Here is an 84,035-nt window from a genome sequence, read left to right as displayed (position 1 = left end):
CAGAGCGGCCGCCCAGTCTCTTTCTCTGTCTGCTCGCAAGTGGGGCCTCAAGCCGCGCGCGAGCGCCGCCTGCTCCGCCTGCTCCAAGTAGCGGAACACTGCAAGCTACCCGTCCCCGCCTCATTCGGCGTTTGGTGCTAGCGCGCCTCCTGCTTCGCGGAGAACGGTTTCGCCCGCCCGGGGCGGAAGCGTTGGATTCGCTGCGGTAGACTCCCGGCCATGTCGCTTGGATTCTGGGCCCGGAGTGGTGTGGTGGTGCTGTGGTGCATGGGGGTGCAGGGGTGCGCCCGTGTTCCCGTCGCGCAGGAGGAGGAGGACGTGGACGGACTCGCCGATTGGCCCGAGCCCGCTCCCGAGCACGAGAAGGACATCGAGTCCTCCGAGCACGGGGCGTCCCTGGTGCCACTCTCCGCGCCTCCCCGCGCCTCCAACCTCCTGGTGCTGGGTGGCGGGGGCGAGCCCTCCAGCAATGAGATCGCCCTGGAGAAGAATGTCCGCTACTTCCAGCGGACGCTCGAGGCGCATGGGCTCGAGCCCGCTTCCGCCTCCGTCTATTTCGCCAACGGGAACGATGGGCAGGCCACGGTGCGCTACCTCGAGGAAAAGGCCGGGAAGAAGGCGCGCGAGCAGTTCAAGGTCCCGGAGATTCCCCACCTGAAGGGCCCGGCCACGCTGGAGCGCTTCCTGGAGTGGGTGGACCAGAGCGCCCGCGAGACGCCCCATCAGCCGGCCTTCATCTACTTCACGGGGCACGGAGGCTTGAACAGCCGGCATCGCAACAACAACCACCTGGCGCTCTGGGAGGGGGACACGCTGACGGTGCGCGCTTTCGGCCTCTTCCTCAACCGGCTCCCGAGCACCACGCCCGTGGTCACGGTGATGTCCCAGTGCTACGCTGGCTCGTTCGCCAACTTCATCTACCAGGACGCCAATCCCAAACGGCCCGTGGTGGCCCAGCCCCGCTGTGGCTTCTTCGCCACCGTGGACTTCCTGCCTTCGGTGGGCTGCACGCCGGAGGTGGATGAGGCGGACTACAAGGATTACAGCTCCAGCTTCTTCGCGGGCCTCAGCGGGCTGGGCCGGACGGGGAAGGCGGTGGCCTCGGCCGACTACGACGGGGATGGCCGGGTGAGCTACGCGGAGGCCCACGCGTTCGCCAAGGTGGATGGCGAGACCACGGACCTGCCCATCTCCACCTCGGAGGCCTGGTTGCAGCGGCGCGCCACCCGGAAGGACCGGCGCCGCTTCCTGTCCTCGCCCATCATGGAGGTGCTGCGCGGCGGGCGCCCGGATCAGCGGCATGTCGTGGAGTCGCTCGTGGGGAAGTTGGGGTTCCTCCCCGAGCTGTCCGTGCGCGACAACCTCAAGAGCTCGATGCCGCGCACGGAGGAGGCCGTGGCCTATGTCGAGCGCCTCTACATGGAGCTGATCAACATCGGCATGCAGGAGAAGCTCCGCGCTTCGGGTTCTCCTCAGGCGCTCGCCATCTTCGATCGCCTGCTCCAGTGCGAGAACGGCTCCTGGGACAGGCCGGCGGGTGCGGCTCCGGTACCGGTTCAGGTGCGGGCTCCCGAGGCGGACGCGACGGCTCCGTGAGCGTGGCCCGGAGTTGTGACAGGCTCGGGGGCTGCACGGGGTGCTCCGTATTCCCTCACCCCAGCCCTCTCCCAGAGGGAGAGGGAGCATTCACGGACGGGAACCCGGGGGACTCGATACCCTCACCCCGTCCCTCTCCCGGAGGGCGAGGGGATATTGGGGACTACGGGCTCACCCCGCCTCGCCACCGTCGATGTTGTAGGCCGCTCCCGTGATCGTCGCCGCCGCGTCCGAGCTGAGGAACAGGCACAGCGCCGCTACCTCCTCCGGTTGGATCACCCGCCCCATCGCGTTCATGTTCGCCAACGCCGCGTGCGCCTCCTGCTCGGAGCGGCCCGTGCTCTTCGAGATCGCCGCCTTCGCGTTCGTCAGCATGTCCGTCTCCACCCAGCCCGGATTCACGATGTTCACCGTCACGTTCTTACGCGCCCACTCCACCGCCAGCGACTTCGTCAGCCCCAGCAGCGCGTGCTTCGACGCACAGTACGCCGACGTGTATTTCACCCCCCTCGTCGCCGCCATGCTCCCGATGTTGATCACCCGGCCCCCTCCCGCCGCCGCCATCGCCGGAATCAACTCCCGGCAGAACAGGAACGGCGCCTCCACGTTCACCGTCATCACCCGCCGGTAATCCTGCGTCGTCGTCTTGTGCAGCGGCGCCGATACCGAAATCCCCGCGTTGTTCACCAACACCCGCGGCGTTCCCGCCTCCAGGATCTTCTTGCTCGCCGCCAGCACCGCTCCCTCGTCCGCCACGTCCACCGCCAGCGGCTTCACCGCCCCTCCCGACTCGCGCGCCAGCTCCTCCAACGCCTCCGCCGCTCGCGCCAGCGCCCACACCTGGTAGCCCTCCTTCACGTACGCCTGCACCAGCGCCTTGCCGATTCCCCGGCTCGCGCCCGTCACCACTGCCGTCTTCTGGGTCGTCGTCATGGTCCCCCACCTTACCCGGACCTCGTTCCCCGGGTCCCCTCGGTGATACAAGCCCCCAGCCCCCGCCCACTCCTGGAGGACACTCCCCATGCCTCGCGCGGACATCACCGACCTCTTCCGCATCGATGACCTCCTCTCCCCCGACGAGAAGGCCGCCCGCGACACCGTCGCCCGCTTCGTCGACTCCGAGGTCCTCCCCATCATCGGCAAGCACTTCCGCGAGGGCTCCTTCCCCTCCCACCTCGTGCCCCGCCTCGGCGAGATGGGCGTGTTCGGCGCCAACCTCCAGGGCTACGGCTGCGCCGGCCTCAACACCGTCAGCTACGGCCTCATCCTCCAGGAGCTCGAGCGCGGGGACTCGGGGCTGCGCTCCTTCGCCTCCGTGCAGGGCTCGCTCTGCATGTTCCCCATCCACTCCTATGGCAGTGAGGCGCAGAAGCAGCGCTTCCTCCCCGCCATGGCCCGCGGCGAGCTCATCGGCTGCTTCGGGCTCACCGAGGCAGACTTCGGCTCCAACCCCGGTGGCATGCGCACCCGCGCCCGCCGCGATGGCGACTCCTGGATCCTCAACGGCTCCAAGACGTGGATTACGAATGGCTCCATCGCCGACGTCGCCGTCGTCTGGGCCAAGACGGACGAGGGCGGCCCCGAGTCCATCCGCGGCTTCCTCGTCGAGAAGGGCATGCCCGGCTTCTCCGCCCGCGAGATTCCCGGCAAGTTCTCCATGCGCGCCTCCACCACCAGTGAGCTGTCCTTCCAGGACGTGCGTGTGCCCGACGCCAACGTGCTCCCCGGTGTCACCGGCCTGCGCGGTCCCCTGTCCTGTCTCAACTCCGCGCGGATGACCATCGCCTTCGCCGTCACCGGCGCCGCCATCGCCTGCTTCGAGGGTGCTCGCGAGTACTCCCTCACCCGCGGCCAGTTCGACAAGCCCATCGCCGCCTACCAGCTCACCCAGGAGAAGCTGGCGGACATGCTGCAAGAGATCGTGAAGGCGCAGCTCCTCTCCCTCCGGCTGGCGCGTCTCAAGGACGAGGGCAAGGCCACCCCCGCCATGGTGAGCCTCGCCAAGCGCAACAACGTGAAGGCCGCGTTGGAGATCGCCCGCGTGGCCCGGAGCATCTACGGCGCCAATGGCGTCACCGATTCCTACCCGCCCATCCGCCACATGCTCAACCTGGAGAGCGTCTTCACCTACGAGGGCACCCACGAGGTGCACACGCTCGTGCTCGGCAAGGCCATCACCGGCTACGACGCCTTCAGTTGAGCTTCTTCCGCGGCAGCGTTCACGATCGGACGAGCCATCGCATCCGGATCGGTGAGGGAGGCATGCGGCTGGGTGGCATGTCCGAGATCGCGCCCCCACCTTGTCCCAGCAGCCCCAAGAAGGGGCCGGGTCCCAAACGTGGACACCGTCAGGAGGTCGTGCCGTGGAGGAAGGCAGCCCAAGGAATGCCGGGCCGGGTCCGTCCCAGCTCTTCCGTGAACGCGAGCATGCCTGGCGTCACCTCGACTACCTGTATGAGATCAGCAAGCGGCTCGCGGCCTTCGAGGGGGAGGAGCGCACCTTCCCGGAGGTGATGGCGCTCGCCTCCCAGGCGCACCGGTTGTGCACGGCGCTGCTGTGGGTGGGGTTGGATGCGGGGGGCGAGGCCGTGCCGGAGCGTCCGGTGCTGAGGGTCTGGCGCGCGGAGGAGGTGCCGGCCGCGCGGCTCACCGAGGCCGTCGAGCAGGCCGCTTCCACGTATGCCTGGCGGGTGGGCGCGACGGGGGTGGAGCCCCAGCACGAGCTGGGGGAGGCGCTGGAGGGCGTGGGCTCCTGGGCCGTCCCGGCGCCTCCCGGGCGGGCCGAGCCGGCGTTCATCACCCTGCCACTCGTGGCCAAGGGACACACCTTCGGCATGCTCCAGGTGGAGCCGTCCGGGGTGCTCGCCGAGGAGGGGCTCGCCTTCCTCGACGCGGTGGCCAACCAGCTCGCGCTGGCCCTGGACCGGCACTACGCCCTGCGGCGCGAGGTGCGCCTGCGCGAGCGCGCGGAGTTGTTCGAGCGCGTCCAACGCGACCTGTTGCAGCGCGAGCGCCTGGCGCATCAGGCGGCGGAGGAGGCCCACCGGCGCCAGGCCTTCATGGCCGAGGCGAGCGCCCTGCTGGCCGGCTCCCTGGATTACCGCATCTCGCTTCCCCAGCTCGCGCGCCTGCTGGTCCCCACGTGGGCCGACTGCTGCGCCATGGATCTGCTGGGTCCCAGTGGCGCCGAGCGCATCGCGATGATGGCCGTGGAGCCCGCGGGCCACCCGCTCGGCAGTGCGTCCTTCGTGGGCCAGGTGCTCGCTTCTCATCCCTGGGTGGCGATGCCGGCCAGCCCCGAGCACCTGCCGGAGGGGCTGGCGCCGGTGGAGCGGGCGGAGTGGACCGGTTTTCCCTCCAACCTCCGTCTGCTCATCCGGGTGCGGGGCCGTACGCTCGGGGTGCTGAGCCTCATCTCCGCGCGGCCGGAGCGCTATGGCCCCGCGGACGTCACCCTCTTCGAGTCGCTGGCCCAGCGCATCGCGGCGGCGGTGGACGCCGCACTGCTCTTCCAGCAGGCGCAGGAGGCGGTGCGCTGGCGCGAGGAGCTGCTCGCCGTCGTTTCCCACGACATCAAGACGCCCCTGCTCGTGGTGCGCATGAACGCGGAGATGCTGCTGAATGCCGCGCGTCCGCCGGGGGACGAGCGCCGGCGTCAGGGCCGCCGCCATCTGGAGAACATCCTGCTGGCGGCGGGGCAGATGAGGGAGCTCATCGGCGGCATCCTCGACCGGGCGCGCATGCAGGGCATGCCCATGCCGCTGGCGCTCCAGCCCTGGCCGGTGGACGAGCTCTTCCGGCAGGCGGCGCAGGTGCTCCGGCCGCTCGCCCTGGAGAAGTCCCAGGACCTGGTGATGGAGGTGAGCCCGGGGCTGCCCTCCGTGCGCGCGGACCGGGAGCGCGTGCTGCAGGTGCTCGGCAACCTGGTGGGCAACGCCATCAAGTTCACCCCTTCGGGTGGCACCGTCTCCCTGCGGGCCCGGAAGATCGATGGGATGGTGCGCCTCTCGGTGAAGGACAACGGGCCGGGCATCGCGCCCGAGGACGTGCCGCACCTCTTCGAGCGCTTCTGGCGGGCCTCCGGCGTGAGCGAGCGGGGAACGGGGCTCGGGTTGAGCATCGTGAAGAGCATCGTGGAGGCGCACGGGGGCAGCCTCTGGGTGGAGACCCAGGTGGGGGCGGGCAGCACCTTCTTCTTCACCCTGCCGGCCGCCGCGCCGTGAGCTCCAGACGGGCCCGTCCCGGGGTGGGAACAGGATTTCCAGGGTTGGGAAGTGAGCGACCTACCCAGCGTGCCGCCTTGCGTCATGGACAGGCCCGCCCATTGCGGCGCCGGGTGGTGTACATGGAGGAGCCTTCCGTCTGAACCCGGAGCCATTTCCCATGAGCACCAGCCCCCGGCTGAACACCGCGACCGCCGCCCACTCGTCCGAGCGCATCTGGGAGGAGGAGATCCTCCCGAAGCTGCACGACTACATCCGCATCCCCAACAAGTCCCCGGCCTTCGAGCCGGACTGGGCGAAGAAGGGGCACATGGACAAGGCGGTGAAGCTCATCGCCGGCTGGTGCGAGTCCCAGGCGAAGCACATCCCCGGGCTGAAGGTGGAGGTGGTGACGCTCAAGAACGAGAAGGGCGAGGAGCGCACCCCCGTCATCTACATGGACATCCCCGGCTCCGGGGAGGACACCGTGGTGCTCTACGGCCACCTGGACAAGCAGCCGGAGATGACCGGCTGGCGCGCGGGCCTCTCCCCCTGGGAGCCGGTGCGCGAGGGCGACAAGCTCTTCGGCCGCGGTGGCGCGGATGATGGCTACTCGGCGTTCGGCTCGCTCGCCGCCATCCGCCTGCTCAAGGAGCAGGGGATTGCGCACGCGCGCTGCGTGGTGATCATCGAGGCCTGCGAGGAGAGCGGCAGCTATGACCTGCCCGCGTACATCGAGCACCTGGCGCCGCGCATCGGCAAGGCGTCGCTCGTGGTGTGCCTGGACTCCGGCTGCGCCAACTACGAGCAGCTGTGGATGACCACCTCGCTGCGCGGGCTGCTCGCCGGCAACCTGCGCGTGGACATCCTCGAGGAGGGCGTGCACTCGGGCGACGCGAGCGGCATCGTCCCCTCGTCGTTCCGGATTCTGCGCCAGGTGCTTTCGCGCGTGGAGGACGAGCAGACGGGTCGCATCCGCGTGGACGCCCTCCAGGTCCACATCCCCCAGGCGCGCCGCGAGCAGGCCGCCGCCGTGGCCGAGGTGCTGGGCGAGGAGGTGTACTCGAAGTTCCCCTGGGTGCCCGGCTCCCGGCCGATGACGGTGGACCGCGCCGAGCAGATCCTCAACCGCACGTGGCGCCCGGCGCTCTCCGTCACGGGCGTGGACGGCATGCCGGCCCTGGGCAGCGCGGGCAACGTGCTGCGCCCCTACACCGCGGTGAAGCTGTCCGTGCGCATCCCTCCGCGGGTGGACCCGAAGGTGGCCATCCAGGCCCTCAAGCAGACGCTGGAGGCGGATCCGCCCTACGGCGCGAAGGTGACGTTCGAGGGTGAGAAGACCAGCGCCGGCTGGGACGCGCCGCCGCTCGAGAAGTGGCTGGAGCAGGCCACGCACGAGGCCTCGCGCGCCTTCTTCGGCAAGCCCTTCATGGCCATGGGCGAGGGCGGCACCATCCCGTTCATGGAGATGCTCGGCAAGCGCTTCCCCGAGGCCCAGTTCCTCATCACCGGCGTGCTCGGTCCCAACAGCAACGCCCACGGGCCCAACGAGTACCTGCACATCCCCACCGGCAAGAAGCTCACCTGCTGCGTGGCGAGCGTCATCGCCTCGCACTTCAACCGGTAGCAGGCTGTAGGGCGGGGGAGCGGCCTCGATTCGCGAGCGGGTGGCGGAGTCTTCTCCGCGCCCATGCTCCTCCGCTCCACCGTCCTCCTGCTCGTCGTCCTTGTCTCCGCGTGTACCGGGCCCGCTGGGACCGCAAGGCCAGCCCGGTGAGCCGGGTCCCCAGGGCCCCGTGGCCACGCACTGCCTCCGAAGTCGCCGGGGACTCAGCCGGACTGACAGCGTGGTTCACGTGGATTGAGCCACCCAGGACGCATGGGCGTGCGGCACGTTCAGTGCCATGAACTGCGCCGAGCCCCTGGCCGAGTGCCCAGCGCGAGCCCAATGGCGACACGCGCACCGAGGTCATCCGGGGCGCTCGTAGATCGACGCCAGCAACGGAGACCGAAGAACACAGGGACCCATTGACCGCCTTCTTCGCGCGGGGCTACGGGTGCCAGGAACGCATCCACCCGGGAACCATCATCGCCCAGGGCTACGGCACCGTGTACCGGGCACGGGACAAGCTGAGTGGCACCCTGTTGGCCCTCAAGTTCGTCCCGCTCCACCGGGCCAGGCAGTGGGCCGAGCGCGAGGGCACCCTCGCCATGTACTTCCAGCACAAGAACCTCGTGCGGCAGGTGGGCTTCAGCTACTGGCCGCCCGTGCTGCCCGAGTTCTTCTGCTTGAAGATGCTGTACGTCGAGGGCCGCCCGCTCGATGTGTGGGCCTGGGAAGAGAACCCCGACACGCTGGCCGTGATGGGCAAGAGGGTGGGTGTGGCGCGGGGGCTGGCCGTGGTGCATGACGAGAACGTCGTCCACCGGGACGTGAAGGAGGCCAACATCATCGTGCGCGACAGCGACGGGGAGCCGGTGCTGTTGGACTTCGGGGCCGCCAAGCGTGAGGGGCAGACCACCATCACCGAGGGTATGTTCCCCCGGGGACGCCCCACTACCGCAGCCCGGAGGCGTGGCGCTTCGGCCTGGAGCACTGGAACGAGCGGAAAGTCACCTACCGGCCCGGGAAGGCGGACGACCAATACGCGCTGGGCGTGGTGCTCTACCGGCTGCTCACCCGTCGTTTCCCCTTCGAGGTGGCGTGGGATGACGCGGCCTCGGTGAATGCCGTCATCAACAAGGAGCCGCTGCCGCCGCACATCGTCAACCCCAACGTGCCGCAGGTGGTGAGTGACCTGTGCATGAAGCTGTTGGAGAAGAGGCCGGAGAAGCGTTACCCGAGCGTCCTGGAGCTGGGGAAGGAGCTGATGCACCTGCTGGCTCGTGCGGATGCTTCCTGGCGGGTGCCCCTGCATGACGGTCCCCGTCTACCGAGGAGAGGCCGGCGGGGGGCCGCAGCACGGAAGGAGAAGCCCGAGGCTGCCGCGCCACCCGTGGAGCCCATCCCGGCGACACCGACTCCGGCCACGGTGGCGGACGTGCCCGTGCAGGCCATGGCGCTCCAGGCGCTTCGGCGCGCGGTGGTGTGGATGGCCGTGCTGGTGAGCGTGGCCCTGGTGGGGTGGTGGCTCTCGGAGCGGAGGAAGCCAGAGCCCCAGCCCACACCCGTGGCGTCGTCCTCGCCTTCCCCGACGTTGAGGTCGCTTCTCGGTCAGGAAGTGGCGCCCTCGTGGCCGCCGCCGGAAATTGAGCAGGCCGCAGCTCCGCTCCCGGTGGAGAAAACCCCTGCGGTCGTCGCCTCGCTGGTGACGCGCTCCAAGGACGACGCCTTGAAGAAGCCGTAGGCCCCCAGCCCCCAGGGGGACAAGACGCAGAAGGGGATCCTCTCACCCGTGGCGAAGTGGTGTGTCGGCGCCGCCGCTGCCGCCAACATGGCCTGTCCCGGTGCCCAGGTGCGTCCCGCCCCCGAAGCCGAGCCGTGCCCGGCCGGTGCCGTCGAGACCATGACCGAAACTCTCGGCATCGGCATCGGGAGCACGGGCCTCGTCTCCTTCACCCGCGAAGACCCCAAATTCATCACCGTGCGCGAGGGCGTCACGTCCGCGAGGTTGGTTTATGGGGGCGTCCCCGGTGGAGTGCCGGGCGATCGGTGGAAGCTGCCAACGGGGACCATCCTCTCCGGCCGGCTCCTTTTCGGAGACGGTCGCGTCTATGCCCGTTTCACCGAGGCCCGAACCCCCACGGGGGACACGTTCAAGGTCTGCCTGGAGGCAGGGGACGAGGGTAAACGGGGCGTCCCAGCGGAGCCCGATGGAGGGCCGGAAACCGCCAAGGTCTTCGCCTCCATGGCCGTGCAGGCGGTGCGCCGGTTCGAGTAGAGCTGTCCGAGCGGTTCGCGAGCAGGGGCTTGGCATCCCTCGTGCCCTACCGGGAGGGAAGGTGTGGTAGAGGCCCACTTCTCCGGTCTCTACCCCATCTGTTGGATGTCCCCGCTCCGTGCTCACCTCGTCCCCCGCCGTGCTCTTGCTCCTGGCGCTCCTCGCGGATGCCAGCGCCACCGCGCAGCCATCTCTTCCGAGCTGTGAGGCGTCGCCACACCGGATCGAGCTGTTGGCGGCTCCCACCGACAAGGCGCCAGAGGTGTGCATCAGCCCCGACCTTCCCACCACCTTCCGGTTCGACTCGCCGTTGCCTCCGGGTGCGGTGGAGTTGCAGGAGCGCGAGCGTTTCGAGGACGTGTCCACGGGGACGCGCAGCATCACCGTCATCCCCCCGAAAGACCTCCGGCCCGGGGAACGGCTCGAGCTGGTGGTGCGCTTCACGGATGGTGCCGCCCCAACGAGCGCCACCTTCGAGCTGGTGGGCCACCCGGCACGGGCCGCGCGGCAGGTGGAGGTCTTCCGCAACCGGCGCACCGTTGAGGACTACCAGCAAGAGGTCAAGGAGAAGGAGGCCCGAATCCGGCAGCTCCAATCGGAGTTGGTACGGACGCAGGCGGAAGGAAGCGGGCTGGGCATCACGGGGCTGATCGCCAGCGGGCTGTTGAACGTGTACGCGTTGAACGTGCAAGGCGTCCTGGCCAAGAACCTCACGAGCACCATCACCAAACCCTCGGCCAACGCGCTCCTCACGCCAACCGTCATCAGCTACCGCTCCACCACCACGCGCCGGGAAAAAGGCGAAGACGTGATGCGGGTGGCCGTGGCGATGGTCATGGACAACCCCGGCACGGCCCCCTGGACGGCCAGGGATGCGGCACTGCTGGTGGGAAAGGGCCAGGACGTGAAGGAAGCGAAGGCGTGGCAGCTCGCGCCCATTCCGCCGGGAGGGTCGGGCCTCGTGATGGTGGAGACGGAGTTGCTGGCTCACGAGGCGCGGGGCACCTTCACCCTCAAGTTGTGGGACGAGAACGGAGGTCGGCTTGTCACCCTCGGCGGAGTGACCTTCCCGTGACCCCCGCTCCAGGGGTTGCCGTACCCATTGGGTATTCTTCCAGACTGGCTACCCATAGAGGGGTGGCCAGGAGGAATCCCCATGAAGCTGTGCTGCACGGTTGTGATGCTGGCTCTCCTCGTCGGGTGTGGCACGGCGTCCCGGGTCGTGCGCCTGGACACAGGCCAGACCGACACCCTCGTCTTCACACCTCGTTCCGGCGCCAGGCCGGTGGCGCTGGGCAGCGGCGAGTTCGAGGAGGCCGTGTCGGAACTGGCTCGGGATGTTCGGCCCTCCACTCGGCCCCAGGAAGCCGCCCGGCGGCTGTTCGAGGTGGAGGCGCGGAGCGGTTCGTACACGTACGAGCCCCCCAGCCGCCGCCTTACTCCGCTCAAGCCGGGCGAGCACCTGGAGGGGCAGTCCACAACACCGGAGGCGGAGTTGACGCGCGACTACCTACGCTGGTGCGAGCGCACCGGCAGGCCCGGGGACTGTCTGCGCCTGCTGACGGAAAGCCCCACCGTCAACGGGGATGGCCGTTTCGCCTTGGCCCTGGCTCTGGCCAAGGGCGCCGTCCTGGACGAGATGCTGGAGGCGTTCAAGGACATGGCCGACCCCCACGCCATGGTGGCGGCGGTCCTCTGGACCTGGACTACGTACATGATTCTCGTTTCCATTCCCGATGTGACGATCTCGAAGGGCCTCGCGGCGGTGATGACCGCAACACTCATCTCCTACGTGGGCGTCGATACCTTCTGGGGCCTCGTCGTGGGCTTCAAGCGGCTGATGGGCGAGGCGGACCGGGCCACCACGTTCAACGAGCTGCGCGCAGCAGGCGAGCGGTACGGCAAGCTCATGGGCCGGAACGCGGCACGAGCATTCGCCATGCTGGCCATGGCGGCCATTGGCAACACGGCGCCAGGGCTGGCCGCGAAGGTGCCGAAGCTGCCCGGCTCGATGCAGGCGGCCGTACAAGCGGAGACGCAGGTGGGTATCCGTCTCGCGGCGGTGGGGGAGGTGACGACGGTCGCCGTGAGTGCCGAGACCGTCACCATCGCCCTGGCGCCGGGCGCGGTGGCGATGACGGCTCGGGGCAGCATTGGCGGCAGTTCGCGGGCCAAAGGGAGCTTGACAGGACACCCAACCCGTCCTGGAGCCAACGACAAGAGGCCAGAAAACATCAAAGCGATCGAGCGGGAGAACGAGTCGGCGCAAACTCTCGCAGACAACGGCTACCATGTGGAGCAGAATCCTCCGCCCAAGTCCAACGGCACGAAGCCCGACTACAGAATAAACGGAGAGTATTACGACTGCTATGCCCCCAACAGTCCAAGCGCACGCAATATCGCGACCAACCTCAAGAACCAGAAGGTGAACAGAGATCAGGCAGATAGAATCATCCTGAACCTCGACGACACGAGCGTCACGATCGAAGTCATGAAGAAGCAACTCTCGGATTGGCCGATTCCTGGACTCAAGCAAGTCATTGCCATCAAGAGTGGCAATATTTCTATCCTTTTCCATAGTCAGAATGCCACGAACCCGGTCTACCAAAGCGGGGAGCACATGGGATTGGACAACAGTCTTGAGCTATCAACTGACTTGAAACCTGCGCAGGTATTGCGACTCATGGCAGAGAGATTCGGGCTTGAGTGGGGCGATGATGCCCATCTACTCGGGCCGGCAGTATGGGTCAGCGCGATTGAACCAGATCAAGATTTCAAGCTCATGATTGAGGAGGCATTTCATTTCAGGCCAGACCTGTCCGTGGGATTTCGACTCAATCCCAATAGCGGCGAATACGAGGAGGGAAATCGCATCATGCTGCGCGCGACGATGTTCCTGCTGGAGCATGGACGAGATGGGGTCCTGCTCTTCAACGGGGAGCACATCGTTTTGCAGAGACTCAGCGGGCACCTGGTGCTCAACGAAGACTCCAAGAACTGGACGGACGGGCTCCGGCTGGAAAACGAGATTCGCCTGCCCCACGAAAAGCGGCCCTTGCCATCGCCCCTATTGTAGCGGACCAGAAGGGAGAAATCAGATGGATTGGAGGGCAACCAATCTGCATGGTGCCGCGAGCATTTCGCGGGTAGTCAACGTCTTCGAGATTCGCGACATGCGCGGCATTTGTGAGTGTAAAAAATGCCAATGGCATCCCCGATGGGGAGGCAGGACTCGGACGGACAGAAATAGAGGCTCTCCAGGATCTCATCACGAGACTGGGTGAAAGATTGAACTCTCGCAAGGACTGGCGAGATGAAGACTTTGAATGGACCGACCCACAGGACTTCTGAAGAAGCAATCGCCGCATTCGATGCCGAGTTCGGAAACTGATGTCGAGGCATCGCATGGATGACAAGATCACGATCAAGGAAGCATACACGGCGATGTACGCCTACCTTGAAAGGCTCTATGAACTGACAGGCTCGGACGACCTGGGCGGTTTTTTGGGCAGCATGTCGCTGCTCGAAGACGGTACGCCTGCGGATCCCGGTGTCTGGGACGATTGGATGCGCGCCGTACAGCAGGCAAGGCACGGTCAAGTAGATCTGACCTTGGGACGCCCTGATGAGTGAGCACCACCTGCCTGATGGTTCCGGTTCTCAGGAAATCTTGTGGCTCCGTGCAAAGGGAGGGGATGAAGTGCAGCGACTCGTCCGCGATCGCGGATGTCGAAGCCGAACTCCTGAAGGCCCTGACGGATCTCGCTCCAGCCGGTCTTGCTGGCGAGAAGTGGCTGGTGAGGGCCCCGTGAAGATCCTGGATGCCAATCAGTACGAGGCTGTTTCCGTGGCGCCTTGAGCGTCGGCGCGCTCAGAAGAGGCTCACGGGAGCCGGGGGCGCGGCGGCCTGGAACTGGCTGATGCCGGCCAGCTCCGGCGGGGCGCCCGCGAGCATGGACTGCAGCGCCTGGGGGTTCTGCGCCAGCTGCTGGAGCAGCTCCGGGTTCTGCGCCAGCTGCTGGAGCAGCTCGGGATTCTGGAGCAGCTGCCTGGCCAGCTCCGGGTTCTGCTGCAGCAGCTTCTTCAGCAGCTCGAGCAGGCCGCCGCCCTCGGCGCCACCGGCGGCGGGCGCACCGCCACCGGCCCCACAAGCGCCCTCGGCACCACCCGCGCCCTCGCCACCCCCGGCACCTTCGGCGCCCTTGGCGCCCTCGGCGCCACCCTTGCCACCAGCGGCCCCGTCCAGGCCCAGCGCGCCGAGCAGGTGCTTGGAGTCCACGCCCAGCGTGTCACACAGCTTCTTGATGCCCTCCACCGCGCCCTTGAGGTCGCCCGAGGCCAGCTTCTGGGTGATGTCGGAGACGATGCCCTCCAGCTTCGCCGAGGGGGTCTGCTGCGGACCGCCTACTCCGGAGGAACGGGACACGTTGGAGAAGGAACCGACCGCGCTGCCCTTGATGGAGGAGATGCTCATGGCGTTGACCCCGATGGGTGGTGAGGGAGTCGCCCACTTGTGGGCGGCGTACTCACCCCAGAGCATCAGGTGTGCCAATCAGCTCCATGGGCCCCGGGCCTCGCCAAACGCCCGGAATTGCTCGGGAAGGGCCCGAGCGCCCCGGCGCTCCTGGTGACTCCAGCCACCACCGGAGGGCCCGGGCGCCTGATGACGCCAGTCACCGGGTGGTGACAGCCGTCACCACCCGGGGGTCCGGACGCGAGGTCAGGACGGCGTGGGCTCGGAGCTGCCCTCGGGGCTCGGAGTGCCCTCGGCGGCGGCCTCGGCGGGAGCGGACTCGCCCTCGGCGGCCTCGTCATCGCCGCCCTCGTCCACGGGCTCGTCGCCGCGGGCCTCGGCGGCCTGCTGCTCCTTCACCTGGTCATCGCTCATGAAGCCGATGGGCAGGTCCTTGCGGTTGAGGAAGCGCACCGACTTCTTCGAGATGGCGTACATCTGCTCGGCCACCGCGGCGGGCACCAGCGAGTGCTCGATCTGCGCGGGCTCCGGACGCTCCACCACGCCGAGCGTGCCGTCCTCGAGCTGCTTGGCCTGCGTCTCGGTCAGCTCCAGGCGGCGCAGCTTCCCCTTGCGCGTCATGAAGTAGAAGACGGTGGCGCCCACGTCCACGGGCACCTGGCCGCCGAGCACCAGCTCGCGCAGCTTGCGGTCCAGCTCCACCTGCTTCTTGGACTCCATCCGCTGAGCGGCCTTGGAGCCCGGCAGCGGGGGCAGCTTGGGGACGATGCCGCCCGACGGCTCACCGCCCGGCCGCCCGCCCTGGGGACGTCCACCCTGCGGGCGCCCACCCCCGGGGCCACGGGGAGGGCCACCCTGGGGGCGGCCACCCTGTCCCTGCGGACGGCCACCTCCCTGGGGAGGACGTCCACCGTCACGGCCCTCGCGGCGCGGCGGCCGCTCGTCGCGCCCCCGGGCTTCACGGGGCTCACGGGGCTCCCTATCCTGGCGGCCAGGAGGGCCCTCGTGCCGGGCCTCCTGCGACGGAGCCGGACGGCGAGCGGTCGGGGCGGAACTCTCCGCCTTCTTGGCCTGGTCCTCGGAGACCAGGCCAGCCTTCAAGAGCTTGTCACGCAGGTTCTGCATAGGTGGCGTTCTATCCCGTACATTGGCGCGCGCAAGCCGTCCCTTGCCGCTCCAGCACCCACCCCGTAATTTGGGCAACCCCGCATGGAGCCGGAGGAGTCGTGACCCGTTTCCCCAAGTTCGCCCTCGCCGCCACCCTGGCGCTCGCCACCGTGGCCTGCCAGGACCCCGTCGACAAGGCGGCCAAGGCTCGCATCTTCTCGCCCGAGGATCCGCCCAAGGTGGTGGCCTCGGCCGCCGAGAAGCTTCCGCCCGAGGACGTGGCGGACAACCCCCGCGTGGCCCGCCGGATCCTCTCCATGGACGCCGCCGAGGTGACCGAGCGTCTGGGACCTCACACTTTCAAGGCCACCGTCAGCTACGAGTGGTCGGGCGCCCAGGGCACCGTCCCCACCAAACTCACCGAGACGCGCACCTTCCGCGCCGGCCCGGGTGGTGTGAGCGGAGATTTCCACGGCGTGCTGGAGAACAGCCGGGACCAGGGCCTGGAGGTGATGCGCGTGGGGGGCAAGGTGTACGCCCGCAACCGCTACGGCACCTTCCGCCAGCGTCTGCGCGACCGCGGCATCGCCGAGCGCACCCGCACCGAGCTCACCGGCGCCATCCGCGACGTGGACGCGCTCTTCCGGGGCCGGCTGCTGCTGTCTCCGCAGGGCACCGTCACCCACGAGGGCCGCACCGCGTGGCGCTACAACGTGACGCTCGGTCCAGAAGGCAACACGGGCACCGCGCCCACCGTGCTGCCCGCGATGGCCGAGCCCAAGGGCGGCCGGGACGACACCACCCGGCGCCGCCTGGCCTTCTTCGAGAACCGCACGCCCAAGTCTCTGACGGGCGAGGTGCTGGTGGACCAGGAGACGTCCGTCGTCCTCAAGACGCGCCTGGATGGCCGCATCACCGTGCCCGCCAACGACGCCGGGGGCGCCGCCGAGCTGCGCATGGTGCTCGAGTCCGCGCTGAGTGAAATCGGCCAGGACCCCCAGTTGCAGCCGCCGGAGAACTTCCTGCCGGACGCGGACAAGCCGCAGGGCATCGCGGACGCGCTGGACCGCTTCGGGATTCCCCGGAACAAGCCCGAGGGCGCCACGGGGCCGGGGGCGGCGCAGCCGTCGGACGAGCCCGCGGACGAAGAGGGCAACTGAACCTGCCAGGTGTCGCGCGGGTGTCAGGCCGCTACAGGGAGGCAGCGGCCTGTTGGAAGAAAATTTGACCCTCCTCTTGCGATCTCTAGAATCCTCGACGGTTGCGGACCGGACGCATCCGACATGAGCGGATGTTCAGGTACCCACTGCAAGGGAGCGGAGATGGAGCGCAAGGTCGGTAGCAGCACGACGGTGACGTCCAAGGAGGTCAAGGCCGCGTTGGAGAAGACGCAGACCCTGACGTCCGAGGAGGAGAAGGTGCTGCGGCTGCGGCATGGTGCCGGCGCCGGCAGCAAGAGCGCGCCGCTTCCCCGTGCCGCGGGCAACAACGAGCAGCTGGGTGACGAGCTGCTGCTCATCGAGATGCAGCTGATGAAGGCGATGCGCGAGCGCACGGGCCAGACGCGCTCGGCCAGCAAGCCCAAGGCGGCGGCCACCGGCACCAACGCGACGAAGGACAAGATCGTCCGCGCGCTGCGCAAGAAGAAGTAGTCCCCCGGGCCCTCCCAGGGGACGGCGCTCATCGGTCGAGCAGAGCCACGAGGCGGGCACCCGCCTCGGGGAGCGTCAGGGCTTTTGCCGAAATCTCCTGGGCGAGCGCCTCGGCGTCGTCGGTCCCGCCCCGTGCGAAGAGGCCCTGGAGCCAGCGGCCGGCGGTGGGGTTGCGCCACCAGTCCTCGTTGAAGCGCCCGGTGAGGTGCGCGGTGAACCGCGTTTCCAGGGCCCAGGCGCGCAGGTAGCGCGTCACGTAGAGCTGGGGGTCCACGTCGAAGAGGAAGAAGCCCGGATGCGCCTCGACGAAGAGCGCGCGGCGCTGGGCATCCGCGTACTCCTCGGCCCGCTCGGGCGAGGGGCCGCGCTCGTACAGGGACAGCTCGTAGGGCAGCTTGGCGCAGTGCCGGCGCAGCACCGTGAGGGCCTGGAAGGCGGCCATGCGCGAGGCGTCGCGCGCCGTGGCCGAGGGCTGGCGCAGGTAGCGCTTGAGCCACTCCTCGTCGGTGAGGAGCCGCTCGAAGAGGGTGGCGAAGGCCTCCGTCACCGAGGCGTCCTGCAGCCGGCGCAGCTCCAGCGGCAACTGGTCGGACACATGGGCGTGGTGGAGCGCGTGGCCGTACTCGTGGAGGAGGCTGCCCAGGGCATCCAGGCCCGCGCGGCGCTGGAGGACGAGGCGCACTTCACCGGGCACGCGCACCGAGACGGTGAAGGGGCGGGAGGCCTTGCCGGGACGCTCCTCGTCGTCGATGCGGATGCGGCCCTCGGCGGACGGGTGGAAGCCCCACTCGCCGAGCCAGCGGACGACGGCGGGCATGGAGTCCTCGCGCCGGAAGAAGCCGCTGAGCCAGGACACCTGGGTGGCGGCCTGGAGGTCATGCCGGCGCGCGTGGCCCGAGGGGAGGGGACGCAGCGTGGGCTCCACCTTCTTGAGGACGTAGGCGAGCACGTCGCGGTAGGCGTCCTCGGTGAGGCGCAGCGTCTGCTCGGCGGCCTCGACGAGGGGCTCGAGCTCGATGCCGGAGACGTCCTCGCGCAGGGCGGTGTAGCGGGGGGCGCGGAGCTGCTCGGTGACGCGGAAGGAGGCCTCGCGGCGATCGCCGTAGCGGCCCCGGTTGTCCCAGAGGAAGCCGCCGGTGGCGCTCTCGAGGAGGGCGCGCCGGCCGCGCTCGGGCTCCTGGGGGAGCTGGCCGAGCGCCTCGCCGAAGGAGAGGGTCTGGTCGTCCACGGAGAGGCGGGCGCGGGCCTCGAGTTGGGCGAGGGCCTCGGCGGCGGGGGCGGCGAGGGCCTCTTCGAGCTGGGTGGCGATGAAGTCGCGCAGCAGCCGGAGGCGGCGCACGCCGAGCGAGTCACCCTTGGCCTGGGCCTTGGGGATGGCTTCGGTGACGGCGGCGAAGGCCTCGGGGGAGGCGATTTCGGGCGAGTCCTCGTAGAGCGCGCGGAGGGGGAGGTCCGGGGCGAGGCCGGCGGCGTGGCGGTACTGGAGGGAGGCCAGCTCGGCGAGGAAGTCGTCCAGGCTCGCGCGCAGGGCAGGGATGGGGCGGTCCATGGCGTGGCGGAAGGTAGACACTTCGGCCACGGGGGAAAAGAGCCGAGTCGGCGGAGCGTGCCGCGCTGGACCCTGTCCCTACAGGGAAAGGGCGGGTGGGCAGGGCTTCATGAGGCGGACGGTCTGGGAATGGCGCCCAGCTCGAGAAACATTGGTTTCGGCTCGGGCCTGTCGCCGAGATGGCCGGCCCTGGCCCCGAGGTCGATGAACCCGAGCTTCTCGTAGAACGGGACGGCTTCTGGCTTCGCGTCGACGACGACGCCGAGGCAACCGAAGTCGTCCGCGAGGCGGTGGGCGAGCACGAAGACGGCACGCAGCAGCGTACTGCCGATACCTCGCCCTCGTGCCCGTTCATCCACGGCGAGCCGCGCCAGACGGAGCACGGGAAGTGGGTATTGCGGCAACTTCCTGCGCCGCGGCACGGGGAGCTCCGCCACGGTGATTTCAGAGGGCGTGACGGTCACGAAGCCGGCGATCGTCCCATCCTCGACCGCGACATACGTCGTGCCGATGTGATGGCGGAACTGATTCTGTCCGGCGTAGCGCTGGAAGAACCGGTCGAGGTCGACGTTGCCCGAGCGGAAATCCGAGCGGTCGTCTTCCTGGAGCAGCCTGCGGATTTCGAGAGCCACGGGACGCTATCGCGGCTTCTTGCCATCCATCAGCGCGCGGAGTGCCTTCGTCGGTTTGCGTGGACGTCGGGTCAAGGCCGCCACGCGCTCGAAGGTCTTCTGCTCCACCACGATTCGAGGCGGGATGATCAGGTCCGCCGGCAGCTCACGGAGGGCCTGGAGGTGGTGCAGGAGCGCCTCCTCGATGAGGCGGCCCTTCTTCATCCCATGCGCTTCCACGTAGCGCTCGACGAGCTCCTTGGTGGTCTCGGAGACATACGCGGAAATCTGGGTCTCGGCCATGGCGGTACCTCTCTACGAAAACGTAGAACGGAGTGGGGCCTGCCACAAGCCCGGGCGGGAGGTCTCCTTCCGCCAGGGTTTCCAGGTCAGCAGGCGAGCGACGGACCCGGGCTGTGCAAGGCGCTGGCCAGGAGCGCTTCCCGTGGGGAGCGAAGCCCCGACCGTCTCCCGTGGGCGACGGCCGTCCACGGCTCGTCCGGTGGTTGCTAGGCGTTCTCCCCCTTCACGGGCAGCTCGAGCGTGAAGGTGGCGCCCTGGCCGAGGCCCGGGCTGGTGCAGGACAGCTTCCCCTTCATCTCCTCGGCCGCCAGGGCGCTGATGTGCAGGCCGAAGCCGTGCCCCGTCTTCTTCGTGGTGAAACCCTGGGTGAACAGCCTCGCCAGGTTCTCCGCCGAGATGCCCACCCCGTTGTCCGTCACGTCGATGCGCAGCTGCTCTCCCCCGCCCGCGCGCTCGACGTGGATGCGCAGGCACTTGTCCTCCTGCGCGCTGTCCACCAGCGCGTGCCGCGCGTTGCTCAGCAGGTTGATGAGGATCTGCAGCAGCTTGTGCCGGTCCACGAAGATGTGCGGCACGTCCGCGTAGTCCCGCACGATGCGGATGGCCAGCCGCTCGAAGGACACGGCGTGCAGGCGCAGCGCCTCGTCGATGAGCTGCGGCACGTCCACCTGCTCCACCGCTCCCGCCGAGCGCGCGTGCTTCTGCTGCATGCTGACGATGGACTTGATGTGCTCGACACTCTGGGCGAGCGACTGCATCTCCTTGAGCATCGCCTCCCGCTCCTCCATCAGCTCGTCGGACACCGCGATGAGATAGGGCGGGAGCTTCTGGCCCCGCGCGTCGCGGGTGAGGAAGGAGGAGAGATCCGCGAGGTGCTCGCGCAGCAGGCCGGTGGCCTTGACCAGGCCCGTGACGCGGGAGCGGCGCAGCCGGTCGGTGACGAGCGTGGTGGAGATGTTGACGCTGTTGAGCGTGTTGCCCACGTTGTGGAGCACGCCGGTGGCCACCTCGGCCATGCCCGTCTGGCGCGACACATCCACCAGGGTGCGGTGCATCTCTCCCAGCCGCGTCTCGGCCTCCTTGCGCTGGGTGATGTCGCGGCCGAAGAGCGTCACCCCCACGGCCAGGCCATTCTCCGCCAGGATGGGGTGGAGGCTGACGTCCAGCACGATCCGGACGTCTCCCACCTCATACGCCTCCTCGTAGCGCAGGCGCTGGCCCTCAAGCACCAGGGCGAGCCGGTCCATCCAGAGCTGGATGCGCTCCGGCTTCGAGTAGCGGAAGGGCGTCTGTCCCATCTCCAGCTCCCTGCCGGTCAGCCGCCGGAAGAAGCGCTCCATGGCCGAGTTGGCCACGAGCAGGCGGCCCTCGGGGTCCATCGCGACCACGATGTCGTCGGTGCTCTCGATGATGCTGCTCAGCTTGAGCTCGCTGGCCCGCAGCTTCCGCAAGGCCCGCTCGAGCGAGTGGTGGGCCGCGTCCCGCGCGGTGCTGTGCAACGCGCTGATGCCCCAGATGCCGATGAAGGCCATGCCCGCCATGCCGTGACGGACCCAGAACCGCGCCAGGGAGAAGGACGCGTCGGGGGGGACGGCGTGCCGCAGGACGTAGAGGGGGTAGAGCCCATCCATGACCACGGCGAGCAGGAGGACGAAGGGCAGCGCCCGGCGGGGCCCCAGCAGGTACACGGCGAAGGCGGGGAGCAGCAGGTTGGTGGCGTGCACGCCTCCACTGAGGTCCGCCTCGTTGGCGAAGAGGCTCCCCACGAAGCCCACCGTGAGGGTGGCCAGCATGATGATCGCGGGAGCCACGAGCGTCCGGGCCCTGCGCGCGGCCACCAGGATGGACACGTACAGCACGCCCGCGACGCCGGGGAGGGGGGAGTAGTGCGTGAACAGCGTGCTCACCAGGTACAGCATGGCGAGCATGAGCATGAAACACGCGGCGCCTACGAGCACCCGGTGACGGACGAGCTCCCCGGGGGGCGCGTTGCGCAGCGGCTCCGAGAGGAAGAAGTCCAGCCAGCGCAGGATGCGCGGCGTTCTCTCCGTGCCCGAGAAGCCACTGGCCCGAAGCTCTGGGGGGATGATGACTTCCTGGCTTGTCTCGGGAGTGGAAAGGAGCGCCATGTCAGGGACGACATTCTAACGGCCCCGCCGTCCTCCGCCGCCACGGCCTCTCGGGGAGGGAGCCGGCCCACGCCGCGCTCCGCCCTGACGGCCTCCCGCCTTGCCTCCCGCCTTGCCTCCAGGCCGCCCGGCGCCACGCGGGCCGCTCCTGCCCGGGCCGGCAGCCTTCCCCCGTCCTTCCTTCGTCTTCCGGGCCATCTCCCGCCCGAAAGCGCCCTCCACGCGGCGCGCGGGTTTCGCTCGACGGGCGCCCTCCTCCTCCCTCCCCTGGCGAGGCGCCGGGCTCCGTCCCGGGGCCGCCCGGCGGGTGTCTCCCCCCCGGCGCTCCGGACCCTCCCGCCGCGGGCTGGCTCCCCTCGCCACGCGGGCCTTCTCCGGCGCGCGGGCCTTCTCCGGCGCCCGGGGACGGGGACGGTCCTCGAGCTTCTCCAGGTCATCCATGTCCCCCTGCTCGGCCCGGAACGTCTCCAGCTCCTCGCGGAAGGCGGCGTCCGTGCGCGGCACCTCGGCGCGCGGCACCGGCATGCGGATGATGCGCTCGATGGCGCGCACCGTCTCCTCGTCCCGCTCGGTGACGAAGGTGGAGGCCCGCCCGCTGGCCCCGGCCCGCGCCGTGCGGCCGATGCGGTGCACGTAGTCCTCGGGCGCGTGGGGCAGGTCGAAGTTGATGACGTGGCCCACGTCCTCCACGTCCAGCCCTCGCGAGGCGATGTCCGTGGCCACCAGGCAGCGGTACTGCCCCCGCCGGAAGCCCTCGAGCGCCTGGCGCCGCTGCCCCTGCGTGCGGTCCGAGTGGATGAGGGAGGCCTTGTGGCCCGCGCCCTTGAGGACCTCCAGCACCTTCTCGGCGCGCTCCCGGGTGCGGGTGAAGACGAGCGCGCTGAGCTGATCCCTCTCCAACAGGGAGAGCAGCAGCGGGTACTTCTCGTCCGCCTCCACCTCGTACATGCGCTGCACGGCGCGCGCGGCGGGCGTGCCGCTGGGGGTGACTTCCACCCGGACGGGCCGGCGCAGCAGCTCCTGGGCGAAGAGCGTCACGTTGTGGCCGAGCGTGGCCGAGAAGAGCAGCGTCTGCCGCTCGCGGGGCAGGGCGGCCAGGATGCGCTGGAGCTCGGGCAGGAAGCCCATCTCCAGCATCCGGTCCGCCTCGTCCAGCACGAGCATGCGCACCGCGGAGAGGTTGGCCGCGCCCGACTGGAGGAGGTCCGCCAGCCGGCCCGGGGTGGCGAGCAGCAGGGTGGGCCGCTGGCGCAGCGCCTCCACCTGGGCGCTCATGTCCGTGCCGCCGATGACCACCGCCTGGGTGACACCGCGCGGCTCGCCGAAGAAGGCCGCCTCCTGGGCGATCTGCTGCACCAGCTCGCGCGTGGGGGCGAGCACCAGGGCCACGGGGCCCGATTCACCGGCCGAGCGCTCGATGAGGGGCAGCAGGTAGGCGGCCGTCTTGCCGGTGCCGGTGGCGGCGCAGCCGATGACGTCGCGCCCGGCGAGCGCCGGGGGGATGGCCTGGGCCTGGATGGGGGTGGGGGCGGCGAAACGGGCGCGCCGCACCGCACCGAGTGTCTCAGGAGAGAGGCCGAGGGTCTTGAAGGAGTTGCTCACACACCAGGGGCTATCACGCCCGGGCGCGCGGGGCTACCAGCGTACATCGAAGGTCATGTCCTCGGGGCCCAGCTGCTCCCAGGTGCTCTGGGGCGAGCTCACGCCCGTGGCGCGCAGGGCGGCATGGAGGATGCCGTTGTAGTAGTCGCCGGGCAGGGGCACGCCCCGGAAGTCCACCCGGTAGTGGTTGGGGCCGAGCTTCTCCACCGTGCGCATGCCGAAGTTGCTGCTGCGGCCCACGAACTCGGGCACCTTGCGCATCAACCGGTCCGGCCCGAGCAGGTGCAGCGCGGCCAGTTGGATCTGCCCCAACAGCGTCTTGCGGTAGCCCTCGAAGAGACACGCGCCCACGCGGAAGAGCCCCTCGGCGGTGGGCAGGGACGCGAAGCGGGTGCGCGCCAGGTAGTGGAGCACCTCGGCGAAGTTCTCCACGGCGATTTCAGAAGGGACGTAGTCCGTTCCCCCGCTCAGCCGGACGAGCTCCTCCATCTCGGCGGAGCGCTCGTGGATCTCCAGGCTGCGCAGCAGGCCTTCCAGGGGGGCGTAACGCATCCGCCGGGGGGCGGGTTGCTGTGAAGCGGCGACGGCGGTGGTGGGCATGCATCACCTCGGGGGAGCGGCTTTCACACGGCCCCTGAGACTGGCACAGGCGCGGGCTCGAAAACCACCGGGGGCCCGCCGCGTCCGCACGCGCTGTCGCTGACGCAGTGCGGTGTGGCCCCGGGCCCCGGGCGTGTACTCTCCCCGCCCCATGAACGAGCAGCGCATCGACACGCTCCTGAACGCCATGACCCTCGAGGAGCAGGTCTCCCTGCTGGCCGGAGCCACCTTCTGGACGACCGTTCCCGTGGAGCGGCTCGGCATTCCCTCCCTCAAGGTGAGTGACGGCCCCAACGGCGCACGCGGCGGCGGCAGCCTCGTGGGGGGCGTGAAGGCCGCGTCCTTCCCCGTGGCCATCTCGCTCGCGTCCACCTGGAACACCGCGCTCGTCACGCAGGTGGGCCAGGCCATCGCCCAGGAGGCGCAGTCCAAGGGCGCCCACGTGCTGCTCGCCCCCACCGTCAACCTGCACCGCTCCACCCAGAACGGCCGCAACTTCGAGTGCTACTCCGAGGACCCGTTCCTCTCCGCCCGCGTGTGCGTCGCGTACATCCAGGGCGTGCAGAGCCAGGGCGTGGGCGCCACCGTCAAGCACTTCGTGGGCAACGAGTCGGAGTTCGAGCGCATGTCCATCAGCTCCGACATCGACGAGCGCGCGCTCCGGGAGCTGTACCTCCTGCCCTTCGAGGCGGCCGTGAAGGAGGCGCGCACCTGGGCCGTCATGTGCGCCTACAACAAGCTCAATGGCACGTTCGCCAGCGAGAACCGTCGCCTGCTGACGGACATCCTCAAGCGCGAGTGGGGCTTCGACGGCGTGCTCATGTCCGACTGGTTCGCCACGCACACCACCGTGGAGTCCATGAACGCGGGCCTCGACCTGGAGATGCCCGGCCCGGCGAAGTACCGCGGCCAGAAGCTGCTCGAGGCCGTCCGCGCGGGACAGGTGAGCGCGGAGGCCATCCAGGACAGCGCCCGGCGCGTGCTGCGCCTCCTCGGCCGCGTCGGCGCCTTCGAGCATCCCGCGCCCGTGGAGGAGCAGGCCATCGACCGGCCCGAGCACCGCGCCCTCATCCGCCGGGCCGGCGCGGAAGGCACGGTGCTGCTGAAGAACGAAGGGGTGCTGCCGCTCGACCCGAAGCGGCTGAAGAAGATCGCCCTCATCGGCCCGAACGCCAGGACCGCGCAGATCATGGGCGGTGGCAGCGCGCAGCTCAACGCGCATTACCGCGTCACCCCCTCCGAGGGACTCCAGGCCCGGCTCGGCGGGAGCGTCGAGCTCGGGTACGCGGCCGGCTGCGCCAATGACAAGCTGCTGCCCCTGCTCGAGAAGCCGTTCACCGCCGAGTACTTCGACAACCGCGGCCTGTCGGGCAAGGGGGTACCGGGCACCGGCCTGTCCCAGGGGGAGGTGATGTGGTTCGACGAGCCCGCGCCGGGCATCCCCCTCGACACCTTCTCCGCGCGCCTGTCCACGCGCTTCACGCCGGATGAGGACGGCGTGCACCACTTCGGCCTGGTGAGCGCGGGTCTCGGCCGCCTGTTCGTGGACGGGCGGCTCGTCGTGGACAACTGGAGCGCGTGGAAGCTGGGCGACACCTACTTCGGCAACGGCAGCGATGAAGTCATCGGGACGCTCGAGCTCCAGGCCGGCCGTGCGTATGACGTGACCATCGAGTACGCCAGCCCCGCGGAGGGCATCCGGGCCGTGCGCGTGGGCGTCACCCGGCCCCTGGGTGACGAGCACATCGAGCACGCCGTGCGGCTCGCCGCGGACTCGGACGTGGCCCTGGTGTTCGTCGGCCACAACGGCGAGTGGGACACGGAAGCGGTGGATCGTCCCCACATGGACCTGGTGGGCCGCCAGAACGAGCTCGTCTCCCGGGTGGCGAAGGCCAACCCGAACACCGTGGTGGTGCTGCAGACGGGGGCGCCCGTCACCCTGCCGTGGTTGGACTCGGTCGCCGGCCTGCTGCAGGCCTGGTACCCCGGACAGGAGGCGGGCAACGCCATCGCCGACGTGCTCTTCGGCGCCGCCGAGCCCTCCGGCCGGCTCCCGCAGTCCTTCCCCGTGCGGCTCGAGGACAACGCGGCCCATGGCCACTACCCCGGTGCCAATGGCCGGGTGCGCTACGGCGAGGGCATCTTCATGGGCTACCGCCACCACGACACGAAGAACATCGCCCCGCTCTTCCCGTTCGGCTTCGGCCTCGCGTACACGACGTTCGCGTACGGGAACCTCCGCCTGAGCACCGGAGCCCTCGAGCCGGGCGGCACGCTGACGGTGACGCTCGACGTGACGAACACCGGGCAGCGCGCGGGGCAGGAGGTCGTGCAGCTCTACGTGCGCGACGAGAAGGCGAGCCTGCCGCGCCCCGAGAAGGAGCTGAAGGGCTTCCTCAAGGTCGCCCTGGAGCCCGGCGAGACGAAGAGCGTCACCCTGACGCTCGGGATGCGGGCGCTCGCGTACTTCGATGACGCGAGGGCCGCCTGGGTCGCCGAGGCGGGCCGCTTCGAGGTGCTCGTGGGGAGCTCCTCGCGAGACATCCACGCCCGCGCCGGCTTCACCCTCCAGCGCGATTGGATCGGGTCCCTGGAGACGGCTCAGGCCGCCTTCTGACGCGCGCCTCCCCGGCGGGCGGCGGCGAACTTCTGGAGCGCATCCGCCGCGCGCCGGTGGCCTCCCGCTTCCCGGAGTTCCTTCTGGAACTCCGCGAGGCGCGTGCGGTAGCCCGGGTCCGTGTCCAGGCGCTCGATGGTCTCCCGCAGGGCCTTCGGGTCCAGGGCGTCCTGGGCCGAGAGCGTGGTTCCCAGCCCGAGCCCGGTCACACGCGAGGCGTTGAGCGGCTGATCCGCGAACTGCGGGAAGACGGCCAGCGGCACGCCGTGCCAGAGGCCCTCCATGGTGGAGTTCATGCCGCCGTGGGTGAGGAAGACGCGGGCGCGCTCGAGCACCTCGAGCTGGGGCACGTGCTGGCGCACGAGGACGTTGGACGGCGCTGGTCCGAGCGTGGCCGGGTCCAGGCCCTTGCCGCAGGCCATCACCACCTGCCAGCGCGTGTCGCGGAAGGCCTCGAAGCAGGTCTTGTAGAAGTCGGGCCGCATGTTCATGGGCGTGGTGCCCAGCGAGATGAGCAGCACGGGCTTGCCCTCGAGCCGCTCCAGCGGGAAGTCTCCCCGGTCGTTGCGCGGCAGCACCGAGGGGCCCACGAAGAGGAAGCGATCGTCGAAGTTCCCGGCATCCGGCTGGTACGCCCGGGGGACGGGGATGATGTTCAGGTCCTCGACGCTCGTGAACGCCGACTGGGGATTCATGCGCGGCATTCCGTGGCGCCAGTGCATCACCTCGGACGTCAGCAGCAGCCGGCCGATGGCCAGCAGGGCGCTCGGGGGCGGAGGGCCCTTCATGTTCGCGCGCATCGCGTTCTGGATGGTGGGGGAGTGGCTCAGCCCGAAGCTCGTCTGGAAGATGGCCGCGGGCAGCCCCAGCATCTTGCCGGCGGAGCGGCCCCAGACGGCCATCGGGTCATAGACGACGCAGTCGGCCTGCTCGGCCCGGGCCTGCTCCACCAGCCGAGGGGTCGCGTGCAGGCTCCGGCGCATGAGGCCCATGAGCAGCGGCATGGCCTTCTTCATCGCCTGTCCGCTCCCTCCCGCCAGGCCGGGCATCCCCGCGAAGCTGGGGGGAATGCCGAGCGAGTCATCGAGCAACCGGAGCGAGGCACCGGTGTGGCGGATGGCCGCTTCGAACTCGCGCGTCACGTAGACGACGACCTCGTCCCCCCGGGAGACCAGCTCCTGGATGAGCGGGAGCATCGGGTTGACGTGGCCGTGGGCCGGCATGGGAAAGAAGAGGAATTTCATGGGCCCTGTCTACTGACGTGGGCCCGGGCGCGCAGTGATTTTCGAGCCACGGTGAGTAGGGGCGAGGAAGGCGGGGGAACGGGCAGGCCCTGTGCCCTCCGCCCGTACTCGGCGTGTGCACCGCGCCAGGTCCCCGTTGGCTACACTCCTCCGCTGTCTTGTCCGTCTCCACTCTCCAGACTCCTGGCGCCCGCTTCCGGGCGGGCTCCCGCGCGTGGATGCTCGGGGTGGCGTTGTTCCTCGGAGGCTGCCAGCGGCCGGCCGGGGGCGGCGCGCCCCTCGTCTACGCGGGCTCCGGCAGCATCAGCGACACCGTCCTGTCCCCGCTCAGCGAGGGCTTCGTGCGCCGGGGCGGGCCTCCCGTCGAGGCGAAGCACTACGTCGGCTCCGGCGAGGGCTTCAAGCTCCTGATGGAGGGGCGCGCGGACCTGGGCGGCATGGCGCGCTCGCTGAAGAGCACGGAGAAGGCCCGGAACCCCTATTACGTCATCTTCGGCTACGCCGCGCTCGCGGTGTACGTCCACCCGGACAACCCGGTCCCCACCCTCAGCCGGGCCCAGCTCAAGGCCTTCTTCACCGGGCAGGTGAAGAACTGGAAGGAGGTGGGCGGCCCGGATGCGCCCGTGGAGCTGGTGACGGTGCATCTGTCCACCGGCTCGGGCACGACGGACTTCTTCCGGGAGGCCGTGCTGGAGGGCGCCTCGTTCGCGCCCACGCATGGCTTCACGCACCCGCGGGAGGTCCTGTCCTACGTGGCCTCGCATCCGCACGCGCTGTCGTGGGGCACGCTGGCGTCCGACGTTCACGGAGTCCGGGTGGTGCCGGTGGAGGGCGTGGCGCCCGAGCCCGAGGCGATCCGCACGGCGGACTATCCGCTGTCCCGGCCCCTGGTGCTGGCCACCCGCGGCGTGCCCGAGGGGCCGCTCAAGGACTTCCTCGACTATGTGATGTCGCCCGAGGGCCAGGCCATCGTCGGCCAGTCCTTCATTCCCGTCCGGGAGGCGCGCTGAGCGTCATGTCCCCGCTGCGCCGCCTGAAGGTCCGCCACAAGCTCTCGCTGCTGCTCGTCAGCATCCTCCTGGTGTTCCTGGCGAGCCACTCGCTCCAGGTGTCCACGCTGGACCGGTTCCAGGTGGGCGGCCCCGTGCACCGGCAGCTGAAGCTGCAGGCGGAGACGTACGACACGGTCCAGGCCCTGCTGGGAGAGCTGCACGCCGCTCGCGCGGTGCTGCACCTCATGCTCGTGCCCTCCAGCGAGGACGGGGCGCGGCAGCTGGTCCGGCAGTGGGAGGAGATCGCCGCGGGCGTGGAGGTGCGCTTCGAGCGGGCGCTGTCGGTGACGGATGCGCCGGACGCGCGCCTGTACGTGGAGGACGCGCGCGACGCCTGGGAGGGCTACGCGCGGGCGGTGCGTGCGAGCGTCTTCGCGGCTCCCGGGGCCGAGCGGAGCCGGGTGCTCGCGGACTTCCTGGAGGGGGCCCACACGCGCCGGTACGCGCGGCTGGCCGAGCTGCTCGAGGCGGCGGCCAACAGCCTGCGCCTGCGCTCCAGCGAGATGGAGCTGGAGGCGGCGCGCACGCTGGCGCGGGAGCGGTGGTGGCTCGCGGCGGTGGATGTGGGGCTCGGGCTCTTCCTGCTGCTGTTCCTCACGGCGGTGGGGCGCTCCATCACCCGGCCCCTGCGGGCCCTGGTGGCGGCGGCGCGGCAGGTGGAGAAGGGGGACCTGTCCCTGCAGCTCGCCACTCCCGAGGAGGACGAGATCGGCCAGCTCTCGCGCATCCTCGGGCAGATGGTGTCGCAGCTGCGCGAGCTGATGCGGGCGGTGCGCCAGGCGGGCCAGGAGATGGCCGAGGCGGTGGAGCGGCTGGCGCACGCGGCGGACGAGCAGGGGCGCAGCATCGAGCGGCAGGCGGCGGCGGTGATGCAGACGAACGCGGTGGCCGAGGAGATCAGCCAGACGTCGGAGGTGGCGGAGCGGCAGGCGGAGGGGGTGCTGGGCGCGGCCGAGCGGGCCGACGAGGTGGGCCGCTCCGGCATGGAGGTGCTGGCCGAGAGCCTGCGGGGCATCCAGGAGCTGCGCGGCCAGTTCGACGCCATCGCCCAGCACGTGGTGGAGCTGGCCGAGCACAGCGTGAAGGTGTCCACCCTGACGGAGACGGTGAGGGACCTGGCCGAGCAGAGTCACGTGCTCGCGTTGTCGGCGGGCATCGAGGCGGCGAGGGCGGGGCAGGAGGGGCAGGGCTTCCGGGTGGTGGCGGTGGAGATCCGCTCGCTGGCGGACCGCTCGGTGAAGGAGACGGTGGCGGTGCGTGAGCAGTTGAGGCGCTCGAGTGGGGCCATGCGCAACACGGTGGCCATCACCGCACGGGGCCGCGCGCGGATGGAGGAGGAACTGGAGCAGGTGCGCACGGGAGGCGAGCGCCTGGAGGAGCTCACCCGGATGTTGCAGGAGTCGAGCAGCAGCCTGCGGCGCATCGTGAAGGTGGTGAAGCAACAGCACGAGGGCGTGGGGCAGATCTTCTCCGCGGTGAGCGAGCTGTCGCGCACGACGGACAAGGCGGTGGCCTCGGTGGATGCCATGCGCCAGTCCGCCGAGCAGCTGCGCAGCACGACGGCCCGGCTGACCGAGGCCCTCTCCGGCTTCCGGCTCTGAGCGTGCCGCTCAGTTCACGCCCACCGCGGTCCAGCTCTCCTGGACCTTCTTCACCTCGGCCGAGTTGGCGCCGTACAGGTCCGTGGCGGCCTGCACCGTGGCCTGGCGGGCCTGGGCGAAGGTGGTCTTCGGCGTCATGTAGTGCTCCAGGGCGCGAGCGAAGACCTTGAGGCCCTTCTCCATCCCGATGCCGTCCTTCACCTCGAGGCCGGAGGTGCGGTTCTTCCCGCCGTTGGCCAGCAGGTAGAAGGCGTTGTTGGCGATGCCGCTGGAGCCGTGGACCTCGGTCTGCTTCGGGTAGTTCTTGTAGTGGTCCACGGAGTAGCCGTCCTTCGTCGGGTCGTCCATGTAGCGCAGCGCGTCCCCGGTGCCGTTGGCCGGCGTCCACGCGTCCTCGCCCACCTTCCAGTCGAACTCCACCGCCTTGTTCTTCTGCGAGGCGTACCACTCCACGCCCGAGCCGATGATGTCGCTCATCGCCTCGTTGAGGCCGCCGGACTCGCCCTCGTAGAGGAGGCCCGCGGTGCGCTCGGTGAGGCCGTGGGCGATCTCATGCCCCGCGATGTCCAGCGTGGTGAGCGGGCCGGCCGTCTTCCCGTCGCCATCGCCGTAGTTCATCTGCGTGCCGTCCCAGTACGCGTTCACGAAGTGGGTGCTGATGTGCACGTTGGACACCAGCTTCTCGCCCTTGCCGTCCAGCGAGTCGCGGCCCAGCACGTCCTTCATGAAGTCGTACGTCATCTGCGCGCCGTAGTGCGCGTCCACCGCCGCGCGGTTGCGCGTGGGGTCCGCCGCCTCGCCCCACACGTCGTTCTTGTCGGTGATCTTCACCGGCCGGGTGGCCTGCTCCTTGTTCTGCGCGTCCAGCGTCACCACGCCCTTGCCGCGGCTCGCGTCCTCCAGGCTGAACGTGCCATCCGCGTTCTTCGTCGTGGAGAGCTCCACCTTGCCGCTGTAGAGGCTGGTGTCATCCGCCTTGCCCGTCGCGGGCGGGGTGGGCTTGCCGGGCGCCGGAGCCGGAGCTGTGGGCGTGGCGCCACCCGTGGAGCCGCCCGCGCGGGCCTGGGGCAGCTCGATGCCGCCCATCTGGTTGAAGCTCGTGAGCATCCCGCCGCTGTTGGCGTCCACCAGGTAGTTCATCCGCCGGGGGCGCTCGTCGCCCTCGAGGCCCTGGGTGTGCGTGAGCTCCACGTGGAAGGCCGAGTGGTAGTTGCCGTCCTTGCCCTGGTAGATGACGCGCTCGGCGGTGGGCGCGCGGTCCGTCCGGCCGGCGAAGTCCTTCTGCGCGATGGCCAGGGCGTCGTTGGCCGTCAGCTTCACCGGCTGCGAGCCCAGCCCCGCGGGGATGGTGGAGACGTTGCCCGTGAGGCCCGCCACCTTGCCCTGTTGATCCAGGTGGCTGATGAGCTGCTCGCCGAACACCTTCACGCCCTCGTGCGTGCGGTCCAGGCGCACGTGCGTCATGCCCAGCGCGTCGCGCTCGACGGAGCGGGGCGTGACGGCCTGGGAGATGCCGGCGCCGGGCGCCACGCCGCGGGCCAGCGAGCCCGTCTGCTGCTGCAGGAACTCGAGCGACTTCTGGATGGCGGTTTGCGCCTGCGGGCTGTTCAGCGCCAGGGGGCCCGTGGTGGGCGAGGCGGCCTGCTGCGCGGTGAGCGCCACCTGGGTGCCCTTGCGGGTGGGCGCGAAGCTCGACGCCGCCTCGAAGCCCGTGGCGGTACGGGAGGCCTGGCTCTTCGGCGAGCCCACCGGGAGCTCGCGGGGCGTGACGGGCGTGGAGGTGGAGGCGACGGACGGCTTCTGGGGGCGGTGGGAGATCTGCATGGCTCGAGTTCTTTCCGTGAGTAGTTCTCGTGCGCAGTGAGGAGTAGGTTGTGTGCCAACGCATCGCGTCATGGCGCCCGAACCCGAAGCCCTTGAATTCACACGAGCTGCCCGCCGAACTCCGCCCGGGGCTGGTGACAGCCGTCACCACGCCGCACCGGTCTCCCCCCTGATGACACCTGTCACGGCCTGGTGACAGCCGTCACCACCCCACCTCAGGCGCCGCCGTCGCGGTCCTCGAGCCCGTGCTTGCGCAGCAGCTTGCGCAGGTAGACGCGGTCGATGCCGGCCTCGCGCGAGGCCCGGGAGATGTTGCCCTCGCAGCGCTCGATGAGGCTCTCGAGGTAGTCGCGCTCGAAGCCCTCGATGAGGCGCTCCTTGGCCTCCTTGAAGGGCAGCTCCAACTCGGCCGTGCTGGTGCGCGGCCCGCCGTCCGGGCCTCCCTCGAGCGCGGGCATCTCCGGGAGTGCCTCCTCGCCCAGGTTCACCACCTGCTCCACCACGTTGCGCAGCTCGCGCACGTTGCCGGGCCACGGGTACTGGGCGAGCAGGGCGCGCGTCTGCGCCGACAGCGTGCTGGGCGGCTTGCCCATCCGTCCGAGCACGGTGTCGATGAGCAGGGGGATGTCCTCGGGCCGCTCGCGCAGGGGGGGCAGGGTGACGCGCAGCACGGCGAGCCGGTGGAACAAGTCCCGGCGGAACTTGCCCGCCTTCACCGCGCCCTCCAGGTCCACGTGCGTCGCCGCCACCACGCGCATGTCCACCGTGCGGTAGTCGTTGGCGCCCACCCGCTTCACCTGCCGGCGCTCCAGCACGCGCAGCAGTCTGGGCTGCAGATCCAAGGGCAGCTCGCCCACCTCGTCCAGGAAGACGGTGCCGCCGCTGGCCCGCTCGAAGGCTCCGGCGCGGTCGGACTGCGCGCCGGTGAAGGCGCCCTTCACGTGGCCGAAGAGCTCCGACTCGATGAGCGAGGGAGCGATGCCCGCCAGGTCCACGATGATGAAGGGCCCCTTGCGGCGTGGGCTCTCCTGGTGGAGCGCCTCGGCGCACAGCTCCTTGCCCGTGCCCGTCTCGCCCTGGATGAGGACGTCCGAGCCGCCGGGCGCCATGCGCTCCAGCAGGGTGAAGACCTCGCGCATCTTCCGGCTGCTGCCCACCAGGGCGCCGAAGCTCTCGCGCGACGAGAGCAGCAGCGAGCGCTCCCGCGTGTCCTCCGGCACCACCTTGAGCTCGGTGGTGCCCAGGGTGATGACGCTGCCCGCGCGCAGCTCCAGCTGGGAGAAGCGCAGCCCCTCGCAGAAGGAGCCGTTGCGCGAGTCCAGGTCCACCGCGAGCACGTGCTCCTCGTGCACCTGCAGCTTCAGGTGCTGCCGCGAGATGGTCTTGTCACTCAGGACGATGTCGCACGTGGGGGCCTTGCCCACCGTGTACTCGCCGTGCTCGAGCGGATGACTGCGTCCCGCTTCCGGGCCGGAGAGCACCAGCAGCTTCAACCGCAGCTGTGCTGGACCGGCACGGTGGAGGGGCACTGTCGCGCCCAGGGTCTCTTCATCTTCGTGCGCCGCCACGCAGTGGACGCTACCACGCTCCACGTCCTCGGGACACCGCTTCTACAAGCGCGTCGGGCGGCGGGTGGGCTTCGCCTGGCGGCGCCTGGACTTCTCCTTCTTGGGCGCCTCCTCCTTCGGCAGCGACTCCAGCCAGGTGTCCACCTCGGACACCTTCGGCGCCAGTCCGGCCTGCGTGAAGCGCTCGCGGGCCCTGGCCGCCTCGGCACGAGCCTCTGGCTGCTGGCCGGACACCCAGAGCGCCCGGGCCAGCGCGAAGCCCGACACCGCCAGCAGGTCGGGCGGGACCTCGGTGAAGGTGACGGCCTGCTTCAGCGGTTCGATCGCCTCCCGCTCCCGCTTCAGGCCCAGCAGCGCCTGGCCCACGCCGTCATACGAGGGCTGGAGCAGCATGTCCTCGGGGGGCAGCGCCTTGCGCTTGGCCGCGAGCGCCGCCTCGTAGATGGGCAGCGCCTCGTCGTAGCGCTCGAGCTCCAGCAGGCACATGCCCAGCTCGTCCAGCGCCTCCGCCGTGGGCATGCTGTCCTTGCCGAACGTGGCCTCGCGGATGCGGGCCGCCTCGCGCGCATGCTCCAGTGCCTTCTCGTGCTGGCCCATGTCCCGCAGCGTCCAGGACAGCATCACGTGGCGCCGCGCCATGTCCGGGTGCATCGCGCCCACCGAGGCCTCCGTCTGCTTCAGCGCCTCCTCCAGCAGCGGCAACGCCTTCGCGTACTCGCCCATGTCCCGCATCACGCGCCCGAGCAGGAACGTGGTGCGCGCCCGCTTCGGATGGCCCGAGGGCAGCACCTTCGCGTGGATCTGCCTCGCCTGCTCCAGCAGCGCCTTCGCTTCCGGGAGCTTCGACTGGGAGATGGCCAGGTTGGCCCGGTTCACCCGCACGTCGCTCTCCAGCAACGGATCTCCCCCCAGGCGTTGCAGCGTGGCCTCCGCCAGCCCGCCCCAGCCCTCCGCCTGTCCGAAGTGCCGCTGCCCGTCCTCCACGAAGAGCAGCTTGTTGAGGATGGACACCTTCAGCCGGTCCGCCCGTCCCGCCTCGGCGTCGTAGACGGCCCGCGACAGCAGCTTGGACGCCTCGGCCGATTCCCCCAGCTGCTCCTGAATCCAACCCACGTGGAAGCGCAGCTCGGCCACCAGCGGCAGGTGCCCGGTGGCCAGCACCGGCGCCTCCCACTGGCGCGCCTTCTCCAGCGCCAACGGGTAGCGGCCCGCGTCCACCATCGCCTTCACCTCGGCGAGCCGCTCCTCCAGCCGGGCGATCTCCGCGCGCTTCGCCGGATCCGACGGCAACCGCTGCTGCTCGGAGAGCGACTCCACGTCCGCGCACTCCTGCAACGCGGGCAGCGCGTGCGCCGCGTCCAGCGCCTTCTCCACCAGGGGCCCATCCGCCTCGGACAGCAGCGTCACCAGCGCCCCCAGGTCCTTGCGCCGCCGCTCCAGGCACACCACGCGCCGCGACAGCAGCTCCTCGGGCTGCGTCCCGTGCACGCGCGTGGCCTCGCACGCCTCGGTGCGCTGCCGGGTCCACGCGGCCGCGTACTCCTCCAGCACCCCCGACACGCGCGCCGCCGTCTCCTTCGCGAAGGGCCGCTTCGTGGCGAGGAAGGCCGCCTCCAGCCTGCCCTTCGCCGCCGGCTCCCACACTCCGGCCATCAGCTCGCCCGCGCCCGTGCACAGCCGGGTCTGCCGGTACGCCGTGCCCGCCACCACCGCCAGCCCCACCGCCGCCGTGCACGCCGCCGCCACCCACCGCTGCCGCTTCACCCGCCGCTGCTCCTGCGACAGCGCCTCCAGCAGCGCCTTCATCGACGGGAAGCGCGCCGAGGGCTCCAGCGCCAGCCCGCGCATCAGCGCCTGCTTCACCCACGCCGGCACCTTCTTGTCGCGCGGCGGCTCCTGGATGAGATCCGTGGGGATCGGCTCCGGCTCCATGGGCTCGGTGCGCGCCGACGCATCCGGCTGCGAGCGCGACGTGGCGAACGCCCGCATGCGCGAGGTCTCGAAGGCGCGCTTGCGGTAGAGGCCCCAGTACAGCGCCGCGCAGAAGCTGAATTGATCCGAGCGCGCGTCCACCTCGCGCCCCTGGTACTGCTCCGGGGACATGTAGTTGGGCGTGCCCAGCACCACGCCCGTCTGGGTGAGGTTGGCCTCCAGCATCCGGCGCTCGGGCGCCATCAGCTCCCGGGCCTCCTCGGACAGGGCGTCGTCCTCCTGGGGAGGCGCCCCCACCTGGAGCGCCAGGCCGAAGTCCGTGACGTACACGCGGCCCGCCCGGCTCACCAGCACGTTGGCCGGCTTGAAGTCGCGGTGCACCAGCCCCGCCTCGTGGGCCGCCTGCAACCCCCGGCCCGCCGCCAGGAAGCGCTCCAGCACCTCGCGCCAGGAGTGCTCCTCCTCCAACCAGCCGCTCAGCGTGCCCCCGTCCGCCAACTCCATGGCGAGGAACACCTGCTCCCCCCACACCCCCACGTCGAAGATGGGGATGACGTTGGGATGGGACACCCGGGCCATGGCCTGGGCCTCGCGCAGCAGCCGGGCCCGTGCCGTCTCCGACGCCGACTGCCCGTCCGACGGCTGCAACAGCTTGAGGGCCACCTTCCGGTCCAGATCCGGATCGAACGCCGCGTACACCACCCCCATGCCGCCCTGGCCGAGCCGCTCCAACAGGAGGTAGCGCCCCACCTGGGAGACGGGAGGCACGTCCTCCGGCGCCCGGCCCCGCTGGGACCGGGACCTGCCCGTGTTCGGCGCGGACTCGCGCGTGCCCTTCCCCTTGCTCCGGCTCTTCGGGTCTCTCATGGGATGCAGGACATTCTAACTGGACGGTTTCTGTGGAAAAAGACTACATTGTGCGCTGTCCGAAGAAACTTCGGACGGCGCGCGCCGATAAATACGCAAGATTCGCGATTTTCCAAATCAGGTGGGATGCGAGATGAGCGTGAAACTGTCCTCGATGCTGGGTAACGCCCTGAGCCGGGCGCTGGAGCTTCCCTCGCAGAGCCGTGTCCAGGCTCCCACGTCGCCCACGACTCCGACCGCGCCGGCCAACACCCCCGCCCCGTTCGTGCCGGGGAGCCGCGATCTCTTCGAGCAGGTGTGCAAGGTGCAGAAGGAGTGGGAGGCGAAGTTCGCCGAGGTGGTGCAGGCGATCGCCCCCGAGCTGGAGCAGCTGGCGCCGGTGGAGACGAAGTCCCTGAAGGAGCTGGCCAACTCGGTCAACGAGTCGCGCAACGTGGTGGCCGGGGACCAGTTCGAGAAGGGCAAGTGGTCCAGCGCCACGCCGGTGCTCCAGCAGACCGAGGACGACAACTGCGGCGCGGCGGCGGCGGCCATGCTGACCAAGGCCAAGGGCGGCAAGGAGGCGGTGTCCGGCGAGCAGCTGATGGACGAGCTGGGCTCGCGCTACGGCACCAAGGATGGCACCACGCCCAAGGAGATGGCCAACATGCTGGCCAACGAGGGCATCAAGGTGAAGGGCGGCAACACCCGCGTCGACAAGAACGCGCTGGAGGGCACCCTGAAGAGCGGTGGCAAGGCCGTGGCCATGGTGGACTCCAATGAGATCTCCACCAAGGGGAGCGCGCAGGCGCCCGGCAAGGCGCACTGGGTCGTCATCGACGGCATGGACGACCAGGGCCGCTTCATGGTGAAGGACCCGGGCAGCGCCTCCAGCTACTTCGTGAAGGGCGAGGAGCTGAACAAGGCCATCGACACCGGGCGCAACGCCCACCAGTCCGGCGGCGTGCTCCTCCTGGAGAACGCGCAGACCCCGGAGCCCGCGCCCGTGCTGGCCCAGGAGTCCGTGAAGAACGCGGAGGCGCTCGGCAATACGCCGGGCGGTGGCTCCATGTCCTGGCGCTTCGGCCGCGAGTCCTCCTGAGCCGGACTGAAATCCATTTCACATTCCTGAAAAACCGGTTTCACGGTTTCGTCTGGATGTCGTATGGATTTCGGAACGAGGGAGGGCGCAGGGTACGCCGCCATGAGTCGCAGGGACCGCACCAGGGTCGGAGAGTCTGGCCAGGCGACGGTCGAGGCGGCGCTCACCCTGCCGTTGACGATCTTCCTGCTGCTGGGGACGTTGCAGCTCTTCCTGCTGCTGCAGGCGCGGACGCTGACGGAGTACGCGGCGTTCCGCGCCGTGCGCACGGGCAGCGTCAAGCACGGGGACTGCGAGGCGATGACGCACGCGGCCATCGGGGTGCTGCTGCCCACGTTCGCCCGGACGGACTCGCCGGCGGCGCTCGGGGGGGCCTTCCGCAACCACCGGGACAACCGCTACCACCCCGGACGTGACTCGGGGCACTCGGGCGCCATCGTGTGGATTGCCCGTGAGCGGCCGTTGCGCGGCTCCATCCCCGGCAACGAGGAGGAGTCCTTCGACGACGTCAACCGCTACGGCGGCGTGGAGGACGTGGTGCGGCTGGAGGCGCGGCTCGTCTTCTGGTTCCCCATGCGCATCCCCTTCGCCAATTGGGTGCTGGGGCGGATGTTCCTGGCCCAGCTCGGGCTGCGGGAGTACTCGTCCACGGATCCGCTCATCCCGGTCCGCACCGCGCGGTGGGGTGGCCGGGCGCCTCCCTCGCTCGACGTGGCCATCCGCGAGGAGATGCTCGAGCGCGCCACGCGCCAGGACTACGTCTTTCCGCTCCAGGCCAGCTACGCCATGCGGATGATGACGCCCGCGCGCCCGCGCTACTTCGCGACGCAGAACTGCCCCCTGACTCCGGAGGGCCTATGAGCTTCCCCCGCGCTCGAGGCCAGGCGTTGGTGCTCTTCAGCCTGACGATGCTGCTGGTCACCGTCATGGTGTGTCTCACGCTCTCGTTCTCCATGAAGGTGCGCGAGAAGATGGAGACGCAGAGCGTGGCGGACCTGGCCGCCTACAGCAGCGCGGTGGCCACCGCGCGCACCTTCAACAGCATCGCCCTCATGCGCCGCGCCCAGACGGGCCACCTGGTGGCCATGTCCGGAGTGCTGAGCCTCACCAGCTGGACCAGCATGATGCGCGCCAACCTCAACGCCGCCCGCATGGCCGCGCAGGGGTGTCCCGCCGCCGCCGAGGCCCTGGTGGCCCTGGACGAGCAGAACGCGGCCATTGAGCAGAAGTGGCACGAGCTGGATGCCCGGGCCGGCGTGCAGGCCTACAACATCCAGCTGATCGGCGGACACCTGGGGCGCATGCAGGGGGAGATGTTCGGCCGGCTGCAGCAGGCGGTCGCCGGAGGGGATGCCTCGTTCGTCGCGCAGCTGGCGTCGCTGGCGAGCAAGGGCAGCCCGTACAGCCAGGAGCTGCGCGCGGGACCGACGCAGGTGTCCGTGAACGAGCTGATCCACGCCACCTCCGGGGGCAGCGGCCACGCCCTGGACATGGCCATGGCCACCCGCGGCTACATCTTCACCACCCGCCGCCAGGGCGTGCCGGCCTTCACGGGGGACCGGGGCATCCTGGGGGCGCTGGGCGCGGCGGGAGGCCGGGCGCGCATCGTCAATGGTGGCGGCAGCGCCTATTGGGGCTCGGCGCTCGGGCACGGCGGGCGCGCGGACAAGGCCTGGTTCACCTGGGCCGAGGACCATGCCCTGGTGGAGGTCACCTTCCCCGGCTGCGCTCCCTTCCGCGTGAGGGCCACGGCCGGCGTGAAGGCCACCGACCTCGAGGATGGCACCGACAACCACTGGTGGACGCCCACCTCGCCCGTGCTCGGATCGGAGGATCCGGGGATGGAGAAGCAGTACCGGCACACGCTCCTGTCGTGCTGGCCCCGCATCTACTGCCCGAGCACCTTCATCGGAGGCATGACGTACAACACGGCCGACGACTCGAACGGCAACCTCTGGGCCCAGCCGAAGCTCTTCGCGCTCGCCCAGCGGGACTACAAGGTGCGGGGTTTGCGGAGCGATCCATGGAACCTCCTCTTCCGCTTCCACTTCACCCCCGAGGGCGTCCGCACGTTCGACAGCCACGGCATCGTCCTGGGGGATGGCACGGACATCAGCGTGCAGAACGCGCTCGCCACCGGGCTGGCCTACTACCACCGGCGCGGACGCTGGAACGAGCCGCCCAACCTCTGGAATCCCTTCTGGCGCGCCACGCTCGTGGCCGCGGACATCGACAGCGGGGGAGACCTGCGGCGCGGTGGCACCGACATCCCGGACACCGTGGGAGGCCCCGCGGCCGAGGCCTACCGTCAGCTCATCTCGGCGGGCTACAAGGGAGTGCACTGATGCGGGCCTTCCGGCATGACGCGCGAGGGCAGTCCACGCTGGAGCTGGCGCTGGGCCTGCTCGTCTTCGTCACCGTGGTGATGTTCGGCATCCACTTCGCCGAGGTGGGCTACCTGTCGCTCAAGGTGCACGAGGCGGCCGTCTCCCCGCTCTGGGACAGCACCGCGTTCCGGGTGCACCGGATGCTGGAGCAGCGCGATCACGTGAGCGACTTCGGGGCCTTCTCCTCCATCGCCCCGCGGGTGATGGCCAATGCCCAGGAGCGCTACCGCGACTTCGACGGACGCAGCTCCTTCGCGAGCCCCCGTACGCACATCACCCAGGTCTTCACCCGGGTAGAGGACATGCGGGTGCGGTGCGCCCGGGACGAGGACGTGGAGTTCGATCTTCCCCGGAGCCGGCGCCCCGCGCTGCGGGAGCCGCGGCCCGGCAACTGGGGCACCTACCCGCCCGGACAGGACGTGGGAGAGCCCACGGACAGCGTGCTCGATGGCATCTACGAGAACGTGGGCGGCATCAGCTGCTCCGCCGAGGCCCACCTGGAGGGGCTGCCCTCGTTGCCCAGGTCCTTCCTGGAAGGGGAGGGCGGCTTCTTCCGGGAGAAGCACTCCACGTTGCTGAAGATGAAGGCGTGTGCCACGGGCCGCGCCGTGGGAGGCCGCTGCCAGGGGCGTTACGGCATCCTCCTGGGAGACTTCGGCTTCTCGGATCCCGAGGTGAGCGGGCACTGCCCCCTCCAGCCCGAGCAGCCGAACGTCCCCTGCGCGGAGAACCGGGCCTTCTATTACGCGGCCATGAAGGTGTTCGACGCCAACGGGCGCTCCGCCGGCCGCGATGCCACGAAGTTCGCCGAGTTCTTCGTCGGCGAGAGCCCCATCGACGAGAGCGGCTTCTTCATGAGCTACCGCGGCGAGGAGGACGACTACGTCGAGCTGGATACCCCGCGCGGCGAGTCCCAGGACGAGGTGGATCGGCCGAGGAACACCGGTGGCGTGGACCACGAGCCATCGCCCAAGCGCCGCCCGTCCAACACGTGCTTCCTGGGGTTGCCGGAATGCTGAGCTGCCTGCTGGTGCTGAAGCTGATGCTGGCGGCGGCGCCCGCGCAGGCGTCCCGCGAGCCCTTCCAGTGGACGGTGCCCGGGCTGGTGTCCGTGGTGGACGTGCCGGACACGATGAACGTGGGCGGCATCCCCGTCCGCATCCAGGTCTACACCTCCAAGGAGAAGCTGGAGCGGCTCCTCCAGTACTTCGCCACCGCCTTCGACGACGCGGGCTTCTACGTCCAGCGCCAGCAGCCCCGGCTCGCCGCCGAGCCCCACCTCACCGCGCTGGATACGCGGACCTTCACCTCGTACACCGTCATCCTCACGCCCGAGCCCGGAGGGCTGACCACGGTGGTGCTCGGCCAGGCGCGGCTGGGGGAGGCGAAGCCCGCCGCTCCTCCGCGGTTCCCGCCCGTGTACGCCGGGGCCATGAATGTCCTCTCCGCGGATCTCGAGGGCGCACGGACGCTCACCTACCGGGCCCCCGGCAAGGAGGCCGACGTGCGAGGCTGGTACCGGGAGCAGCTCACGCGCTCCGGATTCAAGGAGGAGTCCCCCCAGGTCTTCCAGCGCCAGGCGCAGGAGCTCCGGTTGTCGCTCTCGCAGGAGGGGGGCTGGGTCCAGGTCGTCCTCTTCCTCAAGACGGCTGGAGCGCTGCCTCCGCTGGAGCCCGAGCCGGAAACGCGGTAGGGACTCGCGCCCATGAAGCGCCGCACCTTCCGAGTCGAAGCCGCCCACACGGGCCGTCCCCTGGGTGAGGCGCTGGCGGAGGAGCTGGGCGTGCCTCGCGAGGAGGCGGAGCGCCTGGTGGGCGTGGGAGCGGTGTACGTGGCCGGGCGCCGGAGCCGGGACGCGGGGACGCGGCTGACGGCGGGGCAGGTGGTGACGGTGGTGCTGGAGGAGGGCGGACAGAGCCCGCTCGCGGCGCCGCCGGCCTCCGCGCCCACGTTGCGGATACTCCACGAGGACGCGGACATCATCGCGGTGGACAAGCCGGCGGGCATGACGGCGCAGCCCACGGAGGGGCGGGTGGGGGACAGCCTGGTGGACCGGGTGGGCGAGTACCTGAAGCGGCCCGCGGGCCTGGTGCACCGGTTGGACAGGGAGACGTCCGGGGTGACGGTGTTCGGGAAGACGCCCCAGGCGACCACGGCGCTGGCGGAGGAGTTCCGCGAGGGCCGGGCACGCAAGCGCTACCTGGCGGCGGTGGGGCCGGTGCCGCTGCCGGCCCAGGGCACGATTGATCTGCCGCTGTCGAAGGATCCGTCGCGGCCGGGACGCTGGCGGGCCACCCGCGCGGCGAATGGGATTCCCGCGCTCACCGAGTACCGGGTGCTGCACGCGGGGCCGGACTTCTGCCTGGTGGAGCTGCTGCCGCGGACGGGGCGGACCCATCAGCTGCGCGCGCACCTGACGGCGCTGGGGGCACCCATCCTCGGGGACAAGCGTTACGGCGGCGCCTCGCGGGCGGGAGGAATCGAGGCCCCGCGCTGCCTGCTGCATGCCCAGGCGCTGGAGCTGGGACACCCGCGCACGGGCGCCCCCGTGCGGTTCGAGGCGCCCATTCCCGAGGATCTCGCTCGCTTCTTCGCGGCGGCGGGTATCACCGGGCGATGAAGGCCCGGGGGGGCCAGGCCCTCCTGGGGGTGAGCTTCCTCCGTCCGGCCCGCTACGGTGTGGTGCGCTGACGCAGGCGCGGCGGGAGGTGGGGGGCGAACTCATCGAACTGGGGCTCCACCCGGGCCGGGAGCGTGCTCTTCAGCCCGACGGTGGGGAGCCCCGCCCAGCGGCGCACCGTCCCGACGGCCTCGGAGAACTGGAGCTCGGGAAGCCTGCTGATGTTGCTGCCATGGTTTCCGCCCGGCACCGTGTACAGGTAGGAGTCCCTGGCGCCGCCCAGCGAGACGGCCGCCGCGCTCCAGGGATCGAGCTCGCCGTAGATGAACATCAACCGCTCGCCCTGCGTGGACACCCAGTCCTGGATGTCCTGCATGGCGGAATCGCGGAAGACGAGCGGCAGGCCGGGCGGTGCATAGACCGGCGCGATGTCCGTGTCCGGGAAGTGGATGAGGTCGCCGAGGAAGTCGTCGTACGCCCCGGGCCAGCCCAGCTCCACCGACGCCTGGTAGTAATAGGCCGCGTAGTAGCCGAGGCCGCTGGAACCGTTATCGGCGAACGTGGCCAGACCCACCATGGAGTTCATCACGTCCAGCAGCTCCGCGCCCGTCGCCTCGCTCCCCGGGAAGAGGTCGCAGTTGGCCGGGGAGTTGTACTGCCAGAAGCCGAAGTAGGTCTCGAGGACGGCATGCTCCAGCGCCCGCTCGAAGCCGAGCTGTGTGAACGTCAGCCCGTTGTTCTGCGCGTAGGTGCGCAACAGCCCGAGCATCTCCTCGCGGCGCCCCAGCACCGTGCGCTGGAAGGTGTGGATGCGCTCGCGGCAGGAGGCCTGGGCGTCGCCACCCACGGCATGCATGAAGGCGGGGAAGCGCGCGTCATCCTTGCGCGCGAAGGGCGCCACGTAGGCCACCGTCGCGTCCACGTCGTTCGGGTAGAAGCGCCGGAAGAACACCATCGTCTCACCGCCCTTGCTGGCCCCCGTGGACAGCCAGCGGCCACCATAGAGGGGCTTGAAGGCCTGGACGATGCGGTGGAAGTCCGCGGCGGACTGCTCGAGGGTCAGCAGGCTCCAGTCCGCGGGCTCGGGGCGGCTCGGCGGGAAGAAGCGGTGCTCGACGGAGAGCTGGTTGGCGCTCAGCAGCGAGGTCAGCTCGCGCCGGACCGTGCCCGTGGAGACGTAGTAGCCACCGGTGTAGAGCACCATGGGCGCCGTGTCCGACGTGTGCAGCAACGTCAGGCGCTGCTGGAAGCGCTGGCACTCCGGGTGGGAATGATCGGCCGGCTGGTCGTACTGCATGATGAAGAAGCGGTAGCCGGCGGGGACGCGCGCTCCGTTGGGGTTCTCCTGAACGGTGAGCCCGGGGATGGCGCGCAGCCGCTCCAGGATGTCCACCGACGTGTCCTGCAGGAAGGCCTTGTCCGCCACCGCCTCCACGAACGGCAGGAGGCCAGTGCCACATTGATTCGTGCCGCCGTCGGATTGCCCCGTGCCAGCGTCCGGCAGCTCCGTGCCGGAGTCTGGTTGCTCCGTGCCGGCGTCACCGACGCCCGCATCCGGGGTGGGCTTGGGGTTGTCGCCGCAGGCTCCCAGGGTGAGCAGGAGCAGGAGGGAGGGCACAAGGAAAAGGGACCGGGTGACACGGTCGGTGTAGCGCATGGACTCCTCTGGGGATGGGAGCAGGCCCCGTGCGTGGGGTTGCCTGCGCGATGGTACCGCATGGCTCGGACATCACCGGTGACACGGGAGTCGTCTAGGATCGTCTCATGTCTCGAAACACGGTAATCGCGGCGGCCTTCAACAACGCGCGATGGTGCGATGCGGTGTGCCGTACTCATGGGCACCCAGGCGAGCTCACCGATGCGCTGTGGCTCAACCGCGCCCAGGTGCCACCGTTCTATCCCAACGTCGTCACGCTCACGCCGGAGGGACAGACCCGGCAACTGGAGGCGATCTCCGCGCTCGAGCTGCCGGGGCGCTGGGGCGTCAAGGACAGCTTCGCGGCGCTCGACCTCGCACCGCTGGGCTTCGAGGAGCTGTTCTCCGCGCAGTGGCTCCACTATTCCCCGGAGAGAATGGCTCCCACCCGCACTGGCGGTGCGCGCTGGGTTGAGATCCGCGACATGGCCGCACTGACCGCGTGGGAGGCGGCCTGGAGGGGTCAGCCGAGTCCCTCGCACGCCGTGTTCCGTCCCGGCCTGCTCGAGGACTTGGACGTGAAGATCCTCGCCGCGTACCACGAGGACACCCTCGTCGCCGGAGCCATCGCCTATCGCGCCGACGGGGTCGTGAGCCTGTCGAACACGTTCTTCGCGGAGTCACGGGCCGAAGTGCTGCGCGCGGAGCTGCTCGGGCAACTCCTGGCCGCGTTCCCGGGCCTGCCCCTCGTGGGGTACGAGCACGGTGACGAGCTGGCCGCGTGGTGTGCGCTGGGCTTCGAGCCCATCGGTCCCCTGCGGGTCTGGCTGAAGAAGACATAGGCCGCTTCACGCGGCGCAGGTGAAGTGCACGCCCTCCACCCAGCCGAGCGCGGTGAGGGCCGCTCGAATCTCATCGCGGATGCCGCGCACGCCCACCGCCGCGATGAGGTGCGTGTCCTCGGGCGGCGCTCCCAGCGACTCCGGTGCGTCCACCGGAATCCCGTGGATGCGCGTGCCCACCTTGCGCGGGTGCACGTCGATGAAGCGCTCCACCCGCGCTCCCTCCGCCAGCAGGAAGCGCGTGAGCGTGAGCCCTCCCGGTCCCGTTCCCCACACCGTCAGCGGCCTGCTCCCCACCTCCCGGCTTCGTGCCAGGTAGCGCGCCTTCACCCAGATGAATCGTTTGTGCGCATACCTCGGGTCCGTGCGCGTCAGCCGCTCCGTGCCGTCCCTCCAGCGCAGCAGCACCTCGGGCAGGTTGTGCATCCCGTGGCCCCGGTGCATCAGCTTCAGCCACAGGTCATAGTCCTCCGGGAAGTCGCCGTGCTCCCATCCTCCCGCCGCCACCACCGCCTCCCGCCGCAGGCACACCGAGGGGTGGCAGATGGGGCTCTCCACGAAGCGCTCGCGGTACAGCCGCTCGGGCGTGGTGAGCCCGTTGAGCCACGCCGCGTAGTCCCTCATCGACGGGCTCACCGGCTGATCCTCCCGGAACATCTCCACGCCCGTGCCCACGCCTCCCAGGCCCGGGTCCGCTTCCAGGGCCGCGACGCTCGCCTCCAGGCGCCGGGGCAGCGCCTCGTCGTCCGCGTCCATCCGCGCCACGTAGGGCGAGGTGGCATGGGAGAGGGCGAGGTTGAGCGCGGCCACCAGCCCCCGGCCGCCCCCCTCCAGCACCTCCACCCGGGCGTCCCGCTCCGCCAGCCCGTCCAGCACCGCGCGCGTCCCGTCCGTCGAGCCGTCGTCCACCGCGAGCACCCGGATTTCACGCAGAGTCCCTTCGAGCAGGCTCTCCACGGCGCGGGCCACGGTGCGCTCGGCGTTGCGGGCGGGCAGGAGGACGGTGACGACCGGAGGCGGCATCCTGTGTAGACTGCCCCACCCATGGGTGGCGTGAGAAACGGCAATGCCCCGTCCGGGCCGGGCACCGGCGTGTCCGAGCTCGTGGAACGGCACCGCCAGAGCGCCGCGCGTCTGCTGAAGGAGGGCCATGCCGCCCGGGCCTTTGGCGAGCTGGTGCGCGCCAGCCGGACCCTGCCCATGACGTCGCGCCTGGCCTCGGTGCTCGTCACCTTCTCGCTGCACGCGGGGACCGAGCCCGCCGTCATCGCGCTGCTCTCGTCCGCGCTCGGCAACACCCGCGGGGAGACGCGCCGCGCCGTGCGGCTCCAGCTCGCCCGCGTGCTGCGCCGGGTGGACCAGCTCCCCCGCGCCGTCGAGGCGCTCCAGGCGCTCGTCGACGAGTCCCCCGAGGACCGCCGCGCCCGCCGGTTGCTCGACGTCCTCTTCCGCCGCCTCTCGCGCCCCGGGGACGCGGAGACCGAGGCGCTCGCGGTTCCCATCGTGCAGGGCGAGGCCCTCGTGGAAGAAGTGGAGGAGCCGGTGCCTGGAGATCGGAGCGAGACCGTCGAGTTCTCCTCGCCCTGGCTGGAGGACGAGCACACGGTGGAGGCCTCGGGCCCGCTGGATTCGCGCTTCGTCCCGCGTGCCCCTGCCGCCCCGGCGCCCACGCCTCCGGCGCCCGTCGATGATCGGCACCGCACCATCCTCGAGCTGGCGTTGCCCGAGGTCTGGGCGCAGATCGAGGAGGAGGCCACCGTCGAGGCCTCGGGTCTGCCCTTCGGGGTCGCCGGGTCTCCTGCGTCCGCGCCCCGGGATGACTCCGTGGGGGACGCCTCCAGCCACCGGCGCACGACCCTCGAGATCTCCGAGCGTTTTCCGGAGGACGAGGAGACCTCTACCGACGCGCCCGTCACCCGGCTCGAGTCCCCGCTCGTTCCTCCACCCGCTGGAGCGGCCAGGACGCCCTCGCCCATTCCCTGGAGCGGCGACGAGGACACCGAGCCCTCCCGGGCCTTCGTGCCCCGGCAGGAGAACCCCGAGGAGACGCGTCAGGAGGCCCAGCTCATCGCGCGCCGGGCGTGGCGCGAGCTGGCGCAGTTCTACCTGGACCGTGCCGATGCCACGAAGGACCTGGCCGTCCGCGCGGAGACCCTCACCCGGCTCGCCGAGCTGCTGGAGAACGAGCTGCAGGACCTGGCGGGCGCCGCCCGGGTGTACGGGCAGATCGTCGCGCTCACCGGAGACCATGCCGCGCTCGCCGAGCAGGTGCGGCTCGTGTCCCAGCGCACCGATGGCGATGACTGGGTGGTGTGGCGCGTGCTCGACGAGGCGGTGCAGCGCGCGAGCAACCCCCGGGCCCGTGCCTCCGCCTTCCTGGCTCGCGGCGAGCGGCTGCTGTCCACCGGAGAGACCGCCCGCGCCCGCGCGGACTTCGAGGCCGCGGTGGCCATCTCTCCCCACTCGCTGCCGGGGTTGATGGGGCTCGCCCGGTGTGTCCCGGAGGCGGACCGTGCCGGGGCCGCCGAGCGTCTGCGCGCCGCGCTCGCCGCCTTGCACCGCCGCACGCCCCACCGCGCCGAGGGACTGCGGTGCCTCGCGGAGCTGGCCGGAGGGCCGCTGGCCGATGCGCGGCTCGCCCACTGGGCCTGGTCGGAGGTGCTCGCGGAGGAGCCCGAGGACATCGACGCGCAGGACCACCTCCTGGAGGTGACGCGGCGGCTCGGCGACAAGGCCGGGTTGAGCCGCCTGCTGCGCGCCCGCCTCGCCCGCGAGCCGAGGGGACTGGCCGCGCGCAAGGTACGGCTGGAGCTGGTGGCCACGCTGGAGGCCGGAGGCGAGCGCGACGCCGCGCTCACCGAGCTGCGCCAGGCGGTGCGCTTCGAGCCCGGTCACAAGGAGGCGTGGCTGCTGCTGGTGGACCGGCTCATCGCGCTCGGGCAGAACGGCGAGGCCGCGTGGGGGATGGAGCACGCCGCCACCGCCACCGAGGATGATGAGCAGCGGCTCGGCGCCTGGGAGCGGCTGGCACGCTTCTGCCGGGAGGTGCTCGGAGACGCGGCGCGCGCGCAGGTGTACGCCAACCGGGCGGAGAACCTGCGCAAGGCCATCTCCGAGCGCGCGGCGCCCGTGCCGCACCCCGAGCCCCCACGCAGCGCCGTCCCCAAGCGGGAGTCGAGTGGCGGCACGCGCACCCATGTCCTCATCCCGCCGCCGGGGGCGGTGGAGCTCACGCCCACTCCGGCCGCGGCGTTCCTCGCGCCTCCCGAGTCCGCGCCCACGGTGCTCGAGATGCCCGCGGTGACGGTGCCCGTGGCGCCGGGCCGTCCGCCTCCGCCGGCCCGGGAGGCCGCGCCCCCGAGCCCGCCTCCGCCCGAGCCCGAGGAGCCGCCCGACGCGCCGATGCCCGTGGAGAGCACGCGCTTCATCGCCTGGGAGGCCCCGCCGGGGAAGATGGGCCCCGTGCGCCGCCGGGCCCGAGGCCCTGGCTCCGTCTCCTCGCCCGAGCCGCTCACGCCCTCCACGTCCACCCGGCAGGCGCTGGCTCCGGCCATGGCACCTGCGTCACCCCAGCCCCCGGCTCCGGCTCCGGCTCCCGCCCCCGTGGAGGGGACGCGGCCGGCGGCCATCGAGCGCGTGCGCGAGCGGCCCCTGGACGCGGCGGCCTACCGGGAGCTGTCGGCCTTCTTCGTGAACCGGGGTGACTCCGCGCGCGGCTCGCTGATGGCGGAGGTGGCCGCGGCGCTCATGGGGGAGAAGGACGGCGTCCCCCGGTTCCCCCGCCGCACGCTCACGCCCGAGGAGCGCGCGGGCCTGCGCCACCCCGGCCTGCGCAACCCGGCGGGCGAGCTGCTCGCCTCCGTGGGCCAGGCGCTCGTCCGGCTCTTCCCCTCCTTCGGACGGGCCTCGGGCTCCTCCGAGCCGCTCCGGCCGGACTCGGGCCCTGGCGCCCGGGCCGCCCTGGAGGTGCTGCAGTCCGTGGCCCGCCTCCTCGACGTGCGGCTCCCGGAGGTCTTCCTGTCCGAGGACGACGGGCCGCCGTTCTCGCTCGTGCACCCGGGCGCCCCGCGCGTGCTGGTGGGGCGGCTCGCGGTGCGCCAGGGGTTGCCGGAGCCGGAGCTGCGCTTCTTCGCCGGACGGGCGCTGTCCTGCCTGGGGCCGGATCTGCTCGCGCTGCGCTGCCTGAAGAAGGATCAACTGTTGCGCGCGGTGGCCATTCTCGCCTCGGTGCTGCGGGGCGGGACGGAGTTCGGCCCCGAGTCCCGGGTGGTGCGCGAGGCATTGCACCCCAACGCGCGGGCCCGGGCGCTGACGCTGCTGGAGTCGGCCCAGCGGGAGTTCGACGCGGCGGCGCTCGCGGAGGCGGCGAGGCACTCGGCCAACCGCGCGGGGCTCGTCGCGTGTGGCGGCCCGGGGACGGCGGTGGCGGCGCTGCGGGCGCTCAAGTCCAGCGAGCAGGAGCTGGTGGAGCTGGTGCGCTTCTCCGCCTCCGAGCGCTACCTCCCGCTGCGCAGCTGACGGCTCACTGCACCTGCATCTTGAGGGTGAGGGCGACGAGCCGTCCGTTCTCTCCGCCGAAGTCATGGCGGTACGCGATGTCGATGCCACCACCGGGCGTCAGCACGCCGATGCCCACGCCGAGCTGGGAGGAGCGGGTGAAGCCATCCCAGGTGTAGCCGGCGCGCAGGGGGAAGCTCTGCCCGAGCAGGTACTCGAGGCCGCCGCTGTAGGTGAGCGTGGTGCGGCTGTGGGTTTCGAAGTCGGCGCGCACGTCGGCGGCGAGGGTGAGCAGGCCGGCGAACACTCCGGCGTGGGCCGAGTAGTAGCGGGTGAGCTCGGCGTTGCCGGTGCCGATGAGGTTATGGGCGGAGATGCCGATGGAGATGACGGGGGCGGGGCGGAAGAGGATGCCGGCGTCCCCGGTGATGGCATTGGCGAGCCGGGCGCCGCGCAGCAGGAGGTAGCGCGAGGAGACGCCGACCATGAGGCTGTCACTGAAGGGGATGGCGAGGCCCACGGTGTTGAGGTGGCCGGTGGCGCGCTCGACGCCCTTGCCGAGGGAGACGAGCTGGTAGCTGACCCCGGCGGCGAGTGCGCTGGTGGACGAATCGGCGAGGGCGACCATGCCGAAGGCGTCCTTGCCCACCCAGTCCCAGGCGCCGGTGAGCTCGACGCGGTAGGTGCGGAAGGCGGCGAGGGCGGCGGGGTTGCCGGTGCCGGACTCGGCGCCGACGCCCAGGGCGCGCCAGGCTCCGCCCATGCCGTAGGCGCGAGCGCTCAGGATTTCACGCAGGTCCTCGGCGCGGGGCTGTCGCGAGGTATCGGATCCGGAGTCCTCCTGGGAGTGGGCCAGGGGGGCGAGCAGGAGGACGAACAGGAGCGTCAGACGGTGCGACATCCGCATGGAAGCGCATCCTAACTGCCTTGATGGAGGGGAGGGCCATCACTAGATTCGCCGCCCCATGAAAGAGCCATTGAACCGCAAGAGCGTGAAGCGCGCCGCGGCCGTGTTGGGAGTGCTGGCGGCGATGAGCGCGGGAGCGTACGTGCTGCCTGGCGGCTCCATCCTGCGCCGGATGGTGGCGGCGCGCGAGGAGTTGCCGTCGACGACGCTGAAGGCGGACGGCTCGCTGCACTTCTACGGGCCGGTGGTGAACGAGGCGGGAGGAGCGCTGGGGTTGCCGACGGACCGGCCGGAGCTGGAGGCGGACGGGACGGTGTACATGCGGCTGCCGGGCCGATGCCGTTTCGAGGCGAAGGCGCGGGAGGGCAACACGGTGGCGGCGGTGTCCACGGAGGGCCGCAAGCGGGTGGAGGGCACGGAGATTCCGGCGCTGTCCGAGGCGGTGCGGCAGCTGTGCGCGGTGCTGGGAGTGCGAGCGGAGTCGGCGGTGGAGGGGCGGGAGGTGGTGGAGACGCACCTGCGCTCGCTGGGAATCGAGCCGCGCACGACATCGCTGGCGCGGTTTGGCGGCGACGTGGTGTACGTGCTGGGGCAGCAGGGCGAGGGGAAGCCGCAATTCTGGGTGTACAAGGAGGGCTTCCGGCCGGCGCGGCTGAAGTACAAGGACGCGAAGGGAACGGCGTGGGACGTGCGTTTCCTGGACTACAACTCGCCGGTGACGGGCGAGATGTTGCCGCGGAGCATCGAGGTGTGGCGCGGAACGGACCGGGTGATGCGCTTCACGGTGCTGGCGGGAGACACGAGGGCGAAGCTCGCGGACACGCTGTTCTGAGCAAGAACCCCCAAGAACCCCACCAAGAACCTCACCCCACCAAGAACACCACCCCACCAAGAACACCAGGTCCCCCAAGAACCCCTCTCCCTTCGGGAGAGGGACGGGGTGAGGGTACCCGGGCCCCAGGTTGAGCCCGAGTCCCCGAGAAGCGGTGCTCAGCCGACGACCAGGTTGATGATGCGGCCTGGGACGTAGACGAACTTCTTCTCCGTCTTGCCCTGGGTATGCGCGAGGACGTTGGGATCGTTGGCGATGGCGGCGCGGACATCGGCCTCGGTGGCATCGCGGCGCAGCTTGACCTTGCTGCGCAGCTTGCCGTTCACCTGCACACCCATCTCGACGACATCGTCCACGGTGAGTGCGGGGTCGTAGGAGGGCCAGGGCTCATAAGCCAGACTCTTGGTACCCCCGAGCCGCTCCCACAGCTCCTCGGCGAGATGGGGAGCGAAGGGAGACAGCAGGAGCGCGAACGTGCGGGCGGCCTCGAGCGGCACGCGAGGAATCTCCGCGAACCGGTTGGAGAGGATCATCAGCGCGCTGACGGCGGTGTTGAGCCGCAGCGCCTCGATGTCCTCGCCGACCTTCTTCACGGTCTTGTGCAGCAGCCGGAGCGACTCCTCATCCAGCGTGGCCTCGGCGGCCCCTGGCTCGTCGCGGACGAAGGCGAGGGTATTCCAGGCGCGGTCGAGGAAGCGGCGGACGCCGGTGACGCCCTGGGTCTGCCAGGGCTTCACGGCCTCGAGGGGGCCCATGAACATCTCGTAGACGCGGAGCGAGTCGGCGCCGTGGCGTTGGACGACCTCGTCGGGGTTGACGACGTTGCCGCGGGACTTGGACATCTTCTCGTTGTTCTCGCCGAGAATCATTCCCTGGTGGACGAGCTTGCCGAAGGGCTCGGGGTGCGAGACGACGCCGCAGTCGAAGAGGACCTTGTGCCAGAAGCGGGCGTAGAGCAGGTGGAGCACGGCGTGCTCGGAGCCGCCGACGTACAGGTCCACGGGCATCCAGGCGTCATAGGCTTCCTTCGAGAAGGCGGCCTGGGTGTTGTGCGGATCGATGAAGCGCAGGTAGTACCAGCACGAGCCGGCCCACTGGGGCATGGTGTTCGTCTCGCGGGCGAACCACTTGCCGTCCTTTTGGAAGAAGCGCCAGTCGAGCGCGCGGGACAGGGGCCCAGCGGGGTCATCCGAGGGCTTGAAGTCCTCGAGCTCGGGCAGGCGCACGGGCAGCTCGCTCTCGGCCACGGCGATGGGCTGGTCGTAGCGGACCGTATGTGGATGCTTGCGCGGATCCGTGGAGCCGGCGGGCAGGTCCACGGGGAAGTAGACGGGGATGGGCTCGCCCCAGTAGCGCTGGCGGGAGAAGACCCAGTCGCGCAGGCGGTACTGCACGCGGCGAGTGCCCAGGCCCTTCTGCTCCAGGTGGGAGATCATCGCCGCCTTGGCCTCGGGCGTGCGCTGGCCGTCGAGGAACCCCGAGCGGACGGCGACGCCTTCGGCGGTGAAGGCCTCGGTCCAGGAGGCGGTGTCGTGGAGCTGGCCGTCGGGCGAGACGACCTCGGCCACGGGCAGCCCGAAGGCGCGGGCGAACTCGAAGTCGCGCTCGTCGTGCGCGGGCACGCTCATGATGGCGCCGGTGCCGTAGGAGCCCAGCACGAAGTCCGCCACCCAGATGGGAAGCCGCGCGCCGGTGAGGGGGTGGAGCGCGTAGGCGCCGGTGAACTCGCCCGTCTTCGTCTTGGTGAGCGCCGTGCGATCCATGTCGCTCTTGCTGATGACCGAGTCGCGGTAGGCGAGCACCTTCTGCCGCTGCTCCGGGGTGACGAGCGACTCGAGCAGCGGGTGCTCGGGGGCGATGACCATGTACGTGGCGCCGAAGAGGGTGTCCGGGCGCGTGGTGAAGATGCGGAGCTTCTCGGAGCGGCCCTCGAGGGCGAAGTCCACCTCGGCGCCCTCGCTGCGGCCGATCCAATGGACCTGCTTCTCCTTGGTCTCGGGCCAGTCGAGCCCCTGGAGCTCCTGGGCGAGGCGGTCCGCGTAGGCGGTGATGCGCAGCGTCCACTGGCGCAGGGGGAGGCGGACCACGGGGTGGCCACCGCGCTCGCTCTTTCCGTCGATGACCTCCTCGTTGGCGAGCACGGTGCCGAGGGCGGGGCACCAGTTCACGGGCAGCTCGGCCTGGTAGGCGAGCCCGCGCTCGAAGAGCTTGAGGAAGATCCACTGCGTCCAGCGGACGTAGGCCTCGTCGGTGGTGGCGAGCTCGCGCGACCAGTCATACGAGAAGCCGAGCGACTTGAGCTGCCGCTTGAACGTGGCGATGTTCTTGGCGGTGGTCTGGGCGGGGTGGGTGCCGGTCTCGATGGCGTGCTGCTCGGCGGGGAGGCCGAAGGAGTCCCAGCCCATGGGGTGGAGGACGTCCACGCCGCGCATGCGCTGGTAGCGGGCCACGATGTCGGTGGCGGTGTAGCCCTCCGGGTGGCCCACGTGCAGGCCCGAGCCGGACGGGTAGGGGAACATGTCGAGGATGTAGGCCTTGGGACGGCCCGGATGACGGCGGGCCTCGAAGGTCTTCTCCTGCTCCCAGCGAGCCTGCCACTTGGGCTCGATGGACGAGGGATCGTACTTGGGACGCTCTGTGGACATGGCGGCCGTATGTAGCACGACGCTCGGGGAGACGCCGTCCTCCGTGGTAGGGGTTGTCCAAGCGCTCGCGCGGGAGGGGTCATGTCCGAGGAAGACAGGCAGCGGTGGAACACGCGCTACCGCGAGCAGCAGGGGACCCGGGAGCCCTCCGCGTTTCTCCGCTCCCTGGCGGAGCAGTTGCCGAGTACGGGCCGGGCGCTCGAGGTGGCGGGAGGGGCCGGGCATGACGCCGTGTGGCTGGCGAGGCGCGGACTGGAGGTCACCCTGACGGACGTCTCGGATGTGGCGCTCGAGCGGGCCGCGGAGAACGCGCGCGCGGCGGGCGTGTCCCTGGGGGTCCAGCGGCTGGACGTGGAGACGGAGCCGCTGCCACCCGGGCCCTTCGCGCTCGTGCTCTGCGTGAACTTCCTGTGGCGGCCGTTGTTCGCGGAGGTCTCGAAGGTGCTCGCGCCGGACGGGCTGTTCGTCTTCGCCCAACCGACGCGGAGCAACCTGCAGCGGCACGCGCACCCCTCGGCCCGTTTCCTGTTGGAGGACGGCGAGCTGCCCGGACTGCTCCAGGGGTTGGAGATCGTCTCGTACACCGAGGGCTGGACCGGGGAAGGGCGGCATGAAGCCCGCCTGGTGGCGAGGCGGGCGGGGGGGTGAGTCGAGGCCCGGGCGCCATGGTATGAGGCGGCGATAGGAGACCTCATGGATTTGCTCTGGAGTCCGGTTGGAATCGGCGTGCTGTGGCTCGTGCTGCACTGCGCCGACTACCTGCTCACCATCGCCACGGCGAGGCTGAAGGCGCGGGGAGAGATCGGGAAGCGGGTGGAGATGGGGGGCAGCTACGAGCTCAATCCCCTCTTCGTGCAGGCGGTGGAGAAGGGGCAATGGGTGTCCAGGCGGTTCGTCCTGACGCTGGTGTTCGGGGCGCTCGTGTTGCCCCTGGCGGTGGCGTACTTCGACTGGGTGGCGGAGATGGGGGCGGAGGGTATTGGTGGCCTGTCGGAGGCCGTGTGTGGCGCGCTGGTCGTGACGCGCTTCGCGGTCATCTCGGTGCACCTGCAGAACCTCATGCTCTTCCGGCGGATGCTGCACGTGCCCGAGGCGGCGATCGTCAGCGTGCGCTACGACCGGGGCACGGTGATGATGATGACCCGCGCCCGGAAGGTGGAGCTGGCGGCCTTCTGCGCGATCACCGCCCTCGTGAGCGGCCGGCCCTTCTTCGTGGGGGGCTTCGTGGCGACGCTCGGCCTCGTCGGCATGCTGTTCCTCTGGGGCCGTCGTCAGGTGTCCACCCCGCGGGCCTCCAGCTCCTCCGCGCCGAGCGCCTAGTGGAGTGTCCTGGCTGGCCAACCACAACCTGGAACTGGCCAGCGCACAGGTGGGTGGCGCTGCTGGGTGCCGTACTGCTCTCCACCGGCTGCGTCACGCTGGCGCCGCGACAGGGCAGCTGCACCACGGAGGCTGGCGACACGCCCGCGGACGAGGTGGCCAGTGCGGGGCCTCTTCTTCCCCAGGGCCCGCCCTCGTGCGGGGGGCAGGCCGTGCCCCCGGGCTGGCCGGACTTCTCCTCCAGTGACAGCGAAGCACTGCTCGCCCCCTTCCTCACGTGCACCTCACCCGCCGAATACGTCGCGCTGCAGGAGCGCGTGGACATGCCCCGGCTGGTGGAGTCGCTGACGGACTGGGATGCCGTGCGGCTCGGCTCGCTGGGGCCCGTGCGAGAGGACGCCGCCGGCCTGCTCAACCGCAAGCGCCTCGCGTTCATCCTCCACGCCACCGGCACGTATGGAGTCGCCCATGCCGAGGTGTTCGTCCGCTACCTCCTCGACTCGGCCCATGACGATGAGCTGCGGGAGCTTCTCTTCTGGCTGGCCCGGGACAAGCAGCTGGAGACCACGCTGGGGCGGATGCCCAGGGCCCGTGCGGAGCTGGAGGCGCGAGGCCTGAAGCTCTCGGCCCGTCCGGACAGGGACTTCCAACCTGGGGACCTGATGCGAGGGGCAGGCCGTGCCGCATCGGACCTGCTCACCCACGAGCAGGAGAAGAATGCCTGGTACACCCACTACGCCCGGCAACGAGGACAGCTCCCACTGTCCTACCAGGAGGACCTCGACGAGGTGGAGCGGGAGGCGGCGCAGCAGCACTACTCTGCGGGCAACGTGCTGCTGGGCAGCGTGGACCAGGTCACCTTCGGCGTGCCGCTGGGCTTCTACTACCTCGCGGCGGGGACGGGTCACGGGCTGTCCTCGCTCTCGCGGGGCGAGTACGAGCAGGCCGTGCGCGAGCTGACGCCCCTCGCACTGCTGGCAACCCTGTACGCGGGTGGCAAGGGCGTGCGCACCGTCTACGAGTCCCGGGGAGCGGCAGCTGGACTCCAGGGGGGACTCGCGACGGTACGGGCACGAGTGGGTCTGCTCGCGGAGAAGACGCGGCAACTGCAAGCGCAGCTGGGCACGGGCATGGAGGGACTGCGGGAGCTGGCCCGGTACATCCAAGCCAGACGCGAGGCGGGCCGCTTCGTGGCCGTGGGAGGAATGGACGCCGCGCTGGCGCTCTACGAAGCGCGGGGGAACGTAGCCAGGGCCCGGCCGCTCATGTCCAGGGCCAGGCCCGGAGCCACGGGAGCCCCACCCGTGCGCCAGGGCACCCTGGCCTCGCTGGTGGACGAGGGGGTGGGCCACACGCGGGAGGTGGTGGAGGCGAAGCTGGCGGCGGTGGAGTGGGAAGCCACGGGCCCGCGCCTGCCCACGGACACGCGGGTGCTGAAGCAGCACCGCCCGGCCCTCGATGCCCCGCCACCCGAGGTCCAAGGCAATCCACGCTGGCGCGAGTACGTGGACTACTACGAGCGGCGCCTGAGCGAGGTGGAGCAGGGCAAGGCCAGCAAGGGCCCGCTGAGATGGGAGGGTTATGAGCAGTTGCGCGGGTGGTTTGCCCGGGGGCTGGCCTTCGAGCGTGACATGGTGAAGCTGCTGCGAGAGGACGCGGCGAAGCCTCGGGCCGAGCGCCGCTTCCTCGGGGACTTCAACAAGCCCCGCATTGAAACACAGGTGGGCGTGAGAAAGCCGGGCACTGGTCTGCGCTTCGCGGATGTGCTCGTCATCGAGGAAGGCGCGCTCGGCGGAGGGCCACGGCGCGTGGAGACGTTCAGCTTCAAGAGCCGAAATCTCGCGCTCCCAGAAGAAGTATTGCAGGCGCAGATGAAGGCGGACGCGAGAGAAGCTCTGCGGAACTACGGCGAGACGCTGGATGTCCGCCGAGACTCTCTCCAGCCCCTCTTGCCAGGGGGCAGTGAGGTTCAAGTCCCCAGAGTACGACTCATCTACGAGGGGGGCGAACTCATGCCCAAGGATGCCAACATGTTGCAGCGCGCCGTGGACGCAACCGAGGGCGCGGTTCCAGGAGTCGAGGTGGTGTTTCAATGAAGCCGCTGAGCACGCACGAGCTGAAACCGGAGGATCGCCTCCGACTCGAGTTCGACAGTGCCTTCGACCAGAAGGCTGCGCTGGAAGGACAGCTGGAGCCCTTTCTCCAGGCACTCGAGGAGCACGCCGACGGGTGGATGCCAGACGTTGTCAACGGCAAGCGGCAACGAAAATACTCTCGCCCTTCGTTTTGGAAGGCCCTGGAGGAGCGGCGCGACGAGAACACGACAGGCCTCGGGCTCTATCGCACGAAGTGGCCCGCGTTGGACATGTCGCTCAGTCTCTGGTTCCCGCCGCTGCCTCCCAATCTGGGAATCTTCATCAACGTGAAGCCCCTCTCCTTCTTCGCGGAGGCGGAGCGCTGCCACCGCTTCGTGGAAATGGTACGAGCCTGGGCTTCCCATCATCCCGTCACGCATGCCGTGGCTCACAGCGCCGATGACATGATACTGGCGGGCTTCCCCAGCTTTGGCCGCGACAACAAGACTCGACGCAGAGACGGGTTCGACAAAATCTATGAGGTGTGTTGGCTCAACGTCTTCGGCCCCGAGCTGGTGGAGACTGTTGGCCGCGAGCGCATGCTGTCCACGCCGGCTCACCGGGTGGAGGAACTCCCTAACGGCTCCGTCCTCCTGGTGACGTGGCCCACCGTGGCGGACTTCGCCAGCAAGGAGGCTCGGCTCGCGCAGGCCCGTGCCCACGCCCACCTGCGGCCGGACCTCGACTTCGACACCGTGCTGCGCAGCTTGCATGAGCGCAGTGCCAGACTGGCCCCCGTGGAGCCCCGCTTCCACCCGGACCTGGCCCCGCTCCTCTCTCTCGTGGTGGACCGCGCCGCCAGCCACGAGCGCCAGCGCAGGATCGCCGAGCTCAACGCATGGCAACCCCCCGAGCCCGAGGAATGGCGCCCCGCCAGCTCCGCCCTGCCTCCGGACGTGGACGACCCGGAGCGCGCGCTCGAGCATTACAGCACCCTGGCCGAGCACCTCGTGGCGCTGCTGCACTCGGAGGTGCCCTCCGTCTTCGATGCCACGCCCGAGTCGCTCACGGACGTTGACTTCTACTTCTGGCGCGAGGAATTCCCGAGCAGCCGTCCGCGGGAAGCCATCGACGAGCACGCGGTGCCCGCCATTGGCGCGTACCTGGGTGAGGTGCTGGTACGTCACCTCGGTGGCCGGTGGATTCCGCGCCAGAAGCTCGAGGAGGCGCAGGTGCTCGTGGGCAACCGCGTCTGGCTTCCCTTCGTCCGGGCCCGCAACTCCATGCGCTCGCGACAGTCGCTGCTGGACTGCTCCCTCACCCGGCTCTACCGCGTGGCGGAGCGACACCGGGGCTGAAGGGCGGAACGGCCCTCACCGCACGTGCTGGTAGACGCGCAGCAGCGTGGCGGGTGACACGCCCAGCCGGTACAGCAGCGGAAAGCCATTCACGGCGAGGAAGTAGAACACCGGCCGGGCGAGGAATCGCCGGCCGGACACGGTGACGCGCGCATCCACCGTGCGGATGCGGCCCTCGCGCCACAGCCTCCTGGACAGCTCCAGGTCCTCCATCAACGGTTGCGCGGGGAAACCTCCCACGCGGTGGAACACGTCGGCGCGGATGAACATCGCCTGGTCCCCGTAGGGCAGCCGCGTGTAGCGCGAGCGCAGGTCCGCCAGGTGCAGCAGCGGGCCGAGCCACGCGCGCCGGCCGGTGTCATTCACGGTCCATGTCTTGAACGCTCCGGCCACGACGCGCGGATCCTCCAGCGCATTGCGCACGAGCCGGGCCGCATCGGGGGGCAGGGCGACGTCCGCGTGGAGGAACCACAGCACGTCCCCTCGGGCCGCCGCGGCGCCCGCGTTCATCTGCGAGGCCCGTCCCCGAGGCGCGCAGAGCACGGTGACACCCGGGTACTCGCGAGCCCGAGCCACCGTGGCATCCGTGCTCCCTCCATCCACCACGAGCACCTCGCCGATGTCCGGCCCAAGGGCCGCCAGCTCCGCGAGCCGCTGCTCGATGCGCTGCTCCTCGTTGAGCACGGGGAGGATGAGGGAGATCACCGGCGCAGCTCCCGGAGCGCGGCCTCGGTGGCCGGAGCCCGCAGCCGCCCCGAGGCCAGCTCCGACTCCAGGCGCGCGAGATCCTCGGGGACATCCACGTCGAAGAACGGCGCCACACGCGCCACGGTGAGCCCGAGCGACACCAGCCGCTCCTCGGTGCGAGCGAGCGTCTCGGGCTGGCTCCAGGGCAGGTCCACGAAGGCGCCCACGGGCAGGCGTCGCAGGGCGAGCAGGTAGAAACCCCCATCCTCGCTCGGTCCGAACACCGCGTCCGCGTGAGCGAGCCCTGCCCGGGCCGCCTCCAGGTGCTCGGCGGACAGGCCCGGGCTGTCGGCGCCGAGGGCAATGGCCACCGGATAGTGCTCCAGGGCTCGCAGCAGGACACGCTCCATCCGAGCCCCCAGGTCTCCATCTCCCTGGGGCCACACCTCCACCGGGCCGGGCAGCAGACCCTCGGGCCAGGGGGACGGCGAGGCCAGGACCGGCACGGCCCACGGCACCCTCGTCACCAGGGCCCACGTGTCCTGGATGAAGGCCCGGGCGAGCCGGGCGGCCCCCTCCGCTCCGAGCGCGGGCGCCAGGCGTGTCTTGGCCTCGCCGGCACGAGGCGGCTTGGCGAAGACACAGAGGGCTGCCTCGGGAGTCATCGGGCCCATGCGCGCATCATCGCCGCCAGGCGAGCAACCGGGAGAGGAAACCCTTCGCCCGGGGAGTGAGCCGCCGCCGGTTCCACGCATCCCCGAGCCGTTTCAGCACCTCGCCCCGGGTGGGGTAGGGGAGCACGGTGTTGGCCAGTGTCCCCACGGTGAGGCCCGCCGTCATGGCCAGCGCGAGCTCGCCGATGTTCTCCCCGGCATGCGCGCCCACGAGGGTGCCGCCGAGCAACCGGCCCGACTTCGCGTCCACGTGGATGCGCCCGAAGCCCTCGGTATCGCCCTCGACGATGGCGCGGTCCATGGAGGACATGGGCACGGTGAGGGTGACGGCGCCGAGGGCCTCGGCCTCGTGGGAGGTGAGGCCCACGTGGGCCACCTCGGGGTCCGTGTACGTGCACCAGGGAATCACCAGCGCACTGGCCTTCTTGCGGCCGAAGAAGAGGGCGTTCTGCAGCGCCACCCGGGCGAGCGCATCCGCGGCATGGGTGAATTTGAAGCGGGAGCAGATGTCCCCCGCCGCGTAGACGCGCGGATTGGAGGTGCGCAGCTGATCATCCACCTCGACACCGTGGGGCCCATGGCGGACTCCCGCGGCCTCGAGGCCCAGGCCACCTGGCTCCGGCACGCGGCCCGTGGCCACCAGCAGCGCCTCGCCCTCCACCGAGCCCTGCATGCCCTCGCGCTCGAAGCTCAGCCGTTTCACCGGGCCGAGCGACTCCACCCGGGTGGCCCGGACGCCCAGGTGCAGGGCCATGCCCTCGGCCTCGAAGCGCCGGGCCAGACACGCGCTGACGTCCGGGTCTTCCCTGGGGAGCAGGCGGGCCTCACGGCTGACGAGCGCCACCCGGGCCCCGAGCCGCTGGAAGGCCTGGGCCAGCTCGCAGCCGATGGGGCCGCCTCCGAGCACCACCAGCCTCGGCGGCAGCGTGGTGAGGGTGAAGACGCTCTCGTTCGTGAGGTACCCCGCCTCGGCGAGCCCGGGAAGCTCCGGCACGGCGGGGCGGCCCCCGGTGGCGATGAGGGCGCGCGAGAAGGTGAGACGCTGGCCGGCCACCTCCACCGCATCGGGCGCGACGAAGCGGCCCTCGCCGAGGAATACGTCCACGCCCAGGCCGCGGAAGCGCTCGGCCGAGTCATGGGGCGCGATGCCCGCGCGCAGCGAGCGCACGCGCTCCATCACCCGGGCGAAGTCCACCCGGGGCTCGCCCGCGTCCACGCCCCAGGCGCCCGAGCCGCGCACGGTGGCGGCCACCCGCGCCGAGGCGAGCAGGGCCTTGGAGGGCACACAGCCGAAGTGGAGACAATCTCCGCCGAGGAGGCGCCGCTCGACGAGGGCCACCTTTCCACCGAGCCCGGCCGCGCCCGCGGCGGCCACGAGTCCGGCGGTGCCGGCGCCGATGACGACGAGGTTGTAGCGGCCCGAGGGCGTGGGGTTCTTCCAGTCCGCCGGGTGGGTGAGGGCGGTGAGGGCGGCGTCGTGGGCGTCACCTTCGAGCAGGTGCGGGACGTTCACGTCGAGGGCTCCTTCAGCGTGGCGTCGAGGGCGCGGCGGGCCAGCCGGGTGACGTACACGGTGACGAGGACGGTGGCACCCAGCCCGCCCCAGAAGAGGAGCTGCCCGGAGAGGCCGGCCTCGGGACGCTCGCCCTGGGAGAGCTGGACGACGCTGGTCACCAGCGAGCCCAGGTACACGTAGAGGACGGTGGCGGGCAGCATGCCGAGGGTGGTGGCGGGCGCGTAGTCGCGCAGCCGCACGCGGGTGAGGGACAGGGAGTAGTTGAGCAGGCTGAAGGGGAAGACGGGCGAGAGGCGCAGCAGCAACACCACCTTGAAGCCCTGGGCGGCCACGGCGCTGTCCACGGCGGTGAACCTCGGCTGGCCCGCGATGCGGTGGCCCACCCGCTCGCGCAGGACGGTGCGCCCGAGCAGGAAGGAGGCGAGGGCCGAGAGGTTGCTCGCCACCACCACCAGGAGCGAGCCGTACACCGGCCCGTAGGCGAAGCCGGCCCCGAGCGTCAGCACGGTGGCGGGCATCATCAGCAGGGTCGCCACGCAGTACACGGCGACGTAGAGCACCGCGCCCGCGAGGCCCATGCCGCGGATGCGCTCGACGAGCCCCAGCAGCCACGTGTCCACGGGCAGCAGCGTGAGGGCGAGCACCAGCGCCACCACCGCCGTCACCGCCACTGCCCATCGTCCGATGCGGCGAGCCATGCCCGTCTCCTAACGGCCGTTGAGGCTCCAGTCGTAACCCAGGAAGCCCGCCGGGCGGCCCTTCTTTCGCCCGGGAACCCCGCTCGGTGGAGATTGGAGGTCCCAGTGGTGTCCCGGCAGGCCCCGCCGTAGAAGGGGGGCTCCATGTCCCCCCAGAAGATTCCAGTCCCCCGCGAGGCCGCCGGTGAGCGGCTCGACAAGTTCCTCTCGGCGCACGTGCCCGGGCTCTCGCTGGAGCGGGCGCGCGCGCTCATCGAGAAGGGCCATGTGCTCATCCGCGGGAAGAAGTGCCAGATGTCGCGCAAGCTGTGGGGCGGAGAGGAGATCGAGCTCAGCCGTCCCGCGCCGCGAGCCCCCACGCGCGCCGCGATGAGCCGCTCGGCCGAGGGGCCCGAGCTGCCGGTGCTCCACGATGACGCCTCGATGGTCATCGTGAACAAGCCGGCGGACCTGGTGGTGGAGCCGGCGGGGGGGAGCGTGCCCTCGGTGGTGGAGTTGCTGGCGGCGAGGCTGCCACCGTTCGACGTGGAGGGCGTCGCACAGCCCGGCGTGGTGCACCGGTTGGACAGGGAGACGAGCGGGTGCCTCGTGCTGGCACGCACGGACGAGGCCGTGGCGGCGCTGGACCGGGCGTTCCAGGAGAAGCGGGTGGACAAGCGCTACTGGGCGCTCGTGCTGGGCGAGACGCCCGAGCGAGACAGGCTCGAGGGGCCGTATGGAAGGGATCCGAGGAACCCGAGGCTCTACACGACGAAGGTGCGCTCGGCGAGGCGCGCGGCGCTCACGTACGAGGTGCGCGAGCGGTTGAAGGGGGCGACGCTGGTGGAGGTGAAGCTGGAGACGGGGCGCACGCACCAGATTCGCGTGCAGATGGCCGAGGCGGGCTACCCGGTGCTCGCGGACACGCTGTACGGGCCGGAGGAGACGCGGACGCACCCGGCGGCGAAGGCGATCGGGCGGCATGCCCTGCACGCGGTGCGGCTGTCCCTGCCGAGCCTGGCCACGGGGGGCGTGGTGAGCGTCGAGGCGCCGCTGCCCGAGGACTTCCAGCGCGCGCTCGCGATGCTCCGGGCACCGTCGAACAACCAACGATGACATGACCGCGGGAGTGGGCCGGTGTGAACCCGCCCTCTCGGGAGTGGCCCGTAAGTGCCTGAAAACACAGGGTGTGGGAGAGGTGTCCGGCCCTGGGACGCAGGGGCTCCACCGCCCTGGATGCCGGAGGGTATGTCAGACCCAGCGAGTAGTTTGCGTCCTTGCCGCTGAACCGGAACCGACGCGCCCCTGGGCGTGAAGGAGGGTGTCAGCCGGCAAGGGGGTTCCATGCGAACGAAGCTGTGCGTGCTGGGGGCGGTGTTGGGGACGGCATCGGTGCTGCCGATGGTGTGCATGCCGGAGGTTGCGACGCAGCAGACGAACGAGGAGCAGCCGCGAGGAGGAGTGTCGAGGCAGGCGAGCCAGCCCTTCAAGGGCCACGGAGCCGAGCCGCTTTCGCCGGTGGAAGTGCCGGCGAGCCCGGTGAGCGACGAGCCGAAGCACCCGTGTGAGCTCATCACGGTGATGCGGGTGCCGTGCGATTCCTCGACGGACACGTGCGAGTACACCTACTGGCAGTGCTCGCGGAGTCTGAGGCCGCTGAGGGCATGACGGAGTGAAAGCGCGGCCCGTGCGCGGGCCGTCAGGGGCGCGGCGGGTCGGGTTCTTCGGAGCCTGGCCCGCCGCGCCGGCGTTTTCGGGCTTGGGGACAACCCATGAGGACGCAGCAGGTCTCACGTGGAGTTGCGGCACTGGTGGGTCGGGATAAGGTCATGCCTGATTTCCTCCAGGAACATGGCCAGGGACGAGTTCTACAGACCGGGACACCGCTACCGGGACAAAGGCGCTCCGAACGACCCTGAGGACCAGTTCATGGGTTGGATCAACGTGAGCGGCAGGGGGGATGGCGAACTCCCCGGGTATTCGTCCGGGCCGAGCGGACGCTCCAGGCCGTGGCGCATGTGGGGACGTGGGCCGAGCAGCGGGCGGCGTTGGCGGCCGAGGCGCTCGCGAGTGTCGCGAGGCATCTCTGACGAGCGGGCGGACTGGCGTGATGGCCGCATTGTAGTCATGCCACCTGCATTCGCTGTCCCAGACCACAACGATCCCCGTGTCTTGAAGGGTGATGATCGCCCTCGATGCGCTCGTACCGCAGGTCTCGTCCTCCGGGCTCGTCACCCAGCCTAGCGCGGAGGTCAACGAGACATCTTCGCCCCGCCTCAATCCCACGATACCCGATGAAACCGGACGAGATCCCATGAAGTCCGTTGGTTTCAGGGGCCTAAAGGCTGTATCCTCCGGCTGCGCTGCGGTCGGCTTGATGGCCGAGGGGCCCGAGAGGGAGACCCAAGATGGACGATCGATGGCTCTCAGTCGGCGAGATTGCCGAGTACCTCGGGATCAGCAAGGACTCTGTCTACGCATGGATCGAGAAAAAGGGACTGCCAGGACATCGCATCGGACGCCTCTGGAAGTTCAAACGATCCGAGGTCGACGACTGGGTTCACCAGGGAAAGGCCGCTGACGCGCAGCGAGACGACGAGTGAGGTAACCGAGGGCATGGCGAAGAAGGCACCCACGACGACGAGAGGACGGACCGAGCGGCCCGAAGACGATGTCGTGTGCGTCGACCTCTTTTGCGGTGCGGGCGGGCTCACTCACGGTCTCCTCAGCGCGGGTGTGAAGGTCCGCGCGGGCGTCGACTTCGATGAGGCGTGCAGGCATCCCTACGAGGCCAACCACGACGGAATCGAGTTTCACCGGGCCGACGTCGCCGAACTCCAGGCGTCGAAGGTCGCCGAGTGGTTCGGCAACGCCAAGGTACGTGTTCTCGCTGGCTGCGCGCCATGCCAGCCTTTCTCGACGTACGCCCTCCGCTACCATAAGGAGGACAAGGTAGAGGACGATCAGCGCTGGAGCCTCCTCAACCACTTCGGCCGGTTGGCCAGGGAACTGCTCCCCGACATCGTCACGATGGAGAACGTTCCCACCGTGACGAAGCACTCTGTATTCAAGAGCTTCAGGAGCACGCTGGAGAGCCTCGGCTACAAGGTCTGGGTCGACGTCATCGACTGCTCGCAGTACGGCCTCCCGCAGCGCCGCAACCGCACCGTGCTCCTCGCGTCGCTCCATGGCGAAATCAAGCTGCGTGAGCACGTCGCCTCGGAGACTCGAACGGTCGAAGACGTCATCAAGGATCTGCCGGTCCTCCGGCATGGCGGTACGGACAAGGACGACCGATTGCACACCTCGTCCCGTCTCTCCGATTTGAACTACGAGCGCATTCAGCACTCGAAGCCGGGGGGCACGTGGCGCGATTGGCCGAAGCACCTCGTCGCCAAGTGCCACACGAAAAGCACGGGCAAGACGTACCCCGCCGTCTACGGCCGCATGAAGTACGACGAGCCAGCGCCGACTTTGACCACGCAGTTCTACGGCTTCGGCAACGGGCGCTTCGGACACCCCACGCAGGCGCGAGCTCTCTCGCTGCGCGAGGGCGCCCTGCTCCAGGGATTCCCGAAGGACTACTCCTTCATCCCCGACGACCAGCCGATCCAGTTCAAGGCGCTCGGCCGCATGATCGGCAACGCGGTGCCCGTCGACCTCGGCTACGTGATCGGGCAGAGCATCATTGAGCACGTCAAGCAGCACGGTGAAAGCTTCATCGCGCGCGCCAACCAGCAACACGTCGGCCAGCCCTTGTCGTCGACGCACCACCGCAGGGGGCGGAATGGCCGCGAGCGCACGGGTAGAAGCGTCCACGCCTGAAGCGCGCCGTCGCATGCAGCGCGTTCGGCAGAAGAACACGTCTGCCGAATCGGCGCTGCGTCGCGAGTTGCACGCACGCGGACTTCGCTACCGCATCCATGTTCCCGTTCTGGCGAAGCCGCGCAGGGTCGCCGATGTCGCGTTCAGCGGCCTCCGCGTTGCCGTCTTCGTCGACGGTTGCTTCTGGCACGGCTGCCCGCTGCACGCGACCTGGCCGAAGGAGAACGCAGAGTTCTGGCGCGCGAAGATCCTCGCGAACCAGGAGCGAGACCGCGACACCGACGAGCGCCTGCGCGCGGAGGGGTGGACGGTCGTGCGCGTGTGGGCGCACGAGCCGCCCGAGCAGGCCGCAAGGCGGATCGCGATGATCATTGAGAAGCGCAAAGCGCGGAGCCGACCATGACGACACACCTCGCGACGGAAACCTCCGTGCGCTCCTCGACCGCGCCCGAGCCGGGCCAGCTCGTCGAAGTGCGCCGTCGCCAATGGATTGTCTCTGACGTCGATGCGTCGGCGGTCTCTCCCGAACTGCCGAAGCGCAACCTCGTGAAGCTCGCGTCGATCGACGAGGACGCGCTCGGCGAGGAGATCGAGGTTCTTTGGGAGCTCGAGCCCGGCGCCCATGTCATTGAGCGCGCGGGCCTGCCGACGCTCTCTGCTCTGGACGACCCCTCGAAGCTCGAAGCCTTCCTGGACGCCGTCCGCTGGGGCGCGGCGACGAACGCCGATCGGGGCTACCTCCAAGCGCCCTTCCGCAGCGGCGTGAGCATTGAGGACTACCAGCTCGACCCGCTCGTGCGCGCCATCGACATGGCACGCACCAACTTGCTGATCGCCGACGACGTCGGTCTCGGCAAGACGATCGAGGCGGGGCTCGTCATCCAGGAGATGCTCCTGCGCCACCGCGCGCGGACCATCCTCGTGCTGTGCCCGTCGTCGCTGCAGGAGAAGTGGCGTGCCGAGATGGCCGAGAAGTTCGGCCTCGAGTTCCGAATCGTCGACACCGACTCAGTGAAGCGATCGCGACGGGAGCGTGGTCTCCACGCCAACCCGTGGACCTCGTTCCCGAGGCTCATCGCCTCCATCGACTGGGCGAAGCAAGGCGAAGGTATCCGCCTGCTGCGCGACGTGCTCCCACCGCAGCCCACGTTCCCGCGCCGATTCGACATGCTCGTTGTCGACGAGGCCCACAACGTGGCGCCGACCGTCGGCAAGTACGCCGTCGAGAGCCTGCGCACGCGCCTCGTCCGGCTCCTCGCGCCCCACTTCCAGCACAAGCTTTTCCTCACCGCGACACCGCACGACGGCTACACCGAGTCGTTCACCGCTCTCCTTGAGCTGCTCGACGACCAGCGCTTCTCCCGCAACATCCTCCCGCCGGAGGATCAGCTCGCACGCGTGATGGTGCGCCGCCTCAAGAGCGATCTCGTCGACGCCAAGGGCAAGAGGCTCTACCCCGTGCGGCGCCTCGAAGCGCTGAACGTCGAGTACACGGCCGAAGAGCGCGAGGCCCGCCAGATCCTTGAGCAATACATCGCCAGCCGTGAGAAGCAGGACGACCGCGAGGGTGCCGCGTCGCACTTCGTCCATCAGCTCCTGCGCAAGCGCCTCGCGTCGTCGCCCGCCGCGTTCTCATCGACGCTCGCGCGGCACACCGCGACCATCGAGGGCAAAGGCGAGGCGCGCCGCACGTCGGGGCTCGACGAGCGCATCCTTCGGCGCGCGATCGCCAAGACCGAAGAGGACTATGCCGACGACGACACGCGCGAGTCGGCCGAAGCCGAGGCCATCGAAGAGGCGAGCCGTCGACTGCGTCCGCTATCGGACCAAGAGAAGCGGCTCATCGAACGCCTGCGCTCATGGGCAGAGCAGGCAAGCCACCGGCCCGACTCGAAGGCCGAAGCGCTCGTGCGATGGCTGAAGGAACACCTCCAGCCCAAGGGCGAGTGGTCGAACGCGCGCGTCATCCTCTTCACCGAGTATCGGGCGACGCAGAAGTGGCTGCACGAGATCCTCGCCAGCCGGGACTTCGGTGGTGACCGCCTCGCGCTGATCTTCGGCGGCATGGACCCGAAGGAGCGCGAGACTATCAAGGCTGCATTCCAGGCCGACCCTCGCGAATCGCCCGTGCGCATCTTGCTCGCGACCGACGCAGCATCGGAGGGCATCGACCTGCAGAACCACTGCAATCTGCTGGTCCACATCGAGATCCCCTACAACCCGAACGTGATGGAACAGCGGAACGGCCGCGTCGACCGTCACGGACAGAAGCAGAGCGAGGTCGTCATCTGGCACCCCGTCGACGCGAACGGCGGGCACGGCGACGACATCCTGCGCGCGCTCCGCAAGCTCGACGCCATGCGCGCCGACATGGGCAGCGTGAACCCGGTCATCGCCCCGCAGTTGCCGGCGCTCCTTGAGGGTCGCCGTCGCGAGCTCGACACCGGCCTCGCCGAGAAGCGCATTGAGCGCGCGCGCCGCTACGTGAAGGCCGAGCGCGAGCTGCGCGAGCGCATCGCCAAGCTCCACGAGCGGCTCACGACTACGCGCAGCGAGCAGCACCTCACGCCCGATCGCATTGAGCGCGTCGTGCGTGTCGCCCTGGCTCTCACCGACAAGCCCGACCTCGCACCGGCGACGCTGCCCGATGTGCCCGGCGCGCGCGTGTTCCAGATGCCAGCACTCGCGGGCTCGTGGTCGCGGTGCCTCGACGGCCTTGAGCACCCGTACACGAAGCGTATCCGGCCCATCACCTTCGACCACGATGTCGCCAAGGGGCGCGACGACGTCGTGCTCGTCCACCTGAACCACCCGCTCGTGCAGATGAGCCTTCGTCTGTTGCGCGCCGAGGTGTGGGCACGCGACGACGTGAAGAAGCTCAATCGCGTCATGGTGCGGACGCTGCCCGACGCGAAGCTCGACGGCCCCGCCGTGGCCGTGGTGTCGCGCCTCGTCATCACCGGCGGCAACCACCATCGTCTCCACGAGGAGCTGACCGAGGCCGGCGGATACCTGCGCGACGCGAGCTTCAAGCGCGAAGACCGCGTGACCGAGCTGCGTGCCTGGCTCGACTCGTCGGCGCCGGGGACGATCTCCGACTCGCTGTTCGACGCGCTCCGCACCCGCTTCCAGAAGCACACGGATGCGCTCCTGAGCGCCGTCGGCACTCGCTCGAAGGACCGCCTCAAGGTGCTCGGCGGGACGCTTGAGACGCGCAAGCGCCGCGAGATCGAGGACATGACCCAGCTCCTCGACGACCTCGCGAAGAACCTTGCGGCCGAGCTGAACAAGGAGGAGCCGAAGCAGCTCTCGCTCTTCTCCGAGGACGAGCGCACGCAGCTCCGGCGCGATCGGCTCGCCCTTGAGGCGCGCCTACGCCGCATTCCCGAGGAGCGAGAACGCGAGCGCCTCGCCATCGAAGAGCGCCACACCGGGCTCGTCGACCACACGTTTCCCGTCTCGGTGATCCTCCTGGTGCCCGAGTCGCTGGCCATACGGAGGAAGTCGTGAGCGCCAAGCACGAGTGGCTGAACCTGCTTGAGGTCTCGGGCCCGTTTCTCGCGGTGCCAGTGCTCCGCGAGGTGTTCCCGCAGGGGCTCGAAGAGCTGGACACTTCGTGCGCCAAGCGGTTGCGCAGCGCCTACGAGGAGTGGCGCGATGCGGTGGACGTCGACGACGCCGATCTCGACAAACTGCACGCTGCCTGGATCGATGAGGTCCTGCGCACCGCGCTTGAGGCCGACGACCAGTTGCTCAAGGGCGGGAATGCCGTTCCCGTGTCTGCTGTCGTCGAGCTACCGGAACACGACACGACGATCGCGCCCGAGTTCGTCTTGGTCGACCCGACGCACGGCGACGCGCCCACCGCGCCCATCCACGTCTTCCCGCCCGACACCGACCTCTCGGCGTCGATGAAGTTCGGTGGTCTCTCGTGTTCGCCCGGCGACCGCATGGCGCTGCACCTGCGTGCGCTGAACAAACCCTTCGGGCTCGTGACCAACGGAGAGCGCTGGATGCTCGTCCACGCGCCCACCGGCCAGGTGGCGACCTTCGCGAGTTGGTACGCGCGCATCTGGGGGCAGGAGCCGGTGACGCTGCGCGCGTTCGCGTCGTTGCTCGGTGTGCGCCGCTTCTTCGCGCCCGAGCAGGACCGGCTCCCGGCGCTCTTCGAGCGCTCGCTGAAGCACCAGGACGAGGTCACCGACGCCCTTGGTGACCAGGTTCGCCGCGCCATTGAGGTGCTGGTGCAGGCGCTGGACCGCGCTGACCAAGATCGCAATCGCGAGCTGCTCCGCGACGTGAAGCCTCAGGAACTGTACGAAGCCGGGCTCACCGTGATGATGCGGCTCGTGTTCCTCCTCGCCGCCGAGGAGCGCGGGCTCCTGCTCTTGGGCGAGCCCCGCTACGACTCGTTCTACGCGGTCTCGACGCTACGCATGCAGCTCCGCGCCGAGAGCGACGAGATCCTTGAGCGGCGGCGCGCGGCTTGGTCGCGCCTCCTGGCCGTGTTCCGCGCCGTCTTCGGCGGCATCGACCACCCGACGCTGCGCCTGGCCGCGATGGGCGGCTCGCTCTTCGATCCCGATCGCTTCCCGTTCCTCGAAGGACGGCTGAAGGGAACGTCGTGGCGCCAGCATCGCGCCGAGCCGCTGCCCATCGACGACCGCACCGTGCTGCTCCTCCTCGAAGCCATCCAGACCTTTGAGGGGCGCACACTCTCGTACCGCGCGCTCGACGTCGAGCAGATCGGCCATGTCTACGAGGGCTTGCTCGAACGCACTGTCACGCGCGTCGAGGATGTGACCCTTGAGCTGGAAGCGGGCGCACAGGCCAAGGACGCGCGCGTCACGCTCGGCGAACTGGAATCGGCGCGCCTTGATGGTCAAGCCGCCGTCACGTGCCTGCTCGTCGAGCGCTCGAAGCGCTCGGAGTCGGCCATCGAGAACGCCCTGGCCGGCGAGGTTGAGGCCCAGCAGAACGCACGCCTGCTCTCCGTGTGTCGCGGCGACGTGAAGCTCCGCGACCGACTCAAGCCCTACGTGCGGCTGCTGCGCACCGATCCGTGGGGCTGCCCGCTGGTCCACCCGAAGGGTGCGTTCGTCGTCGTGCTCGGCACCGACCGGCGCGAGACCGGCACGCACTACACACCCAAGCGCCTCACGGAGCGTATTGTCGAGGAGACGCTCACGCCGCTCGTTTATGACGGCCCCTCGAAGGGCGACCCGCGCGCCGAGTGGAAGCTGAAGACGCCCGACCGGCTCCTCGACCTGAAGGTCTGCGATCCCGCGATGGGCTCCGGCGCGTTCCTCGTGCAGGCGTGTCGCTTCTTGAGCGCGCGCCTCGTCGAGGCGTGGGCCATTGAGGAGGCGGCGGGCCGCGTCGTCGATCTCACTGGCCAGGTCCACGAGCCGCGCACCAGCGTCGAGAGCATGCCGCCCGGCGCCGAGATCCGCGCGGAGAACGCGCGGCGCATCGTAGCCGAGCGCTGCCTCTACGGCGTCGACCTGAACCCGCTCGCCGTCGAGCTGGCGAAGCTCTCGCTCTGGCTCGTTACGCTCTCGAAGGGGCGCCCCTTCGGCTTCCTCGACCACAACCTCCGTTGCGGCGACAGCCTGCTCGGCATCAACAGCCTTGAGCAACTCACGGAGCTGACGCTCGACCCGTCGGCCACGCAGCAGGGCCGCCTCTTCGGCAGGGCCATTGAGCGCGCGGTCGCCGAAGCGGTCGAGCTACGGAGCAAACTCCACGAGATCCCCATCCGCGACATCCGCGACGTCGAGGCGATGGCGACGCTCGACGCCGACGCGCGGAAGAAGCTCGAAGCCGCCGAACTGCTGGCCGACGCGTTCATCGGCGTGGTGGTCGCCGCCGATGGAGCAGAGGTCGTCGAGACGCGCTTGGCAGCGCTCGCAGCAGAAGCCGAGCGCGTCGTTAAAGGCGAGGAGCGCGCCTCCGAGGCCCTGAGCGTGCGCGCCACGAAATACCTCGCCAAGGACGCGGTCGACGGGAAGTCTCGGCACCCGTTCCACTGGCCGGTGGAGTTCCCGGATGTCTTCCAAAGGGACACGCCAGGCTTCGATGCGATCGTCGGCAATCCTCCGTTCCTTGGAGGGAAGCGCATCACCGGAGTCACGGGAGACGCATACCGCAACTGGCTGGTGAGTCACATCGCAGAAGGTCGTCGAGGTTCCGCTGACCTCGTCGCCTATTTCTTCCTGCGCGCGTGGAGCCTCCTTCGGCATGGAGGTGGCTTTGGCCTCCTCGCCGTCAACACGATCGCCGAAGGCGACACGCGCCAAGTCGGACTCGAAGCGATGGTTGGCGTAGGCGCGACGATTCATGCGGCATATCCGAACGAACCTTGGCCGGGGAAGGCCAACGTCGTCACGAGTCGCGTTCACGTGCGAAAGGGCGAGTGGAATGGAGCGCGTTCGATCCTTGGTCGATCCGTCAAGTTCATCTCTGCTTATCTATCCGACCGCGAGGAATGGAGCCCCAAGCGCTTGAGGGCGAGCGAGGACCACTCCTTCATCGGCTCGATCGTGCTCGGCATGGGCTTCGTTCTAACTGACGAACAGGCAGAGCGCATGCTCAGCGACGACCCGAAGAACGCGGAAGTCGTTTTCCGCTACCTTGATGGGGACGACCTCAAATCCAGCCCGGAGCAGCGTCCGACTCGTTGGGTTATCAGCTTCTGGGATTGGCCCGAGGAAAAGGCCCAGAAGTATAACGCCCCGTGGCAGTGGATCGAGGAGCGGGTGAAGCCCGAGCGGCAGCGGCGCGGGGATGATGGTCAGTTCGTTCTGCGGAGACCGTTGCCGGAACGATGGTGGCAGTACGCAGACAAGCGTCCGGCGCTCTACCATGCGATTGGGCGCGGGCACCACTTCGTGCAGCACCCGGAAGGCTGGAACTCGGCGTCGCGTCCGCGCGAGCAAGTTCTTGTGGCGGGTCGCGTCGGAAAGTACTTCAACCCGTCGGTTGTTGCGAATGACGTCGTCTTCCACGAGAAGTGCGTCGTATTCGCTGTGGACGACGTCTACGTCTACGCCTACGCCGCTCTCTTCAACTCGTCGCCGGTCGACGCATGGGTCTGGAAGCAGTCCTCGCGGCTGAAGCTGGATCTCAACTTCTCGCCTTCGGACGCGGTCGAGACGTTCCCCTTCCTGTCGCCCGACGTGCTGCCCCAGCTCGACAAGCTCGGGCGCGAGTACTTGCAGGCGCGACGCGAGGTGATGACCGATCCGGCTCGTCTGATCGGGCTCACAAAGCTGTACAACCGCTTCCACGACTTGGGCGACGTCAACTCTCGCATTGAGCGGCTGCGCGAGATGCATCGCGAGATCGATGCGGCCGTCGCGCGTGCCTACGGCTGGGACGACCTGGACCTTGGGCACGGCTACTACGAGCAGCTGAACCTCGCGGAGAACGACCGCATACGGTTCACGATCTCCGACGCCGCGCGTACCGAGGTACTTCGCCGCTTCGCGGAGTTGAATCGTCAGCGCTACGAGGAGGAACAAGCGTCGGCGCCTGCCAGAAAGCCGCGCGCGACGAAGGGCCGCGCCAAGGCTGCGCCCGCAGAACAAGGTGCGCTCGCGCTTGCAGCGGCACCTGCATCCAACGCCACGACTTCGAAGACGAAAGCAGCCTCCTCGGCGAAGAAGGCCAGCACACGGAAGACCAGCCGATGAAACAAAGCAAAGACAAAGCCCAGGCGAGTCCGACCAAGCAGTTCTTCGTGTCGATGCTGACGCGCGACATCAGCCTGGACGACGCCATTCTCGACCTCGTCGACAACTGCCTCGACGGCGCCCTTCGGCTCGCCAATGGCAACGAAGTCGACTACGCAAAGCACTTCGTCAAGATTAAGCTGGCGAAGGACCAGTTCTCCATTGAGGACAACTGTGGCGGCATCCCCCGCGACGTAGCCATCAACTACGCGTTTAAGATGGGCCGCGAGCCCGACGATGACCGCGACTCCGACACCGAGACCATCGGCATGTACGGCGTCGGCATGAAGCGCGCAATCTTCAAGATGGGTAAGGACGCGCTGGTGCGGACCCGGCACGGTGACGACACGTTCGAGGTGCCCATCACCTCCGAGTGGCTCGAGGCGAAAAACTGGGACCCGCTGCCGATCAATGAGCCCACGAAGGCGAGCGAGAAGCTCTCGCAGCTCGGCACGAGAATCGTGGTCAAGGAACTCTACGAAGGCGTCGCGCGCCACTTCGAGAACGAGGCGTTCGAGAACAAGGTCCGCACCGCCATCTCCGAGCACTTCACGATGTTCCTCCAGTGGGGCTTGAGGGTGGAACTCAACGACAAGCCCGTGGAACCCGTGCGTGTCGAGGTGCTCGTGTCGAAGCGTGAGGACGGACCCGCGCCGTTCGTCTTCCGCAAGACGATCGATGGCGTCGTCGTCTCGATCACGGTCGGTCGCAACACCAGCCGTGCCCTCGGCAATGAGGACGACGACGACGCGGGCTTTGAGCGGGATCGCTCGTCGGCAACTGCTGGCTGGACGGTGCTCTGCAACGACCGCGCAGTCATCGTCGGCGACAAGAGTCGCCTGACGGGATGGGGCGATGGCATCCCGCTCTATCACCCGCAGTTCGCCATCATCACCGGCATCATCGAATTCCGCTCGAAGCACGCTGACAAGCTCCCGGTGACGACGACGAAGCGTGCGCTCGACACGTCGTCGAACGTCTGGCTCGAATCCCTCGTGAAGATGAAAGAGGGCATGCGGGTCTGGATCGACTACACGAACCAGTGGAAGAACCAGGCCAGCTCGGAGCAACAGCAGGCGCGCCACTGGGAGGACGCGCGACCGATGCCCCTCCGCAAGGCGATCGAGGCCGTCGCGCAGCGCAAGACCGCGAAGAAGTCGGACGACGAGGGTGTTGAGTTCAACCCCAAGAAGAACAAGGTTCTCCCCGAGCCCTCGAACAAGATGCCTTCGTCGCGAAGGGTCACGTTCTCGAAGCCCGCCGAAGAAATCCGCATCGTCGGCAAGGCGCTGCTTGACGACGAGAATGCGAGGCCCGGCGACGTCGGTGAGAAGTGCTTCGATCTGGCGCTCGCCAAGGCCAAGAAGCGGGGTGCCTGACCGATGAGCGCCGGTTCTTCACTGCCGTACAGGTTGCGGCCGAACAAGGCTGTGGATCGAGAGCTGTTCCTCTCGCTCCTGACGCGTCTCGCGCCGAAGCTCGGCCTTGAGACGTACCACTACGTAGGTCTCGGCGGACCGTTCCTTGAGGACTTCCGGCTGGTCCACGCTCGGCTCGGCATCGCCAAGATGACGTGCATCGAGACCGAGGAGCAGGTCCACAAGCGCCAAGTCTTCAACCGACCGATCGTGTCCATCGAGTGCATTCACAAGACGCTTGAGGACTACCTCGACGAGACCGACTTTAAGACGCCCGCGATCATCTGGTTCGACTACACCGAGCCCAAGGGAATCACGACGCAGATCGAGCGCTTTGCGCGGACCATCGGCACCGTCCCGATCGGCAGCGTACTCCGCGTGACGCTCAACGCGAACCCCATGTCTCTCGGGAAGCCCGACCCCAAGGACCTCTCCGTCGAGGTCGAAGGCGAAGCGTCGGAGGACCGGGCCGTGAAGCCGACGATCCAGGAATGGCGCCTCTCGCGCTTCAAGGAGCGCCTGGGTGCGCTGTTCCCGAGCGGCCTCACTGCCGACGGCATGAGCTTCAAGAAGTACGGCCCGAGCCTGCTCCGCGCCCTGAAGTTGGCGGTCGACAATGAGGCGCTGAGCTTCCGCGATCGCCGCATCGTCTGGGCGCTCGCGACGCACTATGCCGACGGTCAGGCGATGGTCACCGCCGCGTTGGTGGTCGCTCCGAAGGACGACACGGGCATAGAGGAGTTGGTGAAGAGCTGGGAGTTCTACACGACGACCGATGCTCCGCATCGTCTAGACCTCCCTGCGCTCTCGACGCTGGAACGACTCACGATGGAGTCGAACGGAAACGCCGAAGCCGTGATGGGCTTCGAGTTGCCGAAGTCCGACATGGGCGAGAACCCCTTCGAGGTGTTCAAGAAGTTCTACCGGATCTACCCGCACTTCTCGCGTGTGGAGCTGTAGCGAAATGAGGGGCAACGCATGACGACGACCACTGCACCGAACGCACAGGCATGGCTCGCCAAGGAGGCGACGCCGCTCGGCCCGTTCGTCGTTCGGCTCGGCGGTGAGCGGGGCGGCTTAGGAGCGCTCGCCCCAGGCCACTGGGTTGTCGTCGTCGATGCGGCCGGAACCCTGAAACGCGTGGGGCGCATCCTGCGCATCCGCGACGACCTCGAATCGACCACGCTCTACTTCGACAAGCTGCACACGGTGCAGAAGGAGGGCTCGCTCGCCGACGTCGGGCTCACGCTGCCGATGGGCTTGATCTCGCGCCTGCGGCCCGAGGACCTCGCGAACGTCCTCGCGCGCGACGGCGTCTCGTCGTCGGCCGATGTTCCGCTCATCCAAGGCGCCGCCTACGTGCGCGAGCTACTCGAGCTGGCGACGCGCGACGACCTGCTCGGCCCGGCCAACGGCCCCGAGGAGCTCATCATCGACATGAGCGTCCGCGACCGCTATCTCGTCGGCAAGCTCGCTCCGCGCATGCCGGGCGACGCGACGACGGGTACCAAGGTCGAGCCTGCGGTCGCCGCCGACGAAGAGGACGATGCGGCGCAGGAGAACGACGCCCCACTCCACGAACCCGGAGCGGAGTTCAACCGCGCGAGCGGGCGTGTCGAGCCCGAGGACGACACGCTCGACGAGATCGACACGACCAACAATCAGTCGCTCGTGCCTTCGAGCATGGGGCTCACGTTCTGCGTCGGTCCTGGCGTGAAGACGCTCGACATCACCGCGCGCTGGGGCAGCTACACCCGTGTTCCAAAGGAGGATCACGAGTACACGCGACCGCGAAAGAACCGTGAGACCGGTGAGGTCGAAGCGACCAAGGTGAAGGTGTGGCGCCGCACGCCGCGCGGCGGTCGCGTGACCCTTACGCTGAAGGACGGCCCCATCCAGCCGCTCGTGCCCGACATCAAGCAGGATGAGGTTCGCATCCAGGGCGCCGTGCGCACGAACGCCAAGGGCGAGCGCCTCGTCACGCTGTTCCTCGTCAACGGCCAGCTTGAGCCCGAGACCAACCGAGACAGCGCATGGCTCTTCCAACCCGAGCTGAGCGTGAGAGGCTCGGGCGATGCCGCTGGGACGCCGGTGTTCCTGCGCCGCCCGAGTAACGATGTCGTCGTGGACGACGCCGAGCGCTACCACCTTGGGCTCATCTACCGGCGCCGCGTGGAGTTCGCCGTGGGCCACGGCGTGGCCGTCCACGCCGAGACGCCGAACGACGATCCGATGCGCGCCCTCAAGGTCCGCACGGAGGTCATCCCGAGCTACGAAGTGCCCGTTACCGAGACGCCGGGTCTCGATCCCGACGACCGCCCCGCGATGAAGAAGATGGTCCAGCGGGGCTGGCTCGACATGCTTTCGCTCGCCGACCTCGACAAGGCCGAGCTTGAAGAGGCGCTGAAGACGCTCGTCGACGACTACGCTGTGTGGATCGACGACCAGCGCGCGCGTGTCGGCAAGGAGATCTCCGGCTACGACGCCCCGGCCAACGAAGCACTCGACCGCTGCAAGACGACGCTCGAACGTCTGCGCGCGGGGCTGAAGGTGCTCCTCGCAGACCCGAAGGCGCTGGATGCGTTCCGCTTCGCCAACCGCGCGATGGCCCGCCAGCGCGTCCGAGGCATCTACGCGCTCAGGCAACGTCGCGGCGAGGAGCTGACGTTCGAGTCCGTCGACGTGCGGAAGAACCGCTCGTGGCGCCCGTTCCAGCTCGCATTCCTGCTGCTGTCGATTCCGTCGCTCGCCGATCCGAAGCACCCCGACCGCACGAGCCCCGCCGAGGCTTTCGCCGACCTCCTCTGGTTCCCGACGGGCGGTGGTAAGACCGAGGCGTATCTCGGTGTTGCCGCCTTCGCGATGGGCATCCGCCGCCTGCAAGGCGTCGTCGAGAACCTCGATGGCAGCCGCGGGCTCACCGTCATCATGCGGTACACGCTGCGCTTGCTCACGCTGCAGCAGTTCCAGCGCGCCGCGACGCTGCTCTGCGCGATGGAGGTCATCCGCACGGGCGACGTCGCGAAGTGGGGCGCGGAGCCGTTCACGCTCGGCCTGTGGGTCGGCAACAAGGTGACGCCAGGGACCACCGAGGCGTCGCACCAAGCCATCGAAGCCATCCGCGACAAGGACCGGAACCGCGCAGGCGTCGCGTCGCCCGCGCAGCTCACGAGCTGCCCGTGGTGTGGCTCGGAGATCCAACCCGGACGCGACATCGAGGTCGACAAGACCGCCGGGCGCACGGCCATCTACTGCGGCGACAAGCTCTCGCGTTGCGATTTCAGCAAGGCGAAGTCGAGTACCAACGCGCATCCTGGTCTACCGGTGAAGCTCGTCGACGAGGAGATCTACCACCGGCCTCCGACGATGATGATCGCCACCGTCGACAAGTTCGCGATGATGGCGTGGCGCGCGGAGGTGCGAACGCTCTTCGGCAACGTGCGTGAGGAGTGCGAGCGTCACGGTCTGCTCTGGCCGGGCCACGACTGCGGCGGCGGGCACAAGGCGAAGAAGCCTCACGCTGCCGCGAAGGTGAAGCCGGTGCGCGCGGTGCGCCCGCCGGACCTCATCATCCAAGACGAGTTCCACCTCATCAGCGGTCCGCTCGGTACGATGGTCGGGCTCTACGAAACCGCCGTCGACGACCTCTGCTCGTGGAAGATTGGCAAGACGAAGGTGCGCCCGAAGGTCGTCGCATCGACGGCGACGGTCCGGCGCGCGGGCGAGCAGGTGCGCAACGTCTTCATGCGGCGCCTCGCGATCTTCCCGCCGAAGGCGCTCGACGTCGAAGACGACTTCTTCTCGGTGCAGCGCTCGGTCGCGAGCAAGCCGGGGCGGCGGTACATGGGCATCTGCTCGCCCGGCAGCTCAAGGCCGGCGGTGCTCATCCGCACGTACACTGCGTTCCTCACGGCCGCGCAGGGGCTCTTCGACGCCTTCGGCCCCATCGCCGACCCATACATGACGCTCGTCGGCTACTTCAACTCGTTGCGCGAGCTCGGCGGCATGAAGCGCCTCGCCGAAGATGACGTCCAGACCCGTTCGTACCGCGTGAAGATGAGCCTGGTACAGCGCCCCGGCCTTGAGCAGCGGAGCGTCACCACCATCGCCGAGCTGACGTCGCGCGTGAGCAACGCCGACATCCCGAAGTACCTCGACCAGCTCGAGATCCCATTCGACGGCGCGTTCGACCCGACCAAGGGCAAGTTCGTCAACCAGCGCGCGTCCGATGCGCCCCGGCCGATCGACGTCGTCCTCGCGACGAACATGCTCTCCGTGGGCGTCGACGTGAACCGCCTCGGCGTCATGGTCGTGAACGGCCAGCCGAAGGGCACGGCCGAGTACATCCAGGCGACGAGCCGCGTCGGTCGTGCGTTCCCCGGTCTCGTCGCAGCGGTGCTCACGTGGGCGCGGCCTCGCGACCTCTCGCACTACGAGACCTTTGAGCACTACCACGCGACGTTCTACCAACACGTCGAGGCGCAGTCGGTCACGCCGTTCTCGCCGCGCGCGATGGACCGTGGGCTCACCGGCGCGATGCTCGCGGTGATGCGGAACCGCTTCGAGCCGTTCGCTCCGAACCCGGGCGCGGGTGCGCTCAACAGCCCAAGTCGCCCGGAGATGGTCTCCACCATCGATTCGGTCACCGAGCGCACGTGGGAGGTCACCAAGGACTCGGCGAAGAAGGGCCTCGCCACTGCCGAGATGAAGAGTCGCGCCGACGAGTGGGCGAAGGAGGCGGCGGTGCCCGGGCGTGTACTCGTGTACCAGAAGTACGGCGCTGGCCCGACCGCGTACGCGCTGCTCGAAGCGCCCGGCATTCGTCCGTGGTCGACGTGGACCGTCCCCATGTCGATGCGAGAGGTCGAGCCCGGCGTGAACCTCGTGATGGAGGACGATCGCTCGAACCAAGATCCGGTCTGGTGTCCGCGCCCCATTGACGATGATGCGACGGACGTGGAGGAGTCGCCATGAGTAAGACCCCGGTGGGCGAAGTTCGCCCAAGCCAGCTCCTGTGGACCTACGGGCCCGGCGCGCTGATCGATCTGCCAAACCTCTCCGTCGTCACGATGGGCATCGACCGCTGGGAGCTGGGGCGCTGCCAGCCGATCCAGGAGGCCCGGCTGCTGACCAATGTGCGCCGCGTGCTCGGTGACCAGGTCGAGTCGCTGCGCATGCCGCCGCTGACCGACAGTGACGTCGTCGAGCCGTTCTCGGCCGAGGCGCTCGTCGGGGTACCGGTGAAGCCGTTCCCGCGCTGGATGCGCTGCGTGAAGTGCGGGCTGCTCTCGCCGTTCGACGCGGGCCTCTTCGATCTGAAGGCGAACCGCTACCGCCCGGAGAGGACGCGCTTCGTCCACAAGGGCTGCACCGGCTCACGCGGTGACCAGAAGCCTCGCGACGCCGACGCGGTGCCCGCGCGCTTCCTCCTCGCGTGCCGCGAGGGCCATCTCGACGACTTCCCGTGGCACTGGTTCGTTCACGGAGGGCCGAGCGGCTGCAAGGGCACGCTGCGCTTCTTCGAGAGCGGCGCCTCGCTCCAGACCGAGAACCTGTGGGTGCGCTGCGACTCATGCAGCGCCGCCAAGAGCATGGCGCAAGCCTTCGGGCAGGTCGGCAAGGATAACCTGCCGGGCTGTCGCGGGCGTCACCCGCATCTCAACCGCTTCGAGGACGGCTGCGCCGAAGTCCCGCGCGCCATCCTGCTCGGGGCAACGAATGGCTGGTTCCCGGTGACGCTCTCGGTGCTCGCGATCCCGCAGACGGGGAGCCCGCTCGCGCAGCTCGTCGCCGACGGCTGGACGTTCTTCGAGGACGTCGAGAACGCTGTCGAGGCGGCGGCCGTCGTAAAGACCCTGAAGAAGTCGGCGCAGCTTCCCGGCATCGATGCCTTCACGGGCGACCAAGTCTGGGAGGCCATCAAGGCCCATCGCGGCGGCACGGTGGGCGACGAGGAACTCGACCTGAAGGGCCCCGAGTGGGACGTGCTCACGTCGCCGAAGCCGCCGACCGACTACCCGCACTTCATGAGCAAGAAGACCGACGTGCCCGCGGGCTTCGAGCCGTACCTCTCGCGCGTGCTGCTCCTAGAGCGGCTGCGCGAGGTGAACGCGCTGCTCGGCTTCACGCGCGTCGAGTCGCCCAACGAGGGCGGTGGAGCGGAGCGTGCGCCACGCGCTCCGATCGGGCGCACCGCGCCCAACTGGGTGCCCGCCACGCAGGTCCACGGCGAGGGCATCTTCCTGCAGTTCTCAGAGGAGGCGCTCGTGAACTGGGCTGCGGGGTCCGGTCCTCGAGCGCAGGAAGCCGAGCTGCGCCGAGGGCACCGTGGCTGGCGTGCGCGACGCGGGCTCGATCCTGATCCTGGCTTCCCCGGCTTGCGCTTCGCGCTGCTTCACACGATCGCCCATCTGCTCATCCGCGAGCTCGCGCTCGACTGCGGCTACAACGCGGCGAGCATTCGCGAGCGTGTCTACGCCGACACCGAAGGCGGCAAGTCGCAGGCTGGCATCTTGATCTACACGGCAGCGGCCGACTCCGATGGTACGCTCGGCGGGCTCGTCGACCTCGGCAAGCCCGAGAATCTCGGGCGCTTGCTGCGGCAGGCCCTTGACCGCGCGAAGGTCTGCGCGTCCGACCCGCTGTGCGCCGAGCACAACCCGAGGACGGACGCGTCGCTCCACGCAGCCTCGTGCCACGCGTGCTCGTTCGTCTCCGAGACGTCGTGCGAGTGCGGCAACCGCTATCTCGATCGCACGCTCGTCATCCCGACGCTCCAAGTGACCGACGCGGCCTTCTTCGCGGGGATCTGATGCAGGCGCTCCTTGATGCGGTCGTAGACCTCGTAGCTCTCGTCTCTCCTGCGAAGGTACGCACCGTCGCTTCTGCGCTTCGCGGGATTACGAAGCCCGATGCGGCTCCGGCCGCCAACACGCTCGCGGACACGCCGGCAGCACGCGCTGCCGTTGCGCGCGTGGTGGCCGCGTGGGCGCAGGTGCAGGCGAGGGGCGACGAGGTCGCGGGCATGCTGCTGGGGGCGTCCGAGGCGCGCCTGCGCGTCGAGCTGGTTTGGACGGGCCTGACGACGCGCTTCGTGCCGACGCGCCGAACGGAGCAGGTGCTGCTCGACCTGGCGGGCGCCAGTGTCTTCCTGACCAGCGGCGAGGTGGAGTTCGCCAGGCGCCACAAGAGCCAGATGGTTTTGTATGTGCTTCACTCCATCCAACTGAGTGAAGGGGACGGCGCTCCCCAGGGCGGAGTGCACACGGTGTTCTGGCCGTGGGACGTGGAGGGAAGAGCCCTGGCTCCCATCAAGTACGTCTACGGGCTTCCGTAGTGACGGAGGGTCAGAGACAAGCCGCGAATGCACCGGCATGGCTGGCGAGATGGGCGAGGAACCGCATGCCGCCGAGGTCGCGCGTGGGCTCGCGGTAGGTGCCTGACTGTTGCCGATCCTCGGGGCACAGGAGGAGCGCGCAGGCATCGAAGAGCCTCTCGCGTTCGAGCTTGCGCAGGAGCAGTCCGTACCACTCGGCATGGGTGCTGTGGCGATACTCGGGGACGACCTGGAGGAGGGTGGGGGCCACGGCCGCTGGCCGCGTGAGGGCTGAGCCTTCCTCCAGGAGGACGAGCCAGCCGAACCACGGCCGGAGACCGGGCCCGAATGCCTGTCTCCGGCACAAGGCATCCATCTCCTTGCCCGTGCAGAGGGCCTCTTCGCCCAGGGCGACGAAGCCGTTCTCCAGCGATTGCGCTGTCCGTGCCCGGATGGCGAGTGCGGCGACGAGCCTTCCGTCATGCATCACGACGATGTCCCATGGCCGCGAGGGCAGGAAGAAGCCGGGGAGCGCCAGTCCCTGGCCCGCGTGGACACGGGCGTCTGGCAGACCGTTGTCCGCCAGAATCCGGCTCACGAGCGCATGGAATCCCTCCAACCGGCTGGTGGGCTGGTCCAGGGCCCGCCAGTACCAGGCGACGGCCTGGCTCAGGCGGGCCTCGTCATCCGTCAGAACAATTCCCATGGAAGATGGGCTCCGGGTGATGTGTCAGGTCACGTCGTTCCAAGTGACTTGAGGAATCATCACCACGGACTCCCTTCTTGGCAAGAGGTGCCCGGATTCCCCTCCTCCCTTCCGGAGCCATTGCGGCGTGTCCCCCACTGGGGGTGTGGCCTTCTGTGTCCACGGATATGTCCGCGGTGAGCACTCCGGCCAGAAACTACCGGTGTCAGGGAGCGCCGCTACAGTGGTTCACAGGTCGCCGTGAGCCCCTCGAACCTCGCCTCCGTCGCAGTCGGCCGTCCCGTGCGGGGCGAGTTCACCTATGTCGTCCCCGAGGGCCTCTCCGGACGGCTCTCCCCGGGCCAGCGCATCCTCGTGCCTTTCGGCCGGAGCATGTCGCTCGGTTTCTTCCTCGGGCCCGCCACGCCTCCTGCCGAGGCCGAGAGCGTCAAGCTCAAGCCCATCATGAAGGTGCTGGAGGACTCGCCCGCCCTCCCGCCGGACCTCATCGCGCTCCTGCGCTTCGCCGCCGAGCACTACCGCTACCCGCTCGGCGAGGTCATCAAGAGCGCGCTTCCCCCCGGGCTCACCAAGGCCGAGATGGAGAAGGAGGCCAAGCCCGACGTGCAGCAGTTCGCCGTGGCGCTCGTCACCGAGGTGTACCTGCGCGCCGTGGAGCGGGCGCTCGCGCATGGCAAGGGCAGCCTGGTGCTGGTGCCGGAGATCGCCCTCACGCCGCAGCTCGTGGGCCGCTTCCGCAGCCGCTTCGGCGCGGACGTGGCCGTGCTGCACTCGGGCCTCAAGGACCGCGAGCGCCTCTTCCACTGGCAGGCCCTGCGCAAGGGCACGGTGCGCATCGCCGTCGGGGTGCGCTCGGCGGTGTTCGCTCCCGTG

At 69.5% G+C, this 84,035-nt stretch carries 62 protein-coding genes and 1 pseudogene; 41 read left to right on the top strand and 22 right to left on the bottom strand.

The genetic code is table 11. The features are described 5' to 3' along the window. Positions 1 to 219: 219 nt before the first annotated feature. Positions 220 to 1,596, top strand: coding sequence for a Caspase domain-containing protein (locus tag VFZ09_RS33045; RefSeq protein ID WP_329731713.1), 1,377 nt, complete (start codon positions 220 to 222; stop codon positions 1,594 to 1,596). Positions 1,597 to 1,767: 171 nt separating this feature from the next. Here the strand turns inward: VFZ09_RS33045 and VFZ09_RS33040 are convergent, their stop codons facing one another. Continuing rightward, positions 1,768 to 2,529 (bottom strand): SDR family oxidoreductase, encoded by a 762-nt coding sequence (locus VFZ09_RS33040; protein ID WP_329731712.1) that lies wholly within the window; start codon positions 2,527 to 2,529, stop codon positions 1,768 to 1,770. A gap of 88 nt (positions 2,530 to 2,617) precedes the next feature. On the opposite strand from VFZ09_RS33040, the gene VFZ09_RS33035 reads away from it, so the two are divergent. From VFZ09_RS33035 to VFZ09_RS32995, 9 genes are all read left to right on the top strand, one after another. Further along, positions 2,618 to 3,796, top strand: coding sequence for an acyl-CoA dehydrogenase family protein (locus VFZ09_RS33035; protein ID WP_329731711.1), 1,179 nt, complete (start codon positions 2,618 to 2,620; stop codon positions 3,794 to 3,796). A 163-nt stretch (positions 3,797 to 3,959) separates the two neighbouring features. After that, positions 3,960 to 5,819, top strand: coding sequence for an ATP-binding protein (locus VFZ09_RS33030; protein ID WP_329731710.1), 1,860 nt, complete (start codon positions 3,960 to 3,962; stop codon positions 5,817 to 5,819). A 160-nt stretch (positions 5,820 to 5,979) separates the two neighbouring features. Beyond that, complete coding sequence (locus tag VFZ09_RS33025) at positions 5,980 to 7,425, top strand: M20 family metallopeptidase (protein ID WP_329731709.1); 1,446 nt, start codon at positions 5,980 to 5,982, stop codon at positions 7,423 to 7,425. Positions 7,426 to 7,826: 401 nt separating this feature from the next. Continuing rightward, positions 7,827 to 8,525 carry a protein kinase domain-containing protein gene (locus VFZ09_RS33020; RefSeq protein WP_329731708.1) on the top strand — a complete coding sequence of 233 codons (699 nt, stop codon included), beginning with the start codon at positions 7,827 to 7,829 and terminating at the stop codon, positions 8,523 to 8,525. Then, positions 8,456 to 9,145 carry a hypothetical protein gene (locus VFZ09_RS33015; RefSeq protein ID WP_329731707.1) on the top strand — a complete coding sequence of 230 codons (690 nt, stop codon included), beginning with the start codon at positions 8,456 to 8,458 and terminating at the stop codon, positions 9,143 to 9,145. The genes VFZ09_RS33020 and VFZ09_RS33015 overlap by 70 nt, the downstream gene beginning before the upstream one ends. A 159-nt stretch (positions 9,146 to 9,304) precedes the next feature. Then, a complete protein-coding gene (locus VFZ09_RS33010) occupies positions 9,305 to 9,679 on the top strand; it encodes a hypothetical protein (protein WP_329731706.1) in 375 nt (124 codons plus the stop codon). A 118-nt stretch (positions 9,680 to 9,797) separates the two neighbouring features. After that, complete coding sequence (locus tag VFZ09_RS33005; RefSeq protein WP_329731705.1) at positions 9,798 to 10,754, top strand: DUF2381 family protein; 957 nt, start codon at positions 9,798 to 9,800, stop codon at positions 10,752 to 10,754. 81 nt (positions 10,755 to 10,835) lie between these two features. Then, a complete protein-coding gene (locus VFZ09_RS33000; protein ID WP_329731704.1) occupies positions 10,836 to 12,755 on the top strand; it encodes a SitI3 family protein in 1,920 nt (639 codons plus the stop codon). A gap of 329 nt (positions 12,756 to 13,084) precedes the next feature. Beyond that, positions 13,085 to 13,312, top strand: coding sequence for a hypothetical protein (locus VFZ09_RS32995; protein ID WP_329731703.1), 228 nt, complete (start codon positions 13,085 to 13,087; stop codon positions 13,310 to 13,312). A gap of 238 nt (positions 13,313 to 13,550) precedes the next feature. On the opposite strand, the gene VFZ09_RS32990 is transcribed toward VFZ09_RS32995, so the two are convergent. Together VFZ09_RS32990 and VFZ09_RS32985 are read right to left on the bottom strand one after the other, a co-directional pair. Further along, positions 13,551 to 14,153, bottom strand: a complete 603-nt coding sequence (locus VFZ09_RS32990) for a hypothetical protein (RefSeq protein WP_329731702.1) — start codon at positions 14,151 to 14,153, stop codon at positions 13,551 to 13,553. A 246-nt stretch (positions 14,154 to 14,399) separates the two neighbouring features. Next, on the bottom strand, positions 14,400 to 15,278 hold the full coding sequence (locus tag VFZ09_RS32985) for a DUF2058 family protein (protein WP_329731701.1): 879 nt from the start codon (positions 15,276 to 15,278) through the stop codon (positions 14,400 to 14,402). 101 nt (positions 15,279 to 15,379) lie between these two features. On the opposite strand from VFZ09_RS32985, the gene VFZ09_RS32980 reads away from it, so the two are divergent. Then, positions 15,380 to 16,420 (top strand): hypothetical protein, encoded by a 1,041-nt coding sequence (locus VFZ09_RS32980; RefSeq protein WP_329731700.1) that lies wholly within the window; start codon positions 15,380 to 15,382, stop codon positions 16,418 to 16,420. A 162-nt stretch (positions 16,421 to 16,582) separates the two neighbouring features. Further along, entirely contained in the window at positions 16,583 to 16,912 is a 330-nt protein-coding gene (locus tag VFZ09_RS32975; RefSeq protein WP_329731699.1) for a hypothetical protein, read from the top strand. Between the two features lie 28 nt (positions 16,913 to 16,940). Here VFZ09_RS32975 and VFZ09_RS32970 read toward each other — a convergent pair whose 3' ends face one another. From VFZ09_RS32970 to VFZ09_RS32945, 6 genes are all read right to left on the bottom strand, one after another. Then, positions 16,941 to 18,461, bottom strand: coding sequence for a peptidase M3 (locus VFZ09_RS32970; RefSeq protein WP_329731715.1), 1,521 nt, complete (start codon positions 18,459 to 18,461; stop codon positions 16,941 to 16,943). A 107-nt stretch (positions 18,462 to 18,568) separates the two neighbouring features. Beyond that, positions 18,569 to 19,093 (bottom strand): GNAT family N-acetyltransferase, encoded by a 525-nt coding sequence (locus VFZ09_RS32965; RefSeq protein ID WP_329731698.1) that lies wholly within the window; start codon positions 19,091 to 19,093, stop codon positions 18,569 to 18,571. Positions 19,094 to 19,099: 6 nt separating this feature from the next. Next, complete coding sequence (locus VFZ09_RS32960; RefSeq protein WP_043414148.1) at positions 19,100 to 19,375, bottom strand: hypothetical protein; 276 nt, start codon at positions 19,373 to 19,375, stop codon at positions 19,100 to 19,102. A gap of 206 nt (positions 19,376 to 19,581) precedes the next feature. Further along, a complete protein-coding gene (locus VFZ09_RS32955; RefSeq protein ID WP_329731697.1) occupies positions 19,582 to 21,504 on the bottom strand; it encodes an ATP-binding protein in 1,923 nt (640 codons plus the stop codon). Between the two features lie 15 nt (positions 21,505 to 21,519). Continuing rightward, positions 21,520 to 23,106, bottom strand: a complete 1,587-nt coding sequence (locus VFZ09_RS32950; protein WP_329731696.1) for a DEAD/DEAH box helicase — start codon at positions 23,104 to 23,106, stop codon at positions 21,520 to 21,522. 33 nt (positions 23,107 to 23,139) lie between these two features. Then, positions 23,140 to 23,706 carry a DUF2378 family protein gene (locus VFZ09_RS32945; protein ID WP_329731695.1) on the bottom strand — a complete coding sequence of 189 codons (567 nt, stop codon included), beginning with the start codon at positions 23,704 to 23,706 and terminating at the stop codon, positions 23,140 to 23,142. A gap of 151 nt (positions 23,707 to 23,857) precedes the next feature. On the opposite strand from VFZ09_RS32945, the gene VFZ09_RS32940 reads away from it, so the two are divergent. Next, entirely contained in the window at positions 23,858 to 26,323 is a 2,466-nt protein-coding gene (locus tag VFZ09_RS32940; protein ID WP_329731694.1) for a beta-glucosidase H, read from the top strand. Here VFZ09_RS32940 and VFZ09_RS32935 read toward each other — a convergent pair. Continuing rightward, positions 26,308 to 27,567, bottom strand: coding sequence for a macrolide family glycosyltransferase (locus VFZ09_RS32935; RefSeq protein WP_329731693.1), 1,260 nt, complete (start codon positions 27,565 to 27,567; stop codon positions 26,308 to 26,310). The two genes, VFZ09_RS32940 and VFZ09_RS32935, sit on opposite strands and share 16 nt — an antisense overlap. A gap of 227 nt (positions 27,568 to 27,794) precedes the next feature. Between VFZ09_RS32935 and VFZ09_RS32930 the strand changes: the two genes are divergently transcribed. Together VFZ09_RS32930 and VFZ09_RS32925 are read left to right on the top strand one after the other, a co-directional pair. Continuing rightward, positions 27,795 to 28,577, top strand: coding sequence for a phosphate ABC transporter substrate-binding protein (locus VFZ09_RS32930; RefSeq protein ID WP_329731692.1), 783 nt, complete (start codon positions 27,795 to 27,797; stop codon positions 28,575 to 28,577). A gap of 5 nt (positions 28,578 to 28,582) precedes the next feature. Further along, positions 28,583 to 30,220 (top strand): methyl-accepting chemotaxis protein, encoded by a 1,638-nt coding sequence (locus tag VFZ09_RS32925; protein WP_329731691.1) that lies wholly within the window; start codon positions 28,583 to 28,585, stop codon positions 30,218 to 30,220. Between the two features lie 9 nt (positions 30,221 to 30,229). Here the strand turns inward: VFZ09_RS32925 and VFZ09_RS32920 are convergent, their stop codons facing one another. From VFZ09_RS32920 to VFZ09_RS32910, 3 genes are all read right to left on the bottom strand, one after another. After that, a complete protein-coding gene (locus tag VFZ09_RS32920; RefSeq protein ID WP_329731690.1) occupies positions 30,230 to 32,044 on the bottom strand; it encodes a M4 family metallopeptidase in 1,815 nt (604 codons plus the stop codon). A gap of 215 nt (positions 32,045 to 32,259) precedes the next feature. Next, positions 32,260 to 33,585: a sigma 54-interacting transcriptional regulator gene (locus VFZ09_RS32915; protein WP_414640771.1), complete on the bottom strand. Its 1,326-nt coding sequence runs from the start codon at positions 33,583 to 33,585 to the stop codon at positions 32,260 to 32,262. Between the two features lie 69 nt (positions 33,586 to 33,654). Then, positions 33,655 to 36,411: a serine/threonine-protein kinase gene (locus VFZ09_RS32910; RefSeq protein WP_329731689.1), complete on the bottom strand. Its 2,757-nt coding sequence runs from the start codon at positions 36,409 to 36,411 to the stop codon at positions 33,655 to 33,657. Between the two features lie 133 nt (positions 36,412 to 36,544). Here VFZ09_RS32910 and VFZ09_RS32905 point away from each other — a divergent pair, with 133 nt between their 5' ends. From VFZ09_RS32905 to VFZ09_RS32880, 6 genes are all read left to right on the top strand, one after another. Further along, on the top strand, positions 36,545 to 37,492 hold the full coding sequence (locus tag VFZ09_RS32905; RefSeq protein ID WP_329731688.1) for a C39 family peptidase: 948 nt from the start codon (positions 36,545 to 36,547) through the stop codon (positions 37,490 to 37,492). A 102-nt stretch (positions 37,493 to 37,594) separates the two neighbouring features. Then, on the top strand, positions 37,595 to 38,353 hold the full coding sequence (locus tag VFZ09_RS32900; RefSeq protein ID WP_329731687.1) for a TadE/TadG family type IV pilus assembly protein: 759 nt from the start codon (positions 37,595 to 37,597) through the stop codon (positions 38,351 to 38,353). Next, positions 38,350 to 39,837, top strand: a complete 1,488-nt coding sequence (locus tag VFZ09_RS32895; RefSeq protein WP_329731686.1) for a pilus assembly protein TadG-related protein — start codon at positions 38,350 to 38,352, stop codon at positions 39,835 to 39,837. The genes VFZ09_RS32900 and VFZ09_RS32895 overlap by 4 nt, the downstream gene beginning before the upstream one ends. Beyond that, positions 39,837 to 40,898, top strand: a complete 1,062-nt coding sequence (locus VFZ09_RS32890; RefSeq protein ID WP_329731685.1) for a TadE family protein — start codon at positions 39,837 to 39,839, stop codon at positions 40,896 to 40,898. The genes VFZ09_RS32895 and VFZ09_RS32890 overlap by 1 nt, the downstream gene beginning before the upstream one ends. After that, positions 40,892 to 41,572 carry a hypothetical protein gene (locus VFZ09_RS32885; protein WP_329731684.1) on the top strand — a complete coding sequence of 227 codons (681 nt, stop codon included), beginning with the start codon at positions 40,892 to 40,894 and terminating at the stop codon, positions 41,570 to 41,572. The genes VFZ09_RS32890 and VFZ09_RS32885 overlap by 7 nt, the downstream gene beginning before the upstream one ends. Positions 41,573 to 41,584: 12 nt before the next feature. Next, positions 41,585 to 42,499, top strand: coding sequence for an RluA family pseudouridine synthase (locus VFZ09_RS32880; RefSeq protein ID WP_329731683.1), 915 nt, complete (start codon positions 41,585 to 41,587; stop codon positions 42,497 to 42,499). 52 nt (positions 42,500 to 42,551) lie between these two features. Here VFZ09_RS32880 and VFZ09_RS32875 read toward each other — a convergent pair whose 3' ends face one another. Then, a complete protein-coding gene (locus VFZ09_RS32875) occupies positions 42,552 to 44,156 on the bottom strand; it encodes a S28 family serine protease (protein WP_329731682.1) in 1,605 nt (534 codons plus the stop codon). A 107-nt stretch (positions 44,157 to 44,263) separates the two neighbouring features. On the opposite strand from VFZ09_RS32875, the gene VFZ09_RS32870 reads away from it, so the two are divergent. Continuing rightward, complete coding sequence (locus tag VFZ09_RS32870; RefSeq protein WP_329731681.1) at positions 44,264 to 44,977, top strand: hypothetical protein; 714 nt, start codon at positions 44,264 to 44,266, stop codon at positions 44,975 to 44,977. A gap of 6 nt (positions 44,978 to 44,983) precedes the next feature. On the opposite strand, the gene VFZ09_RS32865 is transcribed toward VFZ09_RS32870, so the two are convergent. Then, on the bottom strand, positions 44,984 to 46,000 hold the full coding sequence (locus tag VFZ09_RS32865; RefSeq protein ID WP_329731680.1) for a glycosyltransferase: 1,017 nt from the start codon (positions 45,998 to 46,000) through the stop codon (positions 44,984 to 44,986). Between the two features lie 21 nt (positions 46,001 to 46,021). Here VFZ09_RS32865 and VFZ09_RS32860 point away from each other — a divergent pair, with 21 nt between their 5' ends. Further along, positions 46,022 to 49,495 carry a hypothetical protein gene (locus VFZ09_RS32860; protein WP_329731679.1) on the top strand — a complete coding sequence of 1,158 codons (3,474 nt, stop codon included), beginning with the start codon at positions 46,022 to 46,024 and terminating at the stop codon, positions 49,493 to 49,495. A gap of 4 nt (positions 49,496 to 49,499) precedes the next feature. Here the strand turns inward: VFZ09_RS32860 and VFZ09_RS32855 are convergent, their stop codons facing one another. Beyond that, a complete protein-coding gene (locus tag VFZ09_RS32855) occupies positions 49,500 to 50,381 on the bottom strand; it encodes a hypothetical protein (RefSeq protein WP_329731678.1) in 882 nt (293 codons plus the stop codon). Between the two features lie 58 nt (positions 50,382 to 50,439). Here VFZ09_RS32855 and VFZ09_RS32850 point away from each other — a divergent pair, with 58 nt between their 5' ends. Beyond that, positions 50,440 to 51,213 carry a hypothetical protein gene (locus VFZ09_RS32850; RefSeq protein ID WP_329731677.1) on the top strand — a complete coding sequence of 258 codons (774 nt, stop codon included), beginning with the start codon at positions 50,440 to 50,442 and terminating at the stop codon, positions 51,211 to 51,213. Between the two features lie 158 nt (positions 51,214 to 51,371). Here the strand turns inward: VFZ09_RS32850 and leuS are convergent, their stop codons facing one another. Further along, complete coding sequence (leuS, locus tag VFZ09_RS32845) at positions 51,372 to 53,858, bottom strand: leucine--tRNA ligase (protein ID WP_329731676.1); 2,487 nt, start codon at positions 53,856 to 53,858, stop codon at positions 51,372 to 51,374. Positions 53,859 to 53,939: 81 nt separating this feature from the next. Between leuS and VFZ09_RS32840 the strand changes: the two genes are divergently transcribed. Genes VFZ09_RS32840 through VFZ09_RS32825 form a run of 4 tightly spaced genes read left to right on the top strand, consistent with a single transcriptional unit; the run spans position 53,940 to position 58,611 of the window. Beyond that, positions 53,940 to 54,506, top strand: coding sequence for a class I SAM-dependent methyltransferase (locus tag VFZ09_RS32840; RefSeq protein ID WP_329731675.1), 567 nt, complete (start codon positions 53,940 to 53,942; stop codon positions 54,504 to 54,506). Positions 54,507 to 54,551: 45 nt separating this feature from the next. After that, on the top strand, positions 54,552 to 55,178 hold the full coding sequence (locus VFZ09_RS32835) for a hypothetical protein (RefSeq protein ID WP_329731674.1): 627 nt from the start codon (positions 54,552 to 54,554) through the stop codon (positions 55,176 to 55,178). A 53-nt stretch (positions 55,179 to 55,231) separates the two neighbouring features. After that, entirely contained in the window at positions 55,232 to 57,274 is a 2,043-nt protein-coding gene (locus tag VFZ09_RS32830) for a hypothetical protein (protein ID WP_329731673.1), read from the top strand. Beyond that, positions 57,271 to 58,611 (top strand): hypothetical protein, encoded by a 1,341-nt coding sequence (locus VFZ09_RS32825; protein ID WP_329731672.1) that lies wholly within the window; start codon positions 57,271 to 57,273, stop codon positions 58,609 to 58,611. Before VFZ09_RS32830 ends, VFZ09_RS32825 begins: the two co-directional genes overlap by 4 nt. Positions 58,612 to 58,626: 15 nt before the next feature. Here VFZ09_RS32825 and VFZ09_RS32820 read toward each other — a convergent pair whose 3' ends face one another. From VFZ09_RS32820 to VFZ09_RS32805, 4 genes are read right to left on the bottom strand one after another with little or no spacing between them, the layout of a single operon-like run. After that, on the bottom strand, positions 58,627 to 59,316 hold the full coding sequence (locus VFZ09_RS32820; protein ID WP_329731671.1) for a TIGR04283 family arsenosugar biosynthesis glycosyltransferase: 690 nt from the start codon (positions 59,314 to 59,316) through the stop codon (positions 58,627 to 58,629). Continuing rightward, positions 59,313 to 59,972, bottom strand: a complete 660-nt coding sequence (locus tag VFZ09_RS32815; protein ID WP_329731670.1) for a TIGR04282 family arsenosugar biosynthesis glycosyltransferase — start codon at positions 59,970 to 59,972, stop codon at positions 59,313 to 59,315. The genes VFZ09_RS32820 and VFZ09_RS32815 overlap by 4 nt, the downstream gene beginning before the upstream one ends. Positions 59,973 to 59,979: 7 nt before the next feature. After that, positions 59,980 to 61,485 carry a mercuric reductase gene (locus tag VFZ09_RS32810; protein ID WP_329731669.1) on the bottom strand — a complete coding sequence of 502 codons (1,506 nt, stop codon included), beginning with the start codon at positions 61,483 to 61,485 and terminating at the stop codon, positions 59,980 to 59,982. Next, a complete protein-coding gene (locus tag VFZ09_RS32805) occupies positions 61,482 to 62,186 on the bottom strand; it encodes a TVP38/TMEM64 family protein (RefSeq protein ID WP_329731668.1) in 705 nt (234 codons plus the stop codon). Before VFZ09_RS32805 ends, VFZ09_RS32810 begins: the two co-directional genes overlap by 4 nt. A gap of 144 nt (positions 62,187 to 62,330) precedes the next feature. On the opposite strand from VFZ09_RS32805, the gene VFZ09_RS32800 reads away from it, so the two are divergent. The 12 genes from VFZ09_RS32800 (at position 62,331) to VFZ09_RS32745 (ending at position 82,477) form a co-directional block, all read left to right on the top strand. Then, the gene (locus VFZ09_RS32800) at positions 62,331 to 63,281 is read left to right on the top strand and encodes an RluA family pseudouridine synthase (protein WP_329731667.1); all 951 of its coding nucleotides are present in this window, start codon (positions 62,331 to 62,333) and stop codon (positions 63,279 to 63,281) included. A 228-nt stretch (positions 63,282 to 63,509) separates the two neighbouring features. Beyond that, on the top strand, positions 63,510 to 63,833 hold the full coding sequence (locus tag VFZ09_RS32795; protein ID WP_329731666.1) for a hypothetical protein: 324 nt from the start codon (positions 63,510 to 63,512) through the stop codon (positions 63,831 to 63,833). Positions 63,834 to 64,573: 740 nt separating this feature from the next. Beyond that, positions 64,574 to 64,768, top strand: a complete 195-nt coding sequence (locus tag VFZ09_RS32790) for a helix-turn-helix domain-containing protein (RefSeq protein WP_329731665.1) — start codon at positions 64,574 to 64,576, stop codon at positions 64,766 to 64,768. Between the two features lie 13 nt (positions 64,769 to 64,781). Beyond that, the gene (locus VFZ09_RS32785; RefSeq protein ID WP_329731664.1) at positions 64,782 to 65,990 is read left to right on the top strand and encodes a DNA cytosine methyltransferase; all 1,209 of its coding nucleotides are present in this window, start codon (positions 64,782 to 64,784) and stop codon (positions 65,988 to 65,990) included. A gap of 13 nt (positions 65,991 to 66,003) precedes the next feature. Next, on the top strand, positions 66,004 to 66,393 hold the full coding sequence (locus VFZ09_RS32780; protein WP_329731663.1) for a very short patch repair endonuclease: 390 nt from the start codon (positions 66,004 to 66,006) through the stop codon (positions 66,391 to 66,393). Continuing rightward, positions 66,390 to 69,500, top strand: coding sequence for a DISARM system SNF2-like helicase DrmD (gene drmD, locus VFZ09_RS32775; RefSeq protein ID WP_329731662.1), 3,111 nt, complete (start codon positions 66,390 to 66,392; stop codon positions 69,498 to 69,500). Before VFZ09_RS32780 ends, drmD begins: the two co-directional genes overlap by 4 nt. Continuing rightward, positions 69,497 to 73,684 (top strand): Eco57I restriction-modification methylase domain-containing protein, encoded by a 4,188-nt coding sequence (locus VFZ09_RS32770; protein ID WP_329731661.1) that lies wholly within the window; start codon positions 69,497 to 69,499, stop codon positions 73,682 to 73,684. The genes drmD and VFZ09_RS32770 overlap by 4 nt, the downstream gene beginning before the upstream one ends. Beyond that, on the top strand, positions 73,681 to 75,102 hold the full coding sequence (locus VFZ09_RS32765) for an ATP-binding protein (RefSeq protein ID WP_329731660.1): 1,422 nt from the start codon (positions 73,681 to 73,683) through the stop codon (positions 75,100 to 75,102). Before VFZ09_RS32770 ends, VFZ09_RS32765 begins: the two co-directional genes overlap by 4 nt. Positions 75,103 to 75,105: 3 nt before the next feature. Next, positions 75,106 to 76,101: an O-methyltransferase gene (locus VFZ09_RS32760; protein WP_329731659.1), complete on the top strand. Its 996-nt coding sequence runs from the start codon at positions 75,106 to 75,108 to the stop codon at positions 76,099 to 76,101. Positions 76,102 to 76,119: 18 nt separating this feature from the next. Then, positions 76,120 to 80,115: a DISARM system helicase DrmA gene (drmA, locus tag VFZ09_RS32755; protein ID WP_329731658.1), complete on the top strand. Its 3,996-nt coding sequence runs from the start codon at positions 76,120 to 76,122 to the stop codon at positions 80,113 to 80,115. Beyond that, on the top strand, positions 80,112 to 81,953 hold the full coding sequence (locus tag VFZ09_RS32750; RefSeq protein WP_329731657.1) for a DUF1998 domain-containing protein: 1,842 nt from the start codon (positions 80,112 to 80,114) through the stop codon (positions 81,951 to 81,953). Before drmA ends, VFZ09_RS32750 begins: the two co-directional genes overlap by 4 nt. Continuing rightward, positions 81,953 to 82,477 (top strand): hypothetical protein, encoded by a 525-nt coding sequence (locus tag VFZ09_RS32745; protein ID WP_329731656.1) that lies wholly within the window; start codon positions 81,953 to 81,955, stop codon positions 82,475 to 82,477. Before VFZ09_RS32750 ends, VFZ09_RS32745 begins: the two co-directional genes overlap by 1 nt. A gap of 10 nt (positions 82,478 to 82,487) precedes the next feature. Here VFZ09_RS32745 and VFZ09_RS32740 read toward each other — a convergent pair whose 3' ends face one another. Then, on the bottom strand, positions 82,488 to 83,162 hold the full coding sequence (locus VFZ09_RS32740; RefSeq protein WP_329731655.1) for a PaeR7I family type II restriction endonuclease: 675 nt from the start codon (positions 83,160 to 83,162) through the stop codon (positions 82,488 to 82,490). A 240-nt stretch (positions 83,163 to 83,402) separates the two neighbouring features. Between VFZ09_RS32740 and VFZ09_RS32735 the strand changes: the two are divergent. Beyond that, a pseudogene (locus tag VFZ09_RS32735) lies at positions 83,403 to 84,035 on the top strand (primosomal protein N'); the annotation flags it as partial.

Source organism: Archangium sp. (genome assembly GCF_036277355.1).
GTDB lineage: Bacteria > Myxococcota > Myxococcia > Myxococcales > Myxococcaceae > Archangium.
Note: the sequence above shows the minus strand (reverse complement) of the source record. Positions and strands in the feature narration are given on the sequence as shown.

Coding starts and splice junctions, on each gene's coding strand:
- VFZ09_RS33045 (WP_329731713.1), top strand. CDS start 220: ATGTCGCTTGGATTCTGGGCCCGGAGTGGTGTGGTGGTGCTGTGGTGC.
- VFZ09_RS33040 (WP_329731712.1), bottom strand. CDS start 2,529: ATGACGACGACCCAGAAGACGGCAGTGGTGACGGGCGCGAGCCGGGGA.
- VFZ09_RS33035 (WP_329731711.1), top strand. CDS start 2,618: ATGCCTCGCGCGGACATCACCGACCTCTTCCGCATCGATGACCTCCTC.
- VFZ09_RS33025 (WP_329731709.1), top strand. CDS start 5,980: ATGAGCACCAGCCCCCGGCTGAACACCGCGACCGCCGCCCACTCGTCC.
- VFZ09_RS33010 (WP_329731706.1), top strand. CDS start 9,305: ATGACCGAAACTCTCGGCATCGGCATCGGGAGCACGGGCCTCGTCTCC.
- VFZ09_RS33000 (WP_329731704.1), top strand. CDS start 10,836: ATGAAGCTGTGCTGCACGGTTGTGATGCTGGCTCTCCTCGTCGGGTGT.
- VFZ09_RS32995 (WP_329731703.1), top strand. CDS start 13,085: ATGGATGACAAGATCACGATCAAGGAAGCATACACGGCGATGTACGCC.
- VFZ09_RS32990 (WP_329731702.1), bottom strand. CDS start 14,153: ATGAGCATCTCCTCCATCAAGGGCAGCGCGGTCGGTTCCTTCTCCAAC.
- VFZ09_RS32985 (WP_329731701.1), bottom strand. CDS start 15,278: ATGCAGAACCTGCGTGACAAGCTCTTGAAGGCTGGCCTGGTCTCCGAG.
- VFZ09_RS32975 (WP_329731699.1), top strand. CDS start 16,583: ATGGAGCGCAAGGTCGGTAGCAGCACGACGGTGACGTCCAAGGAGGTC.
- VFZ09_RS32970 (WP_329731715.1), bottom strand. CDS start 18,461: ATGGACCGCCCCATCCCTGCCCTGCGCGCGAGCCTGGACGACTTCCTC.
- VFZ09_RS32960 (WP_043414148.1), bottom strand. CDS start 19,375: ATGGCCGAGACCCAGATTTCCGCGTATGTCTCCGAGACCACCAAGGAG.
- VFZ09_RS32955 (WP_329731697.1), bottom strand. CDS start 21,504: ATGGCGCTCCTTTCCACTCCCGAGACAAGCCAGGAAGTCATCATCCCC.
- VFZ09_RS32945 (WP_329731695.1), bottom strand. CDS start 23,706: ATGCCCACCACCGCCGTCGCCGCTTCACAGCAACCCGCCCCCCGGCGG.
- VFZ09_RS32940 (WP_329731694.1), top strand. CDS start 23,858: ATGAACGAGCAGCGCATCGACACGCTCCTGAACGCCATGACCCTCGAG.
- VFZ09_RS32935 (WP_329731693.1), bottom strand. CDS start 27,567: ATGAAATTCCTCTTCTTTCCCATGCCGGCCCACGGCCACGTCAACCCG.
- VFZ09_RS32925 (WP_329731691.1), top strand. CDS start 28,583: ATGTCCCCGCTGCGCCGCCTGAAGGTCCGCCACAAGCTCTCGCTGCTG.
- VFZ09_RS32920 (WP_329731690.1), bottom strand. CDS start 32,044: ATGCAGATCTCCCACCGCCCCCAGAAGCCGTCCGTCGCCTCCACCTCC.
- VFZ09_RS32910 (WP_329731689.1), bottom strand. CDS start 36,411: ATGAGAGACCCGAAGAGCCGGAGCAAGGGGAAGGGCACGCGCGAGTCC.
- VFZ09_RS32905 (WP_329731688.1), top strand. CDS start 36,545: ATGAGCGTGAAACTGTCCTCGATGCTGGGTAACGCCCTGAGCCGGGCG.
- VFZ09_RS32900 (WP_329731687.1), top strand. CDS start 37,595: ATGAGTCGCAGGGACCGCACCAGGGTCGGAGAGTCTGGCCAGGCGACG.
- VFZ09_RS32895 (WP_329731686.1), top strand. CDS start 38,350: ATGAGCTTCCCCCGCGCTCGAGGCCAGGCGTTGGTGCTCTTCAGCCTG.
- VFZ09_RS32890 (WP_329731685.1), top strand. CDS start 39,837: ATGCGGGCCTTCCGGCATGACGCGCGAGGGCAGTCCACGCTGGAGCTG.
- VFZ09_RS32885 (WP_329731684.1), top strand. CDS start 40,892: ATGCTGAGCTGCCTGCTGGTGCTGAAGCTGATGCTGGCGGCGGCGCCC.
- VFZ09_RS32880 (WP_329731683.1), top strand. CDS start 41,585: ATGAAGCGCCGCACCTTCCGAGTCGAAGCCGCCCACACGGGCCGTCCC.
- VFZ09_RS32875 (WP_329731682.1), bottom strand. CDS start 44,156: ATGCGCTACACCGACCGTGTCACCCGGTCCCTTTTCCTTGTGCCCTCC.
- VFZ09_RS32870 (WP_329731681.1), top strand. CDS start 44,264: ATGTCTCGAAACACGGTAATCGCGGCGGCCTTCAACAACGCGCGATGG.
- VFZ09_RS32865 (WP_329731680.1), bottom strand. CDS start 46,000: ATGCCGCCTCCGGTCGTCACCGTCCTCCTGCCCGCCCGCAACGCCGAG.
- VFZ09_RS32860 (WP_329731679.1), top strand. CDS start 46,022: ATGGGTGGCGTGAGAAACGGCAATGCCCCGTCCGGGCCGGGCACCGGC.
- VFZ09_RS32855 (WP_329731678.1), bottom strand. CDS start 50,381: ATGCGGATGTCGCACCGTCTGACGCTCCTGTTCGTCCTCCTGCTCGCC.
- VFZ09_RS32850 (WP_329731677.1), top strand. CDS start 50,440: ATGAAAGAGCCATTGAACCGCAAGAGCGTGAAGCGCGCCGCGGCCGTG.
- leuS (WP_329731676.1), bottom strand. CDS start 53,858: ATGTCCACAGAGCGTCCCAAGTACGATCCCTCGTCCATCGAGCCCAAG.
- VFZ09_RS32840 (WP_329731675.1), top strand. CDS start 53,940: ATGTCCGAGGAAGACAGGCAGCGGTGGAACACGCGCTACCGCGAGCAG.
- VFZ09_RS32835 (WP_329731674.1), top strand. CDS start 54,552: ATGGATTTGCTCTGGAGTCCGGTTGGAATCGGCGTGCTGTGGCTCGTG.
- VFZ09_RS32825 (WP_329731672.1), top strand. CDS start 57,271: ATGAAGCCGCTGAGCACGCACGAGCTGAAACCGGAGGATCGCCTCCGA.
- VFZ09_RS32815 (WP_329731670.1), bottom strand. CDS start 59,972: ATGGGCCCGATGACTCCCGAGGCAGCCCTCTGTGTCTTCGCCAAGCCG.
- VFZ09_RS32805 (WP_329731668.1), bottom strand. CDS start 62,186: ATGGCTCGCCGCATCGGACGATGGGCAGTGGCGGTGACGGCGGTGGTG.
- VFZ09_RS32800 (WP_329731667.1), top strand. CDS start 62,331: ATGTCCCCCCAGAAGATTCCAGTCCCCCGCGAGGCCGCCGGTGAGCGG.
- VFZ09_RS32795 (WP_329731666.1), top strand. CDS start 63,510: ATGCGAACGAAGCTGTGCGTGCTGGGGGCGGTGTTGGGGACGGCATCG.
- VFZ09_RS32790 (WP_329731665.1), top strand. CDS start 64,574: ATGGACGATCGATGGCTCTCAGTCGGCGAGATTGCCGAGTACCTCGGG.
- VFZ09_RS32785 (WP_329731664.1), top strand. CDS start 64,782: ATGGCGAAGAAGGCACCCACGACGACGAGAGGACGGACCGAGCGGCCC.
- VFZ09_RS32780 (WP_329731663.1), top strand. CDS start 66,004: ATGCAGCGCGTTCGGCAGAAGAACACGTCTGCCGAATCGGCGCTGCGT.
- drmD (WP_329731662.1), top strand. CDS start 66,390: ATGACGACACACCTCGCGACGGAAACCTCCGTGCGCTCCTCGACCGCG.
- VFZ09_RS32765 (WP_329731660.1), top strand. CDS start 73,681: ATGAAACAAAGCAAAGACAAAGCCCAGGCGAGTCCGACCAAGCAGTTC.
- VFZ09_RS32760 (WP_329731659.1), top strand. CDS start 75,106: ATGAGCGCCGGTTCTTCACTGCCGTACAGGTTGCGGCCGAACAAGGCT.
- drmA (WP_329731658.1), top strand. CDS start 76,120: ATGACGACGACCACTGCACCGAACGCACAGGCATGGCTCGCCAAGGAG.
- VFZ09_RS32750 (WP_329731657.1), top strand. CDS start 80,112: ATGAGTAAGACCCCGGTGGGCGAAGTTCGCCCAAGCCAGCTCCTGTGG.
- VFZ09_RS32745 (WP_329731656.1), top strand. CDS start 81,953: ATGCAGGCGCTCCTTGATGCGGTCGTAGACCTCGTAGCTCTCGTCTCT.
- VFZ09_RS32740 (WP_329731655.1), bottom strand. CDS start 83,162: ATGGGAATTGTTCTGACGGATGACGAGGCCCGCCTGAGCCAGGCCGTC.